Genomic DNA, 114,078 nt, shown 5'->3' with positions numbered 1-114,078 from the left:
GACGACGCGGTGTGGGGCTCGGCGCTCGGCCTGGACGAGGAGCTCATCAGCCCGGCCGCCGAGCTGGACGGCCGCACCCTGCCCTACCTCTCCACGCTCATCGCGCCCGCCCGGCGCGAGGGCGGACGCGGCGGCAAGCTGTGACCGCGCCGCCGCCCCCGCCCCGGGCGCCCCGGGGCTCATCCCGCGATGCCCACCACCAGCCAGATGAAGGCCACGCCCGCGACCGTGCAGAGCAGCGTCGAGCGGGCCGGGTGGTCGTGGTGCGCCTCGGGCAGGATCTCGGCGGCGGCCAGATACAGCAGCACCCCGCTGAAGAACCCCAGATAGCCTCCGAGCAGCTCGGCCGGAAGAGTGAACAGCAGGGTGGAGGCGGCGCCGGCCATCGGGGCGAACGCGTCCGCGACGAGCATGGCGACGGCCTTGCGCTTGTCGTTCCCGTACAGGCTGGTGATCGTGTAGGTGTTGAAGCCGTCGGCGAAGTCGTGGGTGATCACCGCGACCGCCACGGCCGCGCCCATGCCGCCGCCCACCTGGAACGCGGCGCCGATCGCGATGCCGTCCATCAGGCTGTGCCCGACCATCGCCGCGGCGGCCGTCAGGCCCACCTGCGGCGCCCTCTCGTCCGCCCCGTGGGCCGCCCGGCGCACCGCAAGGAGGCGTTCCACCAGGTGGGCGAGGAGGAAGCCGCCCACGAACAGCAGCAGCCCGGCCGGAACGCCGAAGACGTCGTCGCCCGCCGCCTCCAGTGCCTCCGGCAGCAGGTCGAGCCCGACCACGCCGAGCATCAGGCCGCCCGCCAGTCCCAGCACCAGATGGCGCCGGTCGGTGACGCGCTGGGCCGTCCAGCCGCCGACCAGTGTCATCAGGAAGGCGCCGAGCGCCACGATCACCACCATGCGCCCTTGCTAACCGACTGACCCACCCCCGCGCATTTCGCTTTACCGACTGTGTGACGTACGAGAGGACCCCTCCCATGGCCGATGCCCCCACCGGCAGGCTGACCGTCGTCGGCGCCGGCCCCGGCGCCGCCGACCTGCTGACGTTCCGTGCCGCCCGGGCGATCGCCGAGGCCGACGTGGTCATCTGGGCCGCGAGCCTGGTCCAGGCCGAGGTCCTGGACCACGCGCGCGAAGACGCCGAGATCCTGGATTCGGCGGCGATGTCCCTGGAGGACGTCGTCGGCGTGTACGAGCGGGCCGCCCGCGAGGGCCTGAAGGTCGCCCGGATCCACTCCGGCGACCCGGCGCTGTGGGGCGGCACCCAGGAGCAGCTCGACCGGGTGGCGGGGCTCGGCCTGGAGGTCGAGATCGTCCCGGGCGTCTCCTCGTTCTCGGCGGTCGCGGCGATCGCCCAGCGCGAGCTGACCATCCCGGAGGTGGCCCAGTCCGTGATCCTCACCCGTCTGGGCGGCGGCAAGACGCCGATGCCGCCCGGCGAGGAGGTGCGCGAGTTCGCCCGGCACGGCACGACCATGGCCGTCTTCCTGTCCGCCGCCCGCTCCGGCCAGCTGGTCGAGGAGCTCCTTGAGGGGGGCTACCCGACGTCGACGCCGGTCGTCGTGGCGTACCAGGCGACCTGGCCCGAGGAGCTGGTGCTGCGCTGCACGATCGGCACGCTGGAGGAGACGGTCAAGGAGCACAAGCTCTGGAAGCACACGCTCTTCCTGGTCGGCCCGGCCCTGTCGGCGTCCGGCACCCGCTCGCACCTCTACCACCCGGGCCACTTCCACGGCTTCCGCCGGGCCGATCCGGCGGCCCGGCGCGCGCTGAAGGCCGAGAACGCCGAGAAGGCGGAGCGCTCCCCGTCATGATCACCGTCATCGGTACGGGGACGGGCGCGCCGCTGGCCCCGGACGCCCTGGCGGCGCTCGCCGAGGCCACGCTGGTCACCGGCGCGGCCCGCCATCTCGCGGCGGCCGAGGTCCCGCCGGGCGCCAAGCAGGTGGTGCTCGGTCCGCTGGCGCCCGCCCTCGACGCCATCGCCGAGCACCGCGAGCGCGGCGGCCGGGTCGTGGTGCTGGCCTCCGGCGACCCCGGGTTCTTCGGGATCGTCCGGGCGCTGGCCGAACGGTTCGGCCCGCGTGAGCTGGACGTACGGCCGGGGACCGCCTCGGTGGCCGTGGCCTTCGCCCGGCTGGGGCTGCCCTGGGACGACGCGCTGGTGGTCAGCGCGCACGGGCGGGATCTGCGCACGGCCGCCAACGTGTGCCGGGCGCACCCCAAGACCGCCGTGCTCACCGGCCCCGGCGCCGGCCCCGCCGAGCTCGGCGCGGAGCTCGCCCGCCGGGCGCCCGAGCGCGTCCTGGTGGTCGCGTCGGCGCTGGGCGACCCGCGGCGGGAGCGGCTGGTGCGGGTGACCCCTGCGGAGGCCGCGGCCCGGGAGTGGGACGCGGTCAGCGTGATCATCTGCCTGGACGAGGAGCAGGCGCTCTCGCCGGTGCGCACGGTCGCGGGCGGGCGGGCCACGCCCGACCGCTGGGCGCTGGAGGAGAGCGCGTTCGCCCACCGCGACTCGATGATCACCAAGGCCGAGGTCCGGGCCCTCGCGCTGGCCCGGATCGGCCCCCGCCTGGGCGATCTCGTCTGGGACATAGGGGCCGGGTCGGGCTCGGTGGCCGTGGAGTGCGCCCGGTTCGGGGCGGCGGCGGTCGCGGTCGAGAAGACCGCCGAGGGCTGCGAGCACGTCCGGGCCAACGCGGCGGCGCACCACGTGGACGTACGGGTGGTGCACGGCGCGGCGCCCACGGTCCTGTCGGACCTGGCCGACCCGGACGCGGTGTTCATCGGCGGGGGCGGCCGTGAGCTGCCCGCGATCGTCACGGCCTGCGCCCGCCGGGCCCGGCGCACGGTGGTGGTGGCGCTGGCCGCGCTCGACCGTGTTCCGGCGGTGCGGGCGGCGCTGGCCGGGGCCGGTCTGGAGACCGACGGGGTGCTGCTCCAGGCCTCGCGGCTCGCGCCGCTGCCCGGCGACGTGACCCGGCTCGCCGCCGCCAACCCCGTCTTCCTGCTGTGGGGCGACCGCCCCGCACCCTCTGCCGTATCGGTTGTCGAAGGAGCTGTTCAGTGATCGGCCTGATCTCCGCCACCGCGGCGGGCGCCATCGCCCGCGACCGGTTGGCCGCGGCCTGGCCCGGCCGGGTCCGGGTGTACGAAGGACCCGTGCGGGAGGCCGTCGGGCAGGCCTTCGCCGAGTGCGAGGCGCTGGTGTGCTTCCTCGCCACCGGGGCCACCGTCCGGCTGCTCGCCCCGCTGCTCGCGGACAAGGCGTCCGACCCGGGCGTGGTCTGCGTGGACGAGGCCGGGCGCTTCGCCGTCTCCCTGCTCGGGGGCCACGGGGGCGGTGCCAACGCGCTGGCCGGCGAGGTCGCCGAAGTCCTCGGCTGTACGCCGGTGGTGACCACGGCGACGGACGCGGTGGGCGTGCCGGGCCTGGACACCCTCGGTCTGCCCGTCGAGGGCGCGGTGGCCGCGGTCTCGCGCGCGGTGCTGGACGGCTCGCCCGTGGCGCTGCGCGCGGACGGGGTGTGGCCGCTGCCGGCCCTTCCGCCGAACGTGCGCCCCGACGTCGAGGGCCCCGCCACCCTCCACCTCACCGACCGGCTGCTGGAACCGGGCCCGCACGAGGCCGTACTTCGGCCGAAGTCCCTGGTCGTCGGCGTCGGCGCGTCCAAGGGCGCCCCCGTGGAGGAGGTGCTCGGCCTGATCGAGGACACCCTCGCGGGCGCGGGCCTCAGCGCGCTGAGCGTGGCGGCGCTGGCCACCGTGGACGCGAAGTCCGGGGAGCCGGGCCTCGTGGAGGCCGCCTCCCGGCTCGGGGTGCCGCTCACCGCGTACAGCGCGGAGGAGCTCGCCGGGATCACCGTGCCGAACCCGTCCGACGCGCCGCTGGAGGCCGTCGGGACGCCGAGCGTCGCGGAGGCCGCCGCGCTCGCGGGCGGGGGTGAACTGCTGGTGCCCAAGCGGAAGTCGAGCCCCGAGGGGCGTGCCGCGATGGCCACCTGCGCGGTGGTGCGGCGCGCTCCGCGCGGACGGCTCGCGGTCGTCGGGCTCGGCCCCGGCGCCCGTGACCTGCTCACCCCTCGCGCCAAGGACGAGCTGCGCCGGGCCTCGGTGCTCGTCGGGCTCGACCAGTACGTGGACCAGATCCGCGATCTGCTGCGGCCCGGCACCACGGTCCTGGAGTCGGGGCTCGGCGCCGAGGAGGAGCGGGCCCGTACCGCCGTCGCCCAGGCGCGCGCCGGGCACGCGGTCGCGCTGATCGGCTCCGGCGACGCGGGGGTGTACGCGATGGCGTCGCCCGCGCTCGCCGAGGCGGCCGACGACATCGAGGTGGTGGGCGTGCCGGGCGTGACGGCCGCGCTGGCCGCCGCCGCGATCCTGGGCGCGCCGCTGGGCCACGACCACGTCTCCATCTCGCTCTCGGACCTGCACACGCCGTGGGAGGTCATCGAGCGCCGCGTCCGGGCGGCGGCCGAGGCGGACATCGTGGTGACCTTCTACAACCCGCGCAGCCGGGGCCGCGACTGGCAGCTGCCCAAGGCGCTCGGCATCCTCGCCGGGCACCGCGCCGCGCACACCCCGGTCGGCGTGGTGCGCAACGCCTCGCGCCCCGACGAGAGCAGCCGGCTGACCACGCTCGGCGCGCTGGACCCGGCGACCGTGGACATGATGACCGTGGTGACCGTGGGCAACACGGCCACCCGGGAGATCGCCGGCCGCATGGTGACCCCGCGCGGCTACCGCTGGCAGACCTCCTCCCCCGGGGAGGCCAAGTGAGCAGGCCCTGGGAGCGTACGGTCCACCCCATCGAGGTGGAGTCGTACCGGCGGATGCGCGCCCGCCTCGACACCTCGCACTTCGCGCCGCTGACGCGGGCGGTGGTGGAGCGGGTCGTCCACTCCGCCGCCGACCTCGGCTACGCCACGGACCTCGTCATGGACGAGGACGCGCTGGTCCAGGCCCATGCGGCGCTGCACGCCGGGGCGCCGGTCGTCACCGACGTGGAGATGGTCGCGGCCGGGATCACCCGGCGCGAGACGGTCTGCCGCCTCCGGGACGCCGAGTCCGGTCCCGGGCTCACGCGGTCGGCCCACGCCGTCCGGCTCGCGTACGAGCAGGTGGGCCCCGGCGCGCTCTGGGTGATCGGCAACGCGCCCACCGCCCTGGAGGAGCTCCTGACCCTCGACGCCGCGCCCGCGCTGGTGATCGGGCTTCCGGTCGGCTTCGTCGGCGCCGTCGAGTCCAAGCAGGCACTGCGGGAGAGCGGCCTGCCCGCCGTCAGCAACGTTTCCGAGAAGGGCGGCTCGGCGGTGGCCTCCGCCGCGCTCAACGCCCTTCTGTACCACCCCCTCGCCAAGGAGAAGCAGTGACCACCCCCCAGACCAAGCCCGCCCTGCTCATCGCCGGGCACGGCACCCGGGACGACGCCGGGGCCGAGGCGTTCCGCGCGTTCGTCGAGGAGCTCGGCCGCCGCAACCCCGAACTGCCCGTCGCGGGCGGCTTCATCGAGCTGTCGCCGCCGCCGCTGGGCGACGCCGTGACCTCGCTCGTCGAGCAGGGGGTCAAGCGGTTCGCCGCGGTGCCCCTGATGCTGGTGTCGGCCGGACACGCCAAGGGCGACATCCCGGCCGCGCTCACCCGCGAGAAGGAGCGCCACCCCGGCATCTCCTACACCTACGGCCGCCCGCTCGGGCCGCACCCCTCGCTGCTCGCGGTCCTGGAGCGCCGGGTCGACGAGGTCATCGACGGCCTCGACCGCTCCGAGGTGACGGTCCTCCTGGTCGGCCGGGGCTCCACCGACCCCGACGCCAACTCCGAGGTCCACAAGGCGGCCCGGCTGTTCTGGGAGGGCCGCGGTTACGCGGGCGTGGAGACCGCCTTCGTCTCGCTCGCCGCGCCCGACGTGCCGGCCGGTCTCGACCGCTGCGAGAAGCTGGGCGCGCGGAACATCGTCGTCCTGCCGTACTTCCTCTTCACCGGCATCCTGCCGGACCGGGTGCGGCAGCAGACCGAGGAGTGGGCGGCGGCGCACCCCGCTCTCGACGTGCGCTCCGCCGACGTCATCGGCGCGGCCGAGGAGCTGCACACGCTGGTCATGGAGCGGTACGAGGAGGCGGTGAAGGGGGATCTGCGGATGAACTGCGACTCCTGCGTCTACCGGATCGCGCTGCCCGGATTCGAGGACAAGGTGGGAATGCCCCAGCAGCCCCACTTCCACCCGGACGACGACGGCCACCATCATCACCACCATGGCAGCCATGCGCACGCACATCACTGAGCACGATCTGCGCCACCACGGGGACGCGGAGGTCCGTGACGCCGGCGCGGGTCTCACCGACCTCGCGGTCAACGTACGGGCGGACACTCCCCCGGAGTGGCTGCGGGAGCGGATCGCCGCGTCCCTGACCGGGCTCGCCGCCTACCCCGACGGGCGGGCGGCGCGGGCGGCGGTCGCCGAGCGGCACGGGCTGCCGGTGGAGCGGGTGCTGCTGACGGCGGGGGCGGCGGAGGCGTTCGTGCTGCTCGCGCGGGCCCTTCCGGTCCGCCACCCCGTGGTGGTGCATCCGCAGTTCACCGAGCCCGAGGCGGCGCTGCGGGACGCCGGGCACGAGGTCCGGCGGGTCCTGCTGCGCCCTCGGGACGGCTTCCGGCTCGACCCGGCGGCCGTCCCCGAGGAGGCGGACCTGGTCGTGGTGGGCAACCCCACCAACCCCACGTCGGTGCTGCACCCCGGCGGGGTGCTGGCCGCGCTCGCCCGGCCCGGGCGGACGCTGGTCGTGGACGAGGCGTTCATGGACGCGGTACCGGGCGAGCGGGAGGCGCTGGCGGGGCGTACGGACGTGCCGGGCCTGGTGGTCCTGCGCAGCCTCACCAAGACGTGGGGCCTGGCGGGCCTGCGGATCGGCTACGTCCTGGCCGAGCCGTCGGTGGTGGCCGCGCTCTCCCGGGCCCAGCCGCTGTGGCCCGTCTCCACGCCCGCCCTGGTGGCGGCGGAGGCGTGCGTGTCGCCGAGGGCGCTGGCGGAGGCGGAGGAGGCGGCCCACCGCCTCGCCGCGGACCGGGCGCATCTGGTGGCGGGGCTGGGCGAGTTCGAGGAGGTACGGGTGGTGGAGGCGGCCCAGGGCCCGTTCGTCCTGGTACGGATGGCCGCTGCCGTGGAGGTACGGGCGCGGCTGCGGGGTCTGGGGTTCCTGGCGCGGCGGGGCGACACGTTCCCGGGCCTCGGCCCGGAGTGGCTGCGGCTCGCGGTCCGGGACCGCGCGACGACGAATCGTTTCCTCCAGGCCCTGGACCAGGCCCTGACGCTGACGTCGGCGTAACCCTCCGGGGGCGGGGGCCGAAACCGGGGCGGCGGGGACGCGCCCACGCCCCCGGACGGGCTTCCTTCATCTGCGGCCAGGTGGTGGGCCGGTCGGGCAGCTCCCCGCGCCCCCAGGTACGCAGGGGCGCGCGGAACCGAGCGCTCAGCCACACACAACCCACGGACGCCCCCACAGACCGAGCCCTGAAGGGACGCGGGGAGCGGGGAACTGCGCGACCAGCCACCCACAGCCCACAGACGAACCGCCTCGGCTCAACGCCCCCGACCCGGCGCAAGCCCAACCCCCAAGGGGCGCGGGGAACTGCGCGACCAGCCCACCACCCACCCGCAGACAAACCCCAACCCCCAAGGGGCGCGGGGAACTGCGCGAGTAAGCCTCCACGGTCCGCAGACGTACAAGCAGGCCGCCCGCCGGAGGGCTTTCGGGAAGGGGCGGGGTGGGGGCAAACCCCCTCAGCCCCTACGCGCCCGCACCACCCCCACCCCACCCAACGCCACCAGCACAACAGCCCCACCCACCACATATCCCACCGACGAACCCCCACCCGTCTCCGCCAACGCGGTCTCCCCCACGGTCTGCGCCCGCACCACCCCCGTACTCGACGTACGCGCGACGGGAGCGGGCGCGGGGGACGGCGCCGACGCCGGGGCCTCGCAGCGGGCCTCCCCGAGCGTCACCTCCCCCTCCACCTCCGCCACGTTCAGCTTCAGCGGATTCACCGACACCCGCAGCCGCAGCGCCGTCGCCGCCGCCGTCCGCGACGTCGTGTGCGTCGACGACAGGTCCAGGGTCACCTCACCCACCCCCGGCACCGCCACCCGCGTCGTCCCGCCCGTCGTCAGGGTGAGCTTCCTGCCCAGGACCGTCACCGCGCCCAGCGGGTTGGACGAGGCCACCGGGCGCGCGCCCGCCGCGCAGACCGCCTTGGAGGTCACGTCCTCGACCTCCACCAGGGACAGCAGCGGCAGACCGGGGACGTGCAGCCGGGCGTGGAGGAGGCGGGCGGTGGCCTCCGCCCGGCCCGCCCCCACCGTCGCCGTCGCGGTCGCCACGTCCGCCTTCAGGACGTTCACCGGCCGGCCCTTCTCGACGCCGTCGAGCTTCACCTCCAGCGCCGTCCGGCCCGCCGTGCCCGAACCGGCCGGCGCCTGGACCTCGTTGAGCGTGGCCTTCAGGGGGATGTCGACCGTCTTGTCGAGGAGCGAGACGTCCAGGCCCGTGCGGAGCACCACCGCGCTCGCCCGGCCCTGGCCGCCGCCGGTCGCCGAAACCGCGCCCGGACCCGCGCCGGCACCCGGACCCGTCGCGTACGCCGGGACGGGCGTCGCGAGGGCCAGGGAGCCGAGGGTCAGGGCCAGCGCGGCCGAGGTGCGTACGGGCAGGCGGAAGTTGATCGTGTTCACGGTGGTGGAACCCCCACAGGAGACATGAGCCGTCACCCGGCGCGCGCCACCACGGGGACTCGTGGGACTCGGGTGAGCCAGGGGCGCGCCAGTGACGGGAGACACCGGAATCTTTACGCACGGAGAGTGAAAGCACGTCTACGCGGCGTCAGTTCACCCCAAGGGGGGTCGTACTGACCGTCCGTTCGACTTCGCTCGCCCATCCGTTCCCAGCAGGGGGCCTGTCCGTCCCCCCTGCGGCGTACGCCGGTGGCCCGCGCCGGCGTACCTGTCGCCGCGGCCGAAACGGCTACAACGAGCCACTCACCGGACCGTCACCCTCCGCGTCAACTCCCCGCAACCACACCCACACCCGCGTCCGCACCCGGCCCCGTCACCCCACGATGCGCCCGTTCAGCACGATCCGGCTCGGCGCCGCCAGCACCCGTACGTCCGCCCGCGGGTCCCCCTCGTACACCACGAGGTCCGCCGGAGCGCCCTCCTCCAGTGCCGGGCGGCCCAGCCAGGCGCGGGCGCCCCAGGCCGTGGCGGAGAGGGCCTCGACCGGCGGGATGCCGGCCTTCACCAGCTCCGCGACCTCCGCCGCGACCAGGCCGTGCGCCATCGAGCCGCCCGCGTCGGTGCCGACGAAGACGGGGATGCCGGCGTCGTGGGCCGCGCGGACGGTGTCGTAGCGGCGGGCGTGGAGGCGGCGCATATGGGCCGACCACCGGGGGAACTTGGCCTGGCCGCCGTCCGCGAGGTGCGGGAACGTGGCGATGTTGACCAGGGTCGGGACGATGGCGACGCCGCGCTCGGCGAAGAGCGGGATCGTGTCCTCGGTCAGGCCCGTGGCGTGCTCGACGCAGTCGATGCCCGCCTCGACCAGGTCGCGCAGGGAGTCCTCCGCGAAGCAGTGGGCCGTCACCCGGGCGCCGAGCCGGTGGGCCTCGGCGATCGCCGCCTCCACCTCCCCGCGCGGCCAGCACGGCGCGAGGTCGCCCACCTCGCGGTCGATCCAGTCGCCGACCAGCTTCACCCAGCCGTCGCCGCGCCGCGCCTCGCGGGCCACGTACGCGACGAGGTCGCCGGGCTCGATCTCATGGGCGTAGTTGCGGATGTAGCGGCGGGTGCGGGCGATGTGGCGGCCCGCCCTGATGATCTTCGGCAGGTCCTCGCGGTCGTCGATCCAACGGGTGTCGGAGGGCGAGCCCGCGTCCCGCAGGAGCAGGGTGCCCGCCTCCCGGTCCGTCAGCGCCTGCTTCTCGCTGGTCTCGTCGTCGACCGGGCCGTGCCGGTCGAGCCCGACGTGGCAGTGCGCGTCGACCAGGCCGGGCAGCGCCCACCCGGTGACCGTGACGGCGTCCACCGCGCCCGGCGGACGCTCGTAGGTGATCCGGCCGTCCACCGCCCACAGTTCGTCCCGCACCTCCTCCGGACCGACGAGCACCCGCCCCTTCACTCGCAGCACCACGTCATCGCTCATGGTCAGCACTGTACGAGGCGCTGGGTACCCTCGACCGGGTACACCCGCCCGGGCACCGAGCACCCGCTGATGTGAAGAAGGCACCGCTGTGACGCACCCGTTCCTCGACCTGCCCCCGTTGACCGCCGCCCGTTTCGCGGCCATCGAACGGCGGGTGGCGGCGCTGCTCGCCACCGAGCAGGACGTGGTGATCACGCAGGGCGAGGCGCTGCTGCCGCTGGAGGGCTGTATCCGGGGTGCCGCACATCCGGGGTCCACCGCGCTGAACGTGGTGACCGGCCCGTACGGGCAGACCTTCGGCGACTGGCTGCGGGACTGCGGGGCGCACGTGGTCGATCTGGAGGTGCCCTTCCACACGGCCGTCTCCGCCGAGCAGATCGACCGGGCCCTCACCGACCACCCGGAGATCGACTTCGTCTCGCTGGTGCACGCGGAGGCGGCGACCGGGAACACCAACCCGGTCGCGGAGATCGGCGAGGTGGTCCGCCGGCACGGCGCGCTGTTCATGCTGGACGCGGTGGCGTCGGTGGCCGCCGAGCCGCTGCTGCCGGACGCGTGGGGGGTGGACCTGTGCGTGATCGGCGCGCAGAAGGCGATGGGCGGCCCGGCGGGCGTCTCGGCGGTGTCGGTCAGCGAGCGGGCCTGGGCGCGCATCGCCGCCAACCCGAAGGCCCCGCGCCGCTCCTACCTCTCGCTCCTCGACTGGAAGGAGCGCTGGATCGACGGCGGCCGTAAGGCGCTGCTGCACGCCCCGGCGCAGCTGGAGATGCTGGCGCTGGAGGCGTGTGTGGAGCGGATCGAGGCGGAGGGCCTGGACGTGGTGATGGCCCGGCACGCCCGCGCCGCCGCCGCGACCCGGGCCGGCGCCTCGGCGCTCGGCGGCGGGCTGCGGCCGTATGTGCGCCAGGAGCGGGACGCGGCCCCGGTGGCCACGACGCTGCGCGTCCCCGAGGGCGTCGACGCCTCGGAGCTGGTGGCGCGGGCGCTGGCGGCCGATCCCTCGCTGCCGCTGATCGCGGGCGGCGGGGCGCTGGCCAAGGAGATGGTCCGGGTCAACCACTACGGGGCCGACGCCACCGAGGAAGCGGTCCGGGGCTCGCTCGTGGCGCTGGGGGCGGCGCTGGGTGCGCTGGGCGTGGCGGTCGATACGGAAGCCGCCCTCAAGGCTGTTTCCCAAGCCTGGTGAAACCAACCCGATGACACCTTTACCGCGAACAAATAGCCGGCGAATTCCCCTAAACGGGAAGCTGCTTTATCCGGAGCAGCTTCCCGTTTTCTTCTGCCCCAGCCGGTTGATCTCAAACACGCGATCTCCAGAAGGTTTTTCGGGGCCCAAGTGGGTGTGATCGACTCCACATCGCCGCCGTTTTGTCCGGTAATTACCGGACAAATCACCTCGCGCGTACACCTGCGTGATAACACAGAACGGCGCCGCGCACACCCCCTGACGGGAATGCGATTTCAATTTCCGCTGGGTAAATTCCCTCCGCATGACCGCCGCACAGACCGTTGTCCATATCGACACCCCACGCGTCGAGGACGGCGCCGCGATCTGGCGTATCGCCCGCGACTCACAAGTCCTGGACCTCAACTCCTCGTACAGCTATCTCCTCTGGTGCCGTGACTTCGCCGCGACCTCCCTGGTGGCGCGCGACGCCACCGGGGGGCCGATCGCCTTCGTCACCGGCTACGTCCGGCCCGACCGCCCCGACACGCTCGTCGTCTGGCAGGTGGCCGTCGACCGCGAGCACCGGGGGCGCGGCCTCGCCGGCACCCTGCTGGAAGCGCTGACCGCGAAGGTCACCGACTCGCACGGCGTCCGCTCGGTCGAGACGACCGTGACCCCCGACAACACCGCCTCCGACCGGCTGTTCACCTCCTTCGCCGAGCGGCGCGCCACCGCGCCCCGCCGCGAGGTGCTCTTCGACAGCGGCCTGTTCCCCGACGCGGGGCACAAGGCGGAAGTCCTCTACCGGATCGACCTGGGAGTACGACTGTGACCATCACCCCGCCCGCGCTGAGCGTCTTCGAGACCGTCGAGTCGGAGGTCCGCAGCTACTGCCGCGGCTGGCCCGCCGTCTTCGACCGGGCCCAGGGCGCCCGGCTCACCGACGAGGACGGCCACGAGTACCTCGACTTCTTCGCCGGGGCCGGCTCACTCAACTACGGGCACAACAACCCGGTGCTCAAACGCGCACTGCTCGACTACCTCGAACGCGACGGCATCACCCACGGCCTGGACATGGCCACCACGTCCAAACGCGCGTTCCTGGAGACCTTCCAGAACGTGATCCTGCGCCCGCGCGACCTGCCGTACAAGGTGATGTTCCCCGGCCCGACCGGCACCAACGCGGTCGAGGCGGCGCTGAAGCTGGCCCGGAAGGTGAAGGGCCGCGAGTCGATCGTCTCCTTCACCAACGCCTTCCACGGCATGTCGCTGGGCTCGCTCGCCGTCACCGGCAACGCCTTCAAGCGGGCCGGGGCCGGCATCCCGCTGGTGCACGGCACGCCGATGCCGTTCGACAACTACCTGGACGGGCAGGTGCCCGACTTCCTGTGGTTCGAGCGGCTCCTGGAGGACCAGGGCTCCGGACTCAACAAGCCCGCCGCGGTGATCGTCGAGACCGTGCAGGGCGAGGGCGGCATCAACGTGGCGCGGCCCGAGTGGCTGCGCGCGCTCGCCGACCTCTGCCGGCGCCAGGACATGCTCCTGATCGTCGACGACATCCAGATGGGGTGCGGGCGCACCGGCGCGTTCTTCTCGTTCGAGGAGGCGGGCATCACCCCGGACATCGTCACCCTGTCCAAGTCGATCAGCGGCTACGGGCTGCCCATGTCGCTCTGCCTGTTCAAGCCGGAGCTGGACGTGTGGGAGCCGGGCGAGCACAACGGCACCTTCCGCGGCAACAACCCGGCCTTCGTCACCGCGACCGCGGCGCTGGAGGCGTACTGGACGGACGGCGGCGCCCTGGAGAAGCAGACCCGGGCCCGCGGCGAACAGGTCGAGCAGGCGCTGATCTCCATCACCGAGGAGAACCTGGTCGACGTCAAGGAGTACCGGGGCCACGGCCTGGTCTGGGGCCTGGAGTTCCACGACAAGGCGCGGGCGGGCAAGGTGGCGCGGCGCGCCTTCGAGCTCGGCCTGCTGGTCGAGACGTCGGGCCCGCAGAGCGAGGTCACCAAGCTGCTGCCGCCGCTGACCATCACCGAGGACGAGCTCGACGAGGGTCTGCGCACCCTGGCGCGCGCCGTCCGCGAGACGGCCGTCTGACCGCCGTCCGACCGCCGTCCGTACGAGGAAAGAGAGCAACCCCCTGTGATCGTCCGCTCGTTGAAGGACATCGAGAACACCGAACGCCACGTCCGCGCCGCCTCCGGCACCTGGGAGAGCAAGCGGATCGTCCTCGCCAAGGAGAAGGTCGGCTTCTCCCTCCACGAGACGGTCCTGTACGCGGGCACCGAGACGTCGATGTGGTACGCCAACCACATCGAGGCGGTGCTGTGCGTGGAGGGCGAGGCCGAGCTCACCGACCACGAGACCGGTGAGACCCACTGGATCGAGCCCGGCACGATGTACCTGCTGAACGGCCATGAGCGCCACACCCTGCGCCCCAAGACCGACTTCCGTTGCGTCTGCGTCTTCAACCCGCCCGTCACCGGACGGGAGGACCACGACGAGAACGGCGTCTACCCCCTGCTGACCGAACCCGAGGAGGGCTGATCACCATGCAGGACCTGTACCCCACCCGCGGCGCCGCCGAGGTAGTGACCCCCCGTCAGGACCCGGTCGTCTGGGGCCCGTCCGAGGGCTTCGAGTCGTACGAGAAGGACGGCTTCCTCACCGTCGACCAGCTCCTCGCCGACGACGAGGTGGCCTTCTACCGGCGCGAGCTGGAGCGGATGATCGCCGACCCGGCGATCCGCGCCGACGAGCGGTCCATCGTGGAGCCCCAGTCCCAGTCCGTGCGCTCGGTCTTCGAGGTGCACAAGCTGAGCGAGGTCTTCGCGGGCCTGGTGCGCGACGAGCGCGTGGTCGGCACCGCCCGGCGGATCCTGGGCTCGGACGTGTACGTCCACCAGTCGCGCATCAACGTGAAGCCCGGGTTCGGCGCGTCGGGCTTCTACTGGCACTCGGACTTCGAGACCTGGCACGCCGAGGACGGCCTGCCGAACATGCGGACCGTCTCCGTGTCGATCGCGCTCACCGAGAACCACGACACCAACGGCGGCCTGATGATCATGCCCGGTTCGCACCGGGACTTCCTCGGATGCGCCGGGGCCACGCCCAAGGACAACTACAAGAAGTCGCTCCAGATGCAGGACGCGGGCACGCCGTCCGACGAGGCGCTGACGAAGATGGCCGACCGGCACGGCATCCGGCTCTTCACCGGACGCGCGGGCTCGGCGACCTGGTTCGACTGCAACTGCATGCACGGCTCCGGTGACAACATCACCCCGTATCCGCGCAGCAACGTCTTCATCGTCTTCAACAGCGTGGAGAACACGGCGGTCGAGCCGTTCGCGGCCCCGATCCGCCGCCCGGAGTTCATCGGCGCCAGGGACTTCACGCCGGTGCGCTGACGGGGCTGACGGGTGAGTGGCTGCCGTCCGGCCGTACGGTGATCGTTGGTACGGTCGGGCGCATGGCTGATGAAACCTCACGGTCCCCCGTCACCGCGGCCGATGTCGAACACGCCGTACGGCTCTCGGTCACCGCGCTGCGGGCCGGGCTGGCCGCGGACTGGGGCGCGAGGGCCGGGTCCCTGGAGTGGGACTGCTGGGAGACCGTCGAGCACCTCGCGGACGACCTCTTCGCGTACGCCGCGCAGCTCGGCCCGCAGCAGCCGCCGCTCGACGGCGAGGTGCCGTTCCTGTGGGAGGCGAGGCGGCCCGGCGGGCCGCGCAACGCCGTGCACGCGGACCGCGCGGCCGGGCCCGCCGGGCTCCTGACGACCCTGGAGGCGTGCGGCGCCCTGCTGACCGCGATGGTGCGCACGGCCTCCCCCGACGTCCGCGCCCACCACACCTTCGGCGTCTCGGACCCGGAGGGCTTCGCGGCGATGGGGATCGTCGAGACGCTGCTGCACACCCACGACGTGGCCCAGGGCCTCGGCGTCACCTGGGCGCCGCCCGGCGGGCTGTGCGACCGGGTGCTGGCCCGGCTGTTCCGTGACGTCCCGGCGGACCCGGACCGGTGGCGCGTCCTGCTGTGGGCCACCGGCCGGGCCGAGCTGGCGGACCTGCCGCGCCGGGAGTCCTGGCGCTGGTACGGCGAACCGCTCAGTGACGCAGCCAGACCCTGAGCCCTCCGACCGGGGTGAACCCGGCGCGGACGGCCGCCGCGAGGTCGTCGCCGCTCTCGTAGCCGACCACGTCGAGGCCGGGCCGGTGCCGGGCGAGCGTGCCCAGGCAGCCGGCCCAGGCCGCGTCGAGGTCGCCGTCGGCCGCGAAGAGGTTGGAGACACCCACCACGGGCGCGCGCTCCACCGACGCGCCCTTCACCGGCGCGCCCTCCACCGACTGGCTCGTACTGGCGACAGCTCCGGCGACGATCCGCCCCGCCGCGTCCCGCGCCGCGAGGAAGGCGTGGGCGTCCTCGGCGAGGAGCGCGGGCGGGAAGAGACCGTCGCTGTCCCCGTCCGACCAGGCCCGCTCCCAGCGCGCCAACTCCTCCTCCGTACCCACCCGTTCCCACTCCCCCGCGCCCGGTTCCGGGGCGGGGCGGTGGATCCACTGGGCGTCGAAGAGCACCGCGAAGCCCTCGCCCGTCAGGTCGAGGGCGGCGAAACTGTCCTTGACCGAGGCGCCCGGCGAGGCGTCGATCCGCTCCACGATCCCGTGGGACCCGGCGCCCGGGCCGAGGGTCACCGCGTCGGGGTAGAGCGGTGGGGTGCGCCGGGCGCTGGTCCAGGCGTGGGCGTCCCGGGCGCCCGTGAGGCCGTGGGCGCGGCAGAGGGCCTCGCACCACTCGGCGTTGTTGCGGGCGGCGGCGCGCACCCGTACGTCCTGCTCGGTATCCGTGGTCACGGCCCGATCATCGCTCCAGCTACCGCCCGTGACCACGGCTTTTCCGGGTCGGGCGGTCGGTCGGGGCGGCAGGCCGGCGCGGGGTGGTCGAGGCAGCCCGCCGGACTCACCGCACCGCGTCCAGCGCGTCCAGGGCGCGGTCCACGTCGGTGGACGCGTTGTACAGGTGGACGGCGAACCGCAGGTTCCCGCCCCGTTCGGAGGCGTACACCCCGGCCCGCAGCAGCTCCGGCTGCGCCCAGCCCAGTCCGGGCACGGCGACGATCGCCGAGTCCTGGGCCACGGACCGGTGCCCGAGGGCGGCGAGGCCGTCCCGCAGGCGCTCGGCGAGCGTCAGGGCGTGGGCGTGCACGGCCGGGATCCCCACGGACTCCAGTACCGCCAGCGACTCCGCGGCGGCGTGGTACGACAGGAACGAACCGGGCTCGTCGTACCGCCGCGCGTCCCCCGCGAGCGCCCGTACCGGACCGTAGTTGTCGCTCAGGTCCTCCGCCGCGAACCACCCCGAGTGCAGCGGGGCCAGCCCCTCCTGGGCCTCCTCGGTCACCGTCAGGAACGACGTGCCCCGCGGGCAGACCAGGAACTTGAACCCCGCCGTGACCGTGTAGTCGTACGCGCCCGCGTCCAGCGGCAGCCAGCCCGCGGACTGGCTGGCGTCCAGGAGCGTACGCGCCCCGTGCGCCGCCGCCGCTGCCCGTACGGCCGCGAGGTCCGCGACCCGCCCGTCCGCGGACTGGACGGACGAGAAGGCCACCAGCGCGGTCTCCGGGCGCACCTCCTCGGCCAGCGCCTCCAGCGGCACGTACCGCGTCTTGAGGTCGCCCCGTACCGCGAAGGGCTGCACCACCGAGCTGAACTCGCCCTCGGGGGCGAGGACTTCGGCCCCGGCGGGCAGCGAGTGGGCGACGAGCGCCACGTGCACCGAGACCGACGAGCCGAGCGCGACCCGGTCGGCGCCGACCCCGGCGAGCCGGGCGAAGGAGCCTCGGGCGGCGGCGAGCGCGTCGAAGCCGCCCGCGCCCACGCGGGTGCCCGCGGCGTTCTCCCCGGCGAGCCGTGTGATGGCGTCCACCGCGCGCCGGGGCAGCAGACCGCAGCTCGAAGTGTTCAGATACGTCGTCTCGGGCGCGAACGCGTCGCCCGACAGGGGCTCTAGGATCTCCATGATCCCACCCTGCGGCCCCTCGCGGCCGGGGTCAATCGGCAAAGGGCCGGAGGAATCGCCAACGGCCGCCCCCGGGTTGGGCCACGCGGATGCGTGCCCGCTCCTGGGACGGCCGCAGGAGGGCCGGGGTCAGGCGCCCGGAACCGCGCACCCGTCCGGCCCGCACGCCTCACCGTCACCACCGGCAGCAGTCGTCCCCAGCGTGGCCAGGACCGGCGGCGTCCGCTCCTGCCAGGCCTGCTCCAGGGCCCGCGTGAACACCTCGGCGGGCTGGCCGCCGGAGATCCCGTACTTGCGGTCGACCACGAAGAACGGCACGGCGTTCGCGCCGAGCGCCGCCGCCTCGGCCTCGTCCGCGCGCACCTCGTCGGCGTACGCGCTCCCGTCGGCGAGCACCGCCCGTACCTCGTCGGCGTCCAGACCGGCCTCGACCGCGAGCTCCAGCAGCACGCCGTCGTCGAAGACCGAGCGCTCCTCGGCGAAGTTGGCCCGGTAGGCGAGGTCGAGCAGCGCCTCCTGGCGGCCCCGGGCCCTGGCCAGGTGGAGCAGCCGGTGGATGTCGAAGGTGTTGCCGTGGTCGCGGCCCTCGGTGAGGTAGCCCAGACCCTCGGCGTGCGCGGTGGAGGCGACGTGCTCCTCCATGCCCCGGGCCTCGTCCAGGGTGCGGCCGTACTTCTCGGCCAGCATCGGGATCACCGGGCCGACCGCGCCCTTGGGACGGTTCGGGTCGAGTTCGAAGGAGCGGTGGACGACCTCGATGTCGTCGCGGTGCGCGAACTCCGCCAGGCCCTTCTCGAACCGGGCCTTGCCGATGTAGCACCACGGGCAGGCGATGTCGCTCCAGATCTCGACGCGCATGTCACTTCTCTCACGTAGTTTGTGCCGTTTGGCCACTTGCTTTGTGTCACTTGCTTTGTGTCACTTTCAAGCAAGCCAACGTACGGGACTCCCGCCGCATTCCCCGGCCGCCCGGCCGCGCCCGGCTCCCCCGGTCAGGCCGCCCGCTCCAGCCTGCTGAAGCCGGCCCGGTACGCGGTCGGGGTCAGACCGGTGCGCCGGACCAGATGGGCGCGGAGCGAGTCGGCGCTGCCCAGGCCGCTGGCCTCGGCGATCCGGTCCATGGGGAGCGTGGTGGTCTCCAGGAGCTCCTTCGCCCGCTCGACGCGCTGGTGGAGCAGCCACTGCAACGGGCTGACCCCGCTCTCGGCGTGGAAGCGGCGGGTGAGCGTGCGCACGCTCACCCCCGCGTGCCGGGCGAGATCGGTGAGGGTGAGCGGCCTGTCCAGGTTGCGCATCGCCCAGCCCCGGGTGTCGGCGCAGGCCACGCCCCGCTCGGCGGGCAGCGGGGTCTGGGTGAACTGGGTCTGCCCGCCGGGCCGCACCGGGGCGACCAGCGCGGCCCTGGCCACCTGGTTGGCGACGGCGGCGCCGTAGTCGGTACGGATGATGTGCAGGCACATGTCGATCCCGGCGGCGTATCCGGACGAGGTCATGACGTCCCCGTCCTCCACGTAGAGGACGTCGCCCTTGAGGTCGAGCGCCGGATAGCGCCGGCGCAGCTCCTCGGCCAGCTCCCAGTACGTGGTGGCGCTGCGCCCGTCGAGGAGGCCGGCCTCGGCGAGGACGAAGGCGCCGCTGCAGATGGAGGTGATCCGGCGCCCCTCGGCGGCGGCCGCGCGGACGGCCTCCACCGTGCGGGGGTCGGGCGCGTAGCGCTGCCCCGTCCCCGCGACCAGGACGGTGTCGGCCTCGGCGACGGCGTCCAGGCCCCGGGCCACGTACAGGTCGAGGCCGCCGGTGGTGGCGATCGGGCCGGGCTCGGGGGTGCAGACGGTCAGCTCGTACCCCGGGGCGCCGTCGATCTCCACCCTGGCGAAGAGCAGCTCGGGGATGGCGAGGTTGAACATCGACACCGGGGAGGGCGCGACGACGACGATTCGATGGGGCCGCCGCGGGTGGGCCCGCCGGTCGGACTTCATGGCCAGAACCTCCGGATGCATGGCGTTCGGGCCACTACTGTAACCGGGCGGAGATCGCCAGGCTGAGGGCATGTCACCCGACGCCGTACGCCAACCCGAGCCCGCCGCACACCCGTTGACGGCGCCTGAGCCCTTGCCGACGACCGGACCCTTGACGCCGACGGGGCAGCGGACGCCGGCCGGGCCGCTGATGCCGACCGACGGGTTGCCGACCCACCAGCCGTGGCCCGACCAGCCGTCGCCCGACCAGTTGCCACCCGACCAGTTGCCGACGGACCGCCGGAAGCCGACCGCCGGCGGGGCGGAGCCGCCGGAGCCGGGCCGCCGCTCCTCCCCCGGGCTCACCCTGGCCGCCGCCCTCCTGGGCTTCGCGCTGATCACGCTGGACGCGTCCGTGGTGAACGTCGCCCTGCCCGCGATCGGCTCCGAGCTGGGCGGCGGGATGGCGGGGCTCCAGTGGGTGGTCGACGCGTACACGCTCGCGTTCGCGGCGCTGATGCTGTCGACCGGCGCGTTCGCGGACCGGATCGGGGCGGCCCGGGCGTACGCCCTGGGCACCGTCGTCTTCGTCCTCGCCTCGGCCGCCTGCGGTTTCGCCCCCGGCCTGGGGGTGCTCATCGGGGCCCGGGTGGTGCAGGGCACGGCCGCGGCCGTCGTGCTGCCCGCCTCGCTGGCGCTGGTGCGGCAGGCGTACGCGGATCCGGCGCGCCGGGCCCGGGCGGTGGCGCTGTGGGCGGCGGGCGGCTCGGTCGCGGTGGCGCTCGGGCCGGTCGCGGGCGGGGCGCTCACCACGGCGTGGGACTGGCGGGGCATCTTCTTCATCAACCTCCCCCTGGGGCTCGCGGCCCTGGTTCTGACGGCCCGCGCCCCGCGGTCGCGGCGCCGTCCCGCGCCGCTCGACCTGCCCGGGCAGCTCACGGCGGTGGTGGCGCTGGCCGCGCTCGCCTTCGCGGTGATCGAGTCCGGGCCGGTACGGGTGGTGGCGGGGGTGGTGGCGCTGCTCTCCGGGGCGGCGTTCCTGATGATCGAGTCGCGTGTGGCGCATCCGGTCGTGCCGCTGGGTCTGTTCCGTACGCCCACGGTCGCGGTGGCCGTCGCTGCGGGGGCGGCGGCGAGCGTCGCGTTCTACGGCGTGATCTTCGTCTTCAGTCTGTACTTCCAGCGGGTACGGGGGGAATCGGCGCTGATGGCGGGGCTGATGTTCCTGCCGATGACGGCGCTGATCCCGGTGACCAACGTCCTCTCGGGCAGGCTCTCCGCGCGCTACGGGCCGCGCCGCCCGATGCTGCTCGGCCAGCTCCTGGCCCTGGCGGGCCTGCTCCTGCTCCTCGTCCCCGGCGCCGGGACCCCTCCGCTGCTGGTGTCCTTCCTCCTGATCCCCCTGGCCCTGGGCTGCGCCCTGACGATCCCGGCCCTGACGGCGACGGTGATGGAGTCCCTCCCCCAGGACCGGGCGGGCCTGGCAGCCGGCGTCCTGAACGCGGCCCGCCAGGTGGCGGGGGCGCTGAGCGTGGCGGTGTGCGGGGCGCTGGTGCCCGGGGACGGGGCGGGGTTCGTGGCGGGGATGCGGGTGGGGGTGGGGGGTGCGGCGGTGTTGATGGGTCTGGTTGGGGGCTGGGCGGGGTTGCGTTTTGCCCGCGGCCCGGGGGTCTGACCGCGCAGTCCCCCGCACCCCTTCTTGGCCAGGGGTTCGCCTGCGGGCCGGTGGGGGCTGCTCGCGCAGTTCCCCGCGCCCCTCCTTGGCCAGGGGTTCGCCTGCGGGCCGGTGGGGGCTGGTCGCGCAGTTCCCCGCGCCCCTTCCTGGCCAGGGGTTCGCCTGCGGGCCGGTGGGGGCTGGTCGCGTAGTTCCCCGCGCCCCTTAGCGGGTTGGGCTCGGCCCGGGAGGTGGCTGCGGGGTGGGGTGCGGAGTTCGTCTGCGGGTCGTGGGTGGCTGAGCGCGCAGTTCCCCGCGCCCCTGGGCATTTAGGGGCGCGGGGAACTGCGCGAGCAACCCACCACGGCCCGCAGACGAGGCAACCACCCGCCCCGCCCCCGGGGGGCCGCAGGCCCACTTAGGGGCGCGGGGAACTGCGCGAGCAACCCGCCACGGTCCGCAGGCGAACGAGGGTGTCAGGGGCGCGGGGAACTGCGCGAGCACCCCGCCACGGTCCGCAGGTGAAGACGGGACTCAGGGGCGCGGGGAACTGCGCGGGCGGCCCCCCGCCGGACCGGACCGCAGGTCGCAGAAGGGGGGCGGGGCGTAGCCCCGTGTGCAGGGGGTGGGGCGGCTCGGCTGTCCCGGGGGTCAGGGGGCGGGCGGAGTGGGGGCCTCCCACCGGCCGTCGACCCACCGCGGGACTTCCACAACCCCCTCCCGCAACTCCCCCGGCAACAACCCCTCCGGCACATCCTGATACGTCACGGGCCGCACCCACCGCTCCACCGCCGTCGCCCCCACCGACGTGGACGTCGACGTCGTCGCCGGGTAGGGACCGCCGTGGTGCTGGGCGGGTGCCACCGCCACCCCCGTCGGCCACCCGTCCACCAGGACCCGCCCCGCGAGCCCCGTCAGCGTGGCGAGCAGCGACGCGGCCCCGCCGCCGTCCTGCCCGGCCCCCTCCTCCGCCGACAGGTGCAGCGTCGCCGTCAGGTTCCCCGGCAGCCGCGAGAGCACCGCTCCGATCTCGGACGGGTGCTCATACCTCGCCACCACCGTCACCGGCCCGAAGCACTCCTCCAGGAGCAGATCGTGCGGGCCGGGAGCGGCCAGTACCGACGCCGCGACCGTCAGGAATCCCGCGCTGACCGTGTGCTCCCCGCCGGACCCGGGCGTCACCGGTGCCTCGACCCCGTCGAGCGCGGCCCGCTCGGCGACCCCGGCCACGAACGCGTCCCGCATCCGGTGGTCCAGCATCACCCCCGCCTCCGCGTCGCTCACCGCCGCCGTCAGCGCCTTCAGCAGCGCGTCCCCGCCCGGGCCGGTCGGCGCGAGCACGAAGCCCGGCTTGGTGCAGAACTGGCCGACGCCCAGCGTCATCGAGGCGGCGAGCCCCGCGCCGATCGGCTCGCCCCGCTCCTGCGCCGCCGCCTCGGTGACCACGACCGGGTTCAGCGACCCCAGCTCGCCGTGGAAGGGGATCGGCACCGGCCGGGCCGCCGCCGCGTCGAAGAGGGCGCGTCCGCCGCGTACCGAACCGGTGAAGCCGGCCGCCGCGACCAGCGGGTGGCGCACCAGCGCGATCCCGGCGTCGAAGCCGTGGACGAGCGCGACCACGTCCTGCGGCAGCCCGACCCGTACCGCAGCCCGCCGCAGCAGCGACACGCACAGCTCGGAGGTGGCCGGGTGGTCGGGGTGGGCCTTGACCACGACCGGGCACCCGGCCGCGAGGGCGCTCGCGGTGTCCCCGCCGGGGACGGAGAAGGCGAGCGGGAAGTTGGACGCCGAGTACACCGCGACCACGCCCAGCGGGATCTTCATCCGCCGCAGGTCCGGCCACGGCGGCGTACGGTTCGGGTCGGCGTGGTCGATGCGCACGTCGAGGAAGGAGCCCTCCTCCGCCACGTCCGCGAAGGCCCGCAACTGGGCGGTGGTCCGCGCGAGTTCCCCGGTGAGCCGGACCGGCCCGAGGGCGGTCTCGGCGTCGGCGGCCTCCACCACGTGCTCCGCGGCCTCGTCGAGCAGCTCGGCGGCGGTCCGCAGCAGGGCGGCGCGTACGCCCCGGTCGGCGAGCGCGTCACGCGCCGCCCACGCGGCCCGCACCGCCTCGTCGACCTCGCGCTCGGACGCCTCCGCCGCGACCTGCTCCCGCGGCTTCCCGGTACGGGGGTCGACACTCCAGACTGGTGCTGTGCTCACCGCTACGTCCTTCCGGCTTCCGGTCGTGCCCGAGGTCCCTGGCGGTCGTCCCGCTGGTCCTGCCCCGCCCACCCGGGTTGTTCGGTATTCTGAACAGAGTTCCTGCTGATGAATAAGCTGGACTCTATTGACGGGCGTTCTGCGTTGGCAAGACACGCAGACAAGAAGGGGCGAGGTCGGATGTCGGCTGTCGAGACAGGTGGGGCCCAGGTCAAGTCCGCCGTACGTACGGTGGAGTTGCTGGAGTACTTCGCGGGGCGCCCCGGAATGCACTCCCTCGCGGCGGTCCAGGAGGCGGTCGGCTACCCCAAGTCCAGCCTCTACATGCTGCTGCGCACCCTGGTGGAGCTCGGCTGGGTGGAGACCGACGCCACCGGCACGCGGTACGGGATCGGTGTCCGGGCCCTGCTGGTCGGCACCTCGTACATCGACGGCGACGAGGTCGTCGCGGCGGCCCGGCCGACGCTGGACCGGCTCTCCGACGACACCACGGAGACCATCCACCTCGCCCGCCTCGACGGCACCAACGTGGTCTACCTCGCCACCCGTCAGTCCCAGCACTATCTGCGGCCCTTCACCCGCGTCGGCCGCCGGCTTCCCGCGCACTCGACCTCGCTGGGCAAGGCGCTGCTGGCCACCCACAGCGACGAGCAGGTGCGCAAGCTGCTCCCGGAGACCCTCCAGCAGCTCACCGAGAACACCATCACCGACCGCGAGAAGCTCATCGAGGAGCTGCACCAGATCCGCGAGCAGGGCTATGCGGTGGACCGCGAGGAGAACACGCTGGGGCTGCGCTGCTTCGGTGTCGCGATTCCCTACCGCACCCCGGCGCGCGACGCGATCAGCTGCTCGGTCCCGGTGGCGCGGCTGACCCCGGCGCACGAGCAGATGGTGAAGGACGCCCTGTTCGACGCCCGCGACCGGCTGACGCTGGCCACCCGCCGGCTCTGACCCGCGGGCGGTCCCGAGAGCCCGCGGGGTCATGAGAGCTTCCTGAGAAAAGCCGCCAAAGGGAACGATTCCCGGCATCCGGCTCGTCCTCTGTGCGGGATGAACAAGACGATCAGGCGCAGTGCGGTCTTCTGTCTGCTCATGGTGCTGGCCCTGCTGGGCCGGGCCACCTATGTGCAGTTCTACCAAGGCCAGGCGCTCGCGGACGACAAGCTGAACCGGCGGAACACCATCGCGCGGTACGCGAACCCGCTCGGGGACATCATCGTGGCCGGCTCGCCGGTCACCGGATCGGTGCGGACGACGGGCGGTGATCTCGCGTACAAACGCGCGTACCGGAACGGCGAGCTGTACGCGGCGGTGACCGGCTTCAGCTCGCAGGTGTACGGGGCGACCCAGCTGGAGGGGATCTACGGCACGGTGCTGGACGGCACCGACACCCGGATGAAGGACCCGCTCTCGGTGCTCACCGGCGAGCGGGCACCCGGTGGCGACGTGCTGACCACCATCGACCCGGCGGTGCAGAAGGCCGGTTACGAGGCGCTCGGCGGCAAGAAGGGCGCGGCCGTCGCCATCGACCCGAGGACCGGCCGCATCCTCGGCATGGTCTCGACGCCCTCGTACGACCCGTCGAAGATCGCCGGTTCGGCGGACGGCGCCGCCTGGAAGGCGCTGTCGGAAGACCCGGACAAGCCGATGGTCAACCGGGCGCTGCGCCAGCCGCTGCCGCCGGGTTCGACCTTCAAGCTGGTGGTGGCCGCGGCGGCGCTGGAGAACGGCCTCTACCCGTCGGTGGACACGAGGACCGACAGCCCGAGCCCGTACACCCTGCCCGGCACCCGGACCGTGCTGACCAACGAGAACCCCTCCGCCCCGTGCGAGAACGCCACGATCCGCACCGCGCTCCAGTACTCGTGCAACAACGTCTTCGCCAAGCTGGCGGACCGGCTCGGCCAGGACAGGGTCCGGGCCACGGCGGAGAAGTTCGGCTTCAACGACGCCGAGCAGGACGTACCGGTGCGGGCCTCGGCGAGCGTGTATCCGAAGGCCTCCGCGAAAATGGACCGGGCCCAGACCGCGCTGACCGGCATCGGCCAGTTCGAGGTGACGGCGACTCCGCTCCAGATGGCCATGGTGTCCGCCGCCATAGCCAATGACGGAGTCATGGCATCGCCGCATATGGTCTCGAAGGTGACGGACGCGAAGGGCACCACCCTTCAGTCGTACCCGGACGGCGACGGCAAACGGATCGTCTCCGCCGAGACGGCACGGCAGTTGCGCTCCGCGATGGTGACGGTCGTCGAGGAGGGCACCGGCTCCAACGCCAGGGTGAGCGGCGCCGAGGTCGGCGGCAAGACGGGCACGGCCCAGCACGGCGTGGGCAACTCCAAGACGCCGTACGCCTGGTTCACCTCGTACGCCAAGGATCCCGCCACCGGCAAGCAGGTCGCGGTGGCCGTGCTCATCGAGGACTCCGGCGCGGCCCGCTCGGAGGTGAGCGGCAACGGCCTGGCGGCGCCGGTGGCGCAGAAGATGATGGGGGCGGCCCTGCGGGCGTCCTAGGGCGTCGGGGCAGCCGGGGGTAAGGCGCCGGGGCAGGCGGGAATAGGGCGTCGGCCGGATCCGCCGGGGCCCTCTCAGCGGCGACATTTCCCCTGTGAACACGACAGGGATGAAGGACACGGTCCGGGGCGGCCCGCTGCGGCGGGTCCTGACCGACCGCGACGCGGGGCTGTATCTGACCGGGGTGGTGGTGTCCGGGTTCGGGTCGTCGGCGATGTGGCTGACGGCCGGGATCTGGACCAAGTCGCTGACCGGCTCCGACGGGCTGGCGGCGCTCACCGTCTTCGCCATGTGGGCGCCGACGCTGGTGGGCCCCCTGCTCGGCACGGTCGCGGACCGGGTGCGCCGGCGGCCCCTCCTGGTGGCGCTCAACCTCGCGATGGCGCTCCTGCTGACGTCCCTGCTCGCGGTGGACTCGGCAGGACGGATCTGGATCCTGTTCGCGGTGCTGGTGGTGTACGGCGTGAACGGCGTCGTCCAGGACGCGGCCGAGGCCGCCCTGGTGGCCGGCGCCGTCGACCGCGATCTGCTGGGCGACTTCAACGGTCTGCGGATGACGGCCAACGAGGGCATGAAGCTGATCGCTCCGCTGGCGGGGGCGGGGCTCTACGCGCGGTACGGCGGCCAGGCGGTGGCGGTCCTGGACGCGGTGACGTTCCTCCTCGCGGCGGGGATCTTCGCGCTGCTCCGGGTACGGGAGGCGCGGCCGGTGCGGGGCGGCCGCTGGACGGCCGACACGGCGGAGGGCACGCGCGCGGTGTGGCGCTCGCCGGTGCTGCGGCCGCTGGTGCTTGCGGGCGCGGCGACGATGCTGTGCGCCGGGCTGAACGGGGCGGCGGTCTACGCGGTGACCGACGAACGGCTCGGCCACTCGCCGACGTTCGTGGGCGTGCTGTACACGGTGCAGGGCGTGGGCTCGGTGGCGTCCGGGCTGCTCGCGGGCCCGCTCCTGCGCCGTCTGCCCGCCCACCGCTACGCCGCGGCCGGTATCGCGGTGTTCGCGGTGTCGGTGTGCGCGCGGGTCCTGCCCTACGACGCGGTGGTGCTGGTGTGCAGCGCGGGGATCGGCCTCGGGCTGCCGTGTGTGCTGGTGGCGTCGATGACGGTGGTCCAGCGGTCGGTCCCGGACGCGGTGCTGGGCCGTACGGCGTCGACGGCGAACACCCTGCTGTTCGCGCCGAACGCGGTGGGGCTGGGAGTGGGGGCGGGGCTCGTGGGGGTGCTGGGGGTGGAAGTGCTGCTGCCGCTGGTGGGGGTGGGGGCGCTGGCGGCATCCCTGAGCCTGCGCCTCCAACCCCCCACACCCTGACCTTCGGGGCCCACACCCTGACCTTCGGGGCTCCGCCCCCGACCCCCTTCTTCCACCCGCGGACCGTGGAGGGTCACTCGCGCAGTTCCCCGCGCCCCCAACCCCCCTGTTCGTCCGCGGACCGTGGAGGCGCACTCGCGCAGTTCCCCGCGCCCCTAGCCACCTAGGGGCGCGGGGAACTGCGCGCTCAGCCACAGACAACCCGCAGACGACCACCGGGCCCCGAAGGGGCGCGGGGAACTGCGCGACCGGCCCACCACCGCCCCGCAGACGAACCCCCGGCCGTCCAGGGGCGCGGGGAACTGCGCGAGCGGCCACCCACCGGCCCGCAGACGAACCCCCGGCCGACCAGGGGCGCGGGGAACTGCGCGACCGGCCCACCACCGCCCCGCAGACGAACCCCCGGCCAAGGGGGCGCCGGGGGTCTCAGAGGGCCTCGGCCGACGGCTTCACCATCCCCCTCACCGTCCGCGCCTTCACAAAACTCCCCAACGCCGTCATCTCCCACTCCCCCGAGAACTGCTTGATCAGCTTCGCCATCATCACGCCCGTCTGCGGCTCGGCGGTGGTCAGGTCGAAGCGGACCAGCTCCTCGCCCGTCGCCCCGTCGATCAGCCGGCAGTACGCCTTGGCGACCTCGGTGAACTTCTGGCCGGAGAACGAGTTCACCGTGAAGACAAGCCCCGTGGCGTCCGCCGGGATGCGGCCGAGGTCGACGACGATCACCTCGTCGTCACCCGCGCCCTCGCCGGTGAGGTTGTCGCCGGAGTGCTTGACCGCGCCGCCCAGGATGGAGAGCTTGCCGAAGTAGCAGCTGTCCAAGTGATTGCGCTGCGGTCCGTACGCGATCACCGAGGCGTCCAGGTCGATGCTCTTCCCCCGGAACGCGGGCTCCCAGCCGAGGCCCATCTTGACCTGGGAGAGCAGCGGGCGGCCGCCCTTGACCAGCGAGACCGTCTGGTTCTTCTGGAGGCTGACCCGGCCCTTGTCCAGGTTGATCTTCCCGCCGAGCGCGGCGGCGGGCGCGGCCGGGGCCTGGGCCGGAGGGGCCGCGGGCATCGGGGGCGCGGTCACGGGGGCGGCCGGGGCCGCCGGGGCGGCGGGGGCTGCGGGCTGCGGCTCCTCGACGGAGACGCCGAAGTCGGTGGCGATGCCGGCCAGTCCGTTCGCGTACCCCTGGCCGACCGCGCGGGCCTTCCAGGCGCCGCCGCGCAGATAGACCTCCATGACGACGAGCGCGGTCTCGCCGCCGAGCTGCGGCGGGGTGAAGGTGGCGATCACGCTGCCGTCGTCGGCGTTGCGCAGGGTGGCGGTGGGCTCGATGCCCTGGAAGGTCTGGCCTGCGGCGTCGGGGCTGGCGGTGACGACGATCTTCTCGATGCCGGGCGGCACCGCCGCGGTGTCCACCACGATCGCGTCCGGCGCGGTGCCGCCGCCGGACCGGTAGGTGACGCCGGGGCCCGAGGGCTGGTTGTAGAAGATGAAGTCGTCGTCCGAGCGCACCTTGCCGTCGGCGGTGAGCAACAGGCCCGACACGTCGAGCCGCACCGGGGCGGAGACGTCCACCGCCACGCGGGCGGCCGGGAGCGGAAGGTTCGAGCCAGGTGTCATTGCGGTCATGCCCCGGAAACGAGCGGCACGGCTTTACGGTTCCTTGAACGTCCCGCCAATTCGGGGACGCCCCCGGACCCGGCCCGCGGACCCGGCCCCCGGAGCCCGAGCCCGCCCCCGTTCCCGCCCCCGCTCCCGCCGGACTCAGTAAGGCCACACCGGCGGGTCGGTGGTGAAGTGGCCGCCGAGGAAGGCGTGGTCCGGGTTGCGGGGGTCGAGCTCGCCCTGTTCGGCGATCAGCTTCTCGGCGTACTGCTCGGAGTCGTCCTCGGGCTCGTACCCCAGCGCCCGCGCCGACGACAGGTCCCACCACAGCCGGGTGTTGGCGGAGGAGCCGTAGACCACGGTGTGGCCGACGTCCTCGGCGGTCAGGGCCGCGTGGAAGAGGCGGGCGCCGTCGCCGGGGCTCATCCAGACCGACAGCATCCGTACGGATGTGGGCTCCATGAAGCAGGAGCCGATCCGCACCGAAACGCTCTCCAGGCCGTGCTTGTCCCAGTAGAACTGCGCCAGGTCCTCGCCGAACGACTTGGAGAGGCCGTAGAGGGTGTCGGGGCGGCGGGGGGTGTCGACCGGGATCAGGGCCTCGCGCGGCAGCGGTGTCGCGCCGTGCGGGCGCGGGGTGAAGCCGACCGCATGGTTGGAGGAGGCGAAGACCACGCGCGCGACGCCCTCCTCGCGCGCGGCCTCGTAGAGGTTGTACGTGCCCTCGATGTTGGCCCGCACGATCTTGTCGAAGGTGGACTCGAGCGAGATGCCCGCGAGGTGGAGCACCGCGTCGACGCCCCGGACGGCCTCGCGCAGCGCGTCCCGGTCGCCGAGGTCCGCGGTGATCGCGTCCGGCTCGCCCGGGACGGCCCGCGCGTCGAGGAGGCGCAGGTCGTAGCCGTACGCCGGGAGCAGTCCGCGCATCAGGGTGCCGAGTCCCCCGGCGGCGCCGGTGAGCAGGACGGTACGGGGAGCGGGCATGGGGGGATCTCCTCGGTGCGGCGGTCGGGACGGACTGGGCGGGCGGCCTGGGGCGCGGAAGGGAGCCGAATGGACATCTCTATGGATGTCATTCATATGCGTGGACACGCTAGGGAGCTGCCTCCGGGCCCGTCAAGTGGGACGCGGAGCGCCGGGCCGCGTCAGGACACCCGGATGCACCCCCCACCGACACTCGCACCCGACGCTTGCTGAAAACGCCCGCGCGCCGAGGGTGCGCGTCTTGACCCCCGTCGGCGGGCTGCCTTAGCGTGGCGGCGTTCAGAAATATAGACGCCGATCAGAATTGTGCACGACGGCCCGTGCCGACGGCCTTTGCCCTGGGAGCGCCCGTGACGCCCGAGAACCCTTCCCCGCTCGCCGCCCGCCTGGACGGCCTGCTCTTCTTCCCGGTCACCCCCTTCGGCCCGGACGGCGGCCTCGACCTCGACGCCTTCCGCGCGCATGTGAGGAGCGGCATCGACGCGGGCGCCGCCGCGGTGTTCGCCTGCTGCGGGACGGGCGAGTTCCACGCGCTCACCCCGGAGGAGTTCCACGCGTGCGTGGCCGCCGCCGTGGCCGAGGCCGCGGGCCGCGTCCCGGTGGTGGCGGGCGCCGGGTACGGGACGGCGCTCGCGGTCCAGTACGCCCGGCTCGCCGAGGACGCGGGCGCCGACGGACTGCTCGCCCTGCCGCCCTATCTCGTCGTCGCCGACCAGGAGGGGCTGCTGCGCCACTACACCGCCCTCGCCGCCGCCACCTCCCTCGACGTCATCGTCTACCAGCGCGACAACGCGGTCCTCACACCCGCCACCGCCGTCGAACTGGCCCGCATCGACAAGATCATCGGCCTCAAGGACGGCGTCGGGGACCTCGACTTGATGCAGCGGATCGTCAGCACGGTCCGCCGCGAGGCCCCCGGGCACGCCCTTCTGTACTTCAACGGGCTGCCCACGGCCGAACTCACCGGCCCCGCCTACCGGGCCATCGGCGTCACCCTCTACTCCTCGGCGGTCTTCTGCTTCGCCCCGGACATCGCCCTCGCCTTCCACCGGGCGCTGGCCGACGGCGACGACGCCACCGTGAACCGCCTCCTCGACGGCTTCTTCGTGCCGCTCGTCGAGCTGCGCAACCAGGGCCGCGGCTACGCCGTCTCGCTGGTCAAGGCAGGCGTACGGCTGTCCGGTCTGGACGTGGGCGAGGTGCGGCCCCCGCTGAGCGAGCCCGACGCGGCCCACGTCAAGCAGCTGGCCGCGCTGATCGAGCGCGGGCGTGCGCTGCTGGCGGAGGACGGGCCGGTACGGGACCGGGCGGGCGCGTGAAGGCGTCGGTGTTCCTCTACCCCTGGGACGTGATCGGCGACCCGGACGCGCCCGCGCGCATCGCCGACCTCGGGGCGGGACAGGTGACGCTCGCCGCCGCCTACCACGCGACCCGGGCGCTGACCCCGCACCACCCGCGCCACCGGGTGGTCACCGCCGAGCACGCGGCGGTCCTGTACCCCGTGGACGAACGGCGCTGGTCCGGCCGTGCGCTGCGGCCGTACCCCGCCGGCCGGTGGGCGCCCGGCGACGCCTACGGCGAGGCCGCCGAGGCGCTGGCCGCGGCCGGTCTCGACGTCCACTCCTGGGTCGTCCTCGCCCACAACTCCCGCCTGGGCGCGGAGCATCCCGGAACGTCGGTGGTCAACGCCTACGGCGACCGCTACCCCTGGGCGCCCTGCATAGCGCGGCCCGAGGTCCGGGCGTACCTGGTGGCCCTGGCGGCGGAGGCGGCGGTACGGCCCGGGGCGCGCGGGACGGAACTGGAGTCCTGCGGCTGGTACGGCCTGGCGCATCTGCACGCCCACGACAAGATCGCGGGGGTGCCGCTCGACGACACCGCCCAGTATCTGATGTCCCTGTGCTTCTGCGACGTCTGCCGGCGGGGGTACGGGGAGGCGGGTCTGGACGCGGAACGCCTGGCGGCGCGGGTGCGGGGGGCGCTGGAGCCGGTGTGGGAGCAGGGCCCGTGCGGGGACGGGGAGGAGCTCCTCGACGCCACGGTCGGCTACCGGGCTTCGGTGGCGCGTACGTTCCAGGAGGACGTGGTGCGCGCGGTACGCGAGGCGACGGAACCGGGCTTCCAGGTGCTGCTGCACGCCGATCCCGGGGTGCACCGGTGCGGGGCGAACGCGGGAGTGGACGCGGCGGAGGTCCTCGGGTTCGCGGACGGGGTGGTGGTGCCGTGCGCGGGGGGCCGGGTGGATCTGCTGCGGCCGTTCGCGGAGCACGCGCCCGAGGGGGCGGTGGTGGCGGCGAACTTCACGGTGGTGGCGGGGATGGGCGGCCGGCCGGGGGCGCTGCGGGAGGACGCGGCGCGCGCGGCGGCCGCCGGGGCGACGGACCTGCGGCTGTACCACGGGGGGCTGGCCTCGGCCCAGGACCTGGCGGCGGTACGGAGGTCGGGCGCGGTGGGGTGACCTTCCCCACCCCGTCCCCTTCCCGGAACCCTCGGGGCGGAGCGCCCGACGCCCCGTATTCCCTGGAATCACGGCATCCGCAGGCGCGCCCGAGGAACGCGGGAGCCGCGCGACCCGCCCCCCGACCTGCCGAGGACACCCCGGGGGACGCAACCGCACGGGGCCCCCGTCGCGTCGCACATCCTGACGACCATAAGGTCAGGGACGACGGGGAGGTGCGGTGCGGAACATCGGCGGGTACCAGCTCGTCGCCCTGCTCGGCGACGACGGCATGGGCCAGGTACACCTCGCCCGCACCGCGTCCGGCCGGCTGGTCGCCCTGAAGACCGTGCATCCGCACCTCGCCGCCGACCCCCGCTTCCGCGAGCGCTTCCGCCGCGAAGTGGCGGCGGCCGGGACCGTGGACGGCCCGTACACCGCCGGGGTGCTGGCGGCCGACCCGGACGCCGAACCCCCGTGGCTGGCCACGGCGTACGCCGCGGGCCCCGCCCTCTCCGAGGCCGTCTCCGCGCTCGGCCCCCTCGGCCCCCGGCAACTCGCCGCCCTCGGCGCCCTGCTGGCCGAGGCGCTGGCCGCCGTACACGCCGCGCACCTCCTGCACCGCGACCTCAAGCCCGCCAACGTCCTGGTGACCCGCGAGGGGCCGAAGGTCGTCGGCCTCGGGATCGCGGGCGGCGCCCCGGACGAGGGCACCGGCGGAACAGCCGTCGGCTCCCCCGGCTTCATCGCCCCCGAACGGCTCGCCCGCGAAGGCGAACCCGGCCCGGCCGCCGACGTGTTCGCGCTCGGCGGGCTGCTCGCGCTCTGCGCCACCGGCCGCAACCCGTTCGGCGCGGGCAGCGCCCCCAAGGTCCTGCACCGCACGCTCCACGAGGCGCCGGACCTCGACGGCGTACCGGACGACGACTGGCGGGAGTTCCTGGGGCGGTGCCTGGCCCGCGAGCCCGCCGAGCGGCCCACCGTCGACGAGGCGCTGGCCTGGTGCGCCGAGCGCGGCGCCCGCGAGCCCTGGTGGGAGCGGGAGCCGGTCACCGGGCTGATACGCCAGCACGAGGAGGCCACCGCCGAGCTGGTCGAGGCGGCGCCCGCCCCCGGCCCCGCCGCCCCAGACCTCGCCGCCCCAGGCCCCGCCGGGCCCACCACGCCCGCCTCCACCACGCCCGCCTCCGCCGCCCCGGCCGACTCCCCCGCGTCCCGGCGGCGCTTCCTCCTGTGGTCCGCCTCCGGCGCCGTCGCCGCCGCCGCGATCTCCACCGCCGTCGCCCACCGGGCGAACGGCGCCGAGGACCCGGCGGCCGGCGACAGGGCCTCCTGGCCCCGCGGGCGCGCCCTGTGGACCCACGACCTCGGCGCCGCCCCCGCCGGCCTCCTGCGCCACGGCGACGCCCTCTACGTCCACGACGCCACCTCCGTCACCCGCCTCGACCCCGCCACCGGCGCCGTCCGCTGGCGGCGGGACACCGAGGGCGTCACCCAGGTCCTCCCGCACGGCACCGGCACGGTCCATGTCGTACGGACCGCGCCCGGCGCCGCCCCGGTGCTGGCCGCGCTCGACTCCGCCACCGGCGACACCCGCTGGGAGACCCGCGATCCGCGCCTGGAGGGCCTGCGCCCGCCGACCTCGGCGCTGCCCGGCGCGGCCGGACCGGAGGGCTCCCGGGGCCTGTTCGCGCTCGGCGACACGGTCGCCTGCCTGGTCACGTACGAGCCGTACGACCCCCTCGTGGAGGCCGCGCGGGCGCTGCCCTGGCGGGCCTACGGCTACGACCCGGCGACCGGCGAGGGGCTCTGGTACCACGAGGGGACGGCCGCCGCGGTGACGGCGGTGCGGCACGCGGGCGGCCGGTTCGCCGTCGCCGCCTCCGCCCCCGCCGCGTCGGACGGCCCCGGCGGGCACGGGGCGCGCGGCCCGCTCCATGTGCTGCGGGCCGCAGACGGCCGGGCGGAGACGACCCTCGCGGGCGGCGCGCCCCGGCCGGACGCCCACCCGGGAGCCGGCGGCACGGGCTACTTCGCCCGGGGCGAGGCGGTCAGCGCGGTCGACCTGGCGACCGGGACGACCCTGTGGTCCCGCGGTGTGACCGGTGCGGTGTCGGTGACCCCGCGGGCCACCGGCGGCCTGGTGCACGCGGGTTCGGACGCGGAGGTCAGCGCCCTGGACGCGGCGACGGGCCGCACCCGCTGGCTGCGCACCGACGTACGGCGGCTCGGCGGGACGGTGGACGCGCCACCGCTGCTCCACGAGGGACACCTGTACGCCACCGGGCCGGAGCCGGGCAGCGACCGGCTCGCCCTGGGCGGGCCTACATGGGGGCTGTACGCGCTCGACCCGGCGTCCGGCCGGCTGCTGTGGGCCGCGCCCTTCGAGAGCCGCGGCGAGCCGTGCGGGAGCGCGGGCGGAGGAGGGCTGGCTCATGTGTGCGTCGGCTCGGTCCTCACCACCTTCCAGGGGCCGGACGGCTCCGGCTGACGGATCCGTGACGGGCCACGGATCCGCCGCCTCCCCTCCGGCCGGGCGCTCAGCGCGGCTGGCGGCGCCAGGGGCCGGTGATGGCGAGCATGATGCCCAGCTCCTGGATGTTGGCGAACAGGGTCCGCCCGTCGGGCGAGAAGGTCACCCCGGTGAACTCGCTGTACTCCGGCTCCTGCTCGGTGCCCAGGTTGAGTTCGTTGCGGGCGATGGGGTACGTACGCCCGGAGTCGGTGGCGCCGAAGAGGTGCTGGACCCCCTCGCCGTCCTCGGCGATGACCAGGCCGCCGTACGGCGAGACGGTGATGTTGTCGGGGCCGTCGAAGGCACCGTCCTTGCCGGGCTCGGTGTTGACGCCGAGCAGCACCTTGAGGGTGAGGGTGCGCCGGCGCGGGTCGTAGAACCACACCTGGCCGTCGTGCCGCACCGGGGACTCCTCGCGGGCGTAACTGGAGACGATGTAGGCGCCGCCGTCGGCCCACCACATGCCCTCCAGCTTGCGGGCGCGGGTGACGTCCCCGGCCGCGAACTGCTTGCGCACGGAGGTGGTGCGGGCGTCGCGGTCGGGCACGTCCACCCAGTCGACGCCGTACACCGTGCCGATCGCGGTGGCGCGCGAGAGGTCGTCGACGAACCGGCCGCCCGCGTCGTAGCACTTGGGGGCCTGGAGCACGCCTGCGTCGTCGGCCAGGGTGCGCAGCCGCCCGCGGCCGTGCTTGAAGCCGTGCGGCGGGGTCCAGCGGTAGAGCAGGCCGTTGGGGCCGGAGGCGTCCTCGGTCAGGTACAGGTGGCCGCGCCGGGGGTCGACGACCACGGCCTCGTGGGCGTACCGGCCCAGCGCCTTGACCGGCTCGGGGGCGCGGTTGGCGCGGCGGTCGCAGGGGTCGACCTCGAAGACATAGCCGTGGTCCTTGGTCATGCCGTTGGAGCCGGCCCTGTCCTCGGTCTCCTCGCAGGTCAGCCAGGTGCCCCAGGGGGTGGCGCCGCCCGCGCAGTTGGTGGAGGTGCCGGCGATGCCGACCCACTCGGCGACCGGGCCGCCGTGCGGGTGCACCTCGACGACGGTGCAGCCGCCGGACGCGGCCGGGTCGTACACCAGGTCTTCGGTGAGGGGCACCGGGTGCGGCCAGTTCTTGCGGGGGCCTTTCAGCTCGTGGTTGTTGACGAGCAGGGTGACCCCGCGCGGCCCCTCGAAGGCGGCGGTGCCGTCGTGGTTGGACGGGGTGCTCTCGCCGGACTCCAGCCTGGTGACGCCGGTACGGGTGATGATCCGGTACGAGAAGCCCTGCGGCAGCGCGAGTATGCCCTGCGGGTCGGGCCGCAGCGGGCCGTACCCGGGCTCGTGGTGGTGGCCGTGTCCGGCGGCGCCGTGGACGTCCTCGGCGGCCAGCGCGCCGGGCGCCGTGGCCAGCGCCCCGACGGATCCGGTGAGGGCGACCCCGGCACCGGTGAGGGCGGAGTTCCTGGCGAACTCCCTGCGGCTGAGCGACATCGCGGGTCTCCTGACGAGGTGGGGTGAGGCGGGGGGCGGGGTCAGGGTGCCGGGGGTGGGCGAACACCGCGATAACACGGGGTGTCGCCGACCCCAACTCCCGCCTCGGGCCGTCACTCACCTGCGGGCCGGTGGGGGGTGCTCGCGCCGTTCCCCGCGCCCCTCAAAGGCCGTCACTCACCTGCGGACCGGTGAAGGGTGCTCGCGCCGTTCCCCGCGCCCCCAAGAGACCTGCCGTCGTTCGCCTGCGGACCGTGCTGGGTTGCTCGCGCAGTTCCCCGCGCCCCTAGGCAGTTAGGGGCGCGGGGAACTGCGCGACCAGCCACCCACGGCCCGCAGACGAACCCCGGGCGGAAAAGGGGCGCGACCAGCCACCCACGGTCCGCAGACGGACCCCGGGCGGAATAGGGGCGCGGGGAACTGCGCGCTCAGCCCACCACCGGCCCGCAGACGAACCCCGGGCGGAAAAGGGGCGCGGCCGGCCACATACGGCCGCGGCCAGACATCACCGCACCCCGCAGGGCCCGGGCTACGCCCGTGAGCGTGCCTTGAAGGCCGCCTTGCGGGCCTCCTTCGCCACCTTCTTGTCCGGGTGCAGCCGCCCCATCGCCTCCAGCACATCCGCCGTCGCGGGGTGTTCCACCCGCCACGCGGCGTCGAAGAAGCCGCTGTGCTGCCCGATCAGGCCCTCCACCAGGCCCTGGAGCTCCTCCAGGTCCCCGTCCACCTCCAGTTGCGCGGCGATCGTGTCCACGGCGAGCCAGAACACCATCGCCTCCGGCGGCGCGGGGACGTCCTGGGCGCCGCGCTCGGCGAGCCAGACCCGGGCGAGGCCGCCCAGCTCCGCGTCGTCCAGGACCTCGCGCAGCGCGGGCTCCGCCTCGGGGCCGGTGAGGGCGAGCGCCTGCTGGCAGTGGAGCCGGCGCAGCGGGCCGCGGTCGTCCGTGCCACGGGCCGCCGCCAGCAACTCCCGTACCGCGCCCGGCATCTCGTGCCGCGCCAGCCACTGCTCGGTCTCGGCGCGGGCGGCCGCCTCCGGGTAGTGGGCGATGCCGTCGAGCAGCGCGTCCGCGCCCTTGTCCACGAGGTCGCCGACGGCCGGCGCCTCCACGCCCGCCTCCAGCATCCGCGCCCGTACGCCGTAGAGGCCGAGCGGGGTGAGGCGGACCATGCCGTACCGGGCGACGTCCTCGTCATCGACGGGCGGGGCGGGCTCCTCGCCCTCCTCGGCCATCAGCGCCTCGTCGACGGGCCGGTACTCCACCAGGCCGATCGGTTCGAGGAGGCGGAACTGGTCGTCCAGCCGCATCATCGCGTCGGAGACCTGCTCCAGGACGTCGTCGGTGGGCTCCCCCATGTCGTCGGGGACGATCATCGACGCGGCGAGCGCGGGCAGCGGCACCGGGCCCTCGCCCGCGCCGCCCTCGGTGACGGTGAGCAGGTACAGGTTGCCGAGGACGCCCTCCAGGAAGTCCGCCTCCGCCTGCGGGTCCCAGTCGAGCCGGTCGAAGTCCACCTCGCCGTCCTCGCCGATGAGGTCGGCGAAGTCGTCGAGTACTGGAGCGGTCGCGTCCGCGAAGACGGCGTCGAACGCGTCCAGCCAGACGGTGAGGACGTCCTGCGGGGATCCGGAGGTGAGCTGGGCCAGTGCCTCGCCCGCCGCGGCCGTCCCCTCGCCGTCCTCCTCGGCCCCTTCCTCCCCCGGCGGGTCCTGGACCTCGACGAGCCCGGCGTCGACGGCGACCCGCCACGCCTCGCTCGCCTCGGCGGCGCCGTCGTCGTCGGAGGCGAGACCCAGGGCCTCGGCCGCGGCGGGCAGTTGCTCCTCGACGAGCTCGCCCCCGGCGCCGACGCGCGTGGCGGGCCCGGCCCAGCGGGCCAGCCGGACCGCGCGGGCGAGCAGCGGGGCGGCGAGGGCCGCGCGCGCGAGTTCGGCGGAGTGCAGCCGCACCGGCGGCAGGGTGGGGCGGTCTCCGGACATCTGTGACGTACTCCTCGGGCGAAGCGGTGGGGTCGCGGGTGTGAGGGATGAGGCACCCAGCGTAGACGCATTTCACCGGGTATCGCCGCGCGCGGTCCCCGTCCCGCCCGGGCCGGACGGCGGGTTCCGGCCGGGGCGCGGCGCGGTTGCGTACGGGAATCGGCGGGCGGTGTCCGGCCTCCCGGCGCCACCGGTTCATCCGGCCGTCGGATTCCGGCCACCCGGTGACCCTTGACAACTGCCCCGCTCAGCCAAGAGATTGACGCGCGTAGAACGTGCCGCCCGCATGCGGCACCGCACCCGCACGTGCGCCGATCCACCCTCACCCTCATCCTCCGGAGTCTGTTGATGCCCGTTCCGAGATCCGCCGCCGTCTCCGCCGTCGTCGCCGCCGCGCTGGGCGCCGGTCTGCTCGCCGCCGGTTCGTCGGCCGCCGCCGACCCGGCCGCCCCCACCACGGCCCGCATCCACGACATCCAGGGCACGACCCGCACCTCGCCGCTGGCCGGCGCGCAGCTGGCCGACGTGCCGGGCGTCGTCACGGGCGTACGGACCTACGGTTCCTCGAAGGGCTTCTGGTTCCAGGACACCGCCCCGGACGACAACCCGGCCACCAGCGAGGGCGTCTTCGTCTTCACGAGCTCGGCGCCGAAGGTGGCCGTCGGTGACGCGGTGACGGTCTCCGGCACGGTCACCGAGTACGTCCCGGGCGGCCTCTCCTCCGGCAACCAGTCGCTGACCCAGATATCCAAGGCGACCGTGACGGTCGTCTCCTCGGGCAACCCGCTGCCCGCCCCGGTCGCCGTGACGGCCCGTACCGTCCCGGACCGCTACACCCCGGCGGGCGACCCGGCCGCCGGCAACAGCGTCAACGGCCTGACCCTGAAGCCGAAGAAGTACGCCCTGGACTACTACGAGTCCCTGGAGGGCATGAACGTCCGCGTCGGAACCTCGCGGATCGTGGGCGCCACCGACCCGTACAGCGAGCTGTGGGTCACCGTGAAGCCGCACGAGAACCGCACGAAGCGGGGCGGCACGCTCTACGCGTCCTACGGCGACCAGAACACCGGCCGGCTCCAGATCCAGAGCCTGGTGCCCAGCGCCCAGCAGCCGTTCCCCAAGGCGAACGTCGGCGACACCCTGACCGGTGGCGCCGAGGGCCCGCTGGACTTCAACCAGTTCGGCGGCTACACGATCACCGCCCGTACGCTCGGCACGGTCGCGGACAAGGGCCTCACGCGGGAGACCACCCGCAAGCAGCGCACCGGCGAGCTCGCGGTCGCCACGTACAACGTGGAGAACCTGGACCCGTCCGACCCGCAGACCAAGTTCGACGCGCTGGCCGACGGCATCGTGACCCACCTCGCCTCGCCCGACATCGTGGCCCTGGAGGAGATCCAGGACGACAACGGCGCCAAGAACGACGGCACGGTCGGCGCCTCCGCGACCCTCAAGAAGTTCACGGACGCGATCGCCGCCAAGGGCGGACCCGCCTACCAGTGGCGCTCGATCGACCCGGAGAACCTGAAGGACGGCGGCGAGCCCGGCGGCAACATCCGCCAGGTGTTCCTCTTCAACCCGGCGCGGGTCTCCTTCACCGACCGCCCCGGCGGCGACGCCCGCACCGCCGTCGGCGTCACCGGCGCCAAGGGCCACCCGGCGCTCACCCTCTCCCCCGGCCGCGTCGACCCGGCGAACCCGGCGTGGGCGGACAGCCGCAAGCCGCTCGCGGGCGAGTTCGTCTTCCGGGGGAAGACCGTCTTCGTCATCGCCAACCACTTCGCCTCCAAGGGCGGCGACGAGGGCCTGGTCTCCCAGCACCAGCCGGTGCCGCGTTCCTCCGAGGCCAAGCGGCTGCTCCAGGCGCAGGCCGTCAACGGCTTCGTGAAGCAGCTCCTCGCGGTCGACAAGCACGCCCGGGTCCTCGCGCTCGGCGACATCAACGACTTCGACTTCTCGGACACCACCCGGGCCCTGGAGGACGGGGGCGCGCTGCGCTCGGCGTTCCGTACGCTGCCGAAGAAGGAGCGTTACTCCTACGTCTACCAGGGCAACACCCAGGTTCTGGACCAGATCCTGACCAGCCCGGCCGTGCGCGGCTTCGACTACGACAGCGTGCACATCAACGCGGAGTTCGCCGACCAGACGAGCGACCACGACCCGCAGGTCATCCGCTTCCGCCCGTAGGTCAGGCGGCCGGGGTGACGGTCAGCGCCGGGAGGTAGCGCGCCACCCCGCCACCGCTCACGCCGGGGTAGCTCTGCACCCGCTCCCACTCCGGGGTCCTCGACCCGACCCCGGAGCCGGGCGCGGCGAGCGCGTCGATGTGGGCCTGCTCGCTCTCCCACTCGGCGTAGTTGAGGACGCGGGTGCCGTCCAGGCTGGTGTGGAAGTGGGCGGAGATGCCTCCCGCGGGCAGGTCCGGGTCGGTGGCAAGCGCCTCGAAGACACCGTCCACCCAGGCCCGCCGGCGCTCGGGGTCCGGTCCCTCGAACTCCACGTCGACGACGACCACGCAGCCGGGCGTCCGGGGGGCGCCCGGCCGTGGGTCGCTGCTGCGGTAGAGCGCGTAGGAGTGCAGTGCCACGCGCTCGATGCCGGGGACGGCCGCGTCGATCTCGGCGTTGCGGTCGTCCCGGAACCGCCGGACGAAGTCCTGGTACGCCGACTCGCTCCGCCACTGCGAGTAGTGGAGCAGCGAGTCGCCGTCGGTTCCGGTGAGGACGCTGTACGCGAGGAGGCCCGAGTCCGGCCAGTCCCGGCTGCCCCACGCCTTGGCGATGGCCTCGACCGCGGCCCGCTGCCGCTCGGGGGTGCCCGTGCGCCAGACGCTGGACTTGACGACGCCGACGCCGGGGCGGCGCGGGTCGGGCAGGGCGTCGAAGGCGGCGTCGGTGTTCGTCGTGGCCATGGTGGTCTCCTGGTGATCGTGGGGGTCCTGTGCCGCGTGGACGATCACCATCCTGAAACGTCAAGGCCACTTGAGGTCAAGGGCGGCCGGGCGCCTCACTCCCGCTGGTCGCCGAGCCGCGCCAGCTCGCTCTGGAACCAGTCGAGCCGGGCCTGGAGCAGGGCCGCCTCCGCGACCAGTTCCGGGAAGCTCCGGCCGGGACCGGGATCCGTGCCGGTGGCGGGCGCGGCCGTGACCTTCAGCCCCTCGCCGCCCCGGCGGGCGAAGTCGTCGAACCCCACGACCGCGCGCGCCCCGGCGCATCCGGGGCAGACGGGCTCCACGGCCCGCCACCCTGGCCGCCCCCAGCCCGCGTCGGCCAGACCGGTCGCGGTGCGCCGGCAGCGGCACGGGCCGGCCGTGGCGGTGCGCACCCGCTGCCGGGCGTAGCGCATCCCGCGCTCGAAGCGGAGGTAGCGCCCGAGGACGGCCACCTCGAGCAGCAGGGCCGGACGGTGCTCGGCCGTGCAGGTCAGCGCGGCGGCCTCGGCGCGCTCGTGGAGGCAGTGGAAGCCGCAGTCGCAGAGCCGGGACGGCGAGCGGTGGCGCCGCCCGTAGACGCAGCGCGCGTCGTCGAGGACGCCGTAGGGCAGGGCGGCGCCGAGCGAGACACCGAGGAACCCGGCCCGCGAGCCGTCCTGGGAGAGCGCCGCGTGGGCGATCTTGTAGCCGGTGGGCGGCTCCGTCGGGCGTTCCTCGGGGAGCCGCAGCCTCATCGGGCCGCCGTCACCTCGACGGGATCCCCGGCCGGGACCTCCTCGGGCACGGGCGGCGCCTCGTCCCGTACGACGTCCTCGGGCCGCTCCTCCGCGACCCCGGTGGCGAGAGCCTTGCCGAGCCTCATGACGACCTCCGACGAAACGACGGGACGGACGGGAACGGACACGCCGGTCCCCCATGGTGGCGTACGCGGCGGCCCCCGCCAAGAGCGCCTGCGGCGGCCACACTTCAGCACTGCTGTGGATGAACGGCAAGAAGATCTAAGTAGACCTTCACGCTCAGTACGGCCCAGACTGCGGCCATGAGCACTCCCCGCCCCTTCGGGCGCGCACTCTGCGCCATGGTCACGCCGTTCACCGCCGACGACCGACTCGACCTCGACCACGCGCGACGGCTGGCGGCACGCCTGGTGGCCGGGGGCTGCGACGGGCTGGTGCTCAGCGGCACCACCGGCGAGTCGCCCACCACCACCGACGCGGAGAAGGCGGCGCTGGTCCGGGCGGTGCGCGCGGAGGTCGGCCCGGACGTCCACGTCGTGGCCGGGGTCGGCACCGCGTCCACCCGGCACACCGTGGAGCTGGCCCGGCAGGCCGAGGAGGCGGGCGCGAACGGCCTGCTGGTGGTCTCGCCGTACTACAGCCGCCCGCCGAGCGAGGCGGTGGAGGCGCACTTCCGTACGGTGGCGGACGCCACGGGTCTGCCGGTGATGCTCTACGACATCCCCGGCCGCACGGGCGTCCGGATCGGTACGGACACGCTGCTGCGGCTCGCGGAGCACGAGCGGATCGTGGCGGTCAAGGACTGCGCCTACGACCTGCTCGGCTCCACCAAGGTGATCGGCCGCACCTCGCTGGCGTACTACTCGGGCTGCGAGGAGACGAACCTGCCGCTGTACGCGGTGGGCGGCGCGGGGTACGTCAGTACGGTGGCGAACGTGGCCCCCGCCCAGATGCGGGCGCCGCTGGACGCCCACGACAAGGGCGACCCGATGGAGGCGGCCCGCCTCAACCACCTCACGCTCCCGCTGACGGAGCTGATGATGGCGTCGGGGCTGCCGGGCACGGTGACGGCGAAGGCGCTGCTGGGCAGTCCGGTGCGGGAGCCGCTGCGGCCCGCGTCCCCGGACCGGGTCGCCGCACTGCGCGAGGCGTACGACGACCTGGTCCACGGCTAGCCACGGGCTCGGACCACCTGGTGGAGCGGGGGCGTCAGTTGTGCGCGTGCAGAACCTCGTTCAGGCCGCCCCACACGGCGTTGTTGGGCCGGGCCTCCACCGCGCCCGTGACAGAGTTCCGCCGGAACAGGATGTTCGACGCCCCCGAGAGCTCGCGCGCCTTCACGATCTGCCCGTCCGGCATGGTCACCCGCGTACCGGCGGTGACGTACAGGCCCGCCTCCACGACGCACTCGTCGCCGAGCGCGATGCCGACGCCCGCCTCGGCGCCGACCAGGCACCGCTCGCCGATGACGATACGGACGTTGCCGCCGCCCGAGAGCGTGCCCATGGTGGAGGCGCCGCCGCCGATGTCGGAGCCGTTGCCGACGACGACGCCGGCGGAGATGCGGCCCTCGACCATCGAGGTGCCCAGGGTGCCCGCGTTGAAGTTCACGAAGCCCTCGTGCATCACGGTGGTGCCCTCGGCCAGGTGGGCGCCCAGACGCACCCGGTCGGCGTCGGCGATGCGGACGCCCTTGGGGGCCACGTAGTCCGTCATGCGCGGGAACTTGTCGATGGACGTGACCTGGAGGTGCAGCCCGGCGGCGCGGGCGTTCAGCCGCACCGTCTCGACGTCGTCGACGGCGACCGGGCCGAGCGAGGTCCAGGCGACGTTGGCGAGGAGGCCGAAGAGGCCGTCCAGGTTCTGCCCGTGCGGCTTGACCAGGCGGTGCGAGAGCAGGTGCAGCCGCAGGTAGGCGTCGTGGGCGTCGAGCGGCTTGTCGTCGAGCGAGGCGATGACCGTACGGACGGCGACGACCTCGACGCCCCGGCGCTCGTCGGTGCCGAGGGCGGCGGCGGCGCCCTTGCCGAGGAGTTCGGTGGCCCGGTCGGCGCTCAGGCGCTCGGTGCCGGCCGGTCCGGGCTCGGTGGTGAGCTCGGGGGCGGGGAACCAGGTGTCGAGGACGGTGCCGTCGCCGGCGAGGGTGGCGAGGCCGGCGGCGACGGCGCCGGTGGAGCGAGAAGCAGTAGCAGTCGTGTCGGTCATAGCGGAAAACCTAACCGGCGGCGGCCCGCAGGAGCGAACCGGTCTCAGGTGCCGGGCGCGCGCCGCCGGGCAGCTCACCGCCCGCGCCGCCGTGAACGTCGCCCCCGGGCGGCGGCTCCGGCAGCCTCCGGGCCCACAGCACCGCCAGCCCGGCGAGGCCCGCGAGGAGGGCGCACAGGGGCCACAGCAGGGCGGGCGCGGCGGTGTACAGGGCGCCTCCCAGTGGCGGGGCCAGCACCTGGCCGCTGATGGAGGCGCCCGCGTACAGGCTCTGGAAGCGGCCCTGCGCGTGCGGCGGTGCCTGGTCGGCCACGTACGCGGTGGCGGTGGTCTTGTAGAGGATCTCGCCGAGGGTGAGCGAGACCACCAGGGCGAGGGCCCAGCCGAGGGCGGCGCCCGGGATCAGCAGCGCGTAGCCGAGGCCGACCAGGAGCAGCCCGCAGCCGACGACGCTCAGCGGCGCGCGGCCGCGCAGGGCGTGGGCGGCGGGCAGTTCGAGGCAGAGGATCACTGCGCTGTTGAGGGCGATCAGCCACCCGTAGACGTGGGCGTCCAGGCCGTGGTCGCCGAGGAAGACGGGCAGGGTGGAGTACTGCTGGCGGTAGACGAGGTCGACGCAGACGATCGCGGCGAGCAGCACCGGCACGGCGGGCCGGACCCGCAGCTCGCGCCAGAGACCGGGCGCCCGGGGGTCGTGGACCGGCCCGGCGTGGGCGGCCGCGCGGGCGGGCAGCACGCGGGCCGCGTACGCCGCGAAGAGCAGGGTGCCGGCGCCGTCGGCGGCGAAGAGCCAGTCGTACGACCAGTGGGCGGCGACCAGGGCGCCGAGCGGCGGGCCGACGGTGAAGCCCGCGTTGGACGCGAACCGCATCACCGCGAAGCCCTGGCGGCGGCTGCCCTCGGGGACGCCGACGGCGACGAGCGCGGAGTTCGCGGCCCGGACGACTCCGGAGGCGTACTGGGCGACCGGCAGCGCGGCGATCAGGACCGGGGTCGGCAGCGGTGCGAGGGCGGCGAGCAGGACGCCGCTGACCAGGGATCCCGCGAGCAGGGCGCGCCGGTGGCCGTACCGGTCGCCGAACCAGCCGCCGGTGAGGTTCCCGGCGACCAGGCCGACGCCCCCGATCCCGCCGATCACTCCGGCCTGCCCGACGCCGAGGCCGCGCGGGCCGGTCAGGTACACGAAGAGGTAGAGGAAGGTGAAGCTGACGACCGCGTTGAAGAACATGCCGAAGCACAGAAGCCGGACGTCTCTCGGTACCGCTCGCAAGGTCTTCACGCCGTCGCCCCCCGGCCCCGCCCTTAGTAAGTTCCCTATGGGAACGGACTATGTCAGCATGGGGTTCGCAGGTCAACGGCGTACGGAAGGATGGAGCCATGCCTCAACGCACCCGGCTCCACGACGAGCACTGCGCCATCGCCCAGGCCCTGGACGTCGTCGGCGACTGGTGGACCCTCCTGATCGTGCGCGACGCCGCACGCGGGGTGCACCGCTTCGACGCGCTCCAGCGCGAGCTCGGCATGTCCCGCAAGGTGCTCGCCGAGCGGCTGAGGCTGCTGGTGGAGACGGGGGTGCTGAGCCGGGAGCCGTACCAGGAGCGCCCGGTGCGGTACGAGTACCGGCTCACTCCGCGCGGCCGTGCCCTGCTGCCCGTACTGATCGCGCTCCAGGACTGGGGTGACACCTGGGTGCTGGGAGAAGGAGAGACGATGGCCACGGCGACGGAGCGGTCCGGGGAGACCGGGCGGCTGCGCGAGCTGGTGGGAACGAGGGTGCCCGCGCTCGAACTCACCGATGCCGACGGGCGGTCGCGGGACCCGGTGTCACGGGAGAGCGCGTACACCGTGCTCTACTGCTTCCCCGGCGCCTACGCCCGCAAGGAGTCCTATCCGCCGGGCTGGGCGGGCATTCCGGGGGCGCGGGGTTGCACGCTGGAGTCGTGCACCTTCCGCGACCAGCTCGCCGAGTTCACGGCGGCGGGCGCGAGCGTCCACGGCGTGTCCACCCAACGCCCGGACGAGCAGCGGGCGTTCGCGGACAAGGAGCACCTGCGCTTCCCGCTCCTGTCGGACGCGGACCTGGAGCTGACGGCCGCGCTGCGCCTGCCGACCTTCCGCACGGCCGGGGTGAGCCGCCTCAAGCGCCTCACCCTGGTGGTCGCCCGGGACCGGACGGTGGTGGAGGCGCTGTACCCGATCACGGACATCGAGGCGAGCGTACGGACGGCACTGGAGACGGTCCGCCGGGCGGGCGGCGGGGGCTGAGCGGGGGCGGCCGGGGCTCGGTGCGCGGCGCCGCCCGTGGCCGAGGCCTCCCCCTGAGCCGCACCGCCTCGCGGGCCGTCCTCCGCATACGTGAAAGGCCCCCGGCACCATCAGCACCAGAGGCCCCACACGTCATACAGGTCACGCAGGTCACACAGGGGGGATCAGACGTTGAACCCCAGCGCCCGCAGCTGCTCGCGGCCGTCGTCCGTGATCTTGTCCGGGCCCCACGGCGGCATCCAGACCCAGTTGATCTTGAGTTCGTTGACGATGCCGTCCGTCGCCGCCTTCGCCTGGTCCTCGATCACGTCGGTCAGCGGGCAGGCCGCGGACGTCAGGGTCATGTCCAGGGTGGCGATGTTGGCGTCGTCGATGTGGATGCCGTAGATGAGGCCCAGGTTGACGACGTCGATGCCCAGCTCGGGGTCGACGACGTCGTACAGCGCCTCGCGGACTTCTTCCTCCGAGGCCGGCTTCAAGGTGGCCCCTGCGTTCTCGGTCATGCGCTCTTCCTCTCGGCTTCGGCGCCCAGCGCCTGGGCCGTCGCGTCCTTCCAGGCCATCCAGCTCAGCAGAGCACACTTCACGCGCGCGGGGTACTTGGAGACACCGGCGAACGCGACCGCGTCCTCCAGGACCTCCTCCATCGCGTCGTCCGGCTCCAGCTGGCCCTTGGACTGCATCAGCTCCAGGAAGGTCTCCTGGATGCGCCGCGCCTCGTCGAGCTCCTTGCCGACCAGCAGGTCGTTGAGGACCGAGGCGCTGGCCTGGCTGATGGAGCAGCCCTGACCCTCGTAACTGATGTCCGAGATCTGCGAGCCCTCGTACTTCACCCGCAGGGTGATCTCGTCCCCGCACGTCGGGTTCACGTGGTGCACCTCGGCGTCACCGTCCCGCAAGCCCCGCCCGTGCGGATGCTTGTAGTGGTCCAGGATGACGTCCTGGTACATCGAATCCAGCTTCACAACGAATTACCTCGCGTCCCTGCAATCGCTCGCCGCACGTCCCGACCCCTAGCCGAAGAAGTTCCGTACGTGCTCCAGACCGTCCACCAGGGCGTCGACCTCGGCGGGCGTGGAGTACAGATAGAAAGACGCTCGCGTGGTCGCCGGAATTCCGTAGCGCAGGCAGGCCGGGCGGGCGCAGTGGTGGCCGACCCGGACCGCGATGCCCTCCTCGTCGAGGACCTGGCCCACGTCGTGCGGGTGGATGTCCCCGAGCGTGAAGGAGATCGCGGCGCCCCGGTCCTCGGCCGTGGTGGGGCCGATGATCCGCAGGTCCGGGACCTCCAGGAGGCGCTTGACCGCGTACTCCGTGATCGCGTGCTCATGCGCGGCGATCTTGTCCATGCCGATCGCCGAGAGGTAGTCCACGGCCGCGCCCAGGCCCACGGCCTGCGCGATCGGGGGCGTGCCCGCCTCGAACTTGTGCGGCGCCGGCGCGTACGTCGACGAGTGCATCGAGACCGTCTCGATCATCTCGCCGCCGCCGAGGAAGGGGGGAAGGTCCTCCAGCAGCTCCTGGCGGCCCCACAGGACGCCGATGCCGGTCGGGCCGCACATCTTGTGGCCGGTGAAGGCCACGAAGTCGGCCTGGAGGGCCTGTACGTCCAGCGGCATGTGCGGCGCGGCCTGGGAGGCGTCGATGCACAGCAGCGCGCCGACCTCCTGGGCGCGGCGGACGATCGCCTCGACCGGGTTGACGGTGCCCAGCAGGTTGGAGACCAGCGTGAAGGAGACGATCTTCGTCTTCTCGGTGATGATCTCTTCGATGTTCGAGAGGTCGAGGCGGCCGTCGTCGGTGAGGCCGAACCACTTCAGCTTCGCGCCGGTGCGCTGCGCGAGCAGCTGCCACGGCACGATGTTGGAGTGGTGCTCCATCTCCGTGATGACGATCTCGGTCTCGTGGTCCACCCGGTAGGGCTCGTCGGCCCAGCCCAGCATGTTGGCGACCAGGTTGAGTGACTCCGAGGCGTTCTTGGTGAAGATCACCTCGTCGCGGCTCGGCGCGTTGATGAACGCGGCGACCTTGTCGCGCGCGCCCTCGTACAGCGCCGTGGCCTCCTCGGCCACCGTGTACACACCACGGTGGACGTTGGCGTTGTGCCGCTCGTAGTACTCGTTGAGGGCGTCGAGCACCTGGCGCGGCTTCTGCGAGGTCGCCGCGCTGTCGAGGTACACGATCTTCTTGCCGTCGTGGACCACGCGGTCCAGGAGGGGGAAGTCCTTACGGATCGCCTCGTCAAGAAGATCAGACCCAGTGAGGAGGCCCGGCAGATGTGTCACTCGGATGCGCCGCCCTTCGTGTAAGCCTCGTAGCCCTCGTTCTCCAGCTTGTCGGCGAGCTCGGCGCCGCCGGACTCGGCGATACGGCCGTTCGCGAACACGTGCACGAAGTCGGGCTTGATGTAGCGCAGGATGCGCGTGTAGTGCGTGATCAGCAGCGTGCCGACCTCACCGGTCTCGCGGACGCGGTTGACGCCCTCGGAGACGACGCGCAGGGCGTCGACGTCCAGACCGGAGTCGGTCTCGTCGAGGATCGCGATCTTCGGCTTGAGGAGCTCCAGCTGAAGGATCTCGTGGCGCTTCTTCTCACCGCCGGAGAAGCCCTCGTTGACGTTGCGCTCGGCGAAGGCCGGGTCCATCTGGAGCTGCTCCATCGCGGACTTGACCTCCTTCACCCAGGTGCGCAGCTTGGGGGCCTCGCCGCGCATGGCGGTGGCGGAGGTGCGCAGGAAGTTGGAGACCGAGACGCCGGGGACCTCGACCGGGTACTGCATGGCGAGGAAGACGCCGGCGCGGGCACGCTCGTCGACGGACATCTCCAGGACGTCCTCGCCGTCCAGGGTGACCGTACCGCCGGTGATCGTGTACTTGGGGTGACCCGCGAGCGAGTACGCGAGGGTGGACTTGCCGGAGCCGTTGGGACCCATGATGGCGTGGGTCTCGCCCTGCCTGACGGTCAGGTCGACGCCCTTGAGGATCTCCCGGGGGCCGTTCTCGGCTTCCACGGTGACGTGCAGGTCGCGGATTTCAAGCGTTGCCATGGGGACTTAGTTCTCCTGGGATACGGAGACGAGCACATCGTCCCCTTCGATCTTTACGGGGTATACGGGCACGGGTCGCGTCGCGGGGAGGCCGGACGGCTTGCCGGTGCGCAGGTCGAAGCTGGAGCCGTGCAGCCAGCACTCGATCTGGCAGTCCTCCACCTCGCCCTCGGACAGCGAGACGTTGGCGTGCGAGCAGATGTCGTTGATCGCGAACACCTCGCCCGCCGTGCGGACGACCGACACCGGCGTGCCGTCGAGTTCCACCCGCTTCGGGGTGTCCTCCTCCAGCTCGCTCAGCGCGCAGACGCGGACGAAGGCGCTCATCAGACCGACGCCTCCAGCTCCGCCTCGATCTTGGCGAGCAGGCGCTCCTCGACGTCCGCCACGCCGACCTGCTGGACGAGCTCGGCGAAGAAGCCGCGCACCACCAGGCGGCGGGCCTCGGCCTGCGGGATGCCGCGCGCCATCAGGTAGAAGAGCTGCTCGTCGTCGAAGCGGCCGGTGGCCGAGGCGTGACCGGCGCCGGCGATCTCGCCGGTCTCGATCTCCAGGTTCGGCACGGAGTCGACCCGGGCGCCGTCGGTGAGTACCAGGTTGCGGTTCATCTCGTAGGTGTCGGTGCCCTCGGCCCTGGCCCGGATGAGGACGTCACCGATCCACACGGCGTGCGCGTCGTCGCCCTGGAGGGCGCCCTTGTACACGGCGTTGGACTTGCAGTGCGGCGTGTTGTGGTCGACCAGGAGGCGGTGCTCCTGGTGCTGGCCCTTGTCGGTGAAGTACAGACCGAAGAGCTCGGCCTCGCCGCCGGTGCCCGCGTAGGAGACGCGCGGGTGCAGCCGGACCAGGTCGCCGCCGAAGGTGACGACCACGGACTTGAAGGAGGCGTCCCGGCCGACCAGCGTGTTGTGCTGGGCGACGTGGACGGCCTTGTCGTCCCAGTCCTGCACGGAGACGACGGTCAGCTTGGCGCCGTCGCCGAGGACGAAGTCCACGTTGGCGGCGAGCACCGCGTCACCGGTGTGGTCGATGACCACGACGGCCTCGGCGAACGCGCCGAGCTCGACGACCTGGTGCGCGTAGACCGTGCCGCCCTCGCCGTGCACGGCGATACGGATCGGCTCGCTGAGGACCGCCTCCTTGGGGACGGTCACGACCGAGGCCTTCTCGAACGAGGAGTAGGCCTGGGCGGCGACCCGGTCCACCGGGGTGCCGGCCCGGCCGAGCCGCGCGTCCTCGCGGCCCACCGTCTCGACGGTGACGCCCTCGGGGGCGCTCACCTCGACGCGCAGCCCGTCGCCGGTCGCGACGGCGGTGCCGTCGTGCAGCCCGCGCAGCCGGTCCAGCGGCGTGAACCGCCACTCCTCCTCGCGCCCGTGCGGCACGGGGAAGTCCGCCACGTCGAAGGACGGGGGCGCGCTCATGCGCGTGGCGACGGTCGACTCGGCGGCCACCGCGATCGAGCCGGCGGTGGTGGAGCCCGCCGGGATGTTCTGCTGAGCCTCAGCCATGGCTGTCGTAGTGCTCTCTTCCTAGATCAGTCTGCGTTCGCTGCTTGGCGGGGACGGTGGCGGTACTAGCCGACCGAACCCTCCATCTGCAGCTCGATCAGCCGGTTGAGCTCCAGGGCGTACTCCATGGGCAGCTCCTTGGCGATCGGCTCGACGAAGCCGCGCACGATCATCGCCATCGCCTCGAACTCCGTCAGACCGCGGCTCATCAGGTAGAAGAGCTGGTCCTCGGAGACCTTGGAGACGGTCGCCTCGTGGCCCATGGACACGTCGTCCTCGCGGACGTCGACGTACGGGTAGGTGTCGGAGCGCGAGATCGTGTCGACGAGCAGCGCGTCGCACAGCACGTTCGACTTGGAGCCGTGGGCACCCTCGCCGATCTCGACCAGACCGCGGTACGAGGTGCGGCCACCGCCGCGCGCCACCGACTTGGAGACGATGTTGGAGGACGTGTTCGGCGCCATGTGGACCATCTTGGAGCCGGCGTCCTGGTGCTGGCCCTCGCCCGCGAAGGCGATGGACAGGGTCTCGCCCTTGGCGTGCTCGCCCATCAGGTAGACCGCCGGGTACTTCATGGTGACCTTGGAACCGATGTTGCCGTCGATCCACTCCATGGTCGCGCCCTCGTACGCCACGGCGCGCTTGGTGACCAGGTTGTAGACGTTGTTCGACCAGTTCTGGATCGTCGTGTAGCGGCAGCGGCCGCCCTTCTTGACGATGATCTCCACGACGGCGCTGTGCAGCGAGTCGGAGGAGTAGATCGGGGCGGTGCAGCCCTCGACGTAGTGGACGTACGCGTCCTCGTCCACGATGATCAGCGTCCGCTCGAACTGGCCCATGTTCTCCGTGTTGATACGGAAGTAGGCCTGGAGCGGGATGTCGACGTGGACGCCCTTGGGCACGTAGATGAACGAGCCGCCGGACCACACCGCGGTGTTCAGCGACGCGAACTTGTTGTCGCCGACCGGGATGACCGTGCCGAAGTACTCCTGGAAGAGCTCCGGGTGCTCCTTCAGCGCGGTGTCGGTGTCGAGGAAGATGACGCCCTGCTCCTCCAGGTCCTCACGGATCTGGTGGTAGACGACCTCGGACTCGTACTGGGCCGCGACACCGGCGACGAGGCGCTGCTTCTCCGCCTCGGGGATGCCGAGCTTGTCGTACGTGTTCTTGATGTCCTCGGGCAGGTCCTCCCAGGACTCCGCCTGCTTCTCCGTGGACCGCACGAAGTACTTGATGTTGTCGAAGTCGATGCCGGACAGGTCCGAGCCCCAGTTGGGCATGGGCTTCCTGTCGAACAGGCGCAGGCCCTTGAGGCGCAGCTTCAGCATCCACTCGGGCTCGTTCTTCTTCGCCGAGATGTCGCGGACGACGTCCTCGGAGAGCCCGCGCTTGGCGGCGGCACCCGCCGTGTCGGAGTCGGCCCAGCCGTACTCGTACGTGCCCAGGCCCTCGAGTTCGGGGTGGGCAGTCTCCGTGGGGAGAGTCATGCGGGGTTCCTCCCGGCCGTGCTTGTGGATGCTGATTCGGTGTCGTGCGTGGTCTGTGGTGCGCTGTGCGGGATGAACGTCGTGCACACCCCGTCGCCGTGGGCGATGGTGGCCAGACGCTGCACATGGGTTCCGAGCAGGCGGGAGAAGAACTCCGTCTCCGCCTCGCACAGCTGCGGGAACTGCTCGGCGGCGTGGGCGACCGGGCAGTGGTGCTGGCAGAGCTGCTCGCCCCGTCCGGGGAGGGGCGCGCTGCGCGCCGTAGCAGCGTACCCGTCGGCGGTCAAGGCCTTGGCCAGGGCCTCGGTGCGCTCCTCGGGCGGCGCCGCCTCGACGGCCTCGCGGTAGCCCTCGGCCTGGGCCTCGATCCGCGCGCGGGCGAAGGCGACGACGGCCTCCTCGCCGGCGGACCGCTCGATCCAGCGGAGCGCGTCCACGGCCAGCTTGTCGTACGACTGGTCGAAGGCGTCCCGCCCGCAGTCCGTGAGGGCGAAGACCTTGGCCGGCCTGCCGCGGGTCCGTGCCCCGTACACCCGCTGTTCGCGGGCGACGACCACGTCGTCGGCCACGAGGGCGTCGAGGTGGCGGCGGACGGCGGCCTGGGTGAGCCCGAGGCGCTTCGCGAGGTCCGCGACGGTGGAGGGGCCGTGGTCCAGGATGGAGCGCGCGACCCGGTTGCGGGTGGACCGCTCACCGGTCGCGATCTCCTCCTGCGGAGCCTCGCCGACGTTTTTCACAACACCATTGTTGCGTAATTCCTCAGAGCCTGACAAGCCACGTCCCGATCATCGAACGGTGCGGTGCATCACTTAGGCATACCTAAGCTGACCTGCGGAAACGATCTCCGATCGATCATCTGACGGACTGGGGAACACAGGGCCGACGACCCCTGTGACCTCGCCATATGGCCGACTCGGCACCTTGTTTCCGCCCTCCTGCCAGGCCCTCCCCGGCGAGCCCTAGAAGGGCCTCCGCCGCTCCCCGCGGACCCCGCGGCCGGCCGGAAATCGAAGGTCGCGCACGCGCGCGTCCCCGCCCCCGTACGACCCCCTCCCCCGGTCCGGCGCCCGTCGCGCGCTGCCTAGACTTGGCACCCATGAAGAGCGAGTCCGTCGTCCAGGTCACCGGCCTGGTCAAACGGTACGGATCGAAGACCGCCGTGGACGGCCTCGACCTGCGGGTCGCCGCCGGGACCGTCACCGCCGTCCTCGGCCCCAACGGTGCCGGCAAGACCACCACGATCGAGACCTGCGAGGGCTACCGCAGACCCGACGCCGGCACCGTCCGCGTCCTCGGCCTCGACCCGGTCACCGAGGCCGAGCGGCTGCGCCCGCGCATCGGGGTGATGCTCCAGTCCGGCGGGGTCTACTCCGGCGCCCGCGCCGAGGAGATGCTGCGCCACATGGCGAAGCTGCACGCCCACCCCCTCGACGTGCCCGCGCTCATCGAGCGCCTCGGCCTGGAGAGCTGCGGGCGCACCCCCTACCGCCGCCTCTCCGGCGGCCAGCAGCAGCGCCTCGCGCTCGCCCTGGCCGTGGTGGGCCGCCCCGAGCTGGTCTTCCTCGACGAGCCGACCGCGGGCCTCGACCCGCAGGCCCGCCGCGCCACCTGGGACCTCGTACGGGAACTGCGCGCCGACGGCGTCAGCGCGGTCCTGACCACGCACTTCATGGACGAGGCCGAGGAGCTCGCGGACGACGTGGTGATCGTCGACGCGGGCCGGGCGGTCGCCCAGGGCTCCCCCGAGGAGCTCTGCCGGGGCGGCGCGGAGAACACCCTGCGCTTCACCGGGCGCCCCGGACTCGACCTCGCCTCCCTCCTCAAGGCGCTGCCCGACGGCACGGCCGCGGCCGAGCTGACCCCCGGCGCGTACCGCATCAGCGGCACCGTCGACCCCCAGCTGCTGGCCACCGTCACCTCCTGGTGCGCCCAGCACGGGGTGATGCCCGACGGCATCGCGGTGGAGCGCCACACCCTGGAGGACGTCTTCTTGGAGCTGACCGGCAGGGAGCTGCGCCGATGAGTGTCGGTACCGGTACGTACACGCCGAACCCCGGGGCCGCGCCCGTCGGCCGGATGATCGGCGCGCAGACCGCGCTCGAGACGCGGATGCTGCTGCGCAACGGCGAGCAGCTGCTGCTCACCGTGGTCATCCCGACGCTGCTGCTCGTGCTGTTCAGCGGCGTCGACATCATCGACACCGGCGCGGGGAAGTCCGTCGACTTCCTCACCCCCGGGATCCTGGCGCTCGCCGTGATGTCGACCGCCTTCACCGGGCAGGCCATCGCCACCGGCTTCGACCGGCGCTACGGCGTGCTCAAGCGGCTCGGCGCGTCCCCGCTGCCGCGCTGGGCGCTGATGACCGCCAAGACGCTGTCGGTGCTGGTCACCGAGGTCCTCCAGGTCGTCCTGCTGACGGCGATCGCCTTCGCGCTCGGCTGGTCGCCGCACGGCAACCCGTTCGCGGTGCTGCTGCTCCTGGTGCTCGGCACCGCCGCCTTCTCCGGGCTCGGACTGCTGATGGCGGGCACCCTGAAGGCCGAGGCGACGCTCGCCGCGGCCAATCTGGTCTTCCTGCTGCTCCTGGTGGGCGGCGGGGTCATCGTGCCGATGGACAAGTTCCCCGGCGGCGTGCAGACGGCCCTCGGCCTGCTGCCCATCTCGGCACTCTCGGACGGGCTGCGGGACGTGCTCCGCAGCGGGGCCTCGATGCCCTGGGGCGACCTGGGGATCCTGGCGGTCTGGTCGGTCCTGGGACTGGGCGCCGCGGCGAAGTTCTTCCGCTGGGAGTGAGGGGCGCGGCAGGGGGCGGCGACCCCTCGTGAAAACGTGCACAAACGGAGCCCTACGATAGGGGCCATGCCGAACGTGACCCGAGCCGAAGCGGCTCAGGCGGTGCGCAACCCGCTCGCCTTCATCGCCGAGCGGTGGACGCCGTCCCCGCGGACCGTCCAGCGCGCGGCGCTCATCGCCGTCGTCATGGCCGTCGTCATCGTGGTGACCGGCGGCGCGGTACGGCTCACCGGGTCCGGGCTCGGCTGCCCGACCTGGCCCAAGTGCACCGACCAGAGCCTGACGCCGACCGGCGAGATGGACTTCCACAGCGCCGTCGAGTTCGGCAACCGGATGCTGACGTACGTGCTGTGCGCGGCCGTCGGCTGGGCGATCATCGCGGCCCGGGCCGCGAGCCCCTGGCGGCGCGGTGTCACGCGGCTCGGCTGGATCCAGTTCTGGATCGTCATGGGCAACGCGGTCCTGGGCGGCATCGTCGTCCTGGTCGGCCTCAACCCGTACACCGTCGCGGCCCACTTCCTGCTCTCCACCGCGCTCCTGACCGTCGCGCTGATGACCTGGCAGCGCGTCCGCGAGGGCGACGGCGCTCCGCGTCCGCTGGTGGGCCGGGCCGTGGTCCAGCTGACCTGGCTGCTGACGGTCGCGGCCGGCGCGCTGGTCGCGGTCGGCACGGTCGTCACCGGCTCCGGGCGCCACGCGGGCGACTCCAGCGACGTGGACCGCATCCCGCTGAACTGGACGATGATCAGCCAGCTCCACGCCGACCTCGCCTGGGTCGTGGTGGCCCTCACGGTCGCGCTCTGGTTCGTCCTGAAGGCGGTCGACGCCCCCAAGGGCCCGCGCGACCGGGCGCGCGAGCTGTTCCTGGTGCTGATGGCCCAGGGGGTCATCGGGTACGTCCAGTACTTCACCAAGACCCCCGAGGCCCTGGTCGCCGTGCACATGCTCGGCTCCTGCCTGGTGTGGATCGGCGTGGTCCGGGTCGTGCTCTCGCTGCGCGAGCGGCCGCACACCGCCGTGCCGGTGCCGGCCCAGTCAGACCCGGCGCTCACCCGCGCCTGACAGCCCGTACACCCGCCGGGCGTTCCCCGCCCCGATCATCGCGGCGACCCGCTCGGCGTCGCTGCGCGCCCACGCCCCGTCGGCCACCCACGCCCCCAGCACCCGGCCCAGCGCGTGGGTGAACAGCCGCGCGCCCACCACGTGCAGTTCGGGCAGGCCGCGCGCGCCGCTGGAGTAGAGCAGCTTCCCGAACGGCGCCAGCTCCAGCAGCTCGGCCAGCACGTCCGCGGCGCGCGCCCCGGTGCGCACCAGGGCCGGGCCCACGTCGGCGTACACATGCGGGAAGACGCTCGCCAGATGGGCGGCCTGGCGGTGGTACGGATAGCCGTGCAGCAGCACCAGGTCCGTGCCCAGGCCGTTGGTGGCGGCGGCGAACCCCGCGAGCCCGGTCGCGTCGTCCATGCCGAGCCGCAGCTGGAGCGGGCGGCCGGAGGCGACCGCGCTCCACAGCAGGTGCCGCAGCAGCACCGGGTCCTCCAGCGGCTCCTGGATGCGGCGCCGCAGGAGCCAGCGGCCCGCCGCCCCGCGCACCTCGCCGGGTCCGGGCGGCGCCGGGTCGAGGCTCTGGCGTACGGCCGTCACGGAGAGGAAGGCCACGGCGGAGGCGGCGGCGGTGTGCACGGCCTCGGCGAGGTTGGCGAGGAAGGCGTCGACCGTGCCGGAGGTGTCGGCGACCTGTTCGGCCAGCGGCTCCAGCCGGACGATCTCATGGGCGTCGGCCGAGGCGGCGGCGGCCAGCTCGCCGGGCCCGGTCAGATCCCCGGGCAGGCTCGTGTCGACCAGATAGGTGGAGACCCCCGAGCCGCGCAGCAGCCGTCGTACGGTCTCCAGGACGCCCAGCTCGCGCCGGCGGGCGAGGTAGCGGGCCGGGGCGCAGTGCGCCTCCAGGCCCAGCAGCGGCGGGCACCAGCGGCGCACCGCGAAGCCGGTCTGGGTGTCGAAGAACGTCGTGCCGGGGGCGGGCGGGGCACCGGTCCTGCCGAGCTGCGTCTCGAACGTGCCGAGCCCCAGTTCGGTGCGGAGCACGCCGTGGCAGTACTGGTCCACCAGGTCCGGCTGCGGCACGGCGTCGATCATCCGGGGCTCCCTGGGTGGTGTGCTTCCACCTCACTAACGGGTGAGCCCCGGATGAGTGTTGCTGTTTGCCGTTCAGCCGTTCTTAGGACCGCCGAGCTGGATGCCGGCCATCCGGCTCCACTCGTAGCGGCCGGTCCTGACCTTGGCGGCGAACTCGCCGTCGAAGTCCTCGTGGACGGTGATCCCGGCCTTCTCGACCGCGCTCAGCGCGATGGCGTGGCTGGGGGCCACCAGGTCGCCCCAGCCGCCGTCCCCGCCGACCAGCACGATCCGCGCGCCGCGCTGACCGATGTACGCGACCTGGCCCTCGGCGCCGCCGTGCTCCTTGGCGAAGTGGCCGATCTGCTTGGCGAGGCGCGCCGCCCGCCGCTCGGCCTTGGCGGCCTGCTTCTCGTCAACCTGGGTTTCTGCCATGCCCAGGATGCTACTCGCGAGTAGATCCAGATGCGACGGGAGGGCCCCGTGGCCTGTGCCACTGGGCCCTCCCGTCACGAGGTGCGCGTGCCTACCGCAGGAACGGGTCCACCGCGACCGCCACGAACAGCAGCGACACATAGGTGATCGACCAGTGGAACAGGCGCATCTCCTTGAGCTTCGCGCCGGTCACGCCCGCCTTGGCGCGGTTCTGGAGGCCGTGCGCCTCCCAGAGCCACCAGCCGCCGGAGACCAGCGCCACCGCCGTGTAGAACCAGCCGGTGTAGCCGAGCGGCGTCAGCAGCAGGGAGACCGCGACCATCACCCAGCTGTACGCGACGATCTGGCGTGCCACCACCCGGTTGGAGGCGATGACCGGCAGCATCGGGACGCCCACGCGCGCGTAGTCGTCCTTCACCTTCATCGACAGCGGCCAGTAGTGCGGCGGCGTCCAGAAGAAGATGACCAGGAAGAGGATGACAGCGGCCCACGACATCGAGTCCGTGACGGCCGACCAGCCGATGAGCACTGGCATACAGCCCGCGATGCCGCCCCAGACGATGTTCTGCGAGGTGCGGCGCTTGAGGATCATCGTGTAGACGACCACGTAGAAGAGCAGCGCACCGAGGGACAGCGCGGCGGACAGCCAGTTGACGAGCAGTCCGAACCACAGCGTCGAGACGACCGCGAGGGTGATGCCGAAGGCGAGGCACTCGCGCGGCGAGACCATCCCGGTCACCAGCGGCCGCTGCGAGGTGCGGTCCATCAGGGCGTCGATGTCGCGGTCGATGTACATGTTCAGCGCGTTGGCGCCGCCGGCGGAGAGATACCCGCCGACGGTGGTGGTCAGCACCAGCCAGAGGGACGGAACACCCTGCTCGGCCAGGAACATCACCGGAATGGTGGTGATGAGGAGCAGTTCGATGATCCGCGGCTTGGTCAGTGCCACGAACGCCTTGACGCGGGCCCCGAACGGCCGATGGGCCCCCGGGCTGGGAGTCAAGACGACCCCTGCGGGTCGGGACTCGACGGCCGTCACGCACACCCCTGACAGAGAATTCCCAGCAAGTCCCGGGGCAATCGGTCGGATGGGCCCGGACGTTCCGGGCAAGAGAACCCGGTGAAGACTTGCGCGTACCACGCCACTGTAGACGTTGCCCAGACGCCGCCCTTCGCGGGGGTGGGCTCGTGTTGGCGCCGGGTCGCGAAGACCGCGCCGTGAGGCGGAAGTGACCGGTCTTGGGCACTCTGGAGTGTGTGTCCCAACCGGTGGGCAGTCGAAAAAATGAGCGTTCCGGCGGGGGTAGGCTCGACAACGCCCGGTGCGCCCACAGTCACCGGGAACGAACATGTGGAGAGGAGCCCTGACCCAGGGTGAGCACCAAGCCGACCACCACAGACCTTGAGTGGACCGAACTGGACCAGCGGGCCGTAGACACCGGCCGCGTCCTGGCCGCGGATGCTGTACAGAAGGTCGGCAACGGCCATCCTGGTACGGCGATGAGCCTGTCCCCGGCCGCGTACACCCTCTTCCAGAAGGTGATGCGCCACGACCCGGCGGACGCCGACTGGACCGGGCGCGACCGCTTCGTGCTGTCCGCGGGCCACTCCTCCCTGACGCTGTACGTCCAGCTCTACCTGGCCGGGTACGGCCTGGAGCTGGACGACCTGAAGGCCTTCCGCACCTGGGGCTCCAAGACCCCCGGTCACCCGGAGTACGGCCACACCACCGGCGTGGAGACCACCACGGGACCGCTGGGCCAGGGTGTCGCCAACGCCGTGGGCATGGCCATGGCCGCCCGCTACGAGCGCGGTCTGTTCGACCCGGAGGCGGCCCCCGGCACCTCCCCGTTCGACCACTTCGTCTTCGCGATCGCGGGCGACGGCTGCCTCCAGGAGGGCATCTCCGCCGAGGCGTCCTCGATGGCCGGTCACCAGAAGCTGGGCAACCTGGTCCTGCTCTGGGACGACAACCACATCTCGATCGAGGGCGACACCGAGACCGCCGTGTCCGAGGACACGCTGAAGCGGTACGAGGCGTACGGCTGGCACGTCCAGCGCGTGGCCCCCAAGGAGAACGGCGACCTGGACCCCAAGGCGCTGTTCGAGGCGATCGAGGCCGCCAAGGCCGAGACCGAGCGCCCCTCCTTCATCGCGATGCGCTCGATCATCGCCTGGCCCGCCCCGCACGCGCAGAACACCGAGGCCGCGCACGGCTCGGCGCTCGGTGACGACGAGGTGGCCGCCACCAAGCGCGTGATGGGCTTCGACCCGGAGAAGACCTTCGAGGTCGCCGACGAGGTCCTCGCGCACACCCGTGGCGCCCTCGACCGCGGCCGTGAGGCCCGCGCCGAGTGGGAGAAGTCGTTCGCCGCCTGGCGCACCGCCAACCCCGAGCGCGCCGCCGAGTTCGACCGGATCAACGCGGGCGAGCTGCCCGAGGGCTGGGAGGAGAAGCTCCCGGTCTTCGAGACCGGCAAGGGCGTCGCCACCCGCGCCGCCTCCGGCAAGGTCCTCCAGGCTCTGGGCGCGGTCATTCCCGAGCTGTGGGGCGGCTCCGCCGACCTCGCGGGCTCGAACAACACGACGATCGACAAGAACTCGTCGTTCCTGCCCGCGGGCAACCCGCTGCCGGAGGCCGACCCGTACGGCCGAACGATCCACTTCGGCATCCGCGAGCACTCGATGGCCGCCGAGATGAACGGCATCGCGCTCCACGGCAACACGCGTATCTACGGCGGCACCTTCCTGGTGTTCTCCGACTACATGCGCAACGCGGTGCGGCTGTCGGCCCTGATGCACCTGCCGGTGACATACGTGTGGACGCACGACTCCATCGGTCTGGGCGAGGACGGCCCGACCCACCAGCCCGTCGAGCACCTGGCCTCGCTGCGTGCCATCCCGGGTCTGAACGTGGTCCGCCCGGCGGACGCCAACGAGACCGCGATCGCCTGGCGCGAGATCCTCAAGCGCTACACCAAGGTGTTCGGCAAGGGCGCCCCGCACGGCCTGGTGCTCACCCGCCAGGGCGTGCCGACGTACGAGCCCAACGAGGACGCGGCCAAGGGCGGTTACGTCCTGTTCGAAGCCGAAGGGGGCGAGCCGCAGGTCGTGCTCATCGGCACCGGCTCCGAGGTCCAGCTCGCCGTCGAGGCGCGCGAGGCGCTGCAGGCCGAGGGCGTCCCGGCCCGGGTGGTCTCGATGCCGTCCGTGGAGTGGTTCGAGGAGCAGGACCAGGCGTACAAGGACAGCGTCCTGCCGCCGTCGGTCAGGGCCCGGGTCGCGGTCGAGGCCGGCATCGGCCTGACCTGGCACCGGTACGTGGGCGACGCGGGCCGCATCGTCTCGCTGGAGCACTTCGGCGCTTCGGCCGACGGCAAGGTCCTCTTCCAGGAGTTCGGCTTCACCGCCGACCACGTGGCCGCCGCCGCCCGGGAATCTCTCGCCGCCGCCGCGCGCTGACGCCGGTATACGAACTAGTAGGAGATGCATTTCTCATGACAGACGCACTCAAGCGCCTCTCCGACGAAGGCGTCGCGATCTGGCTCGACGACCTGTCGCGCAAGCGGATCACGTCCGGCAACCTGGCCGAGCTGATCGACCAGTCGCACGTGGTCGGTGTCACCACCAACCCGTCGATCTTCCAGAAGGCGATCAGCCAGGGTGACGGCTACGACACCCAGCTCACCGACCTCGCGGCCCGCAAGGTCACCGTCGAAGAGGCCATCCGCATGATCACGACGGCGGACGTGAGGGACGCCGCCGACATCCTGCGGCCGGTCTTCGACGCCACCGACGGCCAGGACGGCCGGGTCTCCATCGAGGTCGACCCGCGCCTGGCGCACGACACCCGCGCCACGGTCGCCGAGGCCAAGCAGCTGGCGTGGCTGGTGGACCGCCCGAACACGCTCATCAAGATCCCCGCCACCCGGGCGGGCCTGCCGGCGATCACCGAGACCATCGGCCTCGGCATCAGCGTCAACGTCACGCTGATCTTCTCCCTGGAGCGCTACCGCGCGGTCATGGACGCCTACCTGGCGGGCCTGGAGAAGGCCAAGGAGCGCGGCCTGGACCTCTCGAAGATCCACTCCGTGGCGTCCTTCTTCGTGTCCCGGGTGGACACCGAGATCGACAAGCGGATCGACGCGCTCGGCACCGACGAGGCCAAGGCCGCCCGCGGCAAGGCCGGTCTCGCCAACGCGCGGCTCGCCTACCAGGCGTACGAGGAGGTCTTCTCCTCCGACCGCTGGGCCGCCCTCGACAAGGCGCACGCCAACAAGCAGCGTCCGCTGTGGGCCTCCACCGGCGTCAAGGACAAGGCGTACAAGGACACCCTGTACGTCGACGACCTGGTCGCCCCCAACACGGTGAACACCATGCCGGAGGCCACCCTGGAGGCGGCCGCCGACCACGGGCAGGTCACCGGCGACACCATCTCGGGCACCTACGAGCAGGCCCGCGCCGAGCTCGACGCCCTGGAGAAGCTCGGGATCTCCTACGACGAGGTCGTGCAGCTCCTGGAGGACGAGGGCGTCGACAAGTTCGAGGCGGCCTGGAACGACCTGCTCAAGTCGACCGAGGCGGAGCTCAAGCGCCTGGCACCTTCGGAGGGCTAAGACCTTGACTGCGATTCGCCCAGCGAATCCGCTCCGTGACGCCGCAGACCGACGGCTCCCGCGCATCGCGGGGCCGTCGGGCCTGGTGATCTTTGGCGTCACGGGCGATTTGTCCCGTAAAAAGTTGATGCCCGCCGTCTACGACCTCGCCAACCGCGGTCTGCTTCCGCCGGGCTTCTCCCTGATCGGCTTCGCCCGCCGCGAGTGGCAGGACGAGGACTTCGCCCAGGAGGTCCACGACGCCGTCAAGGCGCACGCGCGGACCCCCTTCCGCGAGGAGGTCTGGCAGCAGCTCATCCAGGGCATGCGCTTCGTCCAGGGCGACTTCGACGACGACGACGCCTTCGAGCAGCTGAAGTCGACGATCGCCGAACTCGACAAGGCGCAGGGCACCGGCGGCAACTTCGCCTTCTACCTCTCGGTGCCGCCGAAGTTCTTCCCCCAGGTCGTCCAGCAGCTCAAGAAGCACGGGCTCGCCGACCAGAAGAACGGCGCCTGGCGCCGCGCGGTCATCGAGAAGCCCTTCGGCCACGACCTGGTCTCCGCCCAGGAGCTCAACCAGGTCGTCCACGAGGTCTTCCCGCCGGACGAGGTCTTCCGGATCGACCACTACCTCGGCAAGGAGACCGTCCAGAACATCCTGGCGCTCCGCTTCGCCAACACCATGTTCGAGCCGCTCTGGAACCGGTCGTACGTCGACCACGTCCAGATCACGATGGCCGAGGACATCGGCATCGGCGGCCGGGCCGGGTACTACGACGGCATCGGCGCGGCCCGTGACGTCATCCAGAACCACCTCCTCCAGCTGCTCGCGCTGACCGCGATGGAGGAGCCCGCCTCCTTCGACGCGGACGCGCTCGCGGCCGAGAAGACCAAGGTCCTGGGCGCCGTACGGCTGCCGAAGGACCTGGGCTCCAACACCGTGCGCGGCCAGTACGCGGCCGGGTGGCAGGGCGGCGAGAAGGCCGTCGGCTACCTCCAGGAGGACGGGATCGACCCCAAGTCGAAGACCGACACCTACGCCGCGGTCAAGCTGGAGATCGACAACCGCCGCTGGGCGGGCGTGCCGTTCTACCTGCGCACCGGCAAGCGCCTGGGCCGCCGCGTCACCGAGATCGCGGTCGTCTTCCAGCGCGCCCCGCACTCCCCCTTCGACCACACGGCGACGGAGGAGCTGGGACAGAACGCGCTGGTCATCCGGGTTCAGCCGGACGAGGGCGTGACCGTACGGTTCGGCTCCAAGGTGCCGGGCACCTCCATGGAGGTCCGGGACGTGTCGATGGACTTCGCCTACGGCGAGTCCTTCACCGAGTCCAGCCCCGAGGCGTACGAGCGGCTCATCCTCGACGTCCTGCTCGGCGACTCCAACCTCTTCCCCCGCTTGGAGGAGGTCGAGCTGTCCTGGAAGATCCTCGACCCGATCGAGCAGTACTGGGACGCCCACGGCACACCCGCGCAGTACGCGTCGGGCACCTGGGGCCCGGTCGAGGCGGACGAAATGCTCGCACGAGACGGACGGAGCTGGCGCCGGCCATGAAGATCGACCTTACGGACACCACGGCCAGCAAGATCAACAAGGCGCTGGTCCAGGGCCGCCGCGCGGTCGGCACCCCCGCCGTCGGCATGGTCCTGACCCTGGTCATCGTCACCGACGAGGAGAACGCCTACGACGCGCTGCGCGCCGCGAGCGACGCCTCGCGCGAGCACCCCTCGCGCACCCTCGTCGTCATCAAGCGCGTCTCGCGCTCGCCCCGCGACCGCACCCAGTCGCGCCTGGACGCCGAGGTCCGGGTCGGCGCGGACGCGGGCACCGGCGAGACGGTCATGCTGCGGCTCTACGGCGAGGTGATCAACCACGCCCAGTCGGTGGTGCTGCCGCTGCTGCTGCCGGACGCGCCGGTCGTCGTCTGGTGGCCGGTGAACTCGCCGATCGACCCGGCCAACGACCCGCTGGGCTCCCTCGCCCAGCGCCGGGTCACCGACACCTACGCGGCCGAGCAGCCCATAGAGGAGCTGACCGCCCGCGCCGACACCTACACCCCGGGCGACACCGACCTGGCCTGGACCCGCATCACGCCCTGGCGTTCGATGCTGGCCGCGGCGCTCGACCAGGTGGCGTGCGAGGTGACCTCGGTCGAGGTGGAGGGCGAGGAGTTCAACCCGAGCTGCGAGCTGCTCGCCATGTGGCTCGCGGACCGCCTCGACGTACCGGTGAAGCGCTCGCGGTCCTCGGGCCCGGGCCTGACCGCCGTACGGATGGAGACGGACTGCGGTCCGATCGTCCTGGACCGCGCAGACGGCTCGCTGGCCACGCTCTCGATCCAGGGCCAGCCGGACCGCGCGGTGGCGCTCAAGCGGCGCGAGACGGCCGAGCTGATCGCCGAGGAGCTGCGCCGGCTGGACCCGGACGACACCTACGCCTCCGCGCTGAAGTTCGGCGTCGACCGGCTCGGCGAGCCGGCGAAGGAGAAGGCTCCGGCCGCCTCCGGGTCCGCCTCGGGCGGTGCGTCCAAGGGTGCGGGCACGTCGGACGGCTCCGACGGTTCGAAGGCTTCGGACGCCTCGGACTCCTCGGACGCCTCGGGTGACGCGCACGGTTCGGACGCCAAGCCCGCCGCGAAGAAGGCTCCGGCCAAGAAGGCGGCGACGAAGTGAGTACCCCTCAGCTCGTCGTCCACCGCGACAAGGAGCTGATGGCGCAGGCCGCGGCGGCCCGGCTGATCACGAAGGTCGTGGACGCCCAGGCCGCCCGCGGTTCGGCGTCCGTGGTCCTCACGGGGGGCCGCAACGGCAACGGGCTGCTCGCGGCCCTCGCCTCCTCCCCGGCCCGGGACGCGATCGACTGGTCGCGGATCGACCTGTGGTGGGGTGACGAGCGCTTCCTGCCCGAGGGCGATCCGGAGCGCAATGTCACCCAGGCGCGTCAGGCGCTGCTCGACGCGGTGCCGGTCGCCCCGGAGCGGGTGCACGCGATGCCCGCCTCCGACGGCCCGTACGGCAAGGACGTCGATGCCGCCGCCGCGGCCTACGCCGAGGAGCTGGCCGCCGCGGCCCGTCCCGGCGACCACGGCGGGGTGCCGACGTTCGACGTGCTGATGCTGGGCGTCGGTCCCGACACCCATGTGGCGTCGCTCTTCCCGGAGCTGCCCGCGGTGCGCGAGACCGAGCGGACCGTGGTCGGGGTGCACGGCGCGCCCAAGCCGCCGCCGGTGCGGGTCTCGATGACCCTCCCGGCGATCCGGGCCGCCCGCGAGGTGTGGCTGCTCGCGGCGGGCGAGGACAAGGCGCGGGCCGCGGCCATCGCCCTGTCGGGCGCGGGCGAGGTGCAGGCTCCGGCCGCGGGTGCGTACGGCCGTGGCCGCACCCTCTGGCTGCTCGACTCCGCGGCGGCCTCCCGGCTGCCGCGCGCGCTGTACCCGCCGGCGTCGCCCTGACCCCGGTGCCGCACGCGCGGACGGGCCCGGTCCACCTTCCGGTGGGCCGGGCCCGTCCGTCTCCGGCCGGGTGCCGGAGCGGGCGTCAGAGGATGATCTGCTCGCCGCCGGACGCCTCCAGCCGGGCGATGGCGGTACGGACCGCCGCCACGAAGGAGTCGTAGACGGCCGTGGTGCTGGTCGCGCGGCCCGCGATGGTGTTCACGCCGAACATGGACTTGCGCAGCTCGGTCGTGATCTCCAGCTGGGCGCCCTTGCCGAGCAGGGTCCGGTTGCAGATGTTGGACGGCTCCACACCCGCCAGGTCCGGCTCGGTCGAGCCGTCGATGGTCTGGAACCCGGCGGCGCGCAGCGCGTCGTGCAGATACGTCTTGAAGGTGCCGTTGAGACCGCCGACCACGACCGCCTCGGGACGGGTGCTGGGCGCCCCGGCCTGGGAGGCGGTGCAGCCGTGCAGGCTGAGCACGTTGAGGTTGGCGGCGGCGATGGACAGGGCCACCTTGTCGTCGCAGTTCTTCGACGTGACGTGCAGCTCGCTGTTGTTGGTGCTGCGGATCGCCTCGAACATCCAGTAGTCGTACGCCGGGCCGCCCTTGGCGACGAGCGTGGCCGGGTCGTATCCGGCGATGCCCAGGCAGAGTTCGGAGGTGCCGCCCTCGATCCCGCCGCCGTGCAGCGCGAGGACAGCCGTACGGCCGTACTGGACGGCCGTCTTCTGGTCGCTGTCGAGCTGCTCGTGGCGCTTGTAGCGTCTGGCGAAGTCGGTGCCCTCCTTTCCGGCGAGCTGGGTGTAGAGATCGGTGTTGGACGCGTAGAGGTCGTTGGCCCCGGTGGCGTGGGCGGCGCTCGCACCGAGCCCGCTCATCAGCGGACCGGCGACGGTGGCGGTGGCGAGGGCGGTGAGGACCGTACGGCGGCTGGTAGTGGTCATGGACGCAATGATCCCTGCGCCGTACGGGTGAACTCCGGCAGGGTCGGGTTCCGGCCATGTCAGCGCGCGCCGGCCGGGTCGCCGGGCTCCGGCGCGGGCTCCCGCTCCCGTATCAGGAACGGCTCCAGGAGCCCCGGGACCGCCTCCGCCGCGAAGGCCAGCCCCTCGGCCTCGGCGGCGTCCCGTACCGCGTAGGCACCGGCGCCGGCGGCCGTCGTGGCGGTCAGGGTGAGGAGCCCCGCACGGCGCTGGAAGACGGACTGCTTGACCGTCCAGCCGATGACGCCGCCGCGCTGGAGGGCGACGGTGGAGCGGCGGACCGTGCCCGAACGGGCCACCAGATAGGCGCCGTCGACGCCGTGCCCCAGGCTCCGGTACGCGTCGAGGGCGAGGGCCACCGCGAGCGGCACGCCCAGCACCGCGATCCCGGCGGCCCCGTAGAGCAGCACCGGGGTCAGCAGCGCCCCGAGCAGGGCCAGGAGCGCCACCGGGACCAGGACGGCGAGCAGCGCCCACCGCACCCGGCGGGTCCGGGCCGCGCGCGGATGCGCGGCGAGCGCGGCCCCGGTCGGGGCGGCCGGCTCGCGCAGCACCCTGGCGGCCACCTCGGCGGCGAGCGCCCGGGGCGCGGGCGGGAGCAGGGTGTCGTGGTCGGCGCGCTCGTCGTCCTCGCCCCGGGCCAGGCCGGTGGCGATCGCGTCGAGCCGGGCCGCGCCGCAGAGCCGGACCCCCAGCGGTTCGACCAGCTCCACTCCGCGCAGCCGGCGCTCCTCGATGGACAGGGAGCGGGAGGTGAACAGGCCCCGGCGCACCCGCAGGGTGCCGCCCGGCTCCCGCTCCAGGCGGTAGTTCCACCACATCTCGACCCAGAGGCCGAGCGCACCGGCCACGCCCACGACGAGCGCCAGGACCACCACGGTGAGGATCATCCAGCCGAGCGGGGTGTCGTGGAAGCGGTCCCCGGCCCAGTCCAGCACCTCGTCCTGGACGCCGAACCAGTCGCTGAGCTGCATCAGTCCGCCGAGCGCGGCCCCGGCGAGGGCCGGCGCCACGAACGACACCGGCGCGTACCGGATCCAGGCCGGGTCCAGCGCCGCCAGCTCGCCCGTGCCGTCGGCGGCGTCGGGCCCGGGTGCCGTGCGGGCCAGCAGCACCCGGCGCAGCCGCTCGCCCTCGGCCCGGGTGACGGGGTCGAGTTCGAGGGTGGACTCGCCGCCGCTGTGCTCGCCGGTGCCGATCCTGACCTTGACCAGGCCGAGGACGCGCAGCAGCGGGTTGGCGGTCAGGTCGACGCTGCGGATCCGCTCGCGGGCCAGCGAGCGGCGCTTCACCAGGAGCAGCCCGGAGTGCAGCTCGGCCCGCTCGGGGCCGATCCGGTACCGGGTGCGGCGCCAGCCCACGTATCCGGCGAGGGCGCCGCCGCCGAGCGGGAGCACGAGCCAGCCGAGGACCACGGCGACGGCCCAGCCGCCCGAGGCCCGGCCCAGCATCGCGAGCGCCGTGGGCAGCCCGGCGCCCACGGCCAGTCCGGCTCCCAGGGCGGTGAAGACGAGCACCCGCCGCCGGTCCAGCCGCAGCCAGGCGTCGGCGGGGACGGGTGCGTCGGCGGGATCGGGGGCGCCGGGCCGGGCGCCGCTCATGTGGCATCCCCCGGGGTCGCCCCCGTGATCCTCGTCAGCCGTTCGGCGAGTTCCGCCGCCACCTCGTGGTGCAGGCCGGTGATCCTCAGGGCGCCCTTGGCGGAGGCGGTGGTGACGGTGACCGTGGCCAGCGCGAACGACCGCTCCAGCGGGCCGCGCACGGTGTCCACGGTCTGGATCCGGGACATCGGCGCGATCCGGGACTCACGCCAGAAGTACCCCGTCCGTACGTACACCGCGTCGTCGGTGACCTCCCAGCGGTGCACCCGGTACCACCACGGGGGCAGCAGGGCGGCGCAGAGCGCGCCCGCCGCCGCGAGCCCGGCCGCCGCCGCGAGCAGCCACGGCCGGGCGGGGGCGATGAGCGCGCCGAGGACCGCGAGGAGCGCCACCGGCCCCGCGGTGAGCGCCAGCCACTGCGCGCGCCACCAGCCGACGGCCGCCGGGTCCAGCGCGTTCCTCGGCGGTCTCAGCACCACCCCCTGCCCCGCCATGGGCTCACCGGCCCCGCAGCGCCCGGTACTTGGCGACCAGGGCCTTGCTGGACCCGTCCAGGCCCGGCACGTCCGCCCCCTCGGTCAGCGCGGGCTCGACGCGCTTGGCGAGCACCTTGCCCAGCTCCACGCCCCACTGGTCGAAGGAGTCGATGTTCCAGATCGCGCCCTGGACGAACACCTTGTGCTCGTACAGCGCGATGAGCTGGCCGAGGACGGACGGCGTGAGCTCGCGCGCCAGGATGGTCGTGGTCGGGTGGTTGCCGCGGAAGGTCTTGTGCGGCACCAGCTCCTCGGCCACGCCCTCCGCCCGGACCTCCTCGGGGGTCTTGCCGAAGGCCAGGGCCTGCGTCTGGGCGAAGAAGTTGGCCATCAGCAGGTCGTGCTGGGCGACCAGGCCCGGCAGGAGGTCGGCGACCGGCTCGGCGAAGCCGATGAAGTCGGCCGGGATGACCTTGGTGCCCTGGTGGATCAACTGGTAGTAGGCGTGCTGGCCGTTGGTGCCCGGGGTGCCCCAGACGACCGGGCCGGTCTGCCAGTCGACCGGGTTGCCGTCGCGGTCCACCGACTTGCCGTTGGACTCCATGTCGAGCTGCTGGAGGTAGGCGGTGAACTTCGACAGGTAGTGGCTGTAGGGCAGCACCGCGTGCGACTGGGCGTCGAAGAACGCCCCGTACCAGACGCCGAGCAGGCCGAGCAGGAGCGGCGCGTTGGCCTCGGCCGGCGCGGTGCGGAAGTGCTCGTCGACCAGGTGGAAGCCGTCCAGCATCTCGCGGAAGCGGTCCGGGCCGATCGCGATCATCAGCGAGAGGCCGATCGCGGAGTCGAACGAGTAGCGCCCGCCCACCCAGTCCCAGAACTCGAACATGTTGGCCGTGTCGATGCCGAAGTCCGCGACCTTGCCGGCGTTGGTGGACAGCGCCACGAAGTGCTTGGCGACCGCCTCCTGATCGGCCCTCAGTTCGGTGAGGAGCCAGTCGCGCGCCGAGGTGGCGTTGGTGATCGTCTCGATCGTGGTGAAGGTCTTCGACGCGATGATGAACAGCGTCTCCGCCGCGTCCAGGTCGCGGACCGCCTCGTGGAGGTCGGCGCCGTCCACGTTGGAGACGAAACGGACCGTCAGGTCCCGGTCGGTGAAGGCGCGCAGCGCCTCGTACGCCATCGCCGGACCGAGGTCGGATCCGCCGATGCCGATGTTGACGACGTTCCTGATGCGCTTGCCGGTGTGGCCGGTCCACTCGCCGGAGCGCACGCGGTCGGCGAAGGCCGCCATCTTGTCCAGAACGGCGTGCACGCCCGGCACCACGTCCTCGCCGTCGACCTCGACGACCGTGCCGCGCGGCGCGCGCAGCGCGGTGTGCAGCACCGCGCGGTCCTCGGTCGTGTTGATCTTCTCGCCGCGGAACATGGCGTCCCGCAGCCCCGCCACGTCGGCCGCGGCGGCCAGCTCGCGCAGCAGCCGCAGGGTCTCGTCGGTGACCAGGTGCTTGGAGTAGTCGAGGTACAGGTCGCCGACCGTCAGGGTGTACCCGGTGCCGCGGCCGGGGTCGGCGGCGAACAGCTCACGCAGATGGGTGTCGCCCATCTGCTCGCGGTGCTTGCCCAGCGCGGTCCACTCGGGCATCCGGTTGAGCCTGGTACGGCCTTCTGCGTTCATCTGTGACATCAGCCCACTTCCTCGTACTCGCGTACGTACCTGCCCCGCTGCCCCTCCAACCTAGTTGATCAGGACGTAAGGGCAGGAATCAGAGCGGCCACGGCGGCCAGGAACAATCCGGACGCCACCAGGGCGGGGGTGTTGAGCCCCCAGGAGGAGGCCGCGGCCCCGCCCAGCAGCGCGCCCAGCGGCGCCCCCGCCACGGCCAGCGTGCGGAAGGCCGCGCTGGTGCGTCCCAGCATGGCCTGCGGGGTGCGCTCCTGCATCAGGGTCACCTGGTTGACGTTCCACACCATTCCCATGACCCCGAACACCGCCATCGCCGCGATCGATACCCACAGTTCCCGTATGGACCCGATCGCCGCCAGGCACACGGTCTGGATCACGCCCGCCATGAGCACGCTGCCCAGCCGGCCCAGCCGGCCGGCCACCCTGGTGGCGAGCAGACCGCCGGCCACGCTGCCCGCCCCGTAGGCCGCGATCGCCGCCGCGTAGCCTCCGTGGCCCGCGTGGAGCCAGCCGGTGACGTGCAGGACCAGGGTGGCGACGAGCGCGCCCACCCCCGTGTTGCAGAGCGTCGTCGCCACGCAGAGCACGCGCAGGCTCCGCTCGCCCCACAGCGCGCGCAGCCCCTCGGCCGTCTCGGCGCGCAGGGTTGAGCCGGGCTTGCGGGCAGCCCGCTCGGGGGCCGGCGTACGCAGCGAGGCCACCAGCGCCGCCGCCAGGGCGAAGGTGAGCGCGTCCGCCACGTACGGCACGCCGTCGCCCGCTGTCAGGAGCAGGGGCACCAGGGGCGCGGCGAGGAAGCCGCCGGCCAGCTGCTGACCGGTCATCAGCCGGGCGTTGGCGCGGCCGAGCGCGGACCGCGGCACCAGCGCGGGCAGCAGGGCCGTCGCCGCGTTGTCGAAGAGCGTCTCCAGGGCGGTCAGGGCGAAGGCGAGCGCGATCAGCAGGGCTATGGAGGCGTGGCCCAGGGCCACGGCGGCGGCGAAGGCGGCCATGAGCACGCCGCGCACCAGGTCGACCGCCCACATGGCCCGGCGCTGGTCCACCCGGTCCGCGACGGCGCCGCCGAGCAGTCCGAAGAGCAGCCACGGCAGGAAGCCGCCCGCGGTGACCAGCGCGACCAGCATCGGATCGGTGGTGAGCGAGGCCGCGAGCAGCGGCAGCGCGGCGGTGCGCAGCGCGTCGCCGAACCGGGAGACGACCGCGGCCGACCACAGCCGCCCGAACCCCCCGCGCCACGCGGGCGCCTCGGCCGCCGCGTCGGCGGGGCTCTCCAGTACGGCCACAACTCCCCCAGGTGATCGACTGATTCACACGGTAGGGGGAGCCACTGACAATCGGCGCTGACCTGGGGGAATACCGAAGGGCCCGGTGGGCGAACCAGGTTCGCCCACCGGGCCCCTCACTGTCAGATCTCGCCGCGGAGCTTGGCGAGCGCCTCCGCGAGGATCGCCTCGCCGTCCGCGTCGCTGCGCCGCTCCCGCACGTAGGCGAGGTGGGTCTTGTACGGTTCCGTGCGCGGCGGGTCCGGGGGGTTGTCCCGGTCCTGGCCGGCCGGGAAGCCGCAGCGCGGGCAGTCCCACGTCTCCGGAACCTGTGCGTCACTGGCGAAGCTCGGCTGCGTCTCGTGCCCGTTCGAGCACCAGAAGGAGATGCGCAGGCGCGGCGCGGACTCGCCGCGCTCGGCCTCACCCATCGGCCCCGCTCCGACCCGGCTTCCCCGGATCGCGTTGCCACTTGCCACGGTCGTAACTCCCTGCGTGATGGTGCTCGAAGATGCCCCAGTCTACGTAAGGCCCAACGCGCGTCCAGCGATTGTGGTTACACCCGCTCCGGAACGCGGAGACGACAGATCAGTTGTCCAGCTTCATCAGGAGACCAAGAACGACAATGCTCGCGAACCACAGCAGACCGACCACGACGGTGATGCGGTCGAGGTTGCGCTCGGCGACCGAGGAACCGCCGACGGACGACTGCATTCCACCACCGAACATGTCGGAGAGGCCGCCGCCCTTTCCCTTGTGCATCAGCACCAGCAGCATCAGCAGCAGGCTGAAGACGATCAGGGCAATCGAGAACCCGACAATCACGGCTGGACCAACTTCCTAGGACTGATATGGCGACGGGGGCCGGGGGGACGTATTCCATAATCCCGAGCCCGACCCCCGCAAGGGTACGACGGATCCGCGCTACCGCATACTCACTGGTCGCGGAAGCGGACGATCTTGACGAACTCGTCCGCGTCCAGTGCCGCGCCGCCCACGAGGGCACCGTCGACGTCCGGCTGCGCCATGATCGCGGCCACGTTCGAGGCCTTGACCGAGCCGCCGTACTGGATGCGGACCCGGTCGGCCAGCTCCTGCGAGTAGAGCTCCGCGAGGCGGGCGCGGATGGCTCCGCACACCTCCTGGGCGTCCTCGGGCGTGGCGACCTCGCCGGTGCCGATGGCCCACACCGGCTCGTACGCGATCACCACGGACTCGGCCTGCTCGGCCGGGACGTCCTTGAGGCCGCCGTCCAGCTGGGCCAGCGTGTAGGAGACCTGGTCACCGGCCTTGCGGACGTCCAGGCCCTCGCCGACGCAGAGGATCGGGGTCAGACCGTGCTTGAAGGCGGCCTTGACCTTGGCGTTGCAGAGCTCGTCGCTCTCGTTGTGGTACTGGCGGCGCTCGGAGTGGCCGACGGCCACATAGGTGCACTTCAGCTTGGCCAGCATCGCGCCCGAGATCTCACCGGTGTAGGCACCGGAGTCCTGCGCCGAGATGTCCTGGGCGCCGTACTTGATCTTGAGCTTGTCGCCGTCGACCAGGGTCTGGACCGACCGCAGGTCCACGAAGGGCGGCAGGACCGCGACCTCGACGGCGTCGTAGTCCTTGTCGGCCAGGGCGAAGGCGAGCTTCTGGACGTGCGCGATGGCCTCGAGGTGGTTGAGGTTCATCTTCCAGTTGCCGGCCATCAGCGGCGTACGGGTGGTCACGGTGTTCAGTCCTCCAGTGCGGCAAGGCCGGGAAGGGTCTTGCCCTCAAGGTATTCGAGGCTCGCGCCGCCGCCGGTCGAGATGTGACCGAAGGCGTTCTCGTCGAAGCCGAGGGTGCGCACGGCGGCGGCCGAGTCGCCGCCGCCCACGACGGTGAAGCCGTCGCAGTTGAGCAGGGCCCGCGCGATCGCCTGGGTGCCGCCCGCGTAGTCGGGGTGCTCGAAGACGCCGACCGGGCCGTTCCAGAAGACCGTCTCCGCGTCCGCGATCTTCGACGCGTACAGCTCACGGGTCCGGGGGCCGATGTCCAGGCCCTCCTTGTCGGCGGGGATCTTGTCCGCGTCGACGGTGACGAAGTCGGCCGGGGCCTTGGTCTTCAGGTCCGGGAAGTCGGACGAGGCCAGGATGTCGACCGGCAGGACCAGCTCGACGCCGCTCTTCTCGGCGCGCTCCATGTACTCCGTGACGACCGGGATCTGGTCCTCCTGGAGCAGCGAGATGCCGACCTCGTGGCCCTGGGCCTTGAGGAAGGTGTACGCCATGCCGCCGCCGATGAGGATGCGGTCGGCCTTGGCGAGCAGCCGGTCGATGACGGCGAGCTTGTCGGAGACCTTGGCGCCGCCGAGGACGACCACGTACGGGCGCTTGACGTCGTCGGTGAGCTTCTTCAGGACGCCGACCTCGGTGGCGATGAGGAAGCCGGCCGCGTGCGGCAGCCGCGCGGGCAGGTCGAAGACCGAGGCGTGCTTGCGGTGCACCGCGCCGAAGCCGTCGCCGACGTAGAGGTCGGCGAGTTCGGCGAGCTGATCGGCGAAGGCGCCGCGCTCGGCGTCGTCCTTGCTCGTCTCACCGGCGTTGAAGCGCAGGTTCTCCAGGACGGCGACCTGGCCGTCGGCCAGCCCCGCGACGGTCTCCCGCGCGGAGTCGCCCACGGTGTCGGTGGCGAAGGCGACGTCGGCGCCCAGCAGTTCACCGAGCCGCTTCGCCGCCGGGGCGAGCGAGAAGGCCGGGTCCGGGGCGCCCTTGGGGCGGCCCAGGTGTGAGGCGACGACCACGCGCGCGCCGGCCTCGGCGAGCCGGGCAATCGTCGGCTGGACGGCGCGGATACGGCCGTCGTCGGTGATGGAGGTGCCGTCGAGCGGCACGTTGAGGTCGGCGCGGACGAATACCCGCTTGCCGGAGACGCCCTCGGCGAGAAGTTCGTCGATCGTCTTCATGTGTTTCTGCGACTCCTTGGAGAAGGACGAGGCAAGCGACAGGGCTCGTGCGGCGCATCGTCGCGCTGCCCGAGCCCTGTGCTCACATCGAGTTGCCTGCCCTGAGACCTATCAGACTTAGAGCTGGCCGCCCACGAAGACGGTGAGGTCGACGAGGCGGTTCGAGTAGCCCCACTCATTGTCGTACCAGCCGAGGATCTTCACCGACTTGCCCTCCTGGACCATGGTCAGGGAGGAGTCGAAGGTGCAGGAGGCCGGCTCGCCGACGATGTCGGAGGACACGATCGCGTCCTCCGTGTACTCCAGGATGCCCTGGAGCTCGCCCTCGGCGGCCTTCTTGAACGCGGCGTTGACCTCGTCCTTGGTCACCTCGCGCTCCAGCTCCACGACGAGGTCGGTGGCCGAGCCGGTCGGGACGGGGACGCGCATCGCGATGCCGTCGAGCTTGCCCTTGAGTTTGGGCAGCACCAGCGCGGTGGCCTTGGCGGCACCGGTGGTGGTGGGGATGATGTTCTCGGCGGCGGCGCGGGCGCGGCGCAGGTCCGAGTGCGGGAAGTCCAGGATGCGCTGGTCGTTCGTGTACGCGTGGACGGTCGTCATCAGACCCTTGACGATGCCGAAGTTCTCGTCGAGGACCTTGGCCATCGGCGCCACGCAGTTGGTGGTGCAGGAGGCGTTGGAGATGACGTGGTGGTTGGCCGCGTCGTACTTGTCCTGATTGACGCCCATCACGATGGTGATGTCCTCGTCCTTGGCCGGAGCCGAGATGAGGACCTTCTTGGCGCCACCGGCGATGTGCTTCTCGGCGTCGGCCTTCTTGGTGAAGATGCCGGTCGACTCGATGACGATGTCGACGCCCAGCTGACCCCAGGGGATGTCGGCCGGGTTGCGCTCGGAGAGCACCTTGATGGTGTGGCCGTCCACGGTGATGGTGTCGGCGGTGTGCGTGACCTCGGCCTTGAGGCGGCCCAGGATCGTGTCGTACTTGAGCAGGTGAGCAGTGGTCGCGGTGTCACCCAGGTCGTTGACAGCCACGATCTCGATGTCAGCACCCTGCTCCAGCAGCGCGCGGAAGTAGTTGCGCCCGATGCGGCCAAAGCCGTTGATGCCTACGCGGATCGTCACGAACCGATCTCCTCGTTAGGTACGCCGGTTTTCGACGCCGGCGAGTTGTATGGGATGTCCCCGACCGCTTATGACCCTACCTCTCCCGGAGCCGTGGAGTGACATCGAGCGCACTCCCCTCAGCGGCCACGACGGCCCGGACATGGCCGACGGCCCATACCTACCAACGGGTAAGGGCCGCCGGGGGGACTTTCGTCCCGACTACGGAGCGTGATGGGCGGGCGAGGGGCACCCCCGTGGTCTCAGCACGCGGATGCCCGGTCCGCCCCGGTTCAGTCCCGCAGGGAGCGGAGCGCCCTGCCGATCACGTTCTTGCGGTCGGCGGCCGACGGCACGTGCTCCAGGCCGAAGCCGAGCAGCACGGTGTCGTGGGTGGTGACGGCCGCCTGGGAGTGGAAGAGCGCCGGGGAGCGGGCCCAGTCGCCGGCGTTGCCGGGGCTGCCGGCCGGCGGTCCCGGCACGCTCCACGGGCCGAGCGCCGTCTCGAAGCCCTCGGCGCCCTGGGCGGTGCCGCCGATGACGAGTCTGGTGTCGTCGACGAAGGCGCCGACGCCTCCGGTGCCGGGGTCCGACACGTAGGAGATGGAGAGCTCGACCCGCTTGCCCGCGTAGGGGCTGAGGTCGACCGAGACCGGCTGCCAGCCGTTGGAGGAGCCGGTGAACCGGTTCCAGGCGCCCGAGGTTCCGCTCGCCGTGCAGGCGCTCGCGCCCACGGTCAGGTAGTGCGCCAGGAACGGGTGCCCCTGGACGTAGTAGCCCTGCTCGCACTGGGCGGGGACCGCCTGGCTGGTGCCGCCGTTGGTGTCCGGCAGGGTCGTCCAGTCCTCCTGCCCCACGGTGTGCGCCTCGACGATCACGTTGTCGAAGCCGGGCTCGGTGTCATAGCTGAGCTGGAACCCCAGGCTCGGCCGGTCGGCCGCCGTCGTGCCGCTCAGATCGACGGTCCTGGACAGCCGCATATAGGCGCTGTCCTGGTGCTGGGCCGCCGCGAACCAGTCGCCCGCGGCCGGCTCGAACGGGGTACGGATGCCCGGGTAGGTGCCCGCGGCGGCGCTCTTGAACTGCGGGAACCGGTCGGGCTTGAGGGTGTCCGAGGTGATCGTGTACGCCCCGGCCAGGTCCAGCGGGTTGTCGCTCGCGTTGCCCAGCGTCGCCCTGGCGCCCGCCAGGCTCCCGGCGCCCTCGAAGGCCGGTGGCGACTTCAGGCCGACGCGGTTGTAGGCGCCGAGGTAGTACTGGGCGAAGTCGTCGGAGTCGGCGCCGCCGAGGTCGACCGTGCCGCCCGCCTTCTCACCGGCGTTGACGAGCCGCCCGCCCTCGTTGAGGAAGTCGCGCACGGCCAGGGTGACGGCGGCCGTGGGCCGCTCGGCGCCCGTGTACCAGACGGCCGTCCGGAAGTGGCTGAGCACGCCCAGCGCGCTCGGGGTGCCCTGGGTGGCCACGTCCCAGACCGCGGACCTGCGGCCGTTGTCGGCGAGGGCCTTGGTGTACGCCCCGGCGTGCCGGGCGGGCGCGGTGCCGCCCTCCTCCGCGATCACCAGGGTGTCGCCCCTGGGCCGGGCGGCCACCGTGTAGGTGAAGGGCGTGCTGGAGGTCCGCTTGCCGGCGCGGGTGCGCCCGGTGAACCAGACCTCCACCGTGGACCCGGTGTCCGCGCCCTCGACGGTGGCCCGGTACTGGTCGAAGTGGAGGTTGTCCTCGCCGCCGTAGACGTCGCCGCCCTTCCAGGCGCGGAGGTCCTCGGTGTGCGTACGTCCGCCGTCGATGCGGTAGTTGAGCCTCTTGTCGCGCACCGACCTGCGGGCGGTGACGGCGACTTCCTGGTCCTCGCCGCGGGCGTACGAGGTGGTGAAGGCGTCCGGGGTGAAGTCGGGGGCGTCGATGCCGACCGGGGAGACCGGCTGGTCGGGGTGGCGCGCGGTGTCGGCGACGGCCAGCGCGAACGGGATGTTCTTGGCGAACTCCTGCTGGATCAGCTTCTCGTCGTCGGGGAAGTTGAAGACCGACTGGCAGTCGCCGGGCTTCCACTGGTCGTCGGGGTCGATCCGGGAGGCCGTCTGGCAGGTCGACATCTCCGGGGTGAACATGTGGATCCCGTTGACGTTCCCCGCGTGTCCGTCGGCCTCGCCGTTGGTGGTGTACAGCTCGGAGGAGAGCTGCGAGTGGTAGCCGGGTATCGCGGGCTTGTCGGGCGTGCCCGCCAGCGCCTTGTAGAGGACGTCGTCCGGGGTGGGGGTGGCGACCTGCCAGCCCACGCCGTACAGCAGGAGCTGGGCCGCGGAGTGGTAGTTGATGGCGTAGGAGAACCCGATCCGCTTCTCGAAGGCGTCCAGCGCCCTGGTCTCCGGCTCGGAGCCGGCGGAGGGGCCGCGGTAGGTCTCGTCGGCGGGGTCGGGCGAGGAACCCTCGTTGTCGTAGCCCCACTTGTACGGGAAGTTGCGGTTGGGGTCGACGCCGTCGCCCGGTGCGGTCTTCCCGTCACCGTTGTTGTCGCGCAGGTTCTTGCGCCACAGCCGCTGCTGGGTGCCGGTGAAGGTGTAGTCGTACCCGTCGGGGTTGGCGGAGAGGACGAACCACAGCTCGGTGGAGTCCACGATCTTGGTGATCCGCGGGTCCTTGCCGTAGTTGTCCAGGTAGTGGTGCATCAGCCGCCGGGTCATCTCCGGGGTGATCCACTCCCGGGCGTGCTGGTTCGACATGTACAGCACGGAGGGCCTGGAGCCGTCCTTGGCCTTGTTCGCGTTCTTGGTGAGCTTGAGCGCGAGGATGTCCTGGCCCTTGACCGTCTTGCCGATCGACTCGACCTTGGTGAGGCCGGGGTGGGCGCGCTGGGTGTCGACGATCTCCTGCCGCAGCCCGTTCGCCCCGCTGTAGGGGCGGAAGACACCGTCCCCCTGGGCCTTGAGGCGCTTCTCGGTCGCGGCCGGAACCGTGTGCTCGGTGAGGTCGACGCCTTGTTTCCGCAACGTGCCGGCCTGCGTCTTCGTGAGGTAGAGCTCGACCTTCGCGGTCCCCTCGGCGGGTACCTGGGCGGTCAGTTCCTGGCCGTCCGCGCCCTGCGCGAGCAGGAGCGGCAGCTGCGCCTTGGTGACGTCGGCGTACCAGACGGACAGTCCTTCGCCGGTGCCGCCCTTGCCGCCCGGGCTCGCGTGGGCGGCTGGTACCGCCGCCAGTCCGGCCGTGAGCAGTGAAGCCGCGGCGAGGATCGCTCTCGCTCTGCGTCTCATTGGCCCCCCTTGCTGTTGTGTGCCACGAAAGTGGACAGACGACAGGCTCATGACACTTCATGATCATGTCAATACTGCGCGAAGGAGGGGGAACCGGAACCGGCGCCCACCAAGTGGGCGCCGTTCACGAAAGGGTGAGGCCTGGGTGCGCCGGCGGTACGAGAGCGGGGCCGACGCCAAGCGGAGGGGTGCTCCCCCGATCAGCCGACCAGGCCGTCCGCCATCTCCTCGGTCAGATTGGACTCGGTCCCGGGGATGCCCAGGTCCTGGGCCCGCTTGTCCGCCATGGCCAGCAGCCGGCGGATCCGGCCCGCGACCGCGTCCTTGGTCAGCGGCGGATCGGCGAGCGCGCCCAGCTCCTCCAGGGAGGCCTGCTTGTGCTCCATGCGCAGCCGCCCGGCGGCGGCCAGATGCTCCGGCACCTCCTCGCCGAGGATCTCCAGGGCGCGCTGCACCCGGGCCCCGGCGGCGACGGCGGCCCGCGCCGAGCGGCGCAGATTGGCGTCGTCGAAGTTGGCCAGGCGGTTGGCGGTGGCCCGGACCTCGCGGCGCATCCGCCGCTCCTCCCAGGCGAGCACCGACTCGTGCGCCCCGAGGCGGGTGAGCAGGGCGCCGATGGCGTCCCCGTCGCGCACGACCACGCGGTCCACCCCGCGCACCTCGCGGGCCTTGGCGGCGATCTGGAGCCGGCGGGCCGCGCCGACCAGCGCGAGGGCGGCCTCCGGGCCCGGGCAGGTCACCTCCAGGGAGGAGGAGCGGCCCGGCTCGGTGAGCGAGCCGTGGGCGAGGAAGGCCCCGCGCCAGGCCGCCTCGGCGTCACAGGTGGCCCCCGAGACCACCTGGGGCGGGAGGCCCCGGATGGGGCGGCCCCGGCCGTCGACGAGGCCGGTCTGGCGCGCCAGCTGGTCGCCGCCCGCCACCACCCGTACGACGAAGCGCGAGCCGCGGCGCAGTCCGCCCGGAGCCATCACGATCAGCTCGGAGCTGTGGCCGAAGATCTCCAGGATGTCCCGCTTGAGGCGGCGCGCCGCCATCGCGGTGTCCAGCTCCGCCTCGATCACGATGCGGCCGCTGACCAGGTGGAGGCCGCCGGCGAACCGCAGGATCGACGAGACCTCCGCCTTTCTGCAGCAGGTCCGGGTGACGGGAAGCCGGGAGATCTCATCCTTCACCGCTGCCGTCATCGCCATGGGCCGATCCTTCCATGCATCCGAAAAATACGGTCGTACGCGGCTGCCAACAGCTCCCGGTCGTGCTTGGGGGACCCGTCGGGCGCGGCGACCGCCGCCAGCTCGACCACGGCGCCGAGCTGCTTGGCGGCGTCGGCGAGGGACTCGCGGTCGGGCACGGCGGCCACGTCGGCCAGCACCACGTCCAGGGCGAGTTTAGGGGCGTGTCGTCCCAAAACCTCCAAATGACGCTGCGGAGAGAAGCCATCGGTTTCGCCGGGCTGGGGCGCCAGGTTCAGCGAGAGCACCTTGCGCGCCTTGGTCACCGTCAGCGCGTCGAGCAGCTCGGGCACCAGCAGATGGGGGATCACCGAGGAGAACCAGGAGCCCGGCCCCAGCACCACCCAGTCGGCGTCCAGGACGGCCTCCACCGCCTCCGGGACCGCCGGCGGGTCGTGCGGTACCAGGTTGACGGACTGCACCTCGCCCGGGGTGAGCGCCACCGTGGCCTGGCCCCGGACGGTGTCCACGTCGTCGGGACGGTCCGGGTCGTGGCCCCGCACCAGCGCCTGGAGCTCCAGGGGGACCGCGGACATCGGCAGCACCCTGCCGTGCGCCCCGAGGAGCTTGCCGACCAGGTCGAGCGCCTGGACGTGGTCGCCCAGCTGCTCCCACAGGGCGACGATCAGCAGATTGCCGACGGCGTGCTCGTGCAGCTCGCCCTGGGACTGGAAGCGGTGCTGGATGACCCGGGCCCAGGTCTGGCCCCAGTCGTCGTCGCCGCAGAGCGCCGCCAGGGCCTTGCGCAGATCGCCCGGCGGCAGCACGCCCAGCTCCTCGCGGAGCCGGCCGCTGGAGCCGCCGTCGTCGGCCACGGTGACGACGGCGGTCAGATCGCCGGTGATCCGGCGCAGCGCCGCGAGCGACGCGGACAGGCCCATGCCGCCGCCGAGGGCGACGACCTTGGGCTGGGCGCCGCGCCCGCGGCCGGTGCGGCGCACCGGTCCGCGCGTGCGCCGTCGGTACACCTTCACTCGCGCCCCATGTCCCGGTGGACGACGACGGTCTCGATCCCCTCGGAGGCGAGGCGGGCGGCCAGCTTCTCGGACATCGCCACGGAGCGGTGCTTGCCGCCGGTACAGCCGACGGCGACCGTCACATAGCGCTTGCCCTCGCGGCGGTAGCCGGTGGCGATCAGCTGGAGCAGCTCGCTGTACTGGTTGAGGAACTCCTTGGCGCCGGGCTGGTTGAAGACGTACCCGGACACCTCCTCGTTCAGGCCGGTGTACGGGCGCAGCTCCGGCACCCAGTGCGGGTTCGGCAGGAAGCGGCAGTCCACCACCAGGTCGGCGTCGACCGGGAGGCCGTACTTGTAGCCGAACGACATCACCGTGGCGCGCAGCTCCGGCTCCTCGTCGCCTGCGAACTGGGCGTCCATCTTGGCGCGCAGCTCGTGGACGTTGAGGCTGGAGGTGTCGATCACCAGGTCGGCGTCGCCGCGCAGCTCGCGCAGCAGGTCGCGCTCGGCCGCGATGCCGTCGACGATCCGGCCGTCGCCCTGGAGCGGGTGCGGGCGGCGGACCGACTCGAAGCGGCGCACCAGCGCGTCGTCGGAGGACTCCAGGAAGACGATCCGCCGGGTGACCTGCTTGGAGTCCAGGTCGGCCAGCGACTCGCGGAGGTTGTCGAAGAAGCGGCGGCCGCGCACGTCGACGACGACGGCGATGCGGGCCACATTGCCCTGGGAGCGGGCGCCGAGCTCCACCATGGTGGGGATCAGCGCGGGCGGCAGGTTGTCGACGACGAACCAGCCGAGGTCCTCCAGGCACTTGGCGGCGGTGCTGCGTCCGGCGCCGGACATGCCGGAGATGATCACCAGCTCGGGGATGGCCGGCTCTGCGGCGTCGTTCGTCGTGCCCGTACTCACGTGTGCGGCTCCAGCTTCTGCGTCTGTTCGGTCGTGCTCAGTCATGTCGCGGATCCCCCGTCGTCCTCTTCAATGATCTCTCCTGTCGCCGTGTTCACGGCGGGTGCGGCCGGAGCCGACCGGGCCAGGGCCGCCGCCACGGTCTCGGCCGTCTTGCGGCCTATCCCGGGAACGTCACAGATCTGCTCGATTGTCGCCGACCGCAGCCGCTTCACCGAGCCGAAATGCTTGATCAGAGCCTGTTTGCGGGACTCGCCCAGACCCGGCACGTCGTCCAGGGGGCTCGCCTTGAACCGCTTGGTCCGCTTGACCCGCTGGTAGGTGATGGCGAACCGGTGGGCCTCGTCCCGCACGCGCTGGAGCAGATACAGCCCCTCGCTGGAGCGCGGCAGGACGACCGGGTCGTCGTCGTCCGGCAGCCAGACCTCCTCCAGGCGCTTGGCGAGCCCGCAGACCGCCACGTCGTCCATCCCCAGCTCGTCCAGGGCCCGCTTGGCGGCCGCCACCTGGGGCTGCCCGCCGTCGACCACCACGAGCTGCGGCGGGTAGGCGAACCGCTTGGGCCGTCCGTCCTCGGTGCGCGGCCCGGCCTCCGCCGGGGCCTCGCCGGGCGCCGGGACCTCACCGGAGGGAGCCGGTCCGGTCCCGGCGCCCTCCTCGCCGTCCGCCCACTCCCCCAGCCGGGCGCTCTCGGCCAGGTACCGCTTGAAGCGGCGGGTGATCACCTCGTGCATGGACCGGACGTCGTCCTGGCCCTCGAAGCCCTTGATCTGGAAGCGCCGGTACTCGCTCTTCCTGGCCAGGCCGTCCTCGAAGACCACCATGGAGGCCACCACGTCCTCGCCCTGGAGGTGGGAGATGTCGAAGCACTCGATCCGCAGCGGCGCGCTGTCCAGCTCCAGGGCCTGCGCGATCTCCTCCAGGGCCCGGGAGCGGGTGGTCAGGTCGGAGGCGCGCTTGGTCTTGTGCAGGGCGAGGGCCTGCTGCGCGTTGCGCGCGACCGTGGCCATCAGGTCCTTCTTGTCGCCGCGCTGCGGGATGCGCAGCGACACCTGCGACCCGCGCCGCCCCGCCAGCCACGCGCCGACCGCCTCGGCGTCCTCCGGCAGCGCCGGGACCAGCACCTCCTTCGGTACGGAGTCGCCGGTCTCCTCGCCGTACAGCTGCTGGAGGGCGTGCTCCACCAGGCCGGCCGTGTCGACCGCCTCGACCTTGTCGGTGACCCAGCCGCGCTGGCCGCGGACCCGGCCGCCGCGCACATGGAAGATCTGCACGGCCGCCTCCAGCTCGTCCTCGGCGACCGCGATCAGGTCCGCGTCGGTGGCGTCGGTGAAGACCACCGCGTTCTTCTCCAGGGCGCGGCGCAGCGCCCCGATGTCGTCGCGCAGCCGCGCGGCCCGCTCGTACTCCATCTCCTCGGCCGCCGCCGCCATGTCCTTCTCCAGGCGGCGCAGGTACGTGCCGGTGCGCCCGGCCATGAAGTCGCAGAAGTCCTCGGCGAGTTCGCGGTGCTCCTCGGGCGTGACCCGGCCGACGCAGGGGGCCGCGCACTTGCCGATGTAGCCGAGCAGGCAGGGCCGGCCGATCTGGGTGGAGCGCTTGAACACCCCGGCGGAGCACGTCCGTACCGGGAAGACGCGGAGCATCAGGTCCACGGTCTCGCGGATCGCCCACGCGTGCGCGTACGGACCGAAGTAGCGCACGCCCTTCTTCTTGGCGCCGCGCATCACCTGGACCCTCGGGAACTCCTCGTTGAGGGTGACCGCCAGATACGGATAGCTCTTGTCGTCGCGGTACTTGACGTTGAAGCGGGGGTCGAACTCCTTGATCCACGAATACTCGAGCTGGAGCGCCTCGACCTCCGTGGAAACGACCGTCCACTCCACCGACGCCGCCGTGGTGACCATCGTCGCCGTGCGCGGGTGCAGGCTGGTGAGCGGCTGGAAGTAGTTCGCCAGCCGCTGGCGCAGGGACTTGGCCTTGCCGACGTAGATCACCCGGCGGTGGTCGTCCCGGAATTTGTAGACCCCCGGCGAGTCGGGGATCTGTCCCGGCTTGGGGCGGTAGGTGGAGGGGTCTGCCATGGCCACCACCCTACTGGCGGGGACCGACAACGCGGTTTCACGGGGCGCGGCCCTCTTCGGGGGGCGCGGGGAACCGTGTGGCCGGCCGCGCACGGTCCGCGGCCGGCCACACGGTCCGCCGATGCCTACGCCGGGTCCGCCCCGCGCCTGCGGCGGCGCAGGACCACCGCGCCGAGGCCCGCCGCCGTGAGCGCGCCCGCGCCGGCGGTCACCGAGACGGCCGTGGCCGGGCCGTCGTGGCCCGCGGGGACGGACGCGGCGGCCGCGGCCTGGGCCCGGGCCTCCCCGGGGCTCTGCCCGTACCCTCCGGCCTTGCCGGACTTCGCGTACGCGGAGCCGGGCAGCTTGTCGCCGTAGGCCCGCTGGACGCGCTGCCGGTAGGCGGCCAGTGTGGTGCCCCGGGCGCCGACCGCGCGGACGGCGTCCTCGTCCAGCGGGAGCACGGTGGCCCCCTTCTGGACGTACCAGGCGTTGATCTGCGGCTCCTGGAAGACCGTGCCGCCCGGCAGCCGGAGCGCGCCGGCCGCGGTGTAGCGGGCCTCGTCGTCGCCGGTGGCGATGTTCACCACCTGCCAGGTCCCGCCCCGCGGAACCGTCCACAGGGAGGCCTTCTGGCCGTCCGAGGCGACGGCCGTGGAGGCGAGGTACTCCACCTTCGCCACCGGCGCCCCCGCCCGCCCCGCGACGAACTCCGGGGAGAGCGTGTAGACGGGCACCGCGTCGCCCTGGACGCGCGGGGCGGCGGCGGCCAGCGACACCTTGCCGTCCCGGGCGAAGAAGCGGGAGAGCGTGGCGAGGGTCTCGGGCGCCGAGGCCGCCCGGTGGGCGGCGGCCCTGGAGTCCGCCGTCGCGGTGGGGCGCCCGTCGGCCGCCGCGCCCGGGGCGCAGAGGCCGGCGAGGCCGGTGAGCAGCGCCGCGACGGCGGCGCAGGAGGAGGACAGACGTCGCAGCGTCATCGCGTCACGCCCCGATCCGGTAGAGCGAGTGGGTCCAGGAGAACGAGTCGTTGTCGACGTACCAGGCGTGCGAGGCCCAGTTGTAGCGGTTGCTGGAGGGCCAGGGGTCGCCCCAGTACACCCAGCTGTTCGCGGTGTCGTACCCGTAGATCACATGCATGTGGCCGCCGCCGCTCGACCACTGGATGCGGGTCTCCATCGGCCGGTTGGCGTTGATCTCGGTCTGGACGGTCGAATAGCGCAGCCAGCCGCTGACGTACGAGCCGGAGCTGATCCCGGCCCAGCCCAGGGCGTTCTGCACATTGCCCAGGTCGGCCTGCCAGTTGGGGCAGTCGTAGCCCTGCTGCCGCCCGAAGGCGGCGTTGCAGAACTGGTTCTGGCTGTAGGCGCGCCCGAACCAGGTGGCGATGGTGTTGCCGCTGGCGGCCCAGCACCAGTTGTCCTTCTGCTGGGCCTGCATGGTGATGTTGAGGCGCTTGGATGTCGCGGCCGTGGCGGACGCCGGATCGGCGGCGGCAGGGGTGTCGGCGGCGGTCGTGGACGTGGGGGGCGTGGACGTGGCGGCTGCGGTGGTGCCGTGGTGGTGCGGGGATGCGACGGCGCTCGCCGTGGGGGCGGCGAGCAGGGCCGTCACCACGAGGGCGAGGGCCGGATGCCGTCTCTTGCGGTTGTGCATCGCGTTCCTCCCGAAGCGGGGGGTGTGGGGATTGGAGGAGCGCGTCCGGACGCTTTCGGTGAGCATCGAACGTTGTCGTGAGCTGGTCAACGCGCTTCAATGCGGGGTGAGACGCGGGTGTGAACGGAGTGGCCTCCCCTGTGAACAGGCCTTCCGGGCCCACCAGGCCACCCGGGTCCCGCGGCGACCCGTGACCACCCCCCGCCGTGAACGTTCACTGTGCGGCCCGAAGCCCCCTGACCGGCAGCGCGGTTGAACCAGGTCCGTACGGCCGCCCCGACCGCCCCGCGCGGCCGGACCGGACCCGTGCGGCCACCCCCCACCGGATCCGAAGCAGTCCCGAGGGAGTCCCCCATGCTCCACACCGATGCCGATCTGGCCCAGGTGCTGCACACCGGCCCCTTCCATCTGGCCCTGCGCACCGCGCTCGCCGTCCGCGGGCTTCCGCTCCAGCGCGTCCAGCACCATCTCGCGGGGCGCGGGGTCAAGGTCGGCGTGACCAGCCTCAGTTACTGGCAGCAGGGCGCCCGGCGGCCGCAGCGCGCCGAGTCGCTGCGGGCCGTGCGCGCCCTGGAGGAGGTCCTCGGGCTGCCGGAGCGCGCGTTGCTGCGGCTGCTCGACGGCGGCGAGGCCCGCGACGGCGCGGAGCGCCCGGCGGGCCGCTCCTACCGCTCGCTGGTGGAGGCCTCCGGAGTCGTCGAGCGGCTGATCACGGACCTGGAGTCCCCGGTGGACGGCGGACTGCACACGGTCGGCCACCATGAGCGGGTACGCGTCGGGGCGGGCCGTGAACTGCTCGGCCGCGACTCCCAGCAGGTGGTGCGGGCCCACCGGGACGGCATCGACCGCTATCTCGCCATCCACCACGGCGACCCCGGCTGCGACCCGTCCCGGGTGCGGGTGCGGGCCGCCGAGAACTGCCGCACCGGCCGGGTGCGCTGGGACGCCGAAACCGGTGTCCTGGTGGCCGAGCTGCTCTTCGACGCCCGGCTGCGGGCCGGGGAGACGTACCTCTTCGGCTACGGCTTCGAGGACGGCACGGCGGGCCCGAGCAGCGAGTACGTACGCGGCTTCAGCTTCGCGGGCGGGCAGTACGTGCTCCAGGTCCGCTTCGACGAGCACGCGCTGCCGGTACGGTGCCGCCGCTTCGCCCGCTCCTCGGCAGGCTCGGCCCGCTCGGACCGGGGCGACCTGACGCTCAGCGGACAGCACCGGACGGTCCACCTGGTCGAGCAGGGGGTGCGGCCGGGGATCCTGGGGATCGACTGGGACTGGGCGTAGGAGGGGCGGGGTGCCTCTGTCGGGCCCTGGGCGCCGAGGGCGGGACGCCCCTGTCAGGCCCTGGTCGCGGGCGGCGGGACGCCCCCTGCGGGCCTGTCCGGGCCCTGGGCGCAGGCGGCGGGACGCCCCCGTCGGGACTGTCAGGCGTCGGGGCCGGCCACCAGCCTGCCGTCCTTCACCTTCACCGGGACGGCCGGCAGCGGCACGGTCGCCGGGCCGTGGACGGCCCGGCCGGTCATGACGTCGAAGCGGCTGCCGTGGCAGGGGCAGTTCCCGTGCCCGTCCTCGATCTTGTCCAGGACGCAGCCGGCGTGGGTGCACTGGGCGCTGAACGCCTTGTACTCGCCCTTGGCCGGGCAGGACACCATCAGCCGCTGCTCGCGGTAGAGCTTGGCCCCGCCGACCGGGACCTCCTCGGGCGCGCCCAGGGCGACCGGCGCGGTCGGGGTCGGCGTCTCGGCGTGGCCGAGCTTGGAGTCGGTGGAGCAGGCGGCCACACCCAGCCCCGCGGCCCCGGCGAGGGCCGCGCCTTTCAGCACGGTGCGACGGGCGGCGGGCTGGCCGGACATGGGGTCTCCACGGGTCATGGGGGGTTGGTGACGTATCCGACGATACCGGCGGGGCAGGTGGGGCCGGGGGTGGGGTGGTGCCACCGCCCGGGGTGAGTCGGGCGGGCCCGGATGGGTGTACGTTCGGCCGCGTGATCGTCGTCGCCGGAGAAGCCCTCATCGACCTGGTCCCCGAGCGCCCCGGCGACCGGCTGGGCCCCCTGACGCCCCGGCGCGGCGGCGGCCCGTACAACACGGCGGTCGCCCTGGGACGGCTCGGCGCCGAGGCGGCCTTCTGCTCCCGGGTGTCGACGGACGGCTTCGGCGAGGCCCTGCTCGACGGGCTGCACGCCGCCGGTGTCGACACCTCACTGGTCCAGCGCGGCCCCGAGCCGACGACGCTGGCGGTGGCGACGGTGGGTCCTGACGGGGGCGCCGGGTACGGCTTCTACGCCTCCGGCACCGCGGACCGCCTCTTCACGCTGCCGCCCGACCTCCCCTCCGGCGTACGGGCACTGGCTCTCGGCACGTGTTCGCTGGTCCTGGAGCCCGGGGCGAGCGCGTACGAGGCGCTGCTGCGGCGGGAGTCGGGGCGCGGCCTGTTCACCCTGCTGGACCCCAACATCCGTCCCGGCCTGGTCCCGGACCCGGACGCCTACCGGGCGCGCTTCCGCTCCTGGCTGCCGTACGTGTCCCTGCTGAAGCTGTCCGAGGAGGACGCGGAGTGGCTGGGCGGCGGGGTGCGCGCGTGGCTGGCGGCGGGCCCGGAGGCGGTGGTGCTGACGCGGGGCGCGGCGGGCCTGACGGTGTGGACGCGCTCCGGCGAGGAGATCTCCGTCCCCGGGGAGCGGGTCGAGGTGGTGGACACGATCGGGGCGGGGGACACGGTGAACGCGGCGCTGCTGCACGTGGTGGCGGGACGACTCCCGCTGTCGGCGGCGGGCTGGCGGGCGGCCCTGGCCTACGCGGCCCACGCGGCAGCCCTGACCTGCACGAACCAAGGCGCTGACCCGCCCCACGCATCGAAAATGCCCCCCAAGCCACACCTCCCCTGAAATCCCAGGCTGCACCTCACTCACGGGACCAGGGGCACGGGGGAACAACGCACCCAGCACCCAAAGAACCAGCTACACCCCCCACCCCCAGGGGCGCGAGGAACTGCGCGACCAGCCCCCCACGACCCGCACCCAAAACCCGACCGCCTCACCCACCCCCCAGGGGCGCGAGGAACTGCGCGACCAGCCCCCCCCACGACCCGCACCCAAAAACCGGCCGCCTCACCCACCCCCCCCAGGGGCGCGAGGAACTGCGCGACGAGCCCCCCACGACCCGCACCAAAAACCCGACCGCGTCACCCACCCCCCCCCCCCCAGGGGCGCGGGGAACTGCGCGACCAGCCCCCCACGACCCGCAGCCAAAAACCGGCCGCCCGGCGAGGGCTTACGGGAAGGGGCGGGGTGGGGAAACCAGCCCGCCGCAGGCGCCCCACCCGGCCAGCCGGACCCGCAGGAAACAAACCGGCCAACCAGGGGCCCGGGGGGGGGGGCCGAACCCCCCGGGACAGAGACGCTCAGCCCTTCCGCGCCCGCGAAACCGCCTTCTTGGCCGGCGCCTTCGCAGAAGCCTTGCCAGAACCCGCACCCGCCGCGCTGGCGGCCCCCTTGGCCGCCACCTTCTTGGCCGGCGCCCGCTTAACCCCCCGCCGCCCCGGCGACACGGGCGCGACCGACTCCGCGTCACTGATCCGGTCCGCCCCCAGAATGTCCCGCAGGAACTTCCCGGTGTGGCTCGCCGCCACGGACGCGACCTGCTCCGGCGTACCCTCGGCGATCACCAGTCCACCCCCGCTGCCGCCCTCGGGCCCCATGTCCACGACCCAGTCCGCGGTCTTGATGACGTCGAGGTTGTGCTCGATGACGATCACCGAGTTCCCCTTGTCGACGAGCCCCGACAGGACCTTGATCAGCTTCGAGATGTCCTCGAAGTGGAGACCGGTCGTCGGCTCGTCCAGCACGTACACCGTGCGGCCCGTGGACCGCTTCTGGAGCTCGGAGGCCAGCTTCACGCGCTGCGCCTCACCGCCCGACAGCGTCGGCGCCGACTGGCCGAGCCGGACGTATCCCAGCCCCACCTCGTTCAGCGTCCGCAGGTGGCGGGCGATCGTCGGCACCGCCTCGAAGAACTCCAGCGCCTCCTCGATCGGCATGTCGAGGACTTCCGCGATGGACTTGCCCTTGTAGTGGACCTCCAGCGTCTCCCGGTTGTAGCGCGCCCCGTGGCAGACCTCGCACGGCACGTACACGTCCGGCAGGAAGTTCATCTCGATCTTGATGGTGCCGTCGCCCGAGCAGTTCTCGCAGCGGCCGCCCTTGACGTTGAAGGAGAAGCGGCCCGGGAGGTAGCCCCGCACCTTCGCCTCCATCGTCTCGGCGAACAGCTTGCGCACGTTGTCGAAGACACCGGTGTACGTCGCCGGGTTCGACCGGGGCGTACGGCCGATGGGCGACTGGTCGACGTGGACGACCTTGTCGACCAGGTCGTCGCCCTCCACGCGCGTGTGCCGCCCGGGCACGGTCCGCGCGCCGTTGAGCTCGCGCGCGAGGTGGGTGTAGAGGATGTCGTTGACCAGGGTCGACTTGCCGGAGCCGGAGACACCGGTGACCGCGGTCAGCACGCCCAGCGGGAACGAGACGTCGATGTCCCGGAGGTTGTTCTCCTTGGCCCCGTGCACGGTGAGCTTGCGCGCGGGGTCCACGGGACGGCGCAGCTCCGGCAGCGGGATGGACTTCTTGCCCGCCAGGTACTGCCCGGTCATCGACTCCTTGTTGGCGAGGAGTTGCTTCAAGGGGCCGCTGTGGACGACCTTGCCGCCGTGCTCACCGGCGCCGGGGCCGATGTCGACGACCCAGTCGGCCACCTTGATGGTGTCCTCGTCGTGCTCGACGACGATCAGGGTGTTGCCCATGTCGCGCAGCCGCACCAGCGTCTCGATCAGACGGTGGTTGTCGCGCTGGTGCAGACCGATCGAGGGCTCGTCCAGTACGTAGAGCACGCCGACCAGGCCGGAGCCGATCTGGGTGGCGAGGCGGATGCGCTGGGCCTCGCCGCCCGAGAGCGTCCCGGCGGCGCGGTTGAGCGAGAGGTAGTCGAGGCCGACGTCGACGAGGAAGCGCAGCCGCTCGTTGACCTCCTTCAGGACGCGCTCGGCGATCTTCTTGTCGCGCGCGTTGAGCTTGAGCTCGCCCAGGAAGTCGGCGCAGTCGCTGATCGACATCGCGGCGACCTCGGCGATGGAGCGGTCCATCACGGTGACCGCGAGGACCAGCGGCTTCAGTCGCGAGCCCTGGCAGGTCGGGCAGGGGATCTCGCGCATATAGCCTTCGAAGCGCTCGCGCGCCCCGTCGGACTCCGCCTCCGAGTGGCGCCGCTTGACGAAGGGCACCGCACCCTCGAAGGCGGTGGTGTAGGCCCGCTCCCGTCCGTACCGGTTGCGGTAGCGCACCTCGATCTGGGTCTTGTGGCCGTTCAGCAGCGCCTTCTTGGCGCGCTGGGGCAGCCCCGCCCAGGGGATGTCCGTACGGAAGCCGAGCTCGTCGGCGAGGGCGCCGACCAGCCGGGCGAAGTAGTCCTTGGTGTGGCCCAGCGACCAGGGGGAGATGGCGCCCTCGTCGAGGGACTTGTCCTCGTCCGGGATGATCAGGTCGGGGTCGACCTCCATGCGCGTGCCGATGCCGGTGCAGTCGGGGCAGGCGCCGAAGGGCGAGTTGAAGGAGAAGGAGCGCGGCTCCAGCTCCTCGAAGGACAGGTCGTCGTACGGGCAGTACAGGTGCTCCGAGTACATCCGCTCGCGCTCGGGGTCGTCGGCCGCCAGGTCGACGAAGTCGAGCACCACCATGCCGCCGGACAGGCCGAGCGCGGTCTCCACCGAGTCGGTGAGGCGGCGCTTGGCGGAGTCCTTCACGGTGAGGCGGTCGATGACCACCTCGATGGTGTGCTTCTCCTGCTTCTTGAGCTTGGGCGGCTCGGAGAGCTGGATCGTCTCGCCGTCCACGCGCGCGCGGCTGTAGCCCTTGGTCTGGAGGTCGGCGAAGAGGTCGACGAACTCGCCCTTGCGCTCGCGCACCAGCGGCGAGAGCACCTGGAAGCGGCTGCCCTCGGGCAGTTCGAGCACCTTGTCGACGATGGCCTGCGGCGACTGGCGGGTGATCGGCCGGCGGCACTCGGGGCAGTGCGGCTTGCCGATGCGCGCGAAGAGCAGACGCAGGTAGTCGTAGACCTCGGTGATGGTGCCGACCGTCGAGCGCGGGTTGCGCGAGGTCGACTTCTGGTCGATGGAGACCGCGGGCGACAGACCTTCGATGAAGTCGACGTCCGGCTTGTCCATCTGGCCGAGGAACTGGCGGGCGTACGAGGAGAGCGACTCGACGTAGCGGCGCTGCCCCTCGGCGAAGATCGTGTCGAACGCGAGGGACGACTTGCCCGACCCCGAGAGCCCGGTGAAGACGATGAGGGAGTCGCGCGGGAGGTCGAGCGAGACGTTCTTGAGATTGTGCTCGCGCGCGCCACGGACGATGAGACGGTCGGCCACGCCGGTCCGCACCTTTCTTGAAGAGAAGCAGGGGGCGGAGCCCCCGTCTCAGACTATGGGGGGTCGCCTGGGCGATGGATTGCTATTACCAAGGATGCCTGATGCCACTGACGAGCCTATAGCACGCGCATTCGATTTACGGACTCGTCCCAGCGGCTTCACCCGAATGAGTGGCGGGACTATCGTCGGCGCCATGATTGATCATGCGCACGACCTGGACTCTGTACGGGAAGCCACCGAACGGCTGCTCACCGCAGCGGGCAAACTGGACAACGCGGCGCTCGCCGAGCCGTCACGGCTTCCCGGCTGGACCCGCGGGCACGTGCTCGCGCACCTCGCCCGCAACGCCGACGCGCTGGTGAACGTGCTCGCCGGGCGCCCCATGTACGAGAGCGCCGAGGCCCGCGACGCCGACATCGCGCGCGACGCCGCGCGCCCGCTCGACGTCCACCTCGCCGACCTGCGCGAGAGCGCGGCCCGCTTCCAGGAGGAGGGCGCCCGGGCCGCCGACTGGACCCGCACGGTCGAGCTGCGCAACGGCGTCCTGGACCAGGCCGCCCGCATCCCCTTCCGGCGGCTGATCGAGGTCGAGCTGCACCACGTCGACCTGGGCACCGGCTACGAGCTGGAGGACCTGCCGGACGAGTTCGTCCGGCGCGAGATCCAGTTCCTGGCCGACCGCTTCTCCGGGCATGCCTCGCTCCCGCCCGTCACCCTCACCGGCGGCAACGGCCACACCCTGCGCACGGGCGGCACCCAGGGCCCCGCGGTGACCGTGGGCGGCCCCGCGTGGGACCTGCTGGGCTGGCTCGCGGGCCGCAGGAGCGGGACGGCCCTGGAGGTCACCGGCGGCCCGCTGCCCGCCCTGCCGCCCCTGTAGGCGCCGGGCTACGCTGAGTCCATGACGTACAGCGGAGCGGTCAAGGTCGGCGGTCCTGCGGATGTCCACGAGCTCGGCGATCTGATGATCTCCAAGGTCGCGGTGGGCCCGATGGACAACAACGCGTATCTGCTGCGCTGCCGGGCCACGGGCGAGCAGCTCCTGATCGACGCGGCGGCCGAGCCCTCGACCCTGCTGACGCTGATCGGTGACGACGGCATCGAGTCCGTCGTCACCACCCACCGCCACGGCGACCACTGGCAGGCGCTCGCCGAGGTCGTCGCCGCCACCGGCGCCAGGACCTACGCGGGCCGCCACGACGCCGAGGGCATCCCCGTACCGACCGACGTCCCCGTCGAGGACGGGGACACGATCCGCGTGGGCCGGGTCGAGCTGACCGCCCGCCATCTGGTCGGCCACACCCCCGGCTCGATCGCCCTGGTCTACGACGACCCGCACGGCCACCCGCACCTGTTCACCGGCGACTGCCTCTTCCCGGGCGGGATCGGCAACACCCACAAGGACCCGCGGGCCTTCGCCAGCCTGATGCACGACGTGGAGACCAAACTCTTCGCGGTCCTCCCGGACGAGACGTGGGTCTACCCGGGCCACGGCAACGACACCACGCTCGGCGACGAGCGCCCGAAGCTGCCGGAGTGGCACGCGCGCGGCTGGTAGCTACAGCGCCTCCGACTCCTCCACGTCGCAGTCCGTGAAGGCGGGTGGGCGCGTCGACAGCGCCGCGAGCCGCTGGGAGAGCTCGGTCGTCTCCGGAGCGTCGCTGTTGGCCATGGCCTCCTCGTACGAGTCGAACTGGACCACGGCCAGATAGCGGTTGGGGTTGGACCGGTCGCGCAGCAGGGTGCGGTGCGTGGGCCCGAGCTTGCGGCCCTCCGAGCGAGCCCGCTCCTCGTACTGACGGATGAGCTCGCGCATCTCGTCCGCCCGCTCGGTCTCGAAGTCGATGATCTGCGCGAACTTCATGGGGTCCTCCTGGTCGGCGGTGCCCCCGCGGACCGGGAGCTCCTCCCGTCCAAGCAAGCACCGGCCGGCGAGCCCGGCAACCGGGCGCCCGCTCGGCCGGTGCGCGCGCCGGTGCGGACGCACCGCGCGCTCCGGGGTCAGACCCCGACGCCGCTCTTGTCGTCGGTCTCGGCCGGCGCCTGCTTCCTCGCGGCCATCAGGCTGGTGACCGTGGTGATCACCAGCACGCCGCAGATGACGCCCAGCGAGACGGGGATGGAGATCTCGGGGACGTTCACCCCGTTCTCGTGCAGGGCGTGCAGCACGAGCTTCACGCCGATGAAGCCGAGGATCACCGAGAGGCCGTAGCTGAGGTGGACCAGCTTCTGGAGCAGTCCGCCGATGAGGAAGTACAGCTGGCGCAGGCCCATCAGCGCGAAGGCGTTGGCGGTGAAGACGATGTACGGGTCCTGGGTCAGGCCGAAGATCGCCGGGATGGAGTCCATCGCGAACAGCACGTCGGTCATGCCGATGGCGAGCATGACGACCAGCAGCGGCGTCATGACCTTCTTGCCGTGCTCCTGGATGAAGAGCTTGGTGCCGTGGTACCGGTCGGCCACACCGAACTTGCGCTCGACGGACTTGAGCAGCCGGTTCTCCTCGAACTCCTCGTCCTCCTCGTCGGAGCGCGCCTCCTGGATGAGCTTCCAGGCGGTGTAGATCAGGAAGGCGCCGAAGAGGTAGAAGACCCACGAGAAGCTGGCGATGATGGCGGCGCCGGCCGCGATGAAGACCGCCCGCAGCACCAGGGCTATCAGCACACCGAAGAGCAGGACGCGCTGCTGGAGGTGGGTCGGTACCGAGAACTTCGCCATGATCAGGATGAAGACGAAGAGGTTGTCGACGGAGAGCGACTTCTCGGTGATGAAGCCGGCGAAGAACTCGCCGGACGCCTGGCTGTCGCCGAAGACCAGCAGGCCGACGCCGAAGAGCGCGGCGAGCACGATCCAGACGACCGTCCAGATCCCGGCTTCCCTGACCGACACGTCATGGGGTTTGCGCCCGATGAAGAAATCGGCCGCGATCAGGGCGCACAGACCGAGAATGGTCAGCACCCACAGGGTCATCGAAACGTCCACAGTGCCTCCGGCTTCGTACCGCTACAGATCAGCGTCGTCGCTGCCGGAGGTCTCCTCCACCCGGTCGCGCTCTCGCACGTGGGCCGGCGCCCCGGAACCGGTCAGGTCGGTCCGTACTGACGGGAACGCCGCAGTCGGGAGTACTCCCCTCCGCACCAAGAACCCTACCCCAATCACCAAGAGAAGGTAAAGGGAAGGGTAAAGAAGAACCAAGACGGCTGTCGTGCGAGCCGCTGAGCAGGAGAGGAGGACGTCAGCGCGGCCAGGCGCGCCTCGCGTCCGCGACCTGGCCGAGCACCTGCTCCAGGATCGCGCTGCCGGCCGGGACCAGCGGCGGCTCGTACGTCCAGGCGTGGCCCACCCAGGGGTCCGCCAGGTGGTCCTCCGGCACCGGCGTGAGCCGCAGCAGCGAGCGCCACAGGGGCTGGAGCACCGGTCCGTACGCCTCGGCGTCCTCGCGGTCGGCGACCATCAGCAGATGGACGCCGACCGAGGGGCCCTCGTCGGCGAGGTAGCGCAGCTGGTTGACCGCGCGGTCGTCGAAGCCGTGCGGGAAGTCGTTGACGACCAGGAGCTGTTCGGCGGTGTCCGTGCCGGGCGGCAGCGCGTCCGCCCCGGCGCCGCCCCGGGCGGCCATCTGGAGCAGGTCAACGCGCTGGGTGAGCCGGGCGAGCACGTCCGCCACCCCCTGGGCCCCGGCCGCGGGCGGCGCGGCGAGCACCCCCGCGCGCGTCAGGGGCGCGAACGCCCCGGCCGCCGTCCCGGCCGGGTCCACGACGTGCACCGCGAACTCGTGCGCCGGGTACACCGCGAGGAGGCGGGCCGCCAGCGCCACCGCCGTCTCCCTGGCGAGACGCCTGACCTGCTCGGCGTCCATGAAGGCGGCGGCCTCGGAGCCGGAGCGGCCGGAGTCGATCCACAGCCCGCGCTCCAGCGGCAGCCGCACCAGCATCGGGATGCGCAGCTCCGGCCGCTCCGGCAGGCGCAGGTCGCCGACGCGCAGGGCCATCGGGATCTCCATCGGCACCCGGTAGGCGTGCCAGACGGGGTTGTCCCAGCGCGCGTAGGCAGCCGGCAGGGCGGGCTCGACGACCTCGGACTCGGCGGTCAGGTGGGCCACGTCCCGGTCGAACGCCTCGCGCGCGCGGTCGACGAGCTGCTCGCGGCGGGCCGCGGCCTCCTGGCGGGCCAGGTCGCCGGTGGAACCGATCCGGCTGCGCGGATCGGCCAGGGCCCGGTCGAGCTCCTGCTCCATCCGCGAGTCCGCGAAGTCGACGGCGCTGCGGTACGCGGCGGTGGTCCGGGCCAGGTCCTCGAACATGCCCCACACCTGGTTGTAGAGCCGCTCCTCCATGGACCAGCCGGTGGCGTCGCCGGCCACCGGGGGCGCGGGCTCACCGGGGGCCGCGGGCGGCGCGGTGGGAGGCGGCGGCGGGGGCGCGGTGTTCTTGCGGCGCGGGTGGGCGTAGTCGACGGGCCCGCTGTCCGTCAGGGGCTGCTGGGGCGTCTCGGACGAGGGAGCGGCGCCCGCGGGGCCCTCGTCGCTCCCGCGCGCGCCGGAGGCGCCACCGGTGCGCACCCGTCCCTCGTCGGCCGTACGGGGCGGGGGCGCGGCGACCGAGCGGGAGGCGCCCAGGGCGACCGCGTCCAGGACGACGGCGGCGAGTTCGCGGGCCTGCGGCAGGCCCTGGTCGACGAGCATGTCGGCGAGGCCGCCCGCGTAGCCCTGGCCGATCGCGCGGACCTTCCAGGCGCCGGCGCGCCGGTAGAGCTCCAGGGCGACCACCGCCGACTCCGCGTCCAGACCGGTGATCGTGTAGGTGGCGACCTCGGTGCCGTCGAGGCCGGTGACGGCCACGAAGGGCGCGGCGACGGCCGCGAAGCGGCTCGGGCCCGCCCCGGGCGGCAGCGCCAGCAGCACGCTCACCCGGTGCACGCCCTGCGGCAGCGCCTCCAGGTCCACGGCGAGGCGGTGGTCGGCGGCGGCCTGCCGGGAGACCTCCAGGCCCGGCAGGGTGGGGGTGCCGGGGTGGGCCACCCACTCGGTCCCGCGCACGGTGCCGTGCTCGTCGCCCAGGGTGGCTCCGGCGACGATCGGTGTGCCGGCCGACACCCGGATCTCCAGTCGGGTCCGGGGCAGGGGGTGGTTCTGCCCCCGTACCAGCTCGGCCGTCATCGCTTCGTCCCCTCGTCGAGTGCCGGTGGTGCACGGTGGTGCGGGGCAGCTCCCGGCGGCCTTGCCTCCGGGAGCTGCGGTTGCGGCCGTGATGGGCCGGTGGTGCCTGCGGGAGCCGCGTCTACAGGTGCGGCAGGATCGCCGGCATCAGGTCCTGGAAGGTGCGGCCGTTGGACGGGTTGCCGATGGCGGTCATCTGCCAGCCGGCGCCCGCGCGGTGCACCTTCGCCATGATCTGCGCGGTGTACTGGCCGCCGCCGTCCAGCGTGTAGCGCGCCAGCTCCTGGCCGTTGGTCTCGTCGACGATGCGGCAGAACGCGTTCTGCACTTCCTGGAACGTCTGGCCGGTGAAGGAGTTCACCGTGAAGACGATCTGGTCGATGTGGACCGGGACCCGCTGGAGGTCGACGAGGATCGACTCGTCGTCGCCGCCCTGGCCCGCGCCGCCCACCAGGTTGTCGCCGGTGTGGCGCACCGAGCCGTCGTCGCTGACGAGGTGGCGGAAGAACACCACGTCCACCGGCTGCTTGTCGGCGAAGAGCACCGCCGACGCGTCCAGGTCGATCTCCCGGGTGCGCGAGCCGAACAGGCCGCGGCGCGGCGCCGCCTGCCAGCCGAGCCCCATCCGCACCGCGGTCAGGGTGCCGCCACCCTGCTTCTCCAGGCTGATGGCCTGGCCCTTGGTCAGATTGACCGTCACGCGCTGTCCCCTCTCCGCATTCCTACGTTCTCGGCCCCGACCCTACGCAGTGGCGCGATGTGCGCCACCGCGCGGGGCGGATTTGTGTCGGTCTTGCAACACACCGGGGCCTGGACGGTCAGGCCTGACCCGCCTCCCGCATCTGGCGCAACTCCTTCTTCAGCTCCCCGACTTCGTCGCGCAACCGTGCGGCGATCTCGAACTGGAGCTCGGCGGCGGCGGCGCGCATCCGCTCGGTCATCTCCTCGATCTGCTCGGCGAGTTCGGCCGCGGGGCGGTCGGTGAGGACCGCGCCTCCCTTGCCCGCCTTGGCCTTGGCCGCCTTGGCGCCGAGCGCGGGCACCGGCGCCTTGGCGCTCTTGCCGTCCTTGGCCTTGCGGTAGCCGGAGCCGAGCAACTGCTCGGTGTCGACCTCCTCGCGCGCGATGGTCGCGACGATGTCGTTGATCTTCTTCCGCAGCGGCTGCGGGTCGATGCCGCGCTCCTTGTTGTACGCGACCTGCTTCTCCCGGCGGCGGTTGGTCTCCTCGATGGCCTTCTCCATCGCCGGGGTGATCTTGTCGGCGTACATGTGGACCTGGCCGGAGACGTTGCGCGCCGCGCGGCCGATGGTCTGGATCAGCGAGGTGCCCGAGCGCAGGAAGCCCTCCTTGTCGGCGTCGAGGATGGCGACCAGCGACACCTCGGGCAGGTCCAGGCCCTCCCGGAGGAGGTTGATGCCGACGAGCACGTCGTACTCGCCCGCCCGCAGCTCGCGCAGCAGCTCCACCCGGCGCAGGGTGTCGACGTCGCTGTGCAGGTACCGCACCTGGATGCCCATCTCCAGGAAGTAGTCGGTCAGGTCCTCGGCCATCTTCTTGGTGAGGGTGGTGACCAGGACGCGCTCGTCCTTCTCGGTGCGCTTGCGGATCTCGTGCACCAGGTCGTCGATCTGGCCCTCGGTGGGCTTGACCACGACCTCGGGGTCGACCAGGCCGGTGGGGCGGATGATCTGCTCCACGAAGCCGTCGCCGCGCGACAGCTCGTACTTGCCGGGGGTCGCGGAGAGGTAGACGGTCTGGCCGACGCGGCCCAGGAACTCCTCCCACTTCAGCGGCCGGTTGTCCATCGCGGAGGGCAGCCGGAAGCCGTGGTCGACCAGGGTGCGCTTGCGGGAGGCGTCGCCCTCGTACATCGCGCCGATCTGGGGGACGGTCACGTGCGACTCGTCGAGGACGAGCAGGAAGTCGTCCGGGAAGTAGTCGAGCAGGGTGTTGGGCGCGGTGCCGGGCTCGCGGCCGTCGAAGTGCATCGAGTAGTTCTCGACGCCCGAGCAGCTGCCGATCTGGCGCAGCATCTCGATGTCGTAGGTGGTGCGCATCCGCAGCCGCTGGGCCTCCAGGAGCTTGCCCTGCTTCTCCAGCTCGGCCAGGCGCTGCTCCAGCTCCTGCTCGATGCCGGTGACCGCCTTCTCCATGCGCTCGGGTCCCGCCACGTAGTGGCTGGCGGGGAAGACGTACAGCTCCCGGTCCTCGCTGATGATCTCGCCGGTCAGCGGGTGGAGGGTGGACAGCGCCTCGATCTCGTCGCCGAACATCTCGATGCGGACGGCCAGCTCCTCGTAGACCGGGAAGATCTCGATGGTGTCGCCGCGCACCCGGAACGTGCCGCGCGCGAAGGCGACATCGTTGCGGGTGTACTGGATGTCGACGAAGCGGCGCAGCAGCTGGTCGCGGTCGATCTCCTCGCCGACCTTCAGCTGCACCATCCGGTCCACGTACTCCTGCGGCGTACCCAGGCCGTAGATGCACGAGACGGAGGCCACCACGATCACGTCGCGGCGGGTCAGCAGCGAGTTGGTGGCCGAGTGGCGCAGCCGCTCGACCTCCTCGTTGATCGAGGAGTCCTTCTCGATGTACGTGTCCGACTGCGGGACGTACGCCTCGGGCTGGTAGTAGTCGTAGTACGAGACGAAGTACTCGACGGCGTTGTTGGGCAGGAGCTCGCGGAACTCGTTCGCCAGCTGGGCCGCCAGCGTCTTGTTCGGCGCCATGACCAGCGTGGGGCGCTGGAGCTTCTCGATCATCCAGGCAGTCGTCGCCGACTTTCCGGTGCCGGTCGCGCCGAGCAGGACGACATCCTTCTCACCTGCGCGGATGCGCCGCTCCAGCTCGGCGATGGCCGCCGGCTGGTCGCCGCTGGGCTGGTAGGGGCTGACGACCTCGAAAGGCGCCACCGTACGTTCGATCTTGGAAACGGGCCGCATGCAACCACCGTACGACCCCCCACTGACAGTCGGGCGGGATCGGCCCGTCGGCGGGGGCGCGGGCGGGGTGCCCGCGGCCCCGGATCACCAGTCGTGCGGGGACGAGGAGCCCTCGCCGGGCCGGTGCGGGGCGGCCCACTGGGTGCGCTCGGGGAAGGACGGCAGGTGGCGGGGGACGGGCGCGGGGCGGGGCGGCCGCTTCTCCCACTCGGGCCTGCCCATCACCACGAGGGGGTCGAACATCACGACGACGCCGGCGAGCACCAGGAAGGCCACGGGACCGATCAGCATCGGTGCCAGCACGGTGGCCGGGGACTCCCCGGTGGCGGTGCCCGCGCCCTCGTGCAGATGGACGCTGAGCGCGGCCATGCCCGTGTAGTGCATCCCGCTCACGGCCAGGCCCATGACGACGCTGGCGCCCAGGCTGGCGAGGAAGCCCCGGACCGAGACGGCCGCCCACAGCGCGGCGGTGGCGGCGACGACCGCGATCACCACGGAGAGGCTGACGGTGAGGGTGTTGTACGCGAACTCACCGTGCAGGCGAATTCCGGCCATCCCGAGGTAGTGCATCGACGCCACCCCGAGCCCGGTGATGGTCCCGCCGGTGACCAGCGCCATGGGGGTGGCGCCCCGGTAGCCGACGATGAAGATGCCGATGCCGACCATGACGACGGCGAGGCCGAGACTGGCGAACGTGATCGGCCGGTCGTAGCCGAGCACCTCCTGGCGGACCGAGAAGCCCATCATCGCGATGAAGTGCATGGTCCATATGCCGGAGCCTATGGAGGTGGCCCCGAGTGCCAGCCAGAGCGCCCTGAAGGGCCGGTCGGCCCGTAGGGACCTGGCCGTGCAGCGCAGCCCGAGCGCGCCGCCCAGGCAGGCCATGAGGAACGCCACTACCGGCGTGACGAGGCCGTAGGTGAAGCCGTCGACCGTCCCGTGCATATCGTGTGCCCTTCACCCCGTACCGACTACCGACTGAAGAGGCCCACTGCTGTCGCGGAGGCCCTGGTTTCGGGGCGACATTAAGGCGCGCCGAGCGCCAGGCAAACATTTTCGCGCCAGTTTGTCGACACCTTGAACCCGAGGGGCTCATTCTCCGTGGTTTCCCGGTCGCGAACGGACCCGTCCGATGGACGGCCCACGGCCCTCCGGTGGCCGGACGGACCGGTGCCCGGGGCCGGTCCGTCCGGTCACCGGAGGGCGTTGTCAGTGGCGGGCCGTACGGTGACGGCATGGACAGCGACGAGCGGTTCGAGGGGCCCCTGCCGGGGCCCGGGCGGGTGGAGTGGGCGGTCGTGGGCAGCGACATCGGCCCGCTGCTCCTGGCCGCGACCGACCAGGGGCTGGTGAGCGTGGTCTTCCACGCCGGGGAGGCGGTCAGGGACCGGGCTCTGCGGGCCCTGGCGGCCCGGCTGGGGGCCGAACCGTCCCCGGCCCGCCCCGACCGGCCGGGCCCGCTCGCCGAGCCCATACGGCAGCTCCGGGCGTACTTCGCGGGAGACCTGCGCACCTTCGCGCTGCCGTTGGACTGGTCGCTGTCCTCCGGCTTCAACCGCCAGGTGCTCCGCGAGCTGGAGGCGACCGTTCCGTACGGGACGGTGGTGGGGTACGGCGACCTCGCCGACCGGGTCGGCCAGCCCCGGGCGGCGCAGGCGGTGGGCGCCGCGATGGGGTCCAATCCGCTGCCCGTGGTGGTGCCCTGCCACCGGGTGGTGGAGAGCGACGGCGGGTTGGGCGGGTTCGGCGGCGGCCTGGAGACCAAACGGCGGCTGCTCGCCCTGGAAGGGGTGCTGCCGCAGCCGCTGTTCTGAGCGCTCCGGGGCGAGCCCCCGGCCGGCGCGGGCCCCGGGGGTCAGAGGCTGATGTGGTACGCCTTGCGCAGCGTCTCGTGGACGGTCCAGGTCGTCCGGTCGCCCTCGCGCAGCACGCACGCGTCGCCGGGCCCGAGTTCCAGCGTGTCGCCGCCCGCCACCTCGACGGTCGCCCGCCCGCTGACCACCACGAAGAGCTCGTTGGCCTCGGTGTCGGTCACCACACCGGGGGTGATCTGCCAGATGCCGCGCACCTGCGTGCCGTCGGGCGACTCCCAGAGCACCTTGCCGGTGACCTCGGGGGCGCCGGAGACGATCTGGCCGGGGTCCAGCGGCTCGGGCTCCAGCTCGGCGTCCGGGATGTGGACCACGAAGGAGGCTGGTGCGAGGGCGTCGGCGGAAGGGGTCGCGAGGGGGTCATGGGTCGTCATGGCGCGCCAATCTAGCCAGCCGCCGCGGAGTCCTCGACGCCGCCTCTGGCCGGAACGGCCCGCCGGGAGCAGACTCCGGGTGAGTGGGTCGCGGGGGCGGGCCCCGTGGGCCCTCGTGGCCGCCGCCTCCGCGCGCCTCGCACAGGTGATCGCCCCGGGGACGTTTACGCGGTGCGCGGGCGCGCCAGGGATGGGGGCATGTCCTACGACGACGTACTCAAGGTGTCCGCCGAGGTGCGGGAGGCCCTGGCCCAGGGGCGTCCCGTGGTCGCTCTGGAGTCCACGATCATCGCGCACGGACTGCCGCGCCCGCGCAATCTGCGGGTGGCGACGGAGCTGGAGGAGCTGGTCCGGGAGCGGGGCGGCGTCCCCGCCACGGTGGCGGTGCTGGACGGGCGGCCCCATGTCGGCCTGGACAAGGACCAGTTGGAGCGGGTCGCGGGCGGCGGTCTGCGCAAGCTGGGCCACCGCGACCTGCCGATGGCGCTGGCCACGGGCGCGAGCGGGGCCACCACCGTCTCCGCGACCGCCTATCTGGCGCACTGGGCGGACATCCGCGTCTTCGCCACCGGCGGGCTCGGCGGTGTCCACCGCGGCTGGACCGAGACCCAGGACGAGTCCGCGGACCTCCAGCTCCTGGCCCGTACACCCGTCGCGGTGGTCTGCGCGGGGGTGAAGTCGATCCTCGACGTGCCCGCGACGCTCCAGCGGCTGGAGACCCTGGGGATCGGGGTGGTCGGCTACGGCACGGACCGCTTCCCCGGCTTCTATCTGGCCGACTCCGGCGAGCCGGTCGACTGGACGGTGCACACCCCGCAGGAGGTCGCCGACGTCCTGCGGTCCCATGAGGCGATCGGCCCCGACTCGGCGCTGATCGTGGCCAATCCGGTCCCGGAGGCCGAGCAGCTCGATCCGGAGCTGCACGACCGGGTGCTGGGCGAGGCCCTGGCCGCCTGCCGCGAGCAGGGCGTCACGGGCCAGGCCGTCACCCCGTTCCTGCTCGACCATCTGGTGCGGCACACCGGCGGGGCGTCGCTGGAGGCGAACGTGGCGGCGGTGCGCGGCAACGTACGGCTGGCCGCGGCCATCGCCGCGGCGCTGTGAGCGACGTGCCGTCCGGGCCGGCCGTCCCGCCCCGGGGCCTCCTGGTCGTCGGGGACGTGGTGACCGACGTCGTCGCCCGCCACCGGGGGCCACTGGCTCCGGCCACGGACACGGCGGCCGAGATCCGCACGGTCCCGGGCGGCGCCGGGGCCAACGCGGCCTGCTGGGCGGCCCGTTCGGGCTGCGCGGACGTGCGGGTCCTGGGCCGGGTCGGGAGGGACGCGCTGGCCTGGCACGAACGGCTGCTGCGGCAGGCGGGCGTACGGCCGCTGCTGGTGGCGGATCCGGGGGCGCCGACCGCCACCGTGGTCTCGCTCGTCGACACCGCGACCGCCGAGCGCACCTTCCTCACCGACAGCGGCGCCGTGCTGCGCATATCCCCCGTCGACTGGGACCCGGCCTTTTTGGACGGCGTCGGCCGGCTGCACCTCTCGGGCTATCTGTTCTTCGCCGACGCGAGCCGCGCACTGGCCCTCGCGGCGTGCCGCTCGGCGCTGGAGGCCGGGATTCCGGTGAGCCTGGACCCGGCGTCTGCGGGGTTCCTGGCCGAGCTGGGCACCGAGCGGTTCCTGGCGGCGGCCGACGGCGTGGAGGCGCTGCTGCCCAACGCCGACGAGGCGAGGCTGCTCAGCGGCGTCGCCGGGCCGGAGGGCGCGGCGGCCGCGTTGAGCCGCAGGTTCCCGCTGGTCGCGGTGACGCTCGGGGCGGCCGGGGCGCTGGTGGCGGTGGGCGGCGAGGTGGTCGCCCGGGTGGCCGCTCCGGCGCCCGGCACGGCCGCCGTGGACTCCACGGGCGCGGGCGACGCCTTCACGGGCGCCTTCCTCGCCGCCCTCCTGGCGGGCGCGGGCCCGGTCGAGGCGGCCGGGGCCGGGTGCCGGGCGGGCGCGCGGGCGGTGACGGTGGTGGGCGGCCGGCCGCCCCCGCGCGACTGACCGCCCCTGCGCGACCGATCCGCTAGCGGCCGGCGCCGTCCCAGGCCGGGTGCCTCGGGTCGTCGGCGCGCACGACGACATCGGCGCTCTCGGCGGGCCGCACCTCCTCCTCGTACCGCTCGAACGCGGGGAGCGTCCACCGGTCCCGCTCCGGCGTGCGCCGCCGCAGCGCGCCCGGCGAGAGACGGACGTGGACGGTGAGGTCGAAGGGGAACCAGCGCCCCAGGAGCAGCGGCCCGTGCACCACCAGCACGCCCCCCTTGGGCAGGACCCGATAGCCGCTGCGCGTCGCCCGGTCGGTCACCGGGTCCCAGAGGTCGGGCAGCACCCGGCCGCTGCCCCGGGCCTCCAGCGGGTCGAACACCTCCCGCCACAGGGCCGCCGTGTCGAACCAGCCGTCGGCGTACGTGTCCGGGTCCTCGCGGCCGTACTCGAAACGCAGCGAGGCGGGCCGCAGGAATCCCTCGGTGGACAGGACGAGCACCGAACGCCCCCGCACGCGCAGCGCCTCGGCCAGCGACTGCGCCAGCTCGCCGGGCCGGGCCGCGGGCGCGCCGTCGACGCCGACGCGCAGCCAGGGGCCGCCGCCCTCGGAGAGCGCGTCCACGGCCCGTTCCGCCAGGGCCTCGGTCAGCCGTTCCCAGGTGATCGCTTCGAGTCGCACGCCTCCATGATGCGGTCCGCTCCGGCGCACGCGGCGGCCGCCCGGAGTGCGACCGCGCTCACGCGCCCCGCAGTGCCGCCGCGACGGGCCCCTCGCCCGCCACCTCGATCCGCCCGTCCTTGACGCCCTCCTCGACCGTCAGCGTCCCCTCCGCGAGCGCGCGGCAGGTGTCGGCGTCCAGGACGAGCCGGGCGTCGGCGTCCGGTGCCGGCCCCTCCCCGTACACCGGACCACCGGTCCCGTCTGCCTCGCCTCCATCGGTCCGGACGTGGAACTCGCCCTCGTCCAGGCGTACGTCGAGGACCGCCGGGCCGTGCGGGAGGCGGCGCAGCAGCGGGATCAGCGGGATCGCGAACCAGTGCGCCCGCACGGCGTCGGTGGGCCGGCGCTCGGCGAGGTCCGGCGCACCCCAGGCGGCCAGCGCGGTCAGCACGGGCAGCAACGCGCGTCCGCGCGCGGTCAGTTCGTACACCGTCGCGGCCGCCGGCGGGGGCAGCTTGCGGCGGGTCGCCAGCTCCTCGCGCTCCATGTCCTTGAGGCGGGAGGCCAGCACGTCCGTGGAGACGCCGGGGAGATCCGCGTGCAGATCCGTATAACGACGCGGTCCCGCGAGGAGTTCCCGGACGATCAGCAGCGTCCACCGGTCCCCGACCGCGTCGAGGGCGCGGGCGGCGGCGCAGTACTGGTCGTAGCTTCGACGGCGTGGCTGACGTGGCATACGACGCAGTCTAGACAACATGTTGGACTTTCCAAGCTCCCACTTGGTAAAACCAAGTGACGCAATTCGAGTGACGCAGGACAGGCGAGTCACGCCAGAGGAATCTGGGCACCCCGGGAGGGCCACGGCATGGAGTTCCGGCAGTCGAGCAAGCTGAGCGAGGTCTGTTACGAGATCCGCGGCCCGGTCATCGAGCACGCCAACGCGCTGGAGGAGGCGGGCCACAGCGTGCTGCGCCTCAACACCGGCAACCCGGCGCTCTTCGGCTTCGAGGCACCGGAGGAGATCCTCCAGGACATGATCCGGATGCTGCCGCGTGCGCACGGCTACACGGACTCGCGCGGCATCCTCTCGGCCCGCCGCGCCGTCGCCCAGCGCTACCAGGCGATGGGCCTGCCGGACGTCTCCGTCGACGACGTCTTCCTCGGCAACGGCGTCTCCGAACTGGTCTCCATGGCCGTGCAGGCGCTCCTGGAGGACGGGGACGAAGTCCTCATCCCCGCGCCGGACTTCCCACTCTGGACGGCCGTCACCAAGCTCGCGGGCGGCCGGGCCGTCCACTACCTCTGCGACGAGTCCGCCGACTGGTACCCCGACCTCGACGACATGGCGTCGAAGATCACCGACCGCACCCGGGCCGTCGTCATCATCAACCCCAACAACCCCACGGGCGCGGTGTATCCGAAGGAGATCATCGAGGGCATCCTCGACCTGGCCCGCCGCCACCAGCTGATGGTGTTCGCCGACGAGATCTACGACCAGATCGTCTACGACGACGCCGTCGCCCACTGTGCCGCGGCCCTCGCTCCCGACCTGGTCGTCCTCACCTTCAGCGGGCTGTCCAAGACGTACCGTGTCGCGGGGTTCCGTTCCGGCTGGCTGGTCGTCAGCGGCCCGCAGCAGCACGCCAGGAACTACCTGGAGGGGCTGACCATGCTCGCCTCCATGCGGCTGTGCCCCAACGCGCCCGCCCAGTACGCCATCCAGGCCGCGCTCGGCGGCCGCCAGTCCATCAAGGAACTGACCGCGCCGGGCGGGCGGCTGCACGAGCAGCGCGACCGGGCCTGGGAGAAGCTGAACGAGATCCCCGGCGTGTCCTGTGTGAAGCCGAAGGGCGCCCTGTACGCGTTCCCCCGGATCGACCCCAAGGTTCACCCGATCGAAGACGACGAGAAGTTCGTCCTTGACCTGCTGCTGCGGGAGAAGATCCAGGTGGTGCAGGGGACGGGCTTCAACTGGCCGCGCTCGGACCACTTCCGGATCCTGACCCTGCCGCGCGCCGACGACCTGGACGCGGCCATCAGCCGGATCGGGCGCTTCCTCAGCGGATACCGCCAGTGAGCACCGCCGTGCCCGGCACGGTTTGGCCGGGCGCTCACTGAGGGATCGAGGAGAGGGGAGCCGGGGGGCGCGCGCGAGGGAGGCGGCCCATTCTCGTCATAGAACCCCGAAGGCGGCACCGCTGCGCCGACTGCGACCGGGGCCCGCTCCCCCGGCTGGTCCTGGACACGGGCGCCCCCCGCTGCCTGGACTGCGCCGACCTCGGGCACCTGGTGTTCCTGCCACGCGGCGACACGGCCCTGACGCGCCGTGCCCGCGAGGAGAGCACGCTCTCGGCCGTCGTGGTCCGCTTCCACCGCCGACGGCGCCGCTACGAGCGCCGGGGCGTACTCGTCGAGGAGGCGGCGCTCACCGCCGCCGAGGAGCGCTGCCTGGCCGACGCGGAGGCCCGCGCACGCCGCCGCGCCCGCGACGCGCTCCGACGCGCCGCCGAGGACGTCCGCCTCACCGCGGCCCTGGAGGCCGAGATCCTGCGCCTGTTCCCCGGCTGCCCACCCGAGCGGGCCCATGACATCGCGGTCCACGCCTCGGTGCGCGGCAGCGGCCGGGTCGGCCGCACCGCTGCGGGCCGCGCCCTGGACGAGGAGGCGGTGACGGCGGCGGTCCGCGCCTCCGTACGCCACCTGGACACGCCCTACGACGAACTCCTGATGTCCAGGGTGCCCCGCAACCGGGCACGGGCGCGGGTGGCGACACGGGTCGCGGGGGTGCTGGAGGGGTGGGCGGTGGGCAGGGAACGATGACCCGCGTGCGCCGACACCGTCATCGCGTGAGCGCCGCCACCGGGTCCGTCGCCGGTATCCCCCGGGGCCACCAGTCCTCCCTCCCCGGGTCGGACTCGTACACGTACCAGAGGCCGTCGCGGCCGTAGCGGAGCTGGGTGGCGGCGGTGGAGAGGTGGTTGCGCCAGGGGCGGAAGCCGGGGTGGCCGGCGGCCGTCAGGGCGGGGCGGGCGCGGTCGAACGGGCCCGCCGGTGGGTCCCAGGGGGCTTCCAGGACGGCGAGCGCCGCCGGTCCGCCCTGGCGCCAGGCGGACACCGCTCGGGCCAGGTCGGTCGGTGTGCGGCCGGTGGCGCGGGACAGCGCCGCGTACAGCGCCCGGGTCGTGGAGGTCACGCCGGAGCCGGGGTGCGCCGCCGCGAGGCGGACCGCGTCCTGCCAGGTCGACAGGGGCGCGATCGGGTCCTGGCCGGTGGTCAGCAGGGTGTGCGCCCGGGCCGCCGCCTCCGTCGCCAGCAGGTCGAGCGCGAGCGGGTCGGGGGCGCCCTGGAGGGTGGGGAAGGCCGGCGGATGGCCCGCGCGCGCCGGGTGCGGGAAGGGGGGCGGCAGCTCGGGCCGTGTGCCGGACCGGACCGCCTCCCGGGCGGCGACGGTGGGCAGTTCGGGGGCGGGCGTCCGCCGCTCCACGGCCGACAGGGCGGTGTTGCGGCGGGCCAGCGCGGCGAGCGTCTCCTGCTCGCCCCGGCCGCGCATCAGCAGCAGGACGAACGGGTCCTCGTCGAGGAGCCGGGCCGTCTGGTAGCAGAGCGCCGCCGCGTGCTTGCACGGATAGCCGTCGTCGGGGCAGGAGCAGTCCGGAACTAGGTCGCCGGAGGCGGGCAGCAGGTCGACCTGGTCGGCGAGGGTGTGCGGGAGGTCCTTGTCGAGCAGCGCCGCGATGTGGGAGGGGTTCCGCGCGGCCGTGTCGAGGAAGTCCTCCCACGCCCGGTCGGGCAGGGTGCGCAGGCGCAGTTCCGTCCGGTACGGGCGGGGGCGGGAGCCGTGCACGTACGCGGTGATGCGGCCGGGCGTGACGGTGATCGCGTCCACATGGCCCGCCTCCGCGTATCTGCGGCCGCGGGCCAGCCGGGCCGGGTCGAGGGCGAGGCTCTCCAACGCGTCGATCCAGGCGCCGCCCCACCAGGTGCCGGTCCGCTCCGACCGGGCACCCAGGGCCGGGAACGTGCGGCGGCGGTCGTCGTACCGGGTCGCCGGGAGCGGGCTCATACGGGCCTCCTTCCGGGGGCGGGGCGGTCGGAGCCGGGCGCGGGGTGCCCGGCTGCCCGGTGGCCGTGGGTGCGCGCGGGGGCGCCTGTCGTGGGCGCGGGCCGGTCGGGGCGCGGGTATCCGTTCACGCGCTCCTCCGCAGGGAGATGAGGTCCGCCAGCTCGCGGTCGGTGAGCTCGGTCAGGGCGCTCTCGCCCGAGCCCAGGACGGCGTCCGCCAGCGCGCGTTTCGCGGCGAGCATCTCCGCGATGCGGTCCTCCACGGTGCCCTCGGCGATCAGACGGTGGACCTGCACCGGCTGGGTCTGGCCGATACGGTAGGCGCGGTCGGTGGCCTGCTCCTCCACGGCCGGGTTCCACCAGCGGTCGTAGTGGACGACATGGCCCGCGCGGGTGAGGTTGAGGCCGGTGCCGGCCGCCTTCAGGGAGAGGATGAAGACGGGGACCTCGCCGGACTGGAACGCGTCCACCAGCCGGTCCCGCTCCGCCACCGGCGTCCCGCCGTGCAGGAGCTGGGAGGGGACTCCGCGCGCGGTGAGGTGCGCGGAGAGCAGCCGGGCCATCGACACGTACTGGGTGAAGACCAGGACCGAGCCGTCCTCGGCGAGGATCGTGTCGAGCAGCTCGTCGAGGAGGGTGAGCTTGCCGGAGCGGGCGTGCAGCCGGGGCGCCGTCTCCTTCAGGTACTGCGCGGGGTGGTTGCAGATCTGCTTGAGGGCCGTCAACAGCTTCATGACGAGGGCGCGGCGGGCGATGCCCTCGGCGGCCTCGACCTGGGCCATGGCCTCCCGGACGACCGCCTCGTAGAGCGAGGCCTGTTCGCGGGTGAGCGGGACGGGGTGGTCGGTCTCCGTCTTGGGCGGCAGCTCGGGCACGATGCCCGGGTCGGACTTCTTCCTTCGCAGGAGGAAGGGGCGGACCAGCCGGGCCAGCCGCTCGGCCGCCTGCGCGTCCTCGCCGTTCTCCACCGCGCGCGCGTGGCGGGCGCGGAACGACTTCAGCGGGCCCAGCAGCCCGGGAGTCGTCCAGTCGAGCAGGGCCCACAGCTCGGAGAGGTTGTTCTCGACCGGTGTGCCGGTGAGGGCGATCCGCGCGGGCGCCGGGATGGTGCGCAGGGCCTTCGCCGTCGCCGAGAACGGGTTCTTGACGTGCTGCGCCTCGTCCGCGACGACCATTCCCCAGGTGTGCGCGGCCAGTTGGGGTGCGCTGCCGCGCATCGTGCCGTACGTGGTGAGGACGAAGCCGCCCTCCGTGTCGGCGAGGCTCCGGTCGCTGCCGTGGAAGCGCCGCACGGGAACGCCCGGGGCGAACCGGGCGATCTCCCGCTGCCAGTTGCCGAGCAGCGAGGCCGGGCAGACCACCAGGGTCGGCTCGGGACGCGCGCGCCGCAGATGGAGCGCGATCACGGTGATCGTCTTGCCCAGGCCCATGTCGTCCGCGAGGCAGCCGCCGAGGCCGAGCGAGGTCATCAGGTCCAGCCAGGCGAGGCCGCGCAGCTGGTAGTCGCGCAGGGTGGCGTCCAGGCCGGGGGGCTGGACCGCGGCCCGCGGACCCTGGGTGAGGCGGTCGCGCAGCACGGCCAGCGCGCCGGTCGGCACCGCCTCCACCGTCTCGCCGTCGACCTCGGCGGTGCCGGTGAGCGCGACGGACAGCGCGTCCACGGGGTCGAGCAGCCCCAGGTCGCGCTTGCGCGCCCTGCGTACGAGGTCGGGGTCGGCCACCACCCACTGGCCGCGCAGCCGCACGATCGGGCGGTGGGCCTCGGCCAGCGTGTCCATCTCGGACTGGCTGAGCGGTTCGCCGCCGAGCGCCAGCTCCCAGTTGAAGGCGAGCAGCTCCCCGGCGTCGAAGAACGCGGTGCCGTCGGTCGCCGAGCCCGGCGCGGGGCGGACGACAGCGGTGGCGCTCAGGGTGCGGGCCAGCTCGCGCGGCCAGTGCACGGCGACGCCCGCCGCGTCCAGGCGGGTCGCGGCGGAGCCGAGCAGGTCGTACAGCTCGCTCTCGGTGAGCGCCAGCACGTCCGGCACCGGCCGCTCCAGGAGCAGCCCCAGCGGCGGCCACACCCGCGCGGCCCGGCGCAGCGCGAGGAGGGCGTCGATCCGCGCGCGCGGTCCGAACGCCTCGGGCCGCCGCCCCTCCCACAGCTCGGCCGCGTCGACGACCAGGGTGGGGTCGGCGAGGCTGTGGACCTGGACGATCGCGGAGCCCGCGCGCCGGGCGTCCTCCTCGTCGCCGCTGTCGAACAGCCCGTACCCGGACAGGTCCAGGCGCAGGGAGACCCGCACGCCCGCGTCCATGCCCGCCGCCGCCTCGGCCGCCCAGACGCGCGCGCCGGGCAGGTGCTGGGGCGCGGCCGCCGCGAACGCCGGGCCCACCGCGTGGGCGGCGGCCGGGGTGCGCGGCAGGCCGTCCGCCACCGCGTCCAGGAACGCGCGCACGAGCGCCTCGGGGTCGGGCAGCCGCAGCGGGCCCCGGCCCGGCACCGGCACTCCGTACGCCTCGTACGGCATGGCGGCGGCGATGGCGCGGAGCTGGGCGATGTCGTCGGCGTCCAGCGGGCCGGCCCGCCAGGCGTCGTGGTCGGTGCCGGTCAGGCCGGGCAGCAGCCTGCCGCGCGCGACCAGGTGCAGGGCGTGCAGCGCGGCGGCGCCCCAGCAGGCGGCCGCGGGGTGAGCGGCGGGGTGGTGCCGGGCCCGGACGAGCAGGGGCAGGGCCTCGGTGACGGGCAGCAGACGGGCCATGACGACACGCCGTGCGGCGCCGCCGCCGTGGCGCCGCACCACGGTCAGCTCGGCGACCTCCCCCGCGCCGTCCTCCTCGCCGGGCAGTGGGCCGCCCGCCGGGTCCCAGAAGGCGACCTTGCCCTCGCGGGGCAGCCCCGCGGGCAGGAACACCGCCGCCGCGGACACACCGGGCCGCGCCGTGGGCGGCGGCGTCCGCTCGGATTGCGTCATGTCAGGTCACCTCCCCTCGTGCGCAGGGCCGTGGATCAGCGCGTCGTCCGCGACTGCTCTACGACCTTACGGGCGGGGTCTGACAATCGGGCACCGCGCCTCAGCGCACCCCCTCCCACAAGGCACGTTCCGCCGGACGCGGGTCCCGGACCAGCTCGGTCGGGGTGCGGGGCGAGCCGCCGAAGACCATCGTCGTACGGGTCGCGCGGTCATAGGCGTCCCAGCCCGGGTCGCCGGTCGCCGCGAAGGCGGCCCACGCGCCGTGCATCGCGTCCGCGAGATCCTGCGGCGGCCGGTCGCCGAGCATCGGGGCGTACACCGGGTCGCGCAGGTTGTCGAAGACGAAACCGAGCTCGGCGCCGTGGCAGGCGCCGAGCTCACCGTCGTACCGCGGCGAGCGCCGGGCGAACTCGTACACCCGTGTACCGGGGACGGACTCGGCGACGCGGATCGCCGGGATCCGGTAGAACCAGTCGGTCGCCATCGCGTCGAAGAGCTCGCCGGGTGCCGCGCCGGGACGGCCTCCGGCGTAGACGGGGAGTGCCTTGTCGGGGTCGAGTCCGTACGCCTCGGCCGTGCCGCGCAGCTTCCCTTCGCTCAGCAGGCGCAGCCGCTCGGTGGGAACCAGGAAGAGGCGGTACTCCTCCCGGTTGCTGCCGACGAGCAGGTCCACCGCGCAGTCGGCGGACGGCAGCGGCAGGGCGTCCAGGACGGGCTCGAAGGGCATCATGTTGAGCACCGCCTCGCCCCACAGCCGCGGGTCCGGGCGGGCGCCCACCGCGGCCCGCAGTCCGGCCTGGGCGGGCAGCAGCCGGGCGAAGGGCACGCGGGCGAACGCTTCGGTCAGCGCCGTCCCGGTCGCCTCGATGCCCAGCTCGGCCGCGAGGTATGCGGTGATCAGGTCGGCCGTGGCGGGCCGCAGGAAGTGGTGGGCGGCGCCGCTCTGGAGGATCGCCCGGCGGAACAGTCCACGCGCGCGGGGCAGCGCGAGCAGGACGCCGATGCTCATCGCGCCCGCCGACTCGCCGAACACGGTCACGCGGTCCGGGTCACCGCCGAAGCCCTCGATGTTGTCGCGCACCCACTCCAGGGCGGCGATCTGGTCGAGCAGCCCCCGGTTGTCCGGACGGCCCGGCAGCCGCAGGAAACCGTCCGTACCGAGGCGGTAGTTGACGTTGACGCAGACCACGCCGTCGCGCGCGAAGGCGGTGCCGTCGTACGCGGGCCCCACGCCGGATCCGTTGGAGAACGCGCCGCCGTGCAGCCAGACCATCACCGGCAGCCCGCCGCCGGGGCCGGGGTGCGGGGTCCAGACGCTGAGGTTGAGGCAGTCCTCGCCCTGGCCGCCGTCGGCGTCCGGGATCAGGGCGTCCATGGGCGGGGCGTACGGGGCCCTGGGCGCCGAGGGGCCGTGCTCGAAGGCGTCCCGTACGCCCTCCCAGGAAGCGGCGGGAGCCGGTGCGCGAAACCGCAGCGGGCCGAAGGGCGGGGCCGCGTAGGGAATGCCCAGGAAGGCCGTCACCGCCTCGCTCACGGCCCGGCCGCGCACCAGGCCCTGCCGCGTCGCGCACACGCGCGTGGCGGACGGCTCGGCCTGTTTGCGCGGCGCCACGGACCCGGTGGGGCCCTCGGGCGCGGTCGGTGCCATGGGCTCGGCCGGCGCCACGGCCGGGTTGGGCGCCACGGCCTCGGCCGGTTTGCTCGGTCCCACCGGTTTGCTCGGTTCCACCGGCCTGATCGGTCCCACCGGCTTGATCGGTTCCATCCGCGCCTCAGACTCCTTCGGCCAGCGTCTCCAGCAGGGCGGCGCCGAACTCCTCGGGGCGTTCAACGTGCACCGCGTGCCCTGCTCCGGGCACCGTGATCTCTCGTACCGCGCCGCCCACGCGCGCGTAAAGGGCGAGAACGTGCCGTGTCTGGGCGATCATCGGCTGCGCCGGGGTGCCGTC

General features: G+C 72.9%; 100 protein-coding genes (2 of these 100 running past the window's edge). 40 read left to right on the top strand and 60 right to left on the bottom strand.

Annotated features, from left to right (window positions below):
* Window positions 1-144: the 3' end of a precorrin-2 C(20)-methyltransferase gene (gene cobI, locus AC069K_RS16065; RefSeq protein WP_358836616.1), read on the top strand. The gene continues 585 nt to the left of window position 1, outside the view; the window shows 144 of its 729 coding nt (coding positions 586-729); its start codon lies beyond the left edge, outside the window; its stop codon occupies window positions 142-144.
* A gap of 35 nt (window positions 145-179) precedes the next feature.
* Here the strand turns inward: cobI and AC069K_RS16060 are convergent, their stop codons facing one another.
* Window positions 180-899, bottom strand: a complete 720-nt coding sequence (locus AC069K_RS16060) for a ZIP family metal transporter (RefSeq protein WP_358836617.1) — start codon at window positions 897-899, stop codon at window positions 180-182.
* A 77-nt stretch (window positions 900-976) separates the two neighbouring features.
* On the opposite strand from AC069K_RS16060, the gene cobM reads away from it, so the two are divergent.
* The 6 genes from cobM to cobC are packed head-to-tail and all read left to right on the top strand — an operon-like array spanning window position 977 to window position 7,321.
* Entirely contained in the window at window positions 977-1,813 is an 837-nt protein-coding gene (gene cobM / locus AC069K_RS16055; RefSeq protein ID WP_358836618.1) for a precorrin-4 C(11)-methyltransferase, read from the top strand.
* The gene (gene cbiE / locus AC069K_RS16050; protein ID WP_478616369.1) at window positions 1,810-3,069 is read left to right on the top strand and encodes a precorrin-6y C5,15-methyltransferase (decarboxylating) subunit CbiE; all 1,260 of its coding nucleotides are present in this window, start codon (window positions 1,810-1,812) and stop codon (window positions 3,067-3,069) included. The genes cobM and cbiE overlap by 4 nt, the downstream gene beginning before the upstream one ends.
* The gene (gene cobJ, locus AC069K_RS16045; RefSeq protein ID WP_478616366.1) at window positions 3,066-4,778 is read left to right on the top strand and encodes a precorrin-3B C(17)-methyltransferase; all 1,713 of its coding nucleotides are present in this window, start codon (window positions 3,066-3,068) and stop codon (window positions 4,776-4,778) included. Before cbiE ends, cobJ begins: the two co-directional genes overlap by 4 nt.
* Window positions 4,775-5,371, top strand: a complete 597-nt coding sequence (locus tag AC069K_RS16040; RefSeq protein WP_358836621.1) for a precorrin-8X methylmutase — start codon at window positions 4,775-4,777, stop codon at window positions 5,369-5,371. The genes cobJ and AC069K_RS16040 overlap by 4 nt, the downstream gene beginning before the upstream one ends.
* Window positions 5,368-6,279 (top strand): sirohydrochlorin chelatase, encoded by a 912-nt coding sequence (locus AC069K_RS16035; protein WP_358836622.1) that lies wholly within the window; start codon window positions 5,368-5,370, stop codon window positions 6,277-6,279. Before AC069K_RS16040 ends, AC069K_RS16035 begins: the two co-directional genes overlap by 4 nt.
* Window positions 6,251-7,321 carry an Rv2231c family histidinol phosphate aminotransferase CobC gene (gene cobC, locus AC069K_RS16030; protein WP_365113638.1) on the top strand — a complete coding sequence of 357 codons (1,071 nt, stop codon included), beginning with the start codon at window positions 6,251-6,253 and terminating at the stop codon, window positions 7,319-7,321. Before AC069K_RS16035 ends, cobC begins: the two co-directional genes overlap by 29 nt.
* Before the next feature lie 455 nt (window positions 7,322-7,776).
* On the opposite strand, the gene AC069K_RS16025 is transcribed toward cobC, so the two are convergent.
* Entirely contained in the window at window positions 7,777-8,727 is a 951-nt protein-coding gene (locus AC069K_RS16025) for an SCO1860 family LAETG-anchored protein (RefSeq protein WP_478616360.1), read from the bottom strand.
* 373 nt (window positions 8,728-9,100) lie between these two features.
* Entirely contained in the window at window positions 9,101-10,192 is a 1,092-nt protein-coding gene (locus AC069K_RS16020) for an amidohydrolase family protein (RefSeq protein ID WP_478616357.1), read from the bottom strand.
* Window positions 10,193-10,280: 88 nt separating this feature from the next.
* Between AC069K_RS16020 and AC069K_RS16015 the strand changes: the two genes are divergently transcribed.
* The 6 genes from AC069K_RS16015 to AC069K_RS15990 all read left to right on the top strand — a co-directional run bounded on the left by AC069K_RS16015 (window position 10,281) and on the right by AC069K_RS15990 (window position 15,495).
* Window positions 10,281-11,378, top strand: coding sequence for a pyridoxal-phosphate-dependent aminotransferase family protein (locus tag AC069K_RS16015; protein WP_478616354.1), 1,098 nt, complete (start codon window positions 10,281-10,283; stop codon window positions 11,376-11,378).
* Window positions 11,379-11,682: 304 nt separating this feature from the next.
* Window positions 11,683-12,192, top strand: a complete 510-nt coding sequence (gene ectA, locus AC069K_RS16010) for a diaminobutyrate acetyltransferase (RefSeq protein ID WP_478616351.1) — start codon at window positions 11,683-11,685, stop codon at window positions 12,190-12,192.
* Complete coding sequence (ectB, locus tag AC069K_RS16005) at window positions 12,189-13,463, top strand: diaminobutyrate--2-oxoglutarate transaminase (RefSeq protein ID WP_365113628.1); 1,275 nt, start codon at window positions 12,189-12,191, stop codon at window positions 13,461-13,463. The genes ectA and ectB overlap by 4 nt, the downstream gene beginning before the upstream one ends.
* Before the next feature lie 45 nt (window positions 13,464-13,508).
* Window positions 13,509-13,913, top strand: coding sequence for an ectoine synthase (locus AC069K_RS16000; RefSeq protein WP_358836155.1), 405 nt, complete (start codon window positions 13,509-13,511; stop codon window positions 13,911-13,913).
* Between the two features lie 5 nt (window positions 13,914-13,918).
* Window positions 13,919-14,773 carry an ectoine hydroxylase gene (gene thpD / locus AC069K_RS15995; protein WP_358836154.1) on the top strand — a complete coding sequence of 285 codons (855 nt, stop codon included), beginning with the start codon at window positions 13,919-13,921 and terminating at the stop codon, window positions 14,771-14,773.
* A 62-nt stretch (window positions 14,774-14,835) separates the two neighbouring features.
* A complete protein-coding gene (locus AC069K_RS15990) occupies window positions 14,836-15,495 on the top strand; it encodes a hypothetical protein (protein ID WP_365113625.1) in 660 nt (219 codons plus the stop codon).
* Here the strand turns inward: AC069K_RS15990 and AC069K_RS15985 are convergent.
* The 4 genes from AC069K_RS15985 to AC069K_RS15970 form a co-directional block, all read right to left on the bottom strand.
* On the bottom strand, window positions 15,473-16,219 hold the full coding sequence (locus AC069K_RS15985; protein WP_478616345.1) for a hypothetical protein: 747 nt from the start codon (window positions 16,217-16,219) through the stop codon (window positions 15,473-15,475). The genes AC069K_RS15990 and AC069K_RS15985 overlap by 23 nt on opposite strands.
* 106 nt (window positions 16,220-16,325) lie before the next feature.
* Window positions 16,326-17,384 carry an aminotransferase class V-fold PLP-dependent enzyme gene (locus AC069K_RS15980; RefSeq protein ID WP_478616342.1) on the bottom strand — a complete coding sequence of 353 codons (1,059 nt, stop codon included), beginning with the start codon at window positions 17,382-17,384 and terminating at the stop codon, window positions 16,326-16,328.
* Between the two features lie 129 nt (window positions 17,385-17,513).
* Window positions 17,514-18,242 (bottom strand): DsbA family oxidoreductase, encoded by a 729-nt coding sequence (locus tag AC069K_RS15975; protein ID WP_478616339.1) that lies wholly within the window; start codon window positions 18,240-18,242, stop codon window positions 17,514-17,516.
* 134 nt (window positions 18,243-18,376) lie between these two features.
* Window positions 18,377-19,363: a GlxA family transcriptional regulator gene (locus AC069K_RS15970; protein WP_478616336.1), complete on the bottom strand. Its 987-nt coding sequence runs from the start codon at window positions 19,361-19,363 to the stop codon at window positions 18,377-18,379.
* 265 nt (window positions 19,364-19,628) lie between these two features.
* Between AC069K_RS15970 and AC069K_RS15965 the strand changes: the two genes are divergently transcribed.
* Window positions 19,629-21,017: an MFS transporter gene (locus tag AC069K_RS15965; protein ID WP_478616724.1), complete on the top strand. Its 1,389-nt coding sequence runs from the start codon at window positions 19,629-19,631 to the stop codon at window positions 21,015-21,017.
* Window positions 21,018-21,647: 630 nt separating this feature from the next.
* Here AC069K_RS15965 and AC069K_RS15960 read toward each other — a convergent pair.
* Window positions 21,648-23,198, bottom strand: coding sequence for an aldehyde dehydrogenase (NADP(+)) (locus AC069K_RS15960; protein WP_478616333.1), 1,551 nt, complete (start codon window positions 23,196-23,198; stop codon window positions 21,648-21,650).
* Window positions 23,199-23,378: 180 nt separating this feature from the next.
* Between AC069K_RS15960 and AC069K_RS15955 the strand changes: the two genes are divergently transcribed.
* From AC069K_RS15955 to AC069K_RS15945, 3 genes are all read left to right on the top strand, one after another.
* Window positions 23,379-24,149, top strand: a complete 771-nt coding sequence (locus AC069K_RS15955) for an IclR family transcriptional regulator (protein WP_358837307.1) — start codon at window positions 23,379-23,381, stop codon at window positions 24,147-24,149.
* 99 nt (window positions 24,150-24,248) lie between these two features.
* Window positions 24,249-25,712: a peptidoglycan D,D-transpeptidase FtsI family protein gene (locus AC069K_RS15950; protein ID WP_478616329.1), complete on the top strand. Its 1,464-nt coding sequence runs from the start codon at window positions 24,249-24,251 to the stop codon at window positions 25,710-25,712.
* Between the two features lie 109 nt (window positions 25,713-25,821).
* Entirely contained in the window at window positions 25,822-27,021 is a 1,200-nt protein-coding gene (locus AC069K_RS15945; protein WP_478616721.1) for an MFS transporter, read from the top strand.
* Window positions 27,022-27,447: 426 nt separating this feature from the next.
* Here the strand turns inward: AC069K_RS15945 and AC069K_RS15940 are convergent, their stop codons facing one another.
* Window positions 27,448-28,641, bottom strand: coding sequence for a TerD family protein (locus AC069K_RS15940; protein WP_478616326.1), 1,194 nt, complete (start codon window positions 28,639-28,641; stop codon window positions 27,448-27,450).
* Window positions 28,642-28,776: 135 nt separating this feature from the next.
* On the bottom strand, window positions 28,777-29,601 hold the full coding sequence (locus tag AC069K_RS15935; RefSeq protein ID WP_478616323.1) for an NAD-dependent epimerase/dehydratase family protein: 825 nt from the start codon (window positions 29,599-29,601) through the stop codon (window positions 28,777-28,779).
* A 350-nt stretch (window positions 29,602-29,951) separates the two neighbouring features.
* On the opposite strand from AC069K_RS15935, the gene AC069K_RS15930 reads away from it, so the two are divergent.
* The 3 genes from AC069K_RS15930 (at window position 29,952) to AC069K_RS15920 (ending at window position 34,529) form a co-directional block, all read left to right on the top strand.
* Window positions 29,952-30,920 (top strand): 5-dehydro-4-deoxyglucarate dehydratase, encoded by a 969-nt coding sequence (locus tag AC069K_RS15930; protein ID WP_365114513.1) that lies wholly within the window; start codon window positions 29,952-29,954, stop codon window positions 30,918-30,920.
* Window positions 30,917-32,059, top strand: coding sequence for a hypothetical protein (locus AC069K_RS15925; protein WP_478616319.1), 1,143 nt, complete (start codon window positions 30,917-30,919; stop codon window positions 32,057-32,059). Before AC069K_RS15930 ends, AC069K_RS15925 begins: the two co-directional genes overlap by 4 nt.
* 220 nt (window positions 32,060-32,279) lie before the next feature.
* Window positions 32,280-34,529 carry a protein kinase domain-containing protein gene (locus AC069K_RS15920; protein ID WP_478616316.1) on the top strand — a complete coding sequence of 750 codons (2,250 nt, stop codon included), beginning with the start codon at window positions 32,280-32,282 and terminating at the stop codon, window positions 34,527-34,529.
* Between the two features lie 49 nt (window positions 34,530-34,578).
* Here the strand turns inward: AC069K_RS15920 and AC069K_RS15915 are convergent, their stop codons facing one another.
* Window positions 34,579-36,021: an alkaline phosphatase PhoX gene (locus tag AC069K_RS15915; RefSeq protein ID WP_478616313.1), complete on the bottom strand. Its 1,443-nt coding sequence runs from the start codon at window positions 36,019-36,021 to the stop codon at window positions 34,579-34,581.
* A 529-nt stretch (window positions 36,022-36,550) separates the two neighbouring features.
* Complete coding sequence (locus AC069K_RS15910) at window positions 36,551-38,002, bottom strand: hypothetical protein (RefSeq protein WP_478616310.1); 1,452 nt, start codon at window positions 38,000-38,002, stop codon at window positions 36,551-36,553.
* Between the two features lie 348 nt (window positions 38,003-38,350).
* On the opposite strand from AC069K_RS15910, the gene AC069K_RS15905 reads away from it, so the two are divergent.
* Window positions 38,351-40,189 carry an endonuclease/exonuclease/phosphatase family protein gene (locus tag AC069K_RS15905; RefSeq protein WP_478616307.1) on the top strand — a complete coding sequence of 613 codons (1,839 nt, stop codon included), beginning with the start codon at window positions 38,351-38,353 and terminating at the stop codon, window positions 40,187-40,189.
* Between the two features lies 1 nt (window position 40,190).
* Here AC069K_RS15905 and AC069K_RS15900 read toward each other — a convergent pair whose 3' ends face one another.
* From AC069K_RS15900 to AC069K_RS15890, 3 genes are all read right to left on the bottom strand, one after another.
* A complete protein-coding gene (locus AC069K_RS15900; RefSeq protein ID WP_478616304.1) occupies window positions 40,191-40,913 on the bottom strand; it encodes an antibiotic biosynthesis monooxygenase family protein in 723 nt (240 codons plus the stop codon).
* Window positions 40,914-41,008: 95 nt separating this feature from the next.
* Window positions 41,009-41,668, bottom strand: coding sequence for a hypothetical protein (locus AC069K_RS15895; RefSeq protein WP_478616301.1), 660 nt, complete (start codon window positions 41,666-41,668; stop codon window positions 41,009-41,011).
* Window positions 41,665-41,796 carry a hypothetical protein gene (locus AC069K_RS15890; protein ID WP_358834169.1) on the bottom strand — a complete coding sequence of 44 codons (132 nt, stop codon included), beginning with the start codon at window positions 41,794-41,796 and terminating at the stop codon, window positions 41,665-41,667. The genes AC069K_RS15895 and AC069K_RS15890 overlap by 4 nt, the downstream gene beginning before the upstream one ends.
* Before the next feature lie 177 nt (window positions 41,797-41,973).
* On the opposite strand from AC069K_RS15890, the gene dapA reads away from it, so the two are divergent.
* Window positions 41,974-42,846: a 4-hydroxy-tetrahydrodipicolinate synthase gene (gene dapA, locus AC069K_RS15885; protein ID WP_365105123.1), complete on the top strand. Its 873-nt coding sequence runs from the start codon at window positions 41,974-41,976 to the stop codon at window positions 42,844-42,846.
* 34 nt (window positions 42,847-42,880) lie between these two features.
* Here dapA and dapD read toward each other — a convergent pair whose 3' ends face one another.
* Window positions 42,881-43,876, bottom strand: coding sequence for a 2,3,4,5-tetrahydropyridine-2,6-dicarboxylate N-succinyltransferase (gene dapD / locus AC069K_RS15880; protein WP_358834171.1), 996 nt, complete (start codon window positions 43,874-43,876; stop codon window positions 42,881-42,883).
* Window positions 43,877-43,886: 10 nt separating this feature from the next.
* Entirely contained in the window at window positions 43,887-45,155 is a 1,269-nt protein-coding gene (locus AC069K_RS15875) for an MFS transporter (RefSeq protein ID WP_478616294.1), read from the bottom strand.
* A gap of 98 nt (window positions 45,156-45,253) precedes the next feature.
* Here AC069K_RS15875 and AC069K_RS15870 point away from each other — a divergent pair, with 98 nt between their 5' ends.
* Window positions 45,254-46,141 (top strand): winged helix-turn-helix transcriptional regulator, encoded by an 888-nt coding sequence (locus AC069K_RS15870; RefSeq protein WP_478616291.1) that lies wholly within the window; start codon window positions 45,254-45,256, stop codon window positions 46,139-46,141.
* A 164-nt stretch (window positions 46,142-46,305) separates the two neighbouring features.
* On the opposite strand, the gene AC069K_RS15865 is transcribed toward AC069K_RS15870, so the two are convergent.
* The 8 genes from AC069K_RS15865 to AC069K_RS15830 form a co-directional block, all read right to left on the bottom strand.
* Window positions 46,306-46,644 (bottom strand): metal-sulfur cluster assembly factor, encoded by a 339-nt coding sequence (locus tag AC069K_RS15865; protein ID WP_365105137.1) that lies wholly within the window; start codon window positions 46,642-46,644, stop codon window positions 46,306-46,308.
* Window positions 46,641-47,105 (bottom strand): Fe-S cluster assembly sulfur transfer protein SufU, encoded by a 465-nt coding sequence (gene sufU, locus AC069K_RS15860; RefSeq protein ID WP_358834177.1) that lies wholly within the window; start codon window positions 47,103-47,105, stop codon window positions 46,641-46,643. The genes AC069K_RS15865 and sufU overlap by 4 nt, the downstream gene beginning before the upstream one ends.
* Window positions 47,106-47,153: 48 nt before the next feature.
* A complete protein-coding gene (locus tag AC069K_RS15855) occupies window positions 47,154-48,425 on the bottom strand; it encodes a cysteine desulfurase (protein ID WP_358834178.1) in 1,272 nt (423 codons plus the stop codon).
* A complete protein-coding gene (gene sufC / locus AC069K_RS15850) occupies window positions 48,422-49,186 on the bottom strand; it encodes a Fe-S cluster assembly ATPase SufC (RefSeq protein ID WP_358834179.1) in 765 nt (254 codons plus the stop codon). The genes AC069K_RS15855 and sufC overlap by 4 nt, the downstream gene beginning before the upstream one ends.
* A 6-nt stretch (window positions 49,187-49,192) precedes the next feature.
* Window positions 49,193-49,513, bottom strand: coding sequence for a bifunctional 3-phenylpropionate/cinnamic acid dioxygenase ferredoxin subunit (locus tag AC069K_RS15845; RefSeq protein WP_358834180.1), 321 nt, complete (start codon window positions 49,511-49,513; stop codon window positions 49,193-49,195).
* Window positions 49,513-50,697 carry a Fe-S cluster assembly protein SufD gene (sufD, locus tag AC069K_RS15840; RefSeq protein WP_478616285.1) on the bottom strand — a complete coding sequence of 395 codons (1,185 nt, stop codon included), beginning with the start codon at window positions 50,695-50,697 and terminating at the stop codon, window positions 49,513-49,515. The genes AC069K_RS15845 and sufD overlap by 1 nt, the downstream gene beginning before the upstream one ends.
* Before the next feature lie 65 nt (window positions 50,698-50,762).
* Complete coding sequence (gene sufB / locus AC069K_RS15835; protein WP_358834182.1) at window positions 50,763-52,184, bottom strand: Fe-S cluster assembly protein SufB; 1,422 nt, start codon at window positions 52,182-52,184, stop codon at window positions 50,763-50,765.
* Window positions 52,181-52,921, bottom strand: coding sequence for a helix-turn-helix transcriptional regulator (locus AC069K_RS15830; protein ID WP_365105145.1), 741 nt, complete (start codon window positions 52,919-52,921; stop codon window positions 52,181-52,183). The genes sufB and AC069K_RS15830 overlap by 4 nt, the downstream gene beginning before the upstream one ends.
* Window positions 52,922-53,280: 359 nt before the next feature.
* Here AC069K_RS15830 and AC069K_RS15825 point away from each other — a divergent pair, with 359 nt between their 5' ends.
* Genes AC069K_RS15825 through AC069K_RS15815 form a run of 3 tightly spaced genes read left to right on the top strand, consistent with a single transcriptional unit; the run spans window position 53,281 to window position 56,039 of the window.
* Window positions 53,281-54,207 (top strand): ABC transporter ATP-binding protein, encoded by a 927-nt coding sequence (locus AC069K_RS15825; protein WP_365105148.1) that lies wholly within the window; start codon window positions 53,281-53,283, stop codon window positions 54,205-54,207.
* Complete coding sequence (locus AC069K_RS15820; protein ID WP_365105150.1) at window positions 54,204-54,977, top strand: ABC transporter permease; 774 nt, start codon at window positions 54,204-54,206, stop codon at window positions 54,975-54,977. The genes AC069K_RS15825 and AC069K_RS15820 overlap by 4 nt, the downstream gene beginning before the upstream one ends.
* Window positions 54,978-55,034: 57 nt before the next feature.
* Window positions 55,035-56,039: a COX15/CtaA family protein gene (locus tag AC069K_RS15815; RefSeq protein ID WP_358834186.1), complete on the top strand. Its 1,005-nt coding sequence runs from the start codon at window positions 55,035-55,037 to the stop codon at window positions 56,037-56,039.
* Here the strand turns inward: AC069K_RS15815 and AC069K_RS15810 are convergent.
* From AC069K_RS15810 to AC069K_RS15800, 3 genes are all read right to left on the bottom strand, one after another.
* Complete coding sequence (locus AC069K_RS15810; RefSeq protein WP_478616278.1) at window positions 56,013-57,116, bottom strand: amidohydrolase; 1,104 nt, start codon at window positions 57,114-57,116, stop codon at window positions 56,013-56,015. The genes AC069K_RS15815 and AC069K_RS15810 overlap by 27 nt on opposite strands.
* 72 nt (window positions 57,117-57,188) lie before the next feature.
* Window positions 57,189-57,530 carry a hypothetical protein gene (locus AC069K_RS15805; protein WP_358835282.1) on the bottom strand — a complete coding sequence of 114 codons (342 nt, stop codon included), beginning with the start codon at window positions 57,528-57,530 and terminating at the stop codon, window positions 57,189-57,191.
* A 91-nt stretch (window positions 57,531-57,621) separates the two neighbouring features.
* Window positions 57,622-58,575, bottom strand: coding sequence for a heme o synthase (locus AC069K_RS15800; protein ID WP_358835283.1), 954 nt, complete (start codon window positions 58,573-58,575; stop codon window positions 57,622-57,624).
* 329 nt (window positions 58,576-58,904) lie between these two features.
* Here AC069K_RS15800 and tkt point away from each other — a divergent pair, with 329 nt between their 5' ends.
* The 5 genes from tkt to pgl are packed head-to-tail and all read left to right on the top strand — an operon-like array spanning window position 58,905 to window position 65,580.
* A complete protein-coding gene (gene tkt, locus AC069K_RS15795; RefSeq protein WP_478616274.1) occupies window positions 58,905-60,992 on the top strand; it encodes a transketolase in 2,088 nt (695 codons plus the stop codon).
* A gap of 35 nt (window positions 60,993-61,027) precedes the next feature.
* A complete protein-coding gene (tal, locus tag AC069K_RS15790; RefSeq protein ID WP_365105160.1) occupies window positions 61,028-62,146 on the top strand; it encodes a transaldolase in 1,119 nt (372 codons plus the stop codon).
* 13 nt (window positions 62,147-62,159) lie between these two features.
* Complete coding sequence (zwf, locus tag AC069K_RS15785; RefSeq protein WP_467874622.1) at window positions 62,160-63,683, top strand: glucose-6-phosphate dehydrogenase; 1,524 nt, start codon at window positions 62,160-62,162, stop codon at window positions 63,681-63,683.
* Entirely contained in the window at window positions 63,680-64,801 is a 1,122-nt protein-coding gene (gene opcA / locus AC069K_RS15780; protein WP_478616270.1) for a glucose-6-phosphate dehydrogenase assembly protein OpcA, read from the top strand. Before zwf ends, opcA begins: the two co-directional genes overlap by 4 nt.
* On the top strand, window positions 64,798-65,580 hold the full coding sequence (gene pgl / locus AC069K_RS15775; RefSeq protein WP_478616267.1) for a 6-phosphogluconolactonase: 783 nt from the start codon (window positions 64,798-64,800) through the stop codon (window positions 65,578-65,580). The genes opcA and pgl overlap by 4 nt, the downstream gene beginning before the upstream one ends.
* An 85-nt stretch (window positions 65,581-65,665) precedes the next feature.
* Here pgl and AC069K_RS15770 read toward each other — a convergent pair whose 3' ends face one another.
* The 17 genes from AC069K_RS15770 to AC069K_RS15690 all read right to left on the bottom strand — a co-directional run bounded on the left by AC069K_RS15770 (window position 65,666) and on the right by AC069K_RS15690 (window position 85,666).
* The gene (locus AC069K_RS15770; RefSeq protein ID WP_365105166.1) at window positions 65,666-66,511 is read right to left on the bottom strand and encodes a poly-gamma-glutamate hydrolase family protein; all 846 of its coding nucleotides are present in this window, start codon (window positions 66,509-66,511) and stop codon (window positions 65,666-65,668) included.
* A gap of 59 nt (window positions 66,512-66,570) precedes the next feature.
* A complete protein-coding gene (locus AC069K_RS15765; protein WP_478616263.1) occupies window positions 66,571-68,151 on the bottom strand; it encodes a PH domain-containing protein in 1,581 nt (526 codons plus the stop codon).
* The gene (locus tag AC069K_RS15760; RefSeq protein ID WP_478616260.1) at window positions 68,148-68,645 is read right to left on the bottom strand and encodes a PH domain-containing protein; all 498 of its coding nucleotides are present in this window, start codon (window positions 68,643-68,645) and stop codon (window positions 68,148-68,150) included. The genes AC069K_RS15765 and AC069K_RS15760 overlap by 4 nt, the downstream gene beginning before the upstream one ends.
* A 4-nt stretch (window positions 68,646-68,649) precedes the next feature.
* Window positions 68,650-70,302, bottom strand: a complete 1,653-nt coding sequence (pgi, locus tag AC069K_RS15755) for a glucose-6-phosphate isomerase (protein ID WP_478616716.1) — start codon at window positions 70,300-70,302, stop codon at window positions 68,650-68,652.
* Window positions 70,303-70,370: 68 nt separating this feature from the next.
* Complete coding sequence (locus AC069K_RS15750; RefSeq protein WP_478616257.1) at window positions 70,371-71,594, bottom strand: MFS transporter; 1,224 nt, start codon at window positions 71,592-71,594, stop codon at window positions 70,371-70,373.
* 122 nt (window positions 71,595-71,716) lie between these two features.
* The gene (locus AC069K_RS15745) at window positions 71,717-72,052 is read right to left on the bottom strand and encodes an RNA polymerase-binding protein RbpA (protein WP_003976875.1); all 336 of its coding nucleotides are present in this window, start codon (window positions 72,050-72,052) and stop codon (window positions 71,717-71,719) included.
* 109 nt (window positions 72,053-72,161) lie between these two features.
* Window positions 72,162-72,398: a preprotein translocase subunit SecG gene (secG, locus tag AC069K_RS15740; RefSeq protein WP_190088918.1), complete on the bottom strand. Its 237-nt coding sequence runs from the start codon at window positions 72,396-72,398 to the stop codon at window positions 72,162-72,164.
* Between the two features lie 110 nt (window positions 72,399-72,508).
* Window positions 72,509-73,285 (bottom strand): triose-phosphate isomerase, encoded by a 777-nt coding sequence (gene tpiA, locus AC069K_RS15735; RefSeq protein ID WP_365105180.1) that lies wholly within the window; start codon window positions 73,283-73,285, stop codon window positions 72,509-72,511.
* Window positions 73,286-73,290: 5 nt separating this feature from the next.
* Entirely contained in the window at window positions 73,291-74,502 is a 1,212-nt protein-coding gene (locus AC069K_RS15730; RefSeq protein ID WP_365105183.1) for a phosphoglycerate kinase, read from the bottom strand.
* A gap of 117 nt (window positions 74,503-74,619) precedes the next feature.
* A complete protein-coding gene (gene gap, locus AC069K_RS15725) occupies window positions 74,620-75,627 on the bottom strand; it encodes a type I glyceraldehyde-3-phosphate dehydrogenase (RefSeq protein ID WP_358835965.1) in 1,008 nt (335 codons plus the stop codon).
* Window positions 75,628-75,899: 272 nt separating this feature from the next.
* On the bottom strand, window positions 75,900-78,854 hold the full coding sequence (locus tag AC069K_RS15720) for a M14 family metallopeptidase (protein WP_478616251.1): 2,955 nt from the start codon (window positions 78,852-78,854) through the stop codon (window positions 75,900-75,902).
* Window positions 78,855-79,054: 200 nt separating this feature from the next.
* Window positions 79,055-80,044: a DNA-binding protein WhiA gene (gene whiA / locus AC069K_RS15715; protein ID WP_101387789.1), complete on the bottom strand. Its 990-nt coding sequence runs from the start codon at window positions 80,042-80,044 to the stop codon at window positions 79,055-79,057.
* Window positions 80,035-81,057, bottom strand: a complete 1,023-nt coding sequence (locus AC069K_RS15710) for a gluconeogenesis factor YvcK family protein (protein ID WP_358835963.1) — start codon at window positions 81,055-81,057, stop codon at window positions 80,035-80,037. Before AC069K_RS15710 ends, whiA begins: the two co-directional genes overlap by 10 nt.
* Window positions 81,054-81,995: an RNase adapter RapZ gene (rapZ, locus tag AC069K_RS15705; protein ID WP_358835962.1), complete on the bottom strand. Its 942-nt coding sequence runs from the start codon at window positions 81,993-81,995 to the stop codon at window positions 81,054-81,056. Before rapZ ends, AC069K_RS15710 begins: the two co-directional genes overlap by 4 nt.
* Window positions 81,992-84,034 carry an excinuclease ABC subunit UvrC gene (uvrC, locus tag AC069K_RS15700; protein WP_365105192.1) on the bottom strand — a complete coding sequence of 681 codons (2,043 nt, stop codon included), beginning with the start codon at window positions 84,032-84,034 and terminating at the stop codon, window positions 81,992-81,994. The genes rapZ and uvrC overlap by 4 nt, the downstream gene beginning before the upstream one ends.
* A gap of 125 nt (window positions 84,035-84,159) precedes the next feature.
* On the bottom strand, window positions 84,160-84,990 hold the full coding sequence (locus AC069K_RS15695) for a hypothetical protein (protein ID WP_478616245.1): 831 nt from the start codon (window positions 84,988-84,990) through the stop codon (window positions 84,160-84,162).
* Window positions 84,991-84,994: 4 nt separating this feature from the next.
* Window positions 84,995-85,666, bottom strand: a complete 672-nt coding sequence (locus AC069K_RS15690) for a papain-like cysteine protease family protein (protein ID WP_478616242.1) — start codon at window positions 85,664-85,666, stop codon at window positions 84,995-84,997.
* 354 nt (window positions 85,667-86,020) lie between these two features.
* Between AC069K_RS15690 and AC069K_RS15685 the strand changes: the two genes are divergently transcribed.
* On the top strand, window positions 86,021-86,947 hold the full coding sequence (locus AC069K_RS15685; protein WP_478616239.1) for a hypothetical protein: 927 nt from the start codon (window positions 86,021-86,023) through the stop codon (window positions 86,945-86,947).
* 140 nt (window positions 86,948-87,087) lie between these two features.
* On the opposite strand, the gene AC069K_RS15680 is transcribed toward AC069K_RS15685, so the two are convergent.
* On the bottom strand, window positions 87,088-87,516 hold the full coding sequence (locus AC069K_RS15680; protein ID WP_365105293.1) for a Rieske (2Fe-2S) protein: 429 nt from the start codon (window positions 87,514-87,516) through the stop codon (window positions 87,088-87,090).
* Between the two features lie 131 nt (window positions 87,517-87,647).
* Here AC069K_RS15680 and AC069K_RS15675 point away from each other — a divergent pair, with 131 nt between their 5' ends.
* Entirely contained in the window at window positions 87,648-88,550 is a 903-nt protein-coding gene (locus tag AC069K_RS15675; protein ID WP_478616236.1) for a carbohydrate kinase family protein, read from the top strand.
* Between the two features lie 515 nt (window positions 88,551-89,065).
* Here the strand turns inward: AC069K_RS15675 and uvrA are convergent.
* On the bottom strand, window positions 89,066-92,083 hold the full coding sequence (gene uvrA, locus AC069K_RS15670; RefSeq protein WP_478616233.1) for an excinuclease ABC subunit UvrA: 3,018 nt from the start codon (window positions 92,081-92,083) through the stop codon (window positions 89,066-89,068).
* Between the two features lie 193 nt (window positions 92,084-92,276).
* Between uvrA and AC069K_RS15665 the strand changes: the two genes are divergently transcribed.
* Both AC069K_RS15665 and AC069K_RS15660 read left to right on the top strand, forming a co-directional pair.
* The gene (locus AC069K_RS15665; protein WP_358836164.1) at window positions 92,277-92,963 is read left to right on the top strand and encodes a maleylpyruvate isomerase family mycothiol-dependent enzyme; all 687 of its coding nucleotides are present in this window, start codon (window positions 92,277-92,279) and stop codon (window positions 92,961-92,963) included.
* Between the two features lie 21 nt (window positions 92,964-92,984).
* The gene (locus AC069K_RS15660) at window positions 92,985-93,641 is read left to right on the top strand and encodes an MBL fold metallo-hydrolase (protein ID WP_358836163.1); all 657 of its coding nucleotides are present in this window, start codon (window positions 92,985-92,987) and stop codon (window positions 93,639-93,641) included.
* Here AC069K_RS15660 and AC069K_RS15655 read toward each other — a convergent pair whose 3' ends face one another.
* The 6 genes from AC069K_RS15655 to AC069K_RS15630 all read right to left on the bottom strand — a co-directional run bounded on the left by AC069K_RS15655 (window position 93,642) and on the right by AC069K_RS15630 (window position 101,131).
* Complete coding sequence (locus AC069K_RS15655) at window positions 93,642-93,947, bottom strand: hypothetical protein (RefSeq protein WP_358836162.1); 306 nt, start codon at window positions 93,945-93,947, stop codon at window positions 93,642-93,644.
* Between the two features lie 137 nt (window positions 93,948-94,084).
* The gene (locus AC069K_RS15650; protein WP_478616228.1) at window positions 94,085-95,065 is read right to left on the bottom strand and encodes a TerC family protein; all 981 of its coding nucleotides are present in this window, start codon (window positions 95,063-95,065) and stop codon (window positions 94,085-94,087) included.
* Window positions 95,066-95,318: 253 nt separating this feature from the next.
* Window positions 95,319-97,241 (bottom strand): TerD family protein, encoded by a 1,923-nt coding sequence (locus AC069K_RS15645; protein WP_365105217.1) that lies wholly within the window; start codon window positions 97,239-97,241, stop codon window positions 95,319-95,321.
* A 121-nt stretch (window positions 97,242-97,362) separates the two neighbouring features.
* The gene (locus tag AC069K_RS15640) at window positions 97,363-97,941 is read right to left on the bottom strand and encodes a TerD family protein (protein ID WP_101387801.1); all 579 of its coding nucleotides are present in this window, start codon (window positions 97,939-97,941) and stop codon (window positions 97,363-97,365) included.
* Between the two features lie 118 nt (window positions 97,942-98,059).
* Window positions 98,060-100,186 (bottom strand): excinuclease ABC subunit UvrB, encoded by a 2,127-nt coding sequence (gene uvrB / locus AC069K_RS15635; RefSeq protein WP_478616225.1) that lies wholly within the window; start codon window positions 100,184-100,186, stop codon window positions 98,060-98,062.
* An 84-nt stretch (window positions 100,187-100,270) separates the two neighbouring features.
* On the bottom strand, window positions 100,271-101,131 hold the full coding sequence (locus AC069K_RS15630; RefSeq protein WP_358837258.1) for an MHYT domain-containing protein: 861 nt from the start codon (window positions 101,129-101,131) through the stop codon (window positions 100,271-100,273).
* 290 nt (window positions 101,132-101,421) lie between these two features.
* Here AC069K_RS15630 and AC069K_RS15625 point away from each other — a divergent pair, with 290 nt between their 5' ends.
* Window positions 101,422-102,000, top strand: a complete 579-nt coding sequence (locus AC069K_RS15625; protein WP_478616221.1) for a methylated-DNA--[protein]-cysteine S-methyltransferase — start codon at window positions 101,422-101,424, stop codon at window positions 101,998-102,000.
* Between the two features lie 41 nt (window positions 102,001-102,041).
* Here the strand turns inward: AC069K_RS15625 and AC069K_RS15620 are convergent, their stop codons facing one another.
* On the bottom strand, window positions 102,042-102,431 hold the full coding sequence (locus AC069K_RS15620) for a cupin domain-containing protein (protein ID WP_478616218.1): 390 nt from the start codon (window positions 102,429-102,431) through the stop codon (window positions 102,042-102,044).
* 198 nt (window positions 102,432-102,629) lie between these two features.
* Here AC069K_RS15620 and AC069K_RS15615 point away from each other — a divergent pair, with 198 nt between their 5' ends.
* Complete coding sequence (locus AC069K_RS15615) at window positions 102,630-103,535, top strand: pseudouridine-5'-phosphate glycosidase (RefSeq protein WP_358835913.1); 906 nt, start codon at window positions 102,630-102,632, stop codon at window positions 103,533-103,535.
* The gene (locus AC069K_RS15610; protein WP_478616215.1) at window positions 103,532-104,467 is read left to right on the top strand and encodes a carbohydrate kinase family protein; all 936 of its coding nucleotides are present in this window, start codon (window positions 103,532-103,534) and stop codon (window positions 104,465-104,467) included. Before AC069K_RS15615 ends, AC069K_RS15610 begins: the two co-directional genes overlap by 4 nt.
* A gap of 22 nt (window positions 104,468-104,489) precedes the next feature.
* Here the strand turns inward: AC069K_RS15610 and AC069K_RS15605 are convergent, their stop codons facing one another.
* Both AC069K_RS15605 and AC069K_RS15600 read right to left on the bottom strand, forming a co-directional pair.
* On the bottom strand, window positions 104,490-105,131 hold the full coding sequence (locus tag AC069K_RS15605; RefSeq protein WP_478616212.1) for a nucleoside/nucleotide kinase family protein: 642 nt from the start codon (window positions 105,129-105,131) through the stop codon (window positions 104,490-104,492).
* A 58-nt stretch (window positions 105,132-105,189) separates the two neighbouring features.
* Window positions 105,190-105,849, bottom strand: a complete 660-nt coding sequence (locus AC069K_RS15600; RefSeq protein ID WP_478616209.1) for a winged helix-turn-helix transcriptional regulator — start codon at window positions 105,847-105,849, stop codon at window positions 105,190-105,192.
* 129 nt (window positions 105,850-105,978) lie between these two features.
* Here AC069K_RS15600 and AC069K_RS15595 point away from each other — a divergent pair, with 129 nt between their 5' ends.
* On the top strand, window positions 105,979-107,190 hold the full coding sequence (locus tag AC069K_RS15595; protein WP_478616206.1) for a pyridoxal phosphate-dependent aminotransferase: 1,212 nt from the start codon (window positions 105,979-105,981) through the stop codon (window positions 107,188-107,190).
* A gap of 89 nt (window positions 107,191-107,279) precedes the next feature.
* On the top strand, window positions 107,280-107,933 hold the full coding sequence (locus tag AC069K_RS15590; RefSeq protein ID WP_478616712.1) for a DUF2293 domain-containing protein: 654 nt from the start codon (window positions 107,280-107,282) through the stop codon (window positions 107,931-107,933).
* Between the two features lie 19 nt (window positions 107,934-107,952).
* On the opposite strand, the gene AC069K_RS15585 is transcribed toward AC069K_RS15590, so the two are convergent.
* From AC069K_RS15585 to AC069K_RS15570, 4 genes are all read right to left on the bottom strand, one after another.
* Window positions 107,953-109,176: an SWIM zinc finger family protein gene (locus tag AC069K_RS15585; RefSeq protein WP_478616203.1), complete on the bottom strand. Its 1,224-nt coding sequence runs from the start codon at window positions 109,174-109,176 to the stop codon at window positions 107,953-107,955.
* A 124-nt stretch (window positions 109,177-109,300) separates the two neighbouring features.
* The gene (locus AC069K_RS15580) at window positions 109,301-112,129 is read right to left on the bottom strand and encodes a DEAD/DEAH box helicase (protein WP_478616200.1); all 2,829 of its coding nucleotides are present in this window, start codon (window positions 112,127-112,129) and stop codon (window positions 109,301-109,303) included.
* A 100-nt stretch (window positions 112,130-112,229) separates the two neighbouring features.
* Window positions 112,230-113,894 (bottom strand): carboxylesterase/lipase family protein, encoded by a 1,665-nt coding sequence (locus AC069K_RS15575; RefSeq protein WP_478616197.1) that lies wholly within the window; start codon window positions 113,892-113,894, stop codon window positions 112,230-112,232.
* 7 nt (window positions 113,895-113,901) lie between these two features.
* Window positions 113,902-114,078, bottom strand: the 3' end of a protein-coding gene (locus AC069K_RS15570; RefSeq protein ID WP_478616194.1) for an alpha/beta fold hydrolase. The gene runs 873 nt beyond the window's last position; the window shows 177 of its 1,050 coding nt (coding positions 874-1,050); the start codon falls outside the window, past its right edge; it ends in the stop codon at window positions 113,902-113,904.

The sequence above is a fragment of the Streptomyces sp. NPDC043908 genome (assembly GCF_056435525.1).
Note: the sequence above shows the minus strand (reverse complement) of the source record. Positions and strands in the feature narration are given on the sequence as shown.

What these genes read in the sequence shown, in the direction of transcription:
- AC069K_RS16060 (WP_358836617.1), bottom strand. Translation starts at nt 899, where the DNA reads ATGGTGGTGATCGTGGCGCTCGGCGCCTTCCTGATGACACTGGTCGGC.
- cobM (WP_358836618.1), top strand. Translation starts at nt 977, where the DNA reads ATGGCCGATGCCCCCACCGGCAGGCTGACCGTCGTCGGCGCCGGCCCC.
- cbiE (WP_478616369.1), top strand. Translation starts at nt 1,810, where the DNA reads ATGATCACCGTCATCGGTACGGGGACGGGCGCGCCGCTGGCCCCGGAC.
- cobC (WP_365113638.1), top strand. Translation starts at nt 6,251, where the DNA reads ATGGCAGCCATGCGCACGCACATCACTGAGCACGATCTGCGCCACCAC.
- AC069K_RS16020 (WP_478616357.1), bottom strand. Translation starts at nt 10,192, where the DNA reads ATGAGCGATGACGTGGTGCTGCGAGTGAAGGGGCGGGTGCTCGTCGGT.
- ectA (WP_478616351.1), top strand. Translation starts at nt 11,683, where the DNA reads ATGACCGCCGCACAGACCGTTGTCCATATCGACACCCCACGCGTCGAG.
- thpD (WP_358836154.1), top strand. Translation starts at nt 13,919, where the DNA reads ATGCAGGACCTGTACCCCACCCGCGGCGCCGCCGAGGTAGTGACCCCC.
- AC069K_RS15990 (WP_365113625.1), top strand. Translation starts at nt 14,836, where the DNA reads ATGGCTGATGAAACCTCACGGTCCCCCGTCACCGCGGCCGATGTCGAA.
- AC069K_RS15980 (WP_478616342.1), bottom strand. Translation starts at nt 17,384, where the DNA reads ATGGAGATCCTAGAGCCCCTGTCGGGCGACGCGTTCGCGCCCGAGACG.
- AC069K_RS15975 (WP_478616339.1), bottom strand. Translation starts at nt 18,242, where the DNA reads ATGCGCGTCGAGATCTGGAGCGACATCGCCTGCCCGTGGTGCTACATC.
- AC069K_RS15970 (WP_478616336.1), bottom strand. Translation starts at nt 19,363, where the DNA reads ATGAAGTCCGACCGGCGGGCCCACCCGCGGCGGCCCCATCGAATCGTC.
- AC069K_RS15955 (WP_358837307.1), top strand. Translation starts at nt 23,379, where the DNA reads ATGTCGGCTGTCGAGACAGGTGGGGCCCAGGTCAAGTCCGCCGTACGT.
- AC069K_RS15950 (WP_478616329.1), top strand. Translation starts at nt 24,249, where the DNA reads ATGAACAAGACGATCAGGCGCAGTGCGGTCTTCTGTCTGCTCATGGTG.
- AC069K_RS15945 (WP_478616721.1), top strand. Translation starts at nt 25,822, where the DNA reads ATGAAGGACACGGTCCGGGGCGGCCCGCTGCGGCGGGTCCTGACCGAC.
- AC069K_RS15940 (WP_478616326.1), bottom strand. Translation starts at nt 28,641, where the DNA reads ATGACCGCAATGACACCTGGCTCGAACCTTCCGCTCCCGGCCGCCCGC.
- AC069K_RS15935 (WP_478616323.1), bottom strand. Translation starts at nt 29,601, where the DNA reads ATGCCCGCTCCCCGTACCGTCCTGCTCACCGGCGCCGCCGGGGGACTC.
- AC069K_RS15915 (WP_478616313.1), bottom strand. Translation starts at nt 36,021, where the DNA reads ATGTCGCTCAGCCGCAGGGAGTTCGCCAGGAACTCCGCCCTCACCGGT.
- AC069K_RS15910 (WP_478616310.1), bottom strand. Translation starts at nt 38,002, where the DNA reads ATGTCCGGAGACCGCCCCACCCTGCCGCCGGTGCGGCTGCACTCCGCC.
- AC069K_RS15905 (WP_478616307.1), top strand. Translation starts at nt 38,351, where the DNA reads ATGCCCGTTCCGAGATCCGCCGCCGTCTCCGCCGTCGTCGCCGCCGCG.
- AC069K_RS15900 (WP_478616304.1), bottom strand. Translation starts at nt 40,913, where the DNA reads ATGGCCACGACGAACACCGACGCCGCCTTCGACGCCCTGCCCGACCCG.
- AC069K_RS15895 (WP_478616301.1), bottom strand. Translation starts at nt 41,668, where the DNA reads ATGAGGCTGCGGCTCCCCGAGGAACGCCCGACGGAGCCGCCCACCGGC.
- AC069K_RS15890 (WP_358834169.1), bottom strand. Translation starts at nt 41,796, where the DNA reads ATGAGGCTCGGCAAGGCTCTCGCCACCGGGGTCGCGGAGGAGCGGCCC.
- dapA (WP_365105123.1), top strand. Translation starts at nt 41,974, where the DNA reads ATGAGCACTCCCCGCCCCTTCGGGCGCGCACTCTGCGCCATGGTCACG.
- dapD (WP_358834171.1), bottom strand. Translation starts at nt 43,876, where the DNA reads ATGACCGACACGACTGCTACTGCTTCTCGCTCCACCGGCGCCGTCGCC.
- AC069K_RS15870 (WP_478616291.1), top strand. Translation starts at nt 45,254, where the DNA reads ATGCCTCAACGCACCCGGCTCCACGACGAGCACTGCGCCATCGCCCAG.
- AC069K_RS15865 (WP_365105137.1), bottom strand. Translation starts at nt 46,644, where the DNA reads ATGACCGAGAACGCAGGGGCCACCTTGAAGCCGGCCTCGGAGGAAGAA.
- sufC (WP_358834179.1), bottom strand. Translation starts at nt 49,186, where the DNA reads ATGGCAACGCTTGAAATCCGCGACCTGCACGTCACCGTGGAAGCCGAG.
- AC069K_RS15845 (WP_358834180.1), bottom strand. Translation starts at nt 49,513, where the DNA reads ATGAGCGCCTTCGTCCGCGTCTGCGCGCTGAGCGAGCTGGAGGAGGAC.
- sufD (WP_478616285.1), bottom strand. Translation starts at nt 50,697, where the DNA reads ATGGCTGAGGCTCAGCAGAACATCCCGGCGGGCTCCACCACCGCCGGC.
- sufB (WP_358834182.1), bottom strand. Translation starts at nt 52,184, where the DNA reads ATGACTCTCCCCACGGAGACTGCCCACCCCGAACTCGAGGGCCTGGGC.
- AC069K_RS15825 (WP_365105148.1), top strand. Translation starts at nt 53,281, where the DNA reads ATGAAGAGCGAGTCCGTCGTCCAGGTCACCGGCCTGGTCAAACGGTAC.
- AC069K_RS15820 (WP_365105150.1), top strand. Translation starts at nt 54,204, where the DNA reads ATGAGTGTCGGTACCGGTACGTACACGCCGAACCCCGGGGCCGCGCCC.
- AC069K_RS15810 (WP_478616278.1), bottom strand. Translation starts at nt 57,116, where the DNA reads ATGATCGACGCCGTGCCGCAGCCGGACCTGGTGGACCAGTACTGCCAC.
- AC069K_RS15805 (WP_358835282.1), bottom strand. Translation starts at nt 57,530, where the DNA reads ATGGCAGAAACCCAGGTTGACGAGAAGCAGGCCGCCAAGGCCGAGCGG.
- tal (WP_365105160.1), top strand. Translation starts at nt 61,028, where the DNA reads ATGACAGACGCACTCAAGCGCCTCTCCGACGAAGGCGTCGCGATCTGG.
- opcA (WP_478616270.1), top strand. Translation starts at nt 63,680, where the DNA reads ATGAAGATCGACCTTACGGACACCACGGCCAGCAAGATCAACAAGGCG.
- AC069K_RS15770 (WP_365105166.1), bottom strand. Translation starts at nt 66,511, where the DNA reads ATGACCACTACCAGCCGCCGTACGGTCCTCACCGCCCTCGCCACCGCC.
- AC069K_RS15765 (WP_478616263.1), bottom strand. Translation starts at nt 68,151, where the DNA reads ATGAGCGGCGCCCGGCCCGGCGCCCCCGATCCCGCCGACGCACCCGTC.
- AC069K_RS15760 (WP_478616260.1), bottom strand. Translation starts at nt 68,645, where the DNA reads ATGGCGGGGCAGGGGGTGGTGCTGAGACCGCCGAGGAACGCGCTGGAC.
- pgi (WP_478616716.1), bottom strand. Translation starts at nt 70,302, where the DNA reads ATGAACGCAGAAGGCCGTACCAGGCTCAACCGGATGCCCGAGTGGACC.
- AC069K_RS15730 (WP_365105183.1), bottom strand. Translation starts at nt 74,502, where the DNA reads ATGAAGACGATCGACGAACTTCTCGCCGAGGGCGTCTCCGGCAAGCGG.
- AC069K_RS15720 (WP_478616251.1), bottom strand. Translation starts at nt 78,854, where the DNA reads ATGAGACGCAGAGCGAGAGCGATCCTCGCCGCGGCTTCACTGCTCACG.
- whiA (WP_101387789.1), bottom strand. Translation starts at nt 80,044, where the DNA reads ATGGCGATGACGGCAGCGGTGAAGGATGAGATCTCCCGGCTTCCCGTC.
- rapZ (WP_358835962.1), bottom strand. Translation starts at nt 81,995, where the DNA reads ATGACTGAGCACGACCGAACAGACGCAGAAGCTGGAGCCGCACACGTG.
- uvrC (WP_365105192.1), bottom strand. Translation starts at nt 84,034, where the DNA reads ATGGCAGACCCCTCCACCTACCGCCCCAAGCCGGGACAGATCCCCGAC.
- AC069K_RS15695 (WP_478616245.1), bottom strand. Translation starts at nt 84,990, where the DNA reads ATGACGCTGCGACGTCTGTCCTCCTCCTGCGCCGCCGTCGCGGCGCTG.
- AC069K_RS15690 (WP_478616242.1), bottom strand. Translation starts at nt 85,666, where the DNA reads ATGCACAACCGCAAGAGACGGCATCCGGCCCTCGCCCTCGTGGTGACG.
- AC069K_RS15685 (WP_478616239.1), top strand. Translation starts at nt 86,021, where the DNA reads ATGCTCCACACCGATGCCGATCTGGCCCAGGTGCTGCACACCGGCCCC.
- AC069K_RS15680 (WP_365105293.1), bottom strand. Translation starts at nt 87,516, where the DNA reads ATGTCCGGCCAGCCCGCCGCCCGTCGCACCGTGCTGAAAGGCGCGGCC.
- AC069K_RS15665 (WP_358836164.1), top strand. Translation starts at nt 92,277, where the DNA reads ATGATTGATCATGCGCACGACCTGGACTCTGTACGGGAAGCCACCGAA.
- AC069K_RS15660 (WP_358836163.1), top strand. Translation starts at nt 92,985, where the DNA reads ATGACGTACAGCGGAGCGGTCAAGGTCGGCGGTCCTGCGGATGTCCAC.
- AC069K_RS15655 (WP_358836162.1), bottom strand. Translation starts at nt 93,947, where the DNA reads ATGAAGTTCGCGCAGATCATCGACTTCGAGACCGAGCGGGCGGACGAG.
- AC069K_RS15645 (WP_365105217.1), bottom strand. Translation starts at nt 97,241, where the DNA reads ATGACGGCCGAGCTGGTACGGGGGCAGAACCACCCCCTGCCCCGGACC.
- uvrB (WP_478616225.1), bottom strand. Translation starts at nt 100,186, where the DNA reads ATGCGGCCCGTTTCCAAGATCGAACGTACGGTGGCGCCTTTCGAGGTC.
- AC069K_RS15630 (WP_358837258.1), bottom strand. Translation starts at nt 101,131, where the DNA reads ATGCACGGGACGGTCGACGGCTTCACCTACGGCCTCGTCACGCCGGTA.
- AC069K_RS15625 (WP_478616221.1), top strand. Translation starts at nt 101,422, where the DNA reads ATGGACAGCGACGAGCGGTTCGAGGGGCCCCTGCCGGGGCCCGGGCGG.
- AC069K_RS15620 (WP_478616218.1), bottom strand. Translation starts at nt 102,431, where the DNA reads ATGACGACCCATGACCCCCTCGCGACCCCTTCCGCCGACGCCCTCGCA.
- AC069K_RS15615 (WP_358835913.1), top strand. Translation starts at nt 102,630, where the DNA reads ATGTCCTACGACGACGTACTCAAGGTGTCCGCCGAGGTGCGGGAGGCC.
- AC069K_RS15600 (WP_478616209.1), bottom strand. Translation starts at nt 105,849, where the DNA reads ATGCCACGTCAGCCACGCCGTCGAAGCTACGACCAGTACTGCGCCGCC.
- AC069K_RS15595 (WP_478616206.1), top strand. Translation starts at nt 105,979, where the DNA reads ATGGAGTTCCGGCAGTCGAGCAAGCTGAGCGAGGTCTGTTACGAGATC.
- AC069K_RS15585 (WP_478616203.1), bottom strand. Translation starts at nt 109,176, where the DNA reads ATGAGCCCGCTCCCGGCGACCCGGTACGACGACCGCCGCCGCACGTTC.
- AC069K_RS15580 (WP_478616200.1), bottom strand. Translation starts at nt 112,129, where the DNA reads ATGACGCAATCCGAGCGGACGCCGCCGCCCACGGCGCGGCCCGGTGTG.
- AC069K_RS15575 (WP_478616197.1), bottom strand. Translation starts at nt 113,894, where the DNA reads ATGGAACCGATCAAGCCGGTGGGACCGATCAGGCCGGTGGAACCGAGC.